Source organism: Pseudomonadota bacterium, assembly GCA_018823135.1.
Classification (GTDB): domain Bacteria; phylum Desulfobacterota; class Desulfobulbia; order Desulfobulbales; family CALZHT01; genus JAHJJF01.
In genome coordinates this window covers 1-115,343 of the sequence record JAHJJF010000126.1, presented here as the reverse complement: position 1 = coordinate 115,343, position 115,343 = coordinate 1, and the positions used below count along the sequence as shown (strand labels likewise).

The following is a 115,343-nucleotide window of genomic DNA, read 5'->3' as shown; positions in this document are numbered from 1 at the left end:
CCCGTCTGCTTCCGGGTGTGCTTGGCTGTTCTGATTCAGCGGCCAACGATACTTTCAGCCGGGGTGTTTTGAAGCACCCGCAGTATACCAGGCCGAGAGTGTTTGAATCACAGGAAGTTCCAGACGTGCTGTTATCCGGTGACCATGCGGCGATTACCGAGTGGCGCCTGAAAGAATCGGTCATGCGCACAAAAAAGAACAGGCCGGACCTGCTGGACAATTCTGTTTTCAGTGATAAAGAGTTGAAGATTTTAAAAAAAAGCGGTCTTATTGATTAATACGGACTCCGGTGATCATCGCCGCACTTGCTGGTGGGAATTCACTGGTGTTCATGCAATAAAGGTATTATCTGTCACATTATGTCTCAGGAGCGACCAGAGCGAAAAATTAAGCTTGATCTGGCACTGGTTCATTATCCTGTTTGTAATAAAAACGGCGAGACCATCGGTTCTGCGGTCACCAATCTTGACCTTCACGATATAGCCAGAGCCAGCAAGACATTCGGCGTTGATACATTATATATCGTGACGCCGTTTGAGGAACAGCGGCATTTTGTTGAAGAAATATTGGACCACTGGCTGCATGGGTATGGCGCCAGGTATAATATAAACAGGAAAGAAGCCCTTTCTCTGGTGCAGGTTTGTGAAGATATACAAACACTGTACGCTCTGGTAACGGAGAAATGGCGGCAACGGCCGACTATTCTTGCCACCAGCGCCAAATCCGCTTCCGGAGGATGGACGTATGAAATGGCGCGGCAGAGGATTTTTGCCGGAGATTCTTTTCTCATATTGTTCGGCACCGGCTGGGGGCTGACAGCGGAAGTCCTGGATGATCTGGATGGGCTTTTGCCGCCGATAAACGGCCGGGGGGATTATAATCATCTTTCAGTACGATCGGCTGCTGCCGTAGTGCTGGATCGGTTAACAGGCAGAGAGTAAGTTTATAAATTACTTTGAATATAAAATATGTTGTACAATTTGAGTGAATGGAGACAGTTATGAGTGTGATTGAACAGATTGAACTAGAAAATATGCGTTATGATATTCCCGAATTTCGTGCGGGGGACACCGTGAAGGTTCATATCCGCATTATTGAGGGAACCAAGGAAAGGGTGCAGATTTTCCAAGGAGTGGTTATTCGCCGGAAAAGAGGCGCCATGAGCGCCAGTTTTACGGTGAGAAAAATTTCCCATGGCGTTGGTGTGGAAAAAACCTTTCCGGCACATTCTCCAAGAATCGAGAAAGTCGAAATTATCACCCTTGGTCGGGTGCGTCGCTCCCGCCTGTATTACCTTCGTAATTTGCGTGGTAAGGCGGCTCGTATCCGTGAAAAGGGTATGAACTGATTAGTGCCTGTCCATGAATGATTTTTTCGGTGTCTCACAGAGTTCGCTTACCTGCCCGATCTCTGTGTCATGCGAAAAAAAATAATGCTCGGGATATCAACCATATGCCTGCGCTTATTTTTTTCGCATTCCTTGACCTCGAACAAAAAAATTCTTTTCTGAACAGACACTGATTTGATGAACAATAGAGAATTGAATTTTCCAGGGTTTTAAGCAAAACGTGGTAAGTGCGGTTTGCGACAGTTATCAGATTGAGCATTATAAAAGACCTTAAGCGGTTTTTATATCCCTTCGCTGTTTATCCTCGGCAGGAAGGCCTGGATAGGCTTTCCTGCTTTTTGTTTGGGGAAGGTGTCGCCCATGAACCTGTTCCAAGGTTTCAACGAAACCGATACGTTTTCATTTGAACGTGAGTTTGCCTGTCAAGGGCATAGGGCCATTGCCGGTGTTGATGAGGCAGGTCGCGGCCCTCTTGCCGGTCCGGTTGTCGCGGCTTGCGTCATCCTTCCGCAACATTGCGATTTTCATAAATTCAAGGATTCCAAGAAACTGTCTCCCTCCGTGAGGGGGAAGTTGTTCCAGGAACTCATGGAATCGGGTTATTCCATCGGCATCGGCGTTGTTTCCGAAACAGAAATAGATCGGCTGAATATCCTTCAGGCATCCCTTCTGGCAATGAAGCTTGCAGTTGAGGATTTATCCACTGCTGCGGATTATCTGCTTGTCGACGGTAAATTCAAGGTTCCCATGCAGATTCCCCAAACCGCTCTGGTCAAGGGCGATTGCCGTTCCGCAACGATTTCCGCCGCATCGATTATTGCCAAGGTGACCCGTGATCAGATGATGGAAAAATATCATGAGATTTTCCCGCAGTATAATTTCAGGAAACATAAGGGGTATCCCACCCTTGAACATCGGAAATACATAGAAATTCACGGCCCCTGCACAATTCATCGAAAAACTTTTAAATGCGTGCGGGAATATATCTGAAATGGCAGCAGATACCAGGCAGACTCTGGGGAAAGTGGGCGAAAGGCTTGCGGAAAACTATTTGATAGCGCAGGGTTATAAAATTCTCATAAGAAATTATCGCACGAAAATCGGTGAGCTTGATCTTATCGCAGAAGATTCCGGGGACCTTGTGTTTGTCGAGGTGAAAACCCGTACCAGCGAATTATTCGGTGCTCCCCATGAAGCAATCACCCGGGCCAAGCAGCAAAAAATTGCACGAACCGCACTTGAATACATGACCCGGAACGGAATAAATGAACGTGCCGCCCGGTTTGATGTGGTCGGCGTAATGTTGCAGAAAAACGGCACACCTCGGATTGAGGTTTTAAAAAATGCTTTTGAAATGTGTTGATACCGGGTTGCATACAAGTTCTAATCTCGCCGCTTTTGCTGCTGTTTGCCGCATCGACGACTCATCGATAAACTTATTTGTATGCATCAGGGGCCTCCCTTCTTGCCGCCTCGTTACCTCTTTGAGTGCAGCTCTCTATGAGAGAATGGGGCGAACGACTTGTTTTCACTGAAAGATTCAAAAAATATTATCGGCATCACCATGGGATGTCCGGTGGGAATCGGACCGGAGATAATTCTCAAGTTCCTGTCGGCAACAAACAATGCGCGGTCTTTCCAGGCAGTGGTCCTTGGGGATTTGAATGTGCTGGAAGCTTGCGCTGCGGGTCTGGGGATTGATGCTGAGATTGTCCCCTGGCAGCCGGGAAGGGAAATCAACCCCCGGGCGGTAAATGTTTTTGCCGGGTCCGACTTTGACCCGCAGAGACTTACCATGGGGAAGCCGGGCTATGAAACCGGCAGGGCAATGGCAGGATACATTGAACATGCGGTGGAAATGCTCCGGCACTCAGAGATTTCCGCCATGGTGACTTGCCCGATAACCAAGAAGGCCCTGCAGGAGGCCGGCATAAATTTTCCCGGTCATACCGAGATGCTTGCTTCTCTTTGTAACTGTGATGAATATGCAATGATGATGGCAGGAAAGAAGCTTCGGGTGGTGCTGGTGACAATTCATTGTCCCTATCGGTCGGTGCCGGGGCTCCTTGCCAAAAATACAATCACCAGAATAATACATATAACCCATGAATCCCTGCAGAGAGATTTCGGCATCATTGCTCCGAAAATAGCGGTTGCCGGTTTGAATCCCCATGGCGGTGAGCACGGTATGTTCGGTGATGAGGAATCCACGCTTATCAGCCCGGCAATTGAGGAGTCAGTTGCCCTGGGAATGAACGTATCCGGGCCCTTTCCTCCTGATACGGTATTTTATCGTGCTGCGAGTGGTGAATTTGACGCGGTGGTGAGCATGTATCACGATCAGGGGCTTATTCCATTTAAACTGCTGCATTTTGCCGATGGTGTTAATGTGACGTTGGGTTTGCCGATTGTCCGAACATCTGTGGACCACGGGACAGCATACGACATCGCCGGAAAGGGTGTGGCCGACCCTTCAAGTCTGGCCGCTGCATTTGAAACAGCAACGGCAATTATCACTAATCGCCGCATCCATACATCTGGTGCTCAATAAATGGAAAAAACCAATCATACTGAAAATATTCAAGACCGGCCAGGAATGCTACTGGTCTTTGAAGGAATAGACGGGACCGGAAAAAGTTCGCAGATTGCCCTTGCTGCCGAAAAACTTTCAGGGATGGGATTTGATGTTGTAACCACCCGGGAACCCACGGATGGAAAATTCGGACAACAGATCAGAAAACTGTATACGCAGCGCGGTACAGTTTCACAAAAACAGGAACTCGATCTTTTTATGGCGGACCGAAAAGAGCACGTTGAGCAGGTCATTGCCCCGGGCTTGAAGGCCGGCAGGATAGTGCTCACCGACCGGTATTATTTTTCAACCGCCGCTTATCAGGGCGCTTCAGGAAACGACCCTGAAAAAATAATTGCTGAAAACGAGAAGTTTGCTCCGACTCCGGATATTGTCTTGTTGATTTCGGTGCCTGTTGCGGTTAGTCTTCACAGGATACAGACACTACGCGGTGAGTCATTGAATGATTTTGAACAGGAATCTAATCTTCGTAAGGTGGATGTCATTTTTGACCAGTTATCTGCAAGGGATTATATTCAAAAGATTGATGGGACAAAATCTCTTGATGAAGTGCATGAAGAGATTATGCGCCATGTAATTAATGCCTTGGGGAAAAAAGGCCTCTGGAATGTTGCCGGCTAAGCTGTTTTTGGCGATTTTTTACATTCGCTAACCTTTGGGACAATACTTATGATAACAGGACCGAGAAAGATATTACTTCTGCTCTGCATAGCTGTTTTTAGCACTTCGTGCAGCAACAGGTATTTACAGGGTACTGCGCAGAATGTTGCGATTAGCGAATCAAGCCACGAGCTTTATGACGAATCGGTTGATCTTGCCTGCGCCTATTTTTACTATCTCTGGGGGAAATCCGCGCAACACGATGAGCGCTACGAGGAAGCCCGCGAAGCCTATGAAAAATCCCTGGTCTGTGACACCAAGGCCGAATTTGTCATGCACAACCTCATCGTCCTTCTGGTGAAAATGGGCAAAAGAGAACAGGCCCTGACTTTGATGGAGAAACTAGCCGTTGACAACCCCCATGATATCAAAACCTTGTCGCTTCTGGCGAACCTTTATGCAGCCATGGGAAAGACCGACAAGGCCGTTGAAACTTACAAGATCTTGATAGAAAAGGATAAAGAGCCCCAGTACTTATTGATGCTCGGGACCCTGTATGGGAGAAACCACCAATACGAAGAAGCAGAGAAAATATTTCTTGATTTACTGAAGTTGGATGATCAGTCGTATATGGGATACTACTATCTTGCAAGACTGTATCGGGAAAACGGCTCCTTTGAGAAAGCCAGGGCGATGTATGAAAAATGTCTTGATCTGAACTGGTCAACACCCCTGGCCTTTGAAATTGCGGAATTTTTCATGCAGGAAAAGAAGGATGACGATGCAATCTCCATATTCAATAAAATACTGGAAAATGAGGATACTGATGAGCGCGCCAGAGGTGAGCTTGCCGGATTATATCTCCGAATGGAGCAACCGGAAAAAGCCCTTGAGGAGCTGCAGAAACTTCGGGAATATGCTTCTGACCGACAGAAGGTTGACCTTTCCATAGGCCGGATTTACCTGGAGCAGGAAAGGTTTAATGAAGCGGTAGAAATATACTCGCGTCTCCTTGAGGAAAGTTCTGAGCCTGAAAATATCAGACCGCTGCTGGCGGCGGCTTTTTATAAGCTTGGCGACAAGCAATCCGCAAAAGATCATTTATCCAAGGTGCATTCTTCTTCGAAAGGATATGAAGAGTCGATGCTGATGCTCGTGCAGATGCTGCAGGAGGAAGACAAGTTTGACGAAGCCATAAAGCTGTTATCGGATTGTATTGCCGATCAGGAGAAGCGGAAAAAAAGTTTTTATCGGAGACTTGCGGATCTGTATAAGAAATCTGATCAGATCGAAAAAGGCAAAGCTGTTTTTGAAGAGGCCATGGCCGAATACCCTTCCGATACAAGAATTCTCTTTGAATACGGAATGTTCCTCGATGAACTTGGTGACTCTGCGGCGGCAACCGAAAGGATGCAACAGATTCTCGCGATCAACCCCCAGGACGCCTACGCATTAAATTATGTGGGGTATATCTGGGCTGAAAAAGGCATCCATTTGCCCAAGGCCCTGGAATATATCCAGCAGGCGGTTGCCCTGCGCCCGGAAGACGGATATATCCGCGACAGCCTGGGTTGGGTTTATTTTAAACAGGGAGAATACCAGCGAGCGGTGGAAGAGCTCGAAAAAGCTTTGTCAATTGAGACTGACGACCCGACCATCAACGAGCATGCAGGTGATGCTTATTTGAAGATCGGCGACAAGGAAAAGGCGCTTGGGGCTTATGAAAAATCCTACGAGTTGTACAGCGATGAAGAAAAGAAACAGAAGGTAAAGGATAAGCTCGATAATTTCACTAAATAATCGTGGAATGAGCGTCTTGCTCTGTTGTTTTTAATGGAAAGGGTTTTCGGTAGTCATACCCCCTCCCTGAGTATGCCAGCCTCTTACAGGAAAATTCAAGAAGAGTGCCTCTCAATCTCACATTTTTTATAACAAGGCTGCGCCGATACTAATTGTCATGAAATTCTTATTAGTTCCTTTTTGCTGCGTAATTGCGGCTTTTTTGTTTGCCGGATGTGCTGTGCTTCCGGATTCAGTGCCGATCCAGGCGGACGAGCGCCAGGTGGTGATTTCATCTTTCAAGGAAATGGTCGCCTCCCAGGGGGAATGCGGATGCTGTTTTGATGCAAATGCCACGGTGTCCCTCCACTCGTTCATGTTTTCCGGCACCATTGACGGCTATCTTCTGGCCAGGGCTTCCTCATCCTTTAAGTTCATCGGTGTGAATCCGCTGGGGCAACCCACGGTGATTCTGACCACGGACGGAACTGCATTCCGGTATATTGCCGTGAGTGAGGCAAAGGGCTATGAGGGAAAGGTCTCTGCCGAGGCGTTTAAACGCTTCGCCCCTGAAGGGTTTGATCCGGAATACGGATATTACTGGTTCATCGGCCGGTTGCGGCCCGGGCGCATTTCCATCGGTGAGATAACCCGATCCACCCAGGGCGAGGGCTACTGGCTTGAAGTAAGGATTGAAAATTCACAAACAGTCAGCCAGGTGCTCTTTGATCCGGAAAAATCAATCATCCTGAGACATATATTATTCAATGATCAGGGGTCGGCGCTCATGGATGTGAGGTATGAAAGATATGCCGGCGATACCTGCCCCCTTCCTGGAAAGGTCATTGTCGAATCGCGGCAGCAGAATGGTTCGCTTACCATTTTTCTTAAATATAATCAGCAGGATGTCAGACTTTCGGAGAAAGATTTCACCGTGAATATTCCCAAGAGATTTGAGAGGGTTACTGTAAAGTGAACCTTGACAGCATTTTACCTCTGGTCAGAAGGCCCAGCCGCTATTGCGGCAATGAATTCAACATTGTCAGAAAAGACTGGCAGAGCGTTGATCTGCGAATTGTTTTCGCCTTTCCTGATATGTATGAAATCGGTATGTCCCATCTGGGTCTGCCCATGCTCTATCATATCATCAATAGCCGCTCCCATCTCCTTGCCGAACGCGTTTACTCCCCGGACAAAGATCTTGAGGATCTGCTGCGTGAAAAGAAGGAGCCGCTGTTTTCTCTGGAGTCCAAGAAACCCCTGGCAGATTTCGACATTATCGGCATAACCCTGCCCTATGAACTCTGTTATACCAATATCCTGACTATTCTGGATCTAGCTGGAATCCCCTTTCGGGCCGCAGAGAGAAATCTTGATTTTCCTCTGGTAATCGGTGGTGGCCCCTGCGCTTTTCACCCGGAGCCGGTGGCTGATTTCTTTGATGCGATATTGCTCGGTGACGGTGAAGAAGCAATTCTTGATCTTGCCGAGGCGGTAAGAGTCGCCAAGTCCTCCGGTCAGAGCAAAGAGGAGTTACTGGAAATTCTCGCGGCGATTGACGGGGTTTATGTGCCGGCTTTTTTTGTACCTGAGTACAACTCGGACAACCGGTTTTGCGGCATGCGTTCTCTCAAACCCGGATATGAAAAGGTGACCAGACGCTTTGTCGCTGATCTTGACGCGGTGCCTTATGAGTCGAAGCCCCTGGTACCCCTTACCAAGATTGTTCACGACCGGCTGGGCATTGAAATAGCCAGGGGCTGCACCCGCGGTTGCCGCTTCTGTCAGGCGGGCATCATTTATCGCCCGGTACGAGAACGATCGCCTGAAAAAATATTCGCCCTTGCCAAAAAAGGTATTGAAGAAGGCGGTTTTGATGAAATCGGCCTGTTGTCCTTGAGCAGCGGCGACTATTCCTGCCTGTCGCCGCTGCTTGTGCAGCTCATGGATCATTTTGTAAAAGATAAGGTGTCCGTGTCCATGCCCTCTCTCCGGGTCGGGTCGTTAACCCCTGAGATGATGGAACAGATCAAGCGGGTCAGGAAGTCCGGTTTTACCCTTGCCCCGGAAGCCGGAACAGACAGGTTGCGGCGGGTGATAAACAAGGGGATTACCGAAGAAGATCTTCTTGAGACATGCCGGGCCGCCTTCAGCCTGGGCTGGAAGCTTATCAAACTGTATTTCATGTTCGGGCTGCCCACGGAAACCGAAGAAGATCTTCAGGCGATTGCCGAACTTGCCCGTAAATCCCTCGCTCTTGCGGGTCGAGGTGCTTTTCAGATCAATGTGAGCGCCGCAACCTTTGTTCCAAAGCCCCACACTCCTTTTCAATGGGAGCCGCAGATTTCTATTGCTCAAGGCTGGGCAAAGATTGATTTTCTTAAAAACCGGCTCAAAGGCAAAGGGCTTCGTCTGAAATGGCATGATCCCAGGCAGAGTTTTCTTGAGGGAGTCATGTCCCGCGGTGACAGAAAACTTTCGCAGGTAATCGAGGATGTCTGGAGGGCAGGGGCAAGATTTGATGCCTGGTCGGATTATTTCCATCTTGAAACATGGTTTCAGGCGGCCACAAAAAATAATATCGATCTGGAAGAATATCTGCGACGCCGGGAAATAGATGAGCCGCTTCCCTGGCAGCATCTGGATTGCGGTGTGGGGGAAGATTTTTTCAGGGATGAGCTGGAAAAATCCCTCAATGAAATCTACACACCTGACTGCCGGGTTCACGGATGCCAGACCTGCGGACTCTGCGATTTCAAGCAGGTGAAACCGGTTTTGATCGATCCCGGAGGAATCGGGCAACCGGTTATTACCGGCAACGCCCATAAATCACAGATTGTCAAGCAACCGGAATCCGGAAAATTTATTTATAAAATTCTCTATTCGCGGACAGGGGACGCAAGGTTTGTCGGTCATCTTGAAATGATCCAGATGTTTTTCCGGCTGTTCAAACGCCTCAAACTGCCCCTTGTTTTCTCAAAGGGTTTTAATCCATCACCGAAAGTCTCCTTCAGCCCGGCTTTGCCTCTGGGCACGGAAAGTTTGGCGGAACATCTTCTGGTCACGGTTGCTGAACCCCTGAAGGACAAAAATGCTTTATTGCAGAAATTAAACGAAAATCTTCCCTCGGGCTTTGCATTGCAATCCATCGAACTTGGGGGGAAACAAGGCGATAAGTTTGAAGTCTGTTATCATGTAAAGTTTCCCAAATCCCCTGATCCCGAACCACTTGAATCTTTCATGCGGCAAAAAGAATTTGTTATCACTCTGGAACGGGGTGGCAGGAAAAAAAGTCTTGATGCGAGAAAACTCGTAACCAGTATCGAGTTGACGGATCAGGATCAGGTGCGTATATGTATGACGGTGGAAGCGAGTGTGCCATCAGTTAAACCTTTGGAACTCCTTCGGATAATCCTTGCTTTGAGCAATGAAGAAATGTATACGGCAAAAGTTATGAAAATATCCTCACGGGAATTGACTTAGAGAAAAAACATGGCCACCGATCTGATTATCAACGCGACATCCTTTGAAATTAGGATTGCCCTTGTGGAATACGGCAATCTTGTGGAGTTTTATCTTGAGCGCCCAACGGAAAAGGGCCTGGTTGGGAATATTTACCGGGGCCGGGTTCGGAGGGTTTTGCCCGGTATGCAGGCGGCTTTTGTGGATATCGGACTTGACCGCACCGGTTTTCTGTATGTCGATGACATTTTCGTCAATCCCGAAGATTACGAGCAGAGAATCTCCAAGCTGGAACAAACCGAGGGAAGGGAGCCTTGCTGCGTAAACGGTTTGCCGGAAAGTCTGCCGCGAGCGGTTCCGGGTGTCGATATAGATGATCTGTTGACCGAGGGGCAGGATATCCTTGTTCAGATCTGCAAGGAACCCATGGGGACCAAAGGCGCCCGCCTGACCAGTCATATCACTCTGCCAAGTAGAAATCTGGTGTTTATGGCCAGCACCGATCATGTCGGTATTTCGAAAAAAATAGATCAAGAGGACGTTCGACAACGATTGCGGGAGGACATCGAAGTGTTGCGGCCCGCCGGAACCGGGTTTATCGTTCGTACTGCCGGGGAAGATGCCTCAAGGGAAGATCTGGAAGCTGACATGGAGTACCTGCTGTATCTCTGGAGCGAGACCCAGGGTCGGGCAAGTAAAGCCTCGGTGCCCAGTCTGGTCTACGAAGATCTGGATATTACACTGCGAACGGTGCGGGATATTTTTACAACCAATGTTGACCGGCTGGTTGTGGATGACCGGAAAACATATGAGCGAGTTCTGGATTTTGTAGATAGATTTGCCCCGCATTTGAAGGAAAAAGTCCATTTTTGCGAAGAAGGGGATTCGGTTTTTGACGTCTACGGAATAGAGATGGACGCAAGCCGGGCCCTTGAAAAGAAAATCTGGCTCCGCTGTGGTGGGTATATTGTTATCGAAACAACCGAAGCATTAACCGTTATAGATGTAAATACCGGGCGTTACGTCGGCAAGGCTGATCTTGAGGAAACTATTTTCAAAACAAACATGGAGGCGGTGAAAGAAATCGCCTATCAGTTGCGACTCAGAAATATCGGCGGCATTATCATAATCGATTTCATCGACATGGAAAATGAAGCGCACCGCGAAGAAATGTTCAAGGCTCTTCAGGAATCCTGCAAGAAAGATAAAAGCCGGATAAACATCCTCAGGGTCTCGGAGTTCGGATTGGTCCAGATGACCAGGAAGCGAAACCGCGAGGATCTGTTCAGGTCCATGAGCGAGTCATGCATCTATTGTCATGGTGAAGGAGTTCTTAAATCCCGCAGATCAATCTGCTATGAAATTTTTAGAAAGATCGTCCGGAACGCCAAAAAAATGCCCGGCACCGAGGTGACGATTAAAGTGCATCCCCATGTTGCTTCATTGATGTTTAAAGATGAATCCGGGACAATAGACAGGCTCGAGGAGGAAACCGGTAAGCGGATCGTTATTGTCCCGAACAAAGACCTTCATATGGAGCGCTATGAAGTTGTTTGGAAAGCCAACTGAGTATCTGGTGGCCATTCAAGGCTCAGCTGACACATCCTGCTTTGCCTTACTGTAACGGTAAGAGTGAAGGCGCAGAATAACAGCTGTAAAAGTAATCCTGTAATAATTTAAAATAGTTATGAGGGATGAAGATATTCTGAGGTCGAAGTTGTTGCAAAAAACTTTGTGTCTTCTGCCTCTGTGCCCGGTTTTTTACATTATAAATATTGCTTCTTTCTCATTGTTAATCCCATTTGTATCTTGACAATTTAATGTTTTGTGGTATTAATCACCGTTTCACACTTTCAAGGCATGGCTGGTTTGAAATTCTGCCGAGCCTGAAGACAAGCGAAATAGAAAATTTTATAAAAATATTGATTTTTATTAGCCATTCCGTGTCAAACCAGAATGGTGCATAAGTAATACAACCGGGAAGCAATTGGCTTAAACCCTGGTGTTGGAGGCAATTATGTACGCAATTATACGAACCGGCGGTAAACAGTATCAGGTCGAATCCGGAGACAAACTCCGTGTTGAAAAAATCAACGGCGATGTTGGTGAGACAATTGAGCTGAATGATGTTCTTCTTGTGGCAGATGGCGAGAATGTCCGGATCGGGCAACCGATGCTTGAAGGCGCCAAAGTCTCTGCCCGGATTGTTGAACAGGGAAAAGACAAAAAGGTTCTTGTGTTTAAAAAGAAAAAACGCAAGGGTTATCAGGTGAAAAACGGCCACAGGCAGTTGTTTACCGGCCTTGAGATTAACGAGATTACGGCATAGCCGTTATCATAAAGAATTTGTATTAACTGAAGAGGTAATCCAATGGCTCATAAAAAAGCGGGCGGAAGTTCAAGAAATGGTCGCGACAGTGCCGGCCAGAGGCGTGGCGTAAAAAGGTTCGGCGGGCAGGAAGTTCGTGCCGGCAGTATCCTTGTACGTCAGTTGGGCACTAAAATTCATCCTGGCCGTAATGTTGGTCTTGGGCGGGATTTTACCCTGTTTGCCAAAATAGACGGCGTTGTTGCGTATGAAGATTTTGGTAGAAATCGTAAACGGGTGTGTGTTTATCCTGTTGAATCAACATCCTGAGGCAAATTCCGAAACGTTGGCTTGCAGCAATGTAAGCCAATGACTTAGGAATTGATACAATCCATATGGCTTTCATCGACGAGGCCAAGTTTTATGTAAAAGCCGGTGACGGCGGCAATGGTTGTGTCAGTTTCAGGCGCGAGAAATATGTTCCCAAAGGCGGCCCTGACGGCGGAGACGGCGGTCGGGGCGGTTCTGTTTTTATTGAGGCGTCCAAACGCCTCTTTTCTCTTTTGGATTTCCGATTTAAATCCCATTTTATTGCTGAAAACGGCACCCATGGCCATGGAAAGAAAATGCATGGCCGTAAGGGCGAGGATTTCACTCTGTACGTTCCCCTTGGCTCAGTGATTAAAGATGCCGAAACTAAAGAAGTTCTTGCCGACCTGAGTGAGGATGGTGAACAGATCATGATCGCTGCTGGTGGCACTGGCGGCGGCGGTAATGTTCATTATGCTTCCGCCAGAAATCGTGCTCCGAGGATTGCAGGCAAGGGCAAACCAGGGGATGAGCACTGGCTGCGCATCGAATTGAAGCTGCTTGCGGATGTGGGACTCATCGGCCTTCCCAACGCCGGGAAATCAACCCTCCTTTCAAAACTTTCCGCTGCAAACCCAAAGGTTGCCGACTACCCGTTTACAACCCTTGAGCCTCAGCTTGGGGTGTTGAATTTTGACGACAATCGGCCATGTATCATTGCCGACATTCCCGGGCTCATCGAAGGCGCCCACCTTGGCGCCGGATTGGGGCACAAGTTCTTAAGGCATATAGAACGAACCAGGGTTCTTCTGCACGTCATCGACGCATCGGGGCAGGACGGCAACGCCCCTTTAGACCAGTTTCAAACCCTTGAAGATGAATTGCGCAAATTCAATGAAGAGCTCATTGGGAGAACCAGGCTTGTGTTACTGAACAAGGTCGATCTCCTGGCCGACAAATCCGCTGAAAAGAAACTGGTCCGCCAATTCAAGAATAAAGAAATCAGGACACTGTCGATTTCTGCGTTAAACGGCGACGGTCTTGAAAAACTCAAGGAAGAACTGGCAAAAGCTCTGGAAGAGTAGTGACAGTTCCTGCTTGATATGGCACCGGCGAGGCGGAATAATTACCCGCCGGCCATCAAAAAATCCCCTATAAATCAATTGATCAATTCCTGCACTTACACTATTATACTCAGCGTCCCAAGTCCGATCCATCTTGGCATGCAGTGTGTCTCTCTGCGACGGTCTGCTTACAGCGCAGGAAGGCTGCTCCGCCAGCATCCTCGCTCGTTTCTTGCCTGACCAGGCGCCTCGAACTTGTGTCACTGTGTTATATGTCCCTCTAATAACAAATTACAAAATACAGGTCAGATGAAAACCGGACTCTCCAGGCAACAAGGAATGTCATATCGGGAAAAACATCTCGCTTCAGCGCGACGCGTGGTGATTAAGGTGGGAAGCGCCGTCCTCACCTCGGAAAACGGCTTGAACCATGATGTGATGCACAACCTTGCCAAGGGGATTCATTATCTCCGGGATCAGGGACGAGAGGTAATTCTGGTCAGTTCCGGGGCAGTTGCTGCGGGCAGGAAAAAACTCGGTTTGAAAAACAGGCCCATCGGCCTCCGGGAAAAACAGGCTGCTGCAGCCGCGGGCCAGAGTAGTCTGATGCGCGCCTATGAAGATATTTTTCAAGGCCTTGGCATCAAGGTTGCGCAGGTGCTGCTTACCCATGACGATCTTTCCCATCGTGACCGCTATCTCAATGTTCGAAATACGCTTTTCACCTTGTTGGATTGGGGTCTTGTGCCGATCATTAATGAAAATGATACGGTCTCGGTTGAAGAATTGCGGTTTGGTGACAATGATACCCTTGGCGCCATGGTCACCAATATGACCGAGGCTGATATGTTTGTCTGTCTCACCGATGTTGCCGGACTTTTTACCGGGAATCCGCAGACCGATTCTGAGGCGAAACAGGTCTACACCGTGGTCAAGGTTGATCAGGAAATTCAGGGGATGGCCGGCAATGTTGCCAGTGCCCTGGGAACCGGAGGGATGCTCAGTAAGATCATGGCGGCCAAGACGGTCTCGGCTCGTGGCGGCAGTTCCTTTATCGGACCGGGTACGCAAAAGGATATTATCAGGCTCCTTTTTTCCGGAGAGCCTGTTGGCACTTTTTTTCTTCCCCAGAAGGAAAAAATGCACAGCCGTAAACACTGGATCGCTTATACCTTGCGACCTAAAGGCTCACTGGTGCTTGATCCTGGCGCCTGCAGGGCCATAATTGCCGGCGGGAAAAGCCTGCTTCCCTCAGGGATTATCGAGGTTCGGGGAACATTCGGAGTCGGCGCGCCGGTCCATTGTCTGGATTCAAATAATAATCCGATTGCCACTGGACTGGTGAATTACAAATCCACTGATATAGAAAAGATCCAGGGCGTTCAGACCTCGCAGATCGAGAACAGACTCGGATATAAAGACAGTGATGAGGTTATTCATCGGGATAATCTGGTCATCTTATAGGGGTAACCGTCCAGCAGCACCGCATCTTTTGATGATCAGGACTTCCGGCATAGGGGACTATAGCCGGAAGTCCTGATCATCAAAATCTACAGCACTGATGAACGGTTACTTGAAATGAAAAAATGTGAATTCAATTGTAAAAGGATTTACTTTATTCAGGGTAAATCCCGGCAGCTTGAAGACCAGTGCTTGTTTGCTGCGACTATAAATCAACAAGGAGAGATAGATGTCTGTGCAGGAAATAATCGAATCCATGGCGGATAAGGCAAAAAACGCCTCAAGGAATCTTGCCGCTCTTTCAACTGAGGTTAAAAACCGGGTGCTTGTCCGGATGGCTGAGGCGTTGACCGAGCAGCAGGATTTCATCAGGCAGGAAAATGAAAAGGATCTGATTGCCGGCAGGGAGAAAGGGTTGTCTGCTGCAATGCTTGACCGGCTTGAGCTCTCGGACAAGGTTATGGATTCCATGCGGGCCGGACTCCTTGAAGTCGCAGCCTTACCTGACCCGGTGGGCGAAATTGACGAAATGGCCAGACGTCCCAACGGCATGATGGTTGGCCGCATGCGTATTCCTCTGGGGGTTATCGGCATGATTTACGAATCACGGCCGAATGTCACTGTTGATGCAGCAGCGTTATGTCTGAAATCAGGCAATGCGGTAATCCTCCGAGGAGGATCCGAGGCGATTCACTCAAATCTGGCATTATCCAAAGTTCTGCAGGATGTTCTGGCCAAGGAGAATATCGACTCGGCCGTGATTCAGGTCATTCCGGTCATTGAGCGGCAGGCAGTAAATATTCTCCTGACTCTTGACGAAAAGATTGATCTGATAATTCCCCGCGGCGGCGAAGGATTGATTCGTTTTGTGGCTGAAAATTCACGGATACCGGTGCTTAAACATTATAAGGGTGTGTGCCATATTTTTGTTGATAAGGATGCGGATATGCAAATGGCCACCAATATTGTGATGAATGCCAAGGTGCAGCGTCCCGGAGTCTGTAATTCCCTGGAGGCGCTTCTGGTCCATGAAGAAATTGCCGAACGTTTTCTGCCCCATGTTGCGGCGCAACTGACTGCTGCCGGCGTTGAATTGCGCGGCTGCCCGAAAACCTGTCAGTTGCTGCCTGACGCCAAACCGGCAAAGCAGGAAGACTGGGGCATGGAGTTTCTTGATCTGATTCTTGCGGTCAAGGTTGTGCCGGACATGGACGCCGCCATGGACCACATTGCCCGGTACGGCTCACAGCATACCGAGTCAATAATCACTGCAAATTATGCCAATGCCCAGCGTTTCCTGAAAGAAGTCGACGCTTCAGCGGTCATGGTCAACGCCTCGACCCGCTTCAGCGACGGCGGCCAGTTCGGCCTCGGTGCCGAGATCGGTATCAGTACAACCAAACTTCATGCATATGGTCCCATGGGCTTGAAGGAATTGACCACTCGGAAGTTTATTGTCTACGGTGATGGTCAAATACGAACCTGAGCCGCTGCAGGCTTGATTGGCGATGAAGATGGATCTGCCGCAAAGTTTGGGAAAAAGAACAGGGCTGCTTGGCGGGACGTTTGATCCGGTCCATAACGGCCATCTCGCTGCGGCGGAAACTGTATTAAACGCGTTACAACTTGATTCCGTACTCTTCATCCCCGCAGCCAGGCCGCCCCATAAGCTGGCCCAGCCTCCAGCACCTTTTGCCTCTCGTCTGGCCCTACTACGCCTTGCCCTGCAGGGGAAAAAGACGTTTTTTGTCACCGAACTTGAAGCGGCAAGAAACGGTCTTTCCTATACGATCAACACCCTTAAAGATCTTCGTGAAAAGGTCCCGGCCGATACACAGCTTTTTTTTATCATCGGTATTGATGCCTTTCTTGAGATTACCACCTGGAAGGCGTATTCGGACCTGCCCTTGTTTGCTCATCTGGTGATTATTGATCGGCCGCCTTTTAAGCTTGATAAGCTCGCTCATTTTATTTCAAGAAATTTCAGCCGTTATACTTTTTCACCCCGGGAAAAGGCTTGGGTTTCGGAAGAATGTCCCGGGAAATTAATCCCCCTTACCATGGAGCCGGTGCCGGTTTCTTCAACGGACATCAGGGAAAGGATTGGCCAAGGTGATTCGATTGACCAACTTGTTCACCCTGATGTGGAAAAATATATTCAGATGAATGGATTGTACAAACCTGCCTGATTCTCTCGGCATTTTCAGCCTGCCGGTTGAATTATGCAGACCGGTTAGGATTAATACTATTAATTGTTGTTTGACATCTATTAATAGTTAAATGTAGTATTATGGCGAAGTTTGATTCTGTACCTCCGCATTATTTAATCACTTATATATTTACTGATTATGATCCGATCACTTAAAAAGAGTTGTTTGTCCAGTCTGATGTTGTTGGCCATCATTGCCATCCCATTTGCTTCCATGGCAGAGGACGAACAGCAATTTCCGCTCCGCAGCAGCTACCCGTTTCTCACCGGTATTGATAGCAAATCACTTGCTGAAATATTTGATTCGGCAATTAAGATTGATTCCAGGAATCAAATGGAATTTTCGGTTATCAGGATGACCGGAGCCATTAATATCCCTGCCGACCGAATGAACCAGGAGCAACTCCTTGCTTTGCGCCCCAAAACAAGTCCTGTGCCGATAGTTTTTTACTGCAACGGTATCACCTGCCCCAAGAGCTATAAGGCTGCTGATAAAGCGGTTGACTGGGGATTTGAAAATGTAAAAATTTATGAGAGCGGTATTTTTTCCTGGTCAAAGGATTATCCTGAGAAAACAGATTTTTTCGGCAAAATCCTGTCAGCAACTGAGATGGAAGATATGGTTCTTAACCCGGAACGCTTTGAAAAGGTCCTGCTGACTCCGGAAAAATTCATCGAAAAAGTACACAGCGGCCAGTACCGAATTATTGATATCCGTGACACCAATGAGAGGTTTGATAAGCCTTTCCGTCTGCCGAGGGTTCTGGTCCTGTCTTTTGACAGCCTTGTGCAGCTTCTTGAAAAAAAGAGCAGCGCCATACCACGGGAACACGTGCTGGTCATTGATAATGTCGGAAGACAGGTTAAATGGCTGCAGTATTTTTTTGAGAAGGAGGGAGTGAAGGAATATTATTTCCTCAAAGGCGGTATGCGAAAGTGGATTGAGGAAGGTTATGATTCATCTGGGCATAAACTTTCTTGAAATCAGCTGTTGGTAAAATATGCTGTTGTGGTCTAATTGATGTTAATCAGCACCCGTTCAATAATTTCATTGAGTTTTTTTGAAGTGATGGGTTTGGCAAGATAGTCATCCATGCCTGCCGCCAGACATTTTTCACGATCACCTTTCATGGCATTTGCGGTTAATGCAATAATCGGCAGGTGACCACCCGAGCCTTTCTCCTTTTCACGGATAAGACGGGTTGCCTCAAGGCCGTCCATTTCAGGCATTTGAACATCCATCAGAATCAGATCAAATTTGTTTTTCTCCGTGGCTTCCACGGCAAGCCTGCCGTTTACCGCACTGTATACATCCCAACCATTCTTCTTGAGCAGCGCCTGGGCAAGTTTCTGGTTTATGGGGTTGTCTTCGGCTACCAGGACACTTAATTGAATCCCTTCAAGGGGGTGCTGTTTTCTGCTGCCCATGCTGAGTTTGCCTCTGATTATTGCGCGCTCTTCTCTCAGCATATGCCGTGTTATAAGATCTCTGTTTAAGGCGGAGTGGTCGCTGAGGCTCTTCATGATCATATCAAAGAGCTCGGACTGGCCAAAAGGCTTGGGCAGATATGCGTCAACACCCAACTCCCGGCAACGGGCTCCATCTCCCTTGACACCCATGGAAGTGAGGATGACAAGCGTCAGACCGGCAAGACACGGTTCGTTTTTTATGAGCTGGGTCACTGCAAAACCGTCCATGTCCGGCATTTGAAAATCCAGAATCAACAGACGATATGGATTATTGCCCGTGGCCTCTTTTTTGAGGGTCGCGAACCCTTCTTTCCCAGAGGAAACCGCATCAGGACTCATCCCCCAGTTGGTGAGCATTTCCGTCAGGATGAGACGGTTTGTGGTATTGTCATCAATTACCAGGACGCGCATGCCGCTGATATTAGGAGGTTTAATATAAACAGGGGTTGCCGAGCCTTTTTGTTTTCTGAAGGTCAGTGAAAAATAAAAAGTGCTTCCTTTGCCCACGTCACTTTCAACCCAGATGGTGCCGCCCATGAGTTCAATGAGCTGTCGGGAAATAGTGAGTCCGAGGCCGGTGCCGCCGTATTTTCTGGTGCTGGAAGCATCGGCCTGGGTGAAGCTTTCAAAAAGGCTCTCGATCCTTTCAGTTTTAATGCCGATCCCGGTGTCGTGTACCGAAAAAGAAAGATAGATCGAATCCTCTTTTTCGCTTTCTTTTTCAACCCGCACAACCACTTCGCCTTTTTCAACAAATTTTACGGCATTGCCGATGAGATTGGTAAGGACCTGGCGAATTCTGCCGGGGTCGCCGATCAGTCCGTCATGAATGTCCTGTGGAATGTGGCAGATAAGTTCAATTTTTTTGGTGTGGGCTTGCAGGGCAAAGTCCTTTGTCGTTCTTTCAACGAGATGTGACAGGCTGAAATCAATTGCTTCAATTTCAAGTTTGCCCGCTTCTATTTTTGAATAATCAAGAATTTCGTTGATTATGCCGAGCAGCGATTCGGAAGATGCTCTGGCCATGAGCAGGAAATCCCGCTGTTCATCGTTAAGTTTGGTTTGCAGGACGAGATCGGTCATACCCATGATGCCATTCATCGGTGTACGTATTTCATGGCTCATGTTAGCAAGAAAATGACCTTTGGCAATGTTGGCTGCTTCGGCCGCTTCTTTGGCCTTCTGCAGTTCATCCACAACTTTTTTCCTTTCAGTAATGTCAAGAGCTGAGCAGACAACTTCTTCGATCCGGTCGGTTTTTTCGTTATTCACCGGCGAGGCTGAAAAAAGAACCGGAATCTCGTGGTTGTCCTTGGTCAGGAATGAGGTCTCGATGCTGCTTACTTCATTTTTTTCAAAAACAATGCTCCACAGGGTATTGGCAAAGCCCGAGCGTTCATTGGGGCTGAGAATCTTTTCAACGGTGTGTCCCAAGAGCTCATCCTCCTGATATCCCAGCATGGTGCATAACGCTGTATTCACCCTTGTTATTCGTCCGTCCCTGGTGATGATCAGCAAAGCATTGATCATTGATTTTATGATATTTTCAGTATAAGACGCCGAGTTTATCAATTCATCGCGGTATAGACTGAGGTTCTTCGCCATTCTGGCAAAGCCGGTTGTGAGTTCACCGATTTCGTCTTTGGTGGGCGGCGGGAGAGTGACATTAAGATTTCCTTCCCCTATGTTGGAAGCGGCGTCTTTTAGCACGGTAATGGGCCGAGAAATTTTTCGTGAAATAATTATTCCGGCAATTATCGCGAAAATAAACGACAGGAAACTTACGATAAAGATAGTTGTCAAGGATTGGGAAATTGAATCGAGGAGTGTTTTTTTCCTATGTTGGAATATTTTCTTTTCTTGCTCTAATACGCTGTTTATCGAGTTCAGGAAAAGCCGTTCGCTCTTGTCAAATTCTTCTTTTATTTTTAGTATTTCTTCACCTGTTATGCCGCTTGCCTTCATTTCAAGGATGATATCGCTGATTTCAAGCAGCCTTTGACCGGTGTTGTCGATAAACCTCAGGTAGCTGGCTTTGTCCGGGTGAAGGGTTGTGATCAGTTGAGCATAATGATCAAAGGCAATGTAATACTGTTCTTTGCCCTCGATGATCAGTTTCATGGCATCGAAATAGAGGTCGTTATCTAATCGAGATTGGCGTGTGGAAGTGAAGCCGGTTGATTTGAGCAGCGCTTCTTTTTCAGAGTTGAAAAAAGCGTATTCCACTGTCGATGTAACAATTCTGAGGCCTGCAAAACGAAGATTTTCCAAAGCCTCGATGACCGGCATGGTTTCGTTTGCAACATTGCTGAACTCATCCTGGATGAGTCGGGTCATCCCGTGACCTATAAATCCTATGACCACGGTAAGGAGTGCAATGAGAAAAAAACCGAGTATTAATTTATTGCGAATACTCATTAATCTTCAATTCTATTGTTAGTTTGGCGGTGGTTGTCAATTTTGATTGACCAGAGATATGTAATTATTTTAATTCGTTATAAAAATAACTTCGCTTGACTTTCCAGTGCTGTCCGTTTTACAAAAAAGGTACGGCAAGGTATTAATTACTGTTTTCATGCAGGCTTGGAGTTACATTGTATCGGGAAGCACCGGAGTAGAGTTTATATGCCAACGTCATCGGCTTAGCAGTAGATACCGCACTTGTTAACCTTATAAAGAAATTATTCTCAAACTGTTAAACAAATTTACCATACACGAGTGGTTTTGTCTAAAAAATGCCATTTACTCTTTTTTCTGCCAACAAATCTCTTACTTCTAAACTGGTAACAGCAGTAAGCCTGATTATCGGTGTCGGCTCTTTTATCTTCTGGTTCACAATTATCAAAGAAGAAGAAAAGCATCTTATGGAGGATGCGCAGGCATATGTGAAATCATCTTCCGAAATGGTAAGCATGAGCCTCAGTCGCGATATGCTTTTAGGAAGCGTTGAGGCGCTACAGAAGGCCATAGAGGTCATTTCAAGCTCCGAAATAATAGATAATGTCCGAATAATCAGGCCTGACGGGAAGATTGCCTATTCTTCGTTGGAAAATGAAATCGGTTTCACATTGGAAAAAATAAGCAGCACCTGCCGACAATGCCATCCGGAGTCGGATGAAGTGCGGTTGCCGGTTTCCGGTCACAAGCAGTGGGTCGTTCATCAGGAGGATGGTTCCCGACTGTTGACTTATGTCGAACCCATCGCCAACGATACCGCGTGTTATACTGCTTCCTGCCATTTTCACGATGAACAGGATAAGGTGCTCGGCTTGATGATGACCGATTTTTCCCTCCAGTCCTATGATGACAGGATTAAAAAACAGACGATCAAGACCTCTGTCTACATTTTTCTTTTTATTGCGCTGATTGCCGGCTTGATTTCTCTCATCCTCTGGAAAATTATTCTTAAACCGGTGGGTGCGCTCTCCAAGGGGATGAAAAGTGTTTCAGAAGGGGATCTTTCGCACAGGGTGGAATTGTCTTCCAAAGATGAAATTGGCCGCCTTGCCCTGGCATTTAATGATATGAGCCACGAATTAAGCGTCGCAAGAAAGAAAATGGAACAATGGACGCAGCGACTGGAAGAAGAAGTTGAGAAGAAAACCTCGGAAATCAGAAAAACCCAGGACAAGCTCGTGCAGGCAGAGAAAATGGCGGCCCTCGGGCGTTTGACTGCGGACATTGCGCACCAGATTCGAAATCCTCTTTCGGCCCTCGGCGGTTTCGGCAGGAGATTGTTGAAGCTTGCCTCTTCGGAAAAACAGGAAGCCTATGCCGAGATTGTTGTTTCCGAAGCCGAAAGGCTTGAAAGAATTCTCAGGGACGTTCTGGTTTTTTCCTGGGAGCCGAAAATGACATTTGAACGGCATAGCCTCGACAGTGTCGTAAATGATGCGGTAAATCTCTTTCGTGAAATGCTTGAAGAATTGAATATTGCAGTTGATTATAAAAACAACACTGATCTTACCGTGATGATCGACGCCGAACAGGTCAGACAGGCGGTAATCAACCTGATTTCAAATGCAATGGATGCCATGCCCGATGGAGGAACTCTCTCGATTGAAGTCACTTCCGAAGAAATACATCATGTGGTTTGTCTTGCGGTTCATGTTTCAGATAGCGGACCCGGGGTGAATACAGAGTTTCTCGGTTTGATTTTTGAGCCCTTTTACACAACGAAAAAAGCCGGCCAGGGCACCGGCCTTGGGTTATCGATCAGCAAAAAAATTGTGGAGGAGCATGGCGGCTCTATCCGGGCAGGAAACAGAAAAGAGGGCGGCATGGAAGTAAGTCTTTATTTCCCGTATCAGAGCAGGGAGGATGATGGAAAAATCCCGTGCTGGGAATTCATGCAATGCGGCCGAGATAAAAACAGTGAACTCAAATGCCCCTCATACCCGCATTACGGCAGGGTGTGCTGGGTTGTTGCCGGAACCTTGTGTGCTGGTAAAGTGCAGGGCACCTTTGCCCAGAAAATCACCGACTGCAAGCAATGTAAATTCTATATACAGGTAACCGATGGCCTGCCGTTTCTTGATTTCAAGAATTTTTCCTGAAAAAGTCTTACAGAATTCTGACTCCAAGTATCACACAATTACAGGAGGTTTGGTAATGTCAAAGATGTTGTTGAGAAAATTGCTCTATCCGGTTCTGGCTGCAGGATTATTGCTTTCAGGTGCAAGCCTGACAGCGGCTGCCGAACTGGAGTTCCCATTCCGGGTGAAGTACAGAGATCTCTCGCCCATTGAGACTGAAGAGCTTGCTTTAATCTATAACGACGCAATTATCGTAGATTCACGCGATGCCAGGGAATACAAGGTAATCCACATGAACGGCGCCGGAAATATTCCGGTGGACAGGCTGCGGGAAAAAGACCTGCTGGCGCTTCGTGAGAAAAAAAGCAGTACACCTCTTGTTTTCTACAGTAACGACACCACATGTTCAAACAGTTATAAGGCCGGGGCCAGGGCCACCGAGTGGGGATTTGCCAATGTCAGAATTTATGATGCCGGCATTTTTTACTGGGTTCAGAATCATCCGGGAAAAACTGATTTTTTCGGCAGGCCTATGACCCGCGAAACCTTGAAAACTTCGTTGATCAGCAAAGAGGATTTCAACCGGAAACAGCTGGCTACCGAGCATTTCATTGATAAAGCCAACAGCGGTAAGTACACGATTATCGACCTCAGAGAGCCCAATGAAAGAAGCGAATCACCCATCCGGTTTCCGAAAATGAAGCAACTGACCGTAGACCTGCTGATCAGTCTGATTGAAAAACAGAGTATAGCCGTGCCGCGCAGTGGAATCCTTATCCTGGATAATGTCGGGAAGCAGGTTGAGTGGGTGCAGTATTACTTTGAGAAGGAAGGGATCACCGATTATTATTTTCTGAAAAAAGGTGTGCTTCAGTGGAAGAAAGACGGATATGACCCCGCCGGGAAAAAAGAGTAACGCACTGCCATTCATCTTAGGTGAAACTGCCAAGGGCTTACGACCATGTCCCTTTTCATTGTTCTATTCATGTAGCGGATATGTTATCATGTAAATTATACTTTTCACGCAGGTCGATCTGGTTTTATTGCTAACATTTCTAAAATGGAGGTTCTGCCGATGAAACGCATAGCATGTATATTTGTTTTTTTGCTTTTTCTTGCCCCGGATATTTCTTCAGCCCTTGGCGTGGAAGTTGCCGTGGGGGGTTGGGGGCAGAGCCCTGACGGTTATGTCGGGTACAAAGCCATAACCCAGGCCGATAACCTTGATCTGGGGAATGATGCGAAATATGACGATGAATTCCGCGGCTATGTCCGGGCAAAATTCGATCTGCCGCTTTTTCTTCCCAATATCTACCTGATGTATACACCCATGGAATTTGAAGGCACTGGCCAGAAAAGCGCAAATTTCAAATTTGGTGACCAACCTGCATTCACAGCAGCTACTGATTTCTATTCGAAGCTGGTTTTAGATCATTATGATGTTGCGGTGTACTACGGCATCCCTTTTATTGAGACCCTCACCGGCGACCGTTTGAGCGCCGAATTCGGCATCAACGTGCGGATCATCGATCTGTCTGCTCAGGTAACTCAGGGGAGTTATGACGAATCCACCAGCCAGACCATTCCCATGCCCATGGTATATATCGGCTTGCGGGTGCAGCCATTTAAATGGCTTGCCATCGAGGCGGAGGGGCGGGGGATTTCCTATGATGACAACAGTTATTTTGACTATATAGGCAGAGTAAAGTACCACCCCTTTAAAATGCCCATGAAGTCATTGTATATTGCCGGAGGATATCGGCATGAACAGATCGAAATTGACGAAAAAGATATTAAGGCTGATCTTACCTTCAGCGGTCCATTTGCCGAGGTGGGCCTGGATTTCTAAGAAGATCAGAAGTCAATAAGAAGTGAAAGGGAGGCAGAAGCAATTCGGCCCCCCTTTTTTTTGTTAGTTCGGTTGGTTGCCCAGGGACTGGATATACATTTTTAAAGACCGCATCGGCGCAGTTCTGCCGTCAATGGCTTTTCCCGCCAGAGGTCCTTCGATACATTTATTGATCATTTTGACAAGATTCTGGTTGTCTCCAGACTTTTCCAGGCCAGAGCCATTATCATGACACGAGTTGCAGGTTTTGCTGTTTGTCGAGCCGCCGAGAGTCGGGTCATTAAACAGTTGTTTGCCAAGTTCAATGGACGAGGTCTCGGCAAGGCTTAAACCCGGTGACAGAATAATCAATGCAGCAGCAACCAATAGAATTCTTTTTTTCATTTTTTCCTCCAGTTACATAAAAGTTAATAAAAAGTTGGCAAAGCAGCCCCGGTATTTATTCCACAGGATTGAGACATTAATGTGACTAAATGTGCTGTATGTCTGCGCAGCCAGAGTGTCAGTTCGGGAAATCAAGCTGATTCGGCTTCAAAATGATTTGCAGAATTAGATAGTCAGGCTCTGGGTGGTTACCATAAGAAAGTTTTTAATGCGTGTCAATATTAAATGTTAGGCAGGGGAGGTTTTTGTATTTATTGCACAGAATTAATTCAATTCGTCGCTGTCAACATAGGCATAGGCGCTGTGTTTGTGGATGGATTCAAAACTTTCGACGCTTACTGAAAACCAGTGAATATCCGGATGAGCAAGGGTTTTTTCAGCAACGATGCGGACCACGTCTTCTACAAATAACGGATTATTGAACGCCTGTTCGGTGACGAATTTTTCATCCGGCCTTTTGAGCAGGGAAAAGACCTCGCAGGAGGCGCAGGATTCAACCATGGAAATGAGATCCTCAACCCAGATGAAGCCGTTGAATTTCACATTAAGATTCACTTCAGCCCGCTGGTTATGGGCGCCGCTTTCACTGATTTCCTTGGAGCAGGGACAAAGGGTGGTTACCGGCACCCAGACGGAAAGAATGAAATCTTCTTCCGGTCCCATGATTCCGGTAAAACGGCATTGATATTCCATCAGGCTTTTGGTTCCGGTTACCGGTGCCTTTTTTTCGATGAAATACGGAAAGGTCATTTCGATTTTTGATGATTCTGCCTGCAGACTTTCACTGACTTCATTGAGAAGCGCCGGGAATTCATCGACGCTGATGTTTTTCTGGTACTTGTTAAGAACCGTAATAAATGTTGCGATGCAGTTTTCCCTTTGCCGGCGGGGCATATTTGCCTGCATGGCGATTGTTGCCACGGTTTCCTGGGTGCCGCCGATTTTTCTTCGAACCCGGACCGGGTAGCTGATATTTTTTATGCCAACGGATTTGAGTTTCATAGCGTGATATTTTTTATCATATATAGTTAGTCATGTAATTTTTTACCTGAGACTTTCTAGCATTGTATACTGTATTTCTGCAAGGCTGGAAAGAGCGGCATTTTTTTATAATTGGATAATAGCTCTCAGGAAACAAGTGTGGTAAATATTATTTTTTAAATTGTTACTACTCGTTAAGAAAGCTGATGACTGAAGAAATAAAGGTCAGGATTGATAAATGGTTGTGGGCCGCCCGTTTTTTTAAAACCAGGTCGTTAGCGGCAATTGCGGTTGCCGGCGGCAAGGTGCATTGCAATAATGCCAGAATCAAACCGGCAAAAACCGTCAGTATCGGTGATGAACTGCGGATCCAGAGAGGTGAGGTCGAGTTTATCGTAATCGTTCATGAACTTTCAGGCCGGCGCGGGCCTGCGGTTGTTGCACAAAAAATGTATGAAGAGACCGGGGAGAGTATATCCGCCCGCGCGGCAACAAGGGAAGAACGGCGCCTGCTGAAACCGGGCAGCAATTTCGGCCCGGAAGGACGTCCGGGGAAGAAGGACCGTAGACTGATCAGACGTTTTACGCGAAAAGATTAGATTATCTTGAACGAATAAATTTATGGAGGACTACCAATGAAAAAAATAGAGCGTGCACTTATAAGTTTGACCGACAAATCCGGTATCGAGGGTTTTGCCCGGGAATTGCAGGATCTGGGGGTTGAGATTCTTTCAACCGGCGGCACCGCGAAAAAACTTCGTGACCATGGGCTTACGGTCATGGATGTCTCCGAATTCACCGGCTTTCCAGAGATGCTGGACGGCAGAGTAAAAACCCTGCATCCCAAGGTTCACGGCGGCATCCTGGCGCAGAGGGATAATCCTGACCACCAGAAACAGATGGCAGCACATGGCTTGAAACCAATCGACCTGATTGCGGTGAATCTCTATGCCTTTGACAAGGCCACCGCTGAGCCGGGTTGCACCGTTCCTCACGCTATTGAAAATATCGACATCGGCGGGCCGACCATGATCCGCTCATCTGCAAAAAATTTCCATGATGTCACCGTGCTTGTGGATCCGGCGGACTACCCGCAGGTCCTTGCTGAAATCAAGGCAACCGGCAATACCACCCTCAAAACCCGTTTCCGTCTTGCAGCCAAGGTTTTTGCCCTTACCAGCAAATACGATACGGCTATTTCCGCCTGGCTGGATAGGGTCGATGTGGATAACGACCCCTATTTTGAATAGGGGTTTTTAGGCTATTGCATCCTGAGTTCCCCAAAAGGCGTGTCGTTTTTTCTATTTCTTCCGGTTCATGTGCACCGGCTTCATCGGGGCGTAACTGACTGTCACGCTCCTTGTGGAACTGATCGCTTCGAAATTCTGGCGGGACGTAAGTGGCCTGCAGAAATTGATAAAACCGCTGAGAATTGTAAGAGCCACATTAAATAATACATCAGGAGAGTGATATGAAACTTGCGGTCCTGCTTTCCGGCTCCGGCCGGACCCTTGATAATTTTCATGAACGCATTAAAAAGGGCACGCTGAATGCGACGATTGATGTGGTCATTTCCAATGTTGCTGATGCATTGGGGCTCACCAAGGCGAAAAAATACGGCTACCCTGCCTTTCATGCAAAAGACAACCAGGCAACCAACGAGATACTCAAAGGTTACGATATTGATCTCATCTGCCTGGCCGGATATCTGAAGCTTTATGAGCCGCCTCTGCAACTCAGAAAGGCTGTTTTGAATATTCATCCGTCGCTGATCCCTGCTTTTTGCGGCGACGGATTTTACGGGATGCGTGTACACCGGGCGGCCAAGGAGCGCGGCGTAAAGGTGAGTGGCTGCACAGTGCATTTTGCCAATGAGGAGTATGACGAAGGCCCCATTGTCGTTCAGAAATGCGTCCCCCTTGATGAAGAGGATACGCCGAAAGATATTGCCGCCAAGGTCTTTGATATGGAATGCATTGCTTTTCCGGAAGCGATTAATCTGGTTGCCGCCAAGGGGATTGATCATTTCTGGCCATGACATGCTGGCGCGGCAATTTTCTTGACAGGTTATTGTCGCACAGGTACTTTTGATTGATTCATCGTGCATGAAATTTTTTCGTTTTATCTTCTGATCTTACGCTAAATTCAAGTGTGCAGGGAAAAATTACCCATGGCAAAATCAACAAAGAAAATAATGAATTCGCGGGACATGGACCGGGCCCTGAATCGTATGGCCCTGCAGATCATGGAACATAATACCGGGGTCAAGGACATTGCGCTGGTGGGTATTCATACCGGTGGAGTTTTCCTGGCCGACCGTCTGCAGAAAATAATCAAGGCCAGAGAAAAGGTGGAGTTGCCGGTGGGCAGCCTTGATATTACTTTGTACAGGGATGACTGGAGCCTTGCCTGCCAGAGTCCTCTGGTGAAAAAGACGGATATTAATTTTGCCGTTGAAGGCTTTACCCTGGTTCTTGTCGATGATGTGATTTTTACCGGTCGCACCATTCGTGCAGCGCTGGACGCAATAATGGATTTCGGCAGGCCCTGTTTTATTCAACTGGCGGCGCTCATTGACCGGGGAGGTCGTGAACTTCCTATCCGTCCTGATTTTACCGGCATGGAAATTACTGTCAGTCCCAATGAACATGTCCATGTTCTGCTGGAAGAAATCAGCGGCAAGAATGAAGTTGTCCTGGAACAATACGCATAAATATTTTCATGGCAAACAGTAATAACATACCCCCTGATCTTGAAATTATTTTCTGCCGCGTCCACCAGAAACGTGATGATTATAAGAAATACGCCTTCAGCCCGATTAAAAACGATATCCTCAAGACCTTTTTTGATCTGGCCCAGGAATTTGATTCCTTAAAGGATTTTTATCGAATCTGCGTTGCAGTGCCCAAGGATTTTCTCCAGGTAGACAGCAGACTGTATTTGACCGATGAGGCAGGTGTCACACTGAAACTGGTCTGTGACAGCATTGAAGGGCTGAGTCCCGCAGGCAGCAAAGTTCCGGATTATATTCGTTTGGCGTCCAGTTCCTATCAGGATTCCGATTCCTATATTGTTCCTGTTTTCAGAAAAAGCGCCCATGCCGAAGATATTACTCCTCTTCTGCCTGGAAAAAATCATGTGCTGGGCATGTTTGAGATTTTTCCCCAATCCCGACTTACCGAAGCTGACCGCCTGTTTTTTGAAAAATACACCGGCAGAATCGGCTATAATCTGCATAACAGAATAGTCGGCCACCAGAATATCCGGCATCTTAAATTTATCAATAATCTGGTACGGGACATTGACCATAATGTCATTGTTCCGAACATGTATTTCAGGCATATCTTCAATCAGCTGAAAAAAAGGATACTAGATCTTGAAAATCTTGGAATACTCATACATGCCTTTAAGGAAGATCAGGGGGTTTCAGGGCCGCTATGCGATAAGGTGGCGGCTGAAGTGGAGTTCCTGCGGAGAAATCTTGCAGAAAACTACAATGAGCTTATGGGCCACCATGCCACCATAAGCCTCTTTCTCGAAAGCCTTTTCAGACGGGAACATTTTGAAGAAGGGCATCTCGTCTTGCGTTCGAAAAAATGTCTGATCGAAAAAGAAATAATCGCACCGCAGTTGGAGTATTATTGCAAACGTTTTCATTCCCGCGGCATAGAAGTCGAGAAGCCCAAGGACATGATCGGTGAAGAGATTCCGCTCAACGCCGATGTCGGTCTGCTGGCCCAGGTGTATTCCAACCTGTTTTCAAATGCGGTGAAGTATACCGAGGAGATTATCCGTGAACACGGTTTAAGTAGAAAATCCGTGGCTTATGGACGTGAGTTCATGGCCGATTATTTCGGGCCCGGCAAGAATGGCATAAAATTCAATGTCTTTTCCACCGGACCTCATTTAAGGGAATCGGATGCAAAGATGATTTATTCCGAAGGGTTCAGGGGGATGGGAAGTCACGGCACCCCCGGATCCGGGCACGGATTGTCTTTTGTCAAACATGTTATAGAAATCCATGGCGGCGTTGTCGGCTATGAGCCAACGGAGGAAGGAAACAACTTTTTCTTTATTTTGCCCCTGGGCATCGACAGGCAGAGTATTCCGGATCTGGAGCAGCTCGGGTAAAAAGCATTCAGTTGACCCTGCCTCCCAGGCCAGTTGATAAAATCAGTTATTAATCCGGCCTTCCGAACTTTTGGTATCTCTCCACCGGTCAGCCAGCATCTATGTTTCCCTTAAAGGATAATATTCCCGCAAAGCATTTTCCAGCGGTTAATCTCTGGCTGATACTGGTCAATGTGCTTTGTTTTATCTACGAGGTGAAACTTGGCCATGGACTGGAAGAATTTGTAAGGATGTACGGTTTTATCCCGGCAAGATTTCTGTACCTTCAGGAAAGAAATATTGTTGATGTTTCGCGATTCGTGCCGGTATTTTCTTCAATGTTTCTGCATGCGAATTTCATGCATCTCCTTGGCAATGTCTGGATGCTGTGGATTTTCGGGGATAATGTCGAAGATCGCATGGGGCATCTGCGGTATTTTTTCTTTTATATCCTCTGCGGGATCATGGCTGTGGTTGCCCAGGCCTGGTCCGGGCCGAACTCGGCGATGCCGATGCTTGGAGCAAGCGGAGCCATTGCAGGAGTTCTCGGAGCGTATTTGCTGTTATATCCCAAGGCAAGAATTCTTACCCTGGTGCCCATTGTGATTTTTTTCTATCTCGTTGAGATCCCTGCATTTGTTTTTCTGGGAATCTGGTTTCTCATCCAGTTTGTACAGGGGTACTATCTGTTGACCTTCGGTTCCCTGGTTGAGGGCGGGGTAGCATTCTGGGCCCATATCGGCGGTTTTGCAGCCGGGGTGTTTTTCGTGTATTTCTTCACAAAAAGAAAAGTCGGGAGAAAATAGATAATGTCATCAAATAAAAGAAGAAACCCCTCAGGCACACAAATGGAACTTCTGGCGCCGGCAGGCACCGTGGAAGTCTTTGAGGTTGCGGTGGAGCAGGGTGCTGATGCGGTTTACATAGGGGCGCCGGCACTCAACGCCAGGGCGCAGGCAAAACAGTTTACACCGCAGGAGATTGCGGCAATGGTCGCCCACGGGCATAAATCCGGGGTAAAAGTGTATGCAGCGATGAACAGTCTGATGAAAGACGAGGAGATACCTCAGGCAATTGAGACCCTGGCGCTCTTTGAGAGCCTGAAGATTGACGCGATTATTGTGCAGGATCTCGGCATATATTATCTGGCAACAAAATATTTTCCTACCCTGAAAATTCATGCAAGCACCCTTATGGCGGCCCATAATTCTATCTCTGTCCGGCAATTCGCCCGAATGGGATTTTCCAGGGTGGTCCTGGCCCGGGAATTGAATCTCCAGGAGATTTCGCGGATTGGGCAAACAACATCGGTTCCTCTTGAGGTCTTTGTCCATGGGGCAATGTGCTTCAGTTATTCAGGGCTTTGTCTTTTCAGCAGCTATCTCGGTGGTAAAAGTGGTTTACGGGGCTGGTGCGTTCAACCTTGCAGGCGGCGTTATACCTGGGATAAAAGCGGCAAGCCGGCCGGATATCTTTTTTCAATGAATGACTTAAACGCCATTGATCTGTTGCCGCAGCTGGCCAAAGCCGGGGTTGTTTCCATAAAGATAGAGGGCAGGATGAGAAGCGCACAGTATGTGAGTTCGGTGGTGAAAGCCTATCGTATTATGCTGGATGCGCCGGAGGGAGATACAGCCGCAAAGGAAGAAGCAGGCAGGCTGTTGCATAATTCGATGAGCCGAAAGATGGCTTCCGGGTATTTTTCAGGACCCCAGCCAGAGGATATTCTGTCGCCGGAGCATTCCGGCAATATCGGTCATTTTATCGGCAAGGTCGAGAAGTCCTCCGGCGAAAAAGCAACAATTGCCCTGAAAAACGGGCTTAATGTGGGTGACCGGGTCAGACTTCATTTTGAAAAAACCGGTGAGCGCAAGGCCTTTACCGTTAAAAAAATGTATTCCGGTCAGCAGGCGGTCAACAACGCTTCAGAAGGGGAGACGGTTTTAATTGAACTTCCAGTGCAGGCGGCGCCGGGCGACAGCCTGTATCTGGTGGATACCAAGGAAAGAAGAGCCCTTGAAGGCAAGCAGAAGAGCATTCTGCCCGGTCGTTTTGATGAAAAGATAAAGGCCTTGAATCACCGGCATAAAGGGGAGATTATTTGGGCCAAAGTGAAGCGGCAGATGAAGCTGCGGGACGCTGACAAGCAAAGAAAATCAGGACCTGTGAAATCACGCCGCAGCAAAACCCTGGATGCCGGTCGAGTCCCCTGGTGGCTGAAAATTGACAACCTTATGCAGCTCAGGCAGCACCTTCCCGATAAGCCGGCCCGCCTGATTGTGATGCTGACCGGAGAAACTTTTTCACAGTTCAAACGAATGGAAAAAATGCTTAGATCTTATGGGCGAACGGTTGTCTGGTCCCTGCCGCCGCTCATCGATGAGGCGGATATTGAATTTTTTGCGCAGGCAATTAACGAATTGATCAGCATGGGATTCAAGACGTGGCAGATCGGCCATCTTGGTCAGCTCCAATTTTTTAATCCGTATAAGAGCAAGGTGAGTGTTTTCGGAGACTATACCTTGAACGCTTTAAACTTTTTTTCCCTGGCGAGTCTTTCCGAGTTCGGACTTCGCGGTTGTCAGCTTTCCATTGAGACCGACAAAAAGAACCTTGAAGGTATTTTGAAGAAAAGGTTGCCCCTTGATGTCGGGCTGACAATTTACGGGAGACCGCCATTGAGTATGGCCAGGACATTTGCAGGTTTTTTTCAGTTTAACCAGGCTTTTAGAAGTCCCTTGCGGGAGAAATTCGTCCTTGAAAAATCTTTCGGGAAAACCGTTGTTCTGGCTGAAAAACCCTTTTCACTGCTGCCGGTTCTTTCCGAGATATACTCCATGGGGCTCGGCTATGGGGTGATTGACATAAGCAACATGGCCTTTCGTAAAGGCGCCTTGACCGCACTTGTCGGCAAGATTGGGAACCCTTCCGCGATGAGGGAAAAGCTCAGCACCTTTAATTATTTTGGCAAGTTATATTGAGATATTTAATTTCAGAGATTAGAATATGCAAAAAATATGTTAGAAATTATCCCGGTGCAAAAGCCTGGACACCTTAAGCTGTTGTTGTAACTTATTCAGGGTCTAGGCCCTTTTACTCAAGGGCCTCAAGTTCAAACAGGATTCTCATTATGGAGAAAAAATTTTTAAATGATCTCATAACCCCGGAGGTATTCTGGGTAGCCCCGGACGCCACGGTCCAGGAAACTATCCGTGTGATGCGGGAAAAAGATGTGAGCTGTATTCTTGTTCTTGAAGACAGGAAGCCGGTGGGAATTTTCACCGAAAGAAATATTGTCCGCTACGCAACCGAAAAGGGACATGATTTCAATAAGATCAAGATCAAGGAACTTATGAGTTCACCGGTGTTAACCGGCAAGAGCGATCTTGATGTATATGATGCTTACAGTCTGTTCAGCTTGCACAAGATCCGGCATCTCGTGGTGGTGAATAATCATGGTGATGCCATAGGAATTGTCACCCAGTCAAATATTATTGAGAATCTCGGGTATGAATATTTCATTGAGATGAAAAAAATTTCCCGGATCATGTCAAAAAATCTCTTTATCGTCTCCAAGGATCACTCGGTTGCTCAAGTCCTTTCCAAAATGGCCAAAAATGCAGTGAGCTGCGCAATTGTTACTGAAAATGGTTTTCCGGTGGGAATCCTCACTGAAAGGGACATGGCCCGTTTTCTGGTGGACAATCTACCTCTGGATGAAATGAAAGTTCTGGATGCGATGAGCAAGCCGTTAATCACCATTTCCGAGGGCAGCGCTGTCCTCGAAGCGGCGAAATCCATGCAGCAGCATGGGATCCGCCGGCTGATTGTCGTCAATGAGGACGGCCATCTTTGTGGTTTGACAACCCAGACCGATATCATTAAAGAGCTTGAAGGAAAATATATTGATACCCTCAAGCAGATCATCAAACAGCAGGATATGAAGCTGGAGAGCATCTCACGGGATCTGGTGGAAACCACCGTGTATCTGGAAAACATCCTTCATTCATCAGTTGATATGGGGGTGATTGCGGTCAATCTTGATTTTGTGATTGTCTATTTCAATCCCGCCGCTGAAAGTCTTCTCGGTGTTGAGGCTGAAAAGGTTATCGGCACAGATATTGACAATATAGTCATTTCAGAAAGCGGTAAGCTTATCTATAAAGGCAACATTACAAAAACCTTTGATACTTTTAAGCGCGAATCCTTTGTTATTGAGCAAAAAATCAAAGGAAATATCAGGTTTATCCATTCAAGCGTGTCGGGGATTTGGGACAGATATCAGGAACTCTTCGGCTTTGTCATCATGATGCATGACATAACTGAAAGAAAGCGAGCAGAAGATGAACTTGCCCATATGGCGACCCATGATTTTCTTACCGGTCTCCCCAACAGGGCTTTACTGCACAATCTTATTAACCATGAGGCGGCGCACATCCTGCGTGATAAGAAAAAATTCGCAGTCATGTTCCTTGATCTTGATGAATTTAAAACGATTAATGACTCCCTTGGCCACGATGTGGGGGATAAACTTCTGCAGTCAGTTGGTGGACGGCTTCAGAAAACACTTCGTAAAAGTGATACGGTGGCGCGAATGGGTGGCGATGAATTCATTGTGCTTCTTCCTGGTTTTTTGGAGAGCAGCGAGGCTTCGCTCATTGCCGAAAAAATTGTCGGAGCCATAAACCTGCCTTTTATTGTTAATGGTCAGGAGTTAAGCATCACCACCAGTGTGGGAATCGCCATTTTTCCGGATGACTGTGATAACCCAAATGACCTTATTAAATGTGCTGATCTTGCAATGTACAGTGCCAAGAACCATGGAAAGAACCGATTTCAAAGGTTCCTTCCGGAAATGAGATGAGACAACGGTGAGAAAAAGCTAAGAGACGCAGGGACTTAATGCTGACCTGTAAGTTTTCATTGTAAGAAATACCCGAGTCCGTGATTTTGTTAAATCCTGGACTCTTTTTTTTGCTTAAATCATGACAATTCAAAATGTAATGTAACTTGCTGATATTATTTGATTTTTTTATTGACAATTGTTTCGGGCCGGTTATATTCGAAAAATGATAAGTAGAGGTATGGAAATAAATTCTCCTGAAGCTATAGCGAGAGTCGCGGTGAAAAAGAGGGAGGCAGTGTCTCAGTCGGGCAGGCCCCTTTTGGCCGGACACGGTATGGCAAGGACATCCCGGGACGGTTTGCTTGTTTTTGGGATGTTTTCCACCTTTGTATTTTTATGGGGTCTGGCATGTCTTATAGGTGCCATGTTGGGCGGGGGATTGATTGATTTGGCCAGGAATTGGTTCGGATCTGTGTTAGGGATGTGATGAATGAGGCTTAAGCAGTAACCGCAGGTTCTGTTTGGCATAGGAAGGGCTGCCCAGTTGAGGGCGGCAAGATTTAGTGACAGGGTTCCAGTCTTAACTTGGCGGGGGCTGGGACTCTGCACTAGTCTTTTTTTTGAATACTCAGTTACGGAATATATTTTTCGTTTATTACAATAAGCTTGTCAGAAGCCCCGGTGCAATTATCAAGAGCCGCGGGCTTTTTTTATGCCCTGATGGTTCGGACTCACCAGCCCGCCTTTCGGGGAGTGATTTCGATCTGAATCAGCATGTTACCTGTATCGGACAATTTGGATTTTGAAAAATTTTGCTGCAGGGCAAGTTACTGTTTGAAAATGCAATTAGTTGAAAAACCTATCGATATCACACAAGAAATATTCGGGCTAAAGTTTTCCTGCTCTGTTGCTATTTATAGCCTGCAGGAGTATAAATGAACTAATAAAAATGTTGTTTTATTATTCATTTAATGATGGATATTTTCATCAGGAAGAGGGCTGATAGTGGGCACTTTTATCCGAGGTTTATTTGTTTTTTTTATAATAGTTATTGTCGGGGGTGTCATCGCTCTGTTTTGGAACCTCGAGCACAAACTGCCGTCGCTAAGCTATAATGAATTTCTTGTGATGCTCGACAGCAAAGAGGTCGTCGAGGTCCATGTCAAGGGCGGATCCATCATCCTTACCGATGCGACGGGACGCAAAGTAACGACTTTTGCCCCTGATGTTCAGGCGCTTGTTCCACGGTTTATTGAAAAAAATGTCGTTATATACGGCGAAGCTGACAAAACTCCTTTTATCGTAAATCTGGCAATGGTCGGTATTCCGATCCTGGTAGTTTTTATTATCTGGTTCTTTGTGGCAGGGCGTCAAAGCCGAAAGGATGAGTCGTCGGAATTCGGTAAAGATAAGGCTATCAAGTTTTCTTCCGGATCTAAGGGGCAGGTCACCTTCCGGGATGTTGCAGGGATTCCGGAGGTAAAGGAAGAACTCCTCGAAATAGTAGATTTTCTTCAGAGGCCAAAGAAATACAGTAAGCTGGGAGCGATAATTCCCAAGGGTATTTTATTTCAGGGGCCTCCCGGAACCGGGAAAACCCTTTTGGCCCGTGCCATAGCCGGTGAAGCCGGGGTGCCTTTTTACAGTATCAGCGGTTCCGATTTTGTTGAAATGTTTGTCGGTGTCGGCGCTTCCCGGGTGCGCGATCTTTTTCGCGAAGCCAAGAAACACGCCCCCTGTATCATATTTATTGACGAGATTGATGCGGTGGGCGGCCATCGTGGCGGCGGCGGCGCAGCAGGAGGAGGCCAGGATGAGCGCGGTCAGACCCTGAATGCATTGCTGGTTGAAATGGACGGCTTCGGCACCGATGAAACGGTCATTGTTCTTGCGGCGACCAACAGGCCGGATATTCTTGATACGGCGCTCTTGAGACCGAGGCGTTTTGACCGGCAGATCACAGTGTTGCCTCCGGATGTAAAGGGGCGTCTGCAGATTATTGAAGTACATGCCCGGCGCATCCGGATGGTGGAAAACCTTGACCTGGAGCATCTGGCAAGAAGCACTCCCGGCTTTACCGGAGCTGAACTGGCAAGCCTGGTGAACGAAGCCGCGCTGATTGCGGGTCGTGCTGAAAAGGACGCAATTGATATGAGCGACTTTGAGGCAGCCAAGGACCGCATGCTCATGGGTGTTGAAAGGAAGAATTTCGTCATCGGTGAAAAGGACCGCAGGACTCTTGCCATTCATGAAGCAGGGCACGCGATTCTTGCACGGTTTCTCCCCGAGACTGACCCGTTGCATAAAATCACCATTATTCCCAGAGGCAGAGCCATGGGTCATACCCAGCAGATGCCGCTCCATGACCGTCAGGTGTATTCCAAGGAATATCTCTTGAATCGCATAACTATTTTTATGGGAGGGCGCGCGGCAGAAGAAGTGGCGCTTAACCAGAAAACCACCGGCGCTGAAGATGATTTTCAGCAGGCCATGGAGATTGCGACCAATATGATCTGTAAGTGGGGCATGGATGATGTGATCGGCCCGCTTTCCCTGGCCAGGGGAGACCAGGGATTCCTTTCCGGCGGCAGCATGATGGCCGCCATGAGTGAGGAAACCGCCAGGAGAATTGATGGCAAGATCAAAAGTATGATTGATTCATGCTATGAGAAGGCCAAAAGCATTCTTTCAAGAGAAAAGGATTTTCTCGAGCATCTGGCGGAGATTCTCTTAAAAGAGGAAGTGCTCGATAGGGAGGAAATGGAAATAATCTTTGAATGCACGCAGAAAAGGATGCGTGAAAAAAAGGCGACAGGGGAAGAAGGCAATGCCTGTCCGGCTATCGTCACGGAAAATTTTGAAGTCTGATATACCGGCCCGACTAACTTAATAAACAGGGAATGACGTGTCAAAAATCGGAGATATACTGAGAATTTTATTCGATGGAATTGCCCGCAGTAAAGTTGCGGTAATCGGCGCCATCATGTCGGTGATGATGTTTCCTTTTCTGTTGATCTCCGCAGCTCTCGATATGCAAGGGCTTATCAAAAATCCCTATTTCGGCTTTCTCACCTATATGGTCATGGGACCGGTGTTTGTGCTCGGTCTGGTACTGGTTCTTTTTGGAGTGTTATTTTGTAAGAATGACGAGGAAATCGGTGTTTATGCCTTTGAGTATCTTAAAGAACAATTTACCAAACCCGGACGTTTCACCAGAGTTCGGCGGCTCATTTTATTGACCACGGTCATTATCAATCTGACCTTTTTAGTTGTTGTGATGTTTTCCTATTCAGCCTTTCATTACACAGAGTCAGTAAGTTTCTGCGCCCAATTCTGTCACGAAGTCATGAGGCCTGAATTCATTACTTATCAGAATTCACCCCATTCCCGCGTGCCCTGTGTTGAATGTCATCTGGGAGAAGCGGCGCAATGGTTTGCCCGTTCTAAGATATCCGGGGTGAAACAGCTTGCCGCGGTTGCCATGAAAACTTACAGCCGCCCCATAGAGACCCCCATCGGCGGTCTCCGTCCCTTTAGGGAGACCTGTGAAGAGTGTCATCGGCCTGAAATGATTCACGGCGATAAGCTTTATGTTAAAGATAAATTTTTGCCCGATGAGAAAAATACCCATGTTCAGACCGCTCTGCTCATGAAGGTCGGTTCCGGCGGGTACAGCGGCCAGAAGGCCCATGGCATTCACTGGCACGTGTCCCAGGAAAATACCATCAAGTACAGTCATGCCGATCAGGCGCGTGAAGATATTTATAAAGTAACCCTTGTGGATAAAAAGGGGATGGAAACGATTTACTCCAGAGATCCCGTGTGTGCAGAGGAAAATTCTCCGGATGAGTATTCTTACGCCTCTGGCAGCACCCGGATCATGGATTGCATGGACTGTCATAATCGGCCGACCCATATTTTCCTTGCACCGGACGAGGCTCTGGATAAAAAGCTTTTAAGCGGGGAAATATCAACGGATTTGCCGTTTATCAAGCGGGAGGGGCTTAGGATAATCACCCAGGAGTATGAAACTTCGGAGAAAGCAAGTAACATGATCGCCATCCAGTTAATGAGCTGGTATAAAAACAACTATCCTGAAATAGTCGAAAGCGATGCAACAATACTTGCCAAGTCTGTAAGGGGGGTTCAAAAGGCCTATGCTGAAAATGTTTTCCCTGAAATGAAGATTTCCTGGGGAAGCTATAAGAATTTCATCGGCCACAAGGGTGCTAATGCCGGTTGTTTCCGATGTCACGACGGATCATTGCAATCAGCATCCGGTCAGGTGATAACCATTGATTGCGAGTCATGCCATATTATTCTTGCAGAGAATAAGCCGGCGGGTAAAGCTTTGCAGATCTGTTCCGAATGAAAATGACGGACGATGTTATAAATAATTTATTGTGCAGTTGACCCGTTAATTTTGTCAAATCCGTTGCAGGTAGCTGTCTTAACCTGTATTTTTGATCGATAATTAAAAAAAGGTTGTAATCTCCCCGGCTCCTGATATTTATGGTAGATTGCATTGGAGAATTCGCAGGAAGGAATATGCTGGAGAATCCCGGCTCAATGGCTGATATGATTGGGGAAAACATGGATGGCTGATAAGGAAATGCCAAACCTGGATCATGTTTTTCTATTGTTTTCTTTCCTTTGTTGTTGACAAGTCTCTTTTTTTTTTGGTTTATTCGTATCCCTTTTTATTGTTGATTAAAGCTCAGTTCCTTCGGAAAGAGACATCGGTCTTCATTTCTGAAACGAGGAGAAGAGAATGGCTGTTGAAAACAGTGATCCGATATATCCCATAAGCGTTGCATCGAAACTTCTCTCGGTTCATCCGAGAACTCTGCGGATTTATGAGCAGGAAGGGCTTATTAAACCATCAAGAAGGGGCAATAAGCGTTATTTTTCCAATGATGACATTGAGTGGGTACGTTGTATCCGGGCCTTGATTCATGAGAAGGGAATCAGTATTCCCGGGATTAAAATGCTGCTGGAACTTACACCCTGTTGGGAAATAAAGAATTGTCATCCTGAAATACGCGATAAATGTTCGGCTTTTATGGATAGATCAATTCCCTGCTGGGAAAGAGCTAACACCGCATGTGCCAAGGAACTGAAACTTTGTGAAAGTTGCGGAGTTTATATTAAGGCAATGATAGAAGCCAAAGAAGTCGCCGCCTCATCAATCGATTAATTTTGATGGCATCGCAAAAAGTCGGATGCTGAAATATCGCCTTCAGTAATTTCATGTAGTAATAAGAGAAATACGCGACCTCATCGTGTTTTTTTACCACAGGGCATAAATACGATGCCGACAATTTTCATTTAAGGCAGTTTGATCAATATCTCCTTGTTTCGGAGAATTTTTTCACGACAGACAGGATTTATAAACAGTTGAAAGGTTTGGACGGGTTTCCGTGGATATTTTATATGCACGGATATTCTTTCGTTTTTCTCTCCTGGCGATATTTGCCTGTATGCGGTTTTTGTGATTTCGTTCCTTTTCCTGCTGAAGAGGGCGGATATTTGTGTTGAGTTAAGTTGTGTAATTTTTAACGCCAAGAAAGGAGTGTAATAGAAGTATGAGTGTTGACGAAAACAAACAAAATTTATCTGATCAGGATACGGAAAACAGGGAAAATTATAAAAGCGGCTGGCATTATATAATCCGCGGCATGTGGCGTTCCCCGTTGGGCCTGATGGGAGTTGCCATCACTACAGTCAGTATCACCCTGATGCTCGTCGGGCTGGCTCTGGATGTCCTTGGGCTTATCCATAATCCCTATGCCGCCATGGCAACGTATCTGTTGCTGCCGGGCGGGATGGTAACCGGTCTCTTGTTGATCCCCATCGCGGCATTTGTAAGACGCCGCCGTTGGCGCAAATACGGGATTGCACGGGATCATCTTCATATTAACCTCAGTGATCACAAGCATAGAAGATGGCTTGTTGGATTTATCGCGCTTACGGTAATCAATCTTTCTATCCTGGTGGTAATCGCTTATGAGGGATATCATTTTACCGATTCGTCATTTTTCTGCGGCAGGGTCTGCCACACGGTCATGGAGCCGGAATATGCAGTTTATCAGCGCTCTCCGCACGTCAAAGTAAAGTGCGTTGAGTGTCATATCGGTCCGGGCGCCGACTGGTTCGTTCGCGCGAAAATTTCAGGTCTTCGCCAGGTCGCGGCGGTTATGGCGGGTAGTTACAGTCGCCCGATCCCGGCACCGGTGGAACATCTTCGCCCGGCTCGGGATACCTGTGAGGAATGCCATTGGCCGGACAAGTTTCATGGGAAAAAGATTAAAATATTCCAGCATTTTTCCAATGAAGAGCAGGCTCAACCTGAAGTCACGGAAATCGCCTTGCATATCGGTGGACGTAATCCTCAGACTGATGCATTTGAAGGTATTCACTGGCATGTCAGTAAAGATGTCCAGGTGAGTTACCTTGCAGCCGATGCAAAACGGACTCAGATTGCCAGAGTCAAGGTTACTCGCCCGGACGGCAGCCATGATGAATTTGTCAAGGAAGACATCGATGTTGCGGAGGATGAGACCCATGAATGGCGGATCATGGATTGTATTGACTGCCATAATCGACCGACGCACATCTATCAGATGCCTGAAGAGGTAATTGATGCCGGACTGCTCAGCAGAAAAATAAATCCTGATGTTCCGGGTATTCGTGAAGATGGTTTGGCGGTTCTGACCAAGGAATATGAAAGCCGTGAAGCGGCCCAGGAAATAATGGTCAGAAACCTGGTGGAATTGCAGAAGAAAAGAGATCCTGCCAAGGCCAAGCAATATGCTGCTGATATCAAGCGGGCCGGGGAATATCTCCTTGCTGGATATTTAGGCAATGTCTGGCCGGCGATGAACGTTTTATGGGGAACTTACGGGAAACATCTCGGCCACCAGCGTGCCGAAGAGGGCTATGGTTGTTTCCGTTGCCATGATGAAGAGCACCTGAATCCTGAAGGAAATTCAATCTCCCAGGATTGCAGTGTTTGTCATGACGAGCCGTAATAAACCGGATTATTTCATATGAAACAAAAAAGCCTCTCGATTATCGAGGGGCTTTTTTTTGTTGAATCCGTCAGTGGCGGTGGCAAACCAGCCTGCTCTGTCATCACCCCCGGTAAGGCTCTTCTTTGAATCTGGGCTTTCACCGCGACGACAAGGGATCCAGGGACACGTATAATCAATCCCGATGCATTCTTTTTTTCAAGCGCTGGAGAAGGCCTGCCTTTCTCCGCAGAATTTTCAATTCCGGCAAACGGTTTGCATCTCGGTAATGTGCGGTGGTTTCTTTCATCCCAGGGAGAATTTTAAACCCGAAATGCAGGTAGCAGCCGTATCCCAGGCCGGTGACATCGGTTGCAATTACTTCGAAAGGCTCATCAGTGCTCCGGGCCTTATAATCTTTCTGGGCAATTCCGACCCCGAGACTCAGGAGGGCTGCGCCTATGCCTCTTTTTCGATGCTCTGCTTTTACTGCAAGCCCATGGCCCGCGGTCTGGGTTATTGCCGGATGCGGATTGATTGACGAGTCGTTGACAATTGAATATCTGCCGCTGTTTTTCTGTTTCAAGGTGATAAAGCCAATGTCATTGTTTTTTATGCTGAGCACCACATCAAAATAATTTTCTCTTTGAGAAAACCTGACATCGAATTCTTCCCCGTATCCGGTCCGGATGACAGTATTATGGTTTTCCCACAAGGCACTGATCACTGTCTCAATATTTGAAATTTTATCCTTTTGATTTGATGAGTATTCAATAGCTTTAAGGTAGTCCACGCGCACCTCCTGCGAGTAAGATAATCACTGGGCTTCAATCCGCATGGATCGGAAAATATGCGGGCAACTGATCCCGCCATATTGTTTGCAACCCGTAAGCGTTCATGCCGAAAATAGTAATAAGAAAAGTGTATCAAAATAGATCATTCTTATAAAGAAAAACCTTGCAGATTTATACCACAATGTGGCATATTCACTACCACACTGTGGTATAAATCAGTAAAAAGATTTTCGGGATATTTCAGTGTTTTGGGATGTTGTATTCAGTAATTGTAAAGAAACTCTTGCATGGGCATTTTTTGGGGGAGCATATGACGACGCTGTATTGGGTGATTTTTCTATTTCCGTTATGCGTAATTCTTTTTTTTCTTTCGGTGAGGATGGTCAGTCAATTCCAGGAAGGCATTTTATTCCGCCTCGGTAAGGTTATCGGCACCAAAGGACCGGGCCTGGTATTTCTTATTCCCCTTGTTGAGAGAATGCCCAAGGTCGATTTGCGAACTATAACCATGGAGGTTCCTGGTCAGGATGTCATTACCAAGGACAATGTCTCGATAAAGGTCAGTGCTGTCGTCTATTTCAAGGTGGTGGATGCTGTCAGGTCGCTTATCGATGTTGAGGACTATCAGATGGCCACATCGCAACTGGCCCAGACGACACTCAGAAGTATCTGCGGTCAGGATGACCTTGATCATCTTTTATCCGAACGTGACGCAATCAATAAAAAAATGCAGGTAATCCTTGATCAGGAAACCGAACCCTGGGGAGTCAAAATCCATAAGGTCGAAGTCAAGGAAATTGATCTGCCTGAAAACATGCAGCGTGCCATGGCAAAACAGGCCGAGGCCGAAAGGGAACGGCGTGCCGCCATCATCAATGCCGACGGGGAATATCAGGCAGCTGCCAAGCTCTGCGAGGCAGCAAGTCTCATTGACCAGCATCCAGCCGCCCTGCAGCTTCGTTATCTGCAGACCATCCGTGAAATAGGTACGTCGGATAAGACGTCCACGCTTATTCCGGTTCCTTTGGATATCTTTAAAAAAATATTTAATAGTTGATTATTTGGTCTTAAGAATAAATAAAGAAAGGAGGGGTATATCTTAACAAGTAACATTAGCGTCACTTTTATTTAATCTTTGTCGGTCTCGCATGAGCGCAAGGAACGGATTTTCTGACGGGACTAAATTTTTTCCCGGGCGGAACAAGAAAAGAGATTTTCTTTTCCGGCAGGGTGCGAGGCTTTGGTTTTGCCGATCACAGAAAAGAACTAGAGAAGGAGAGAACACGAATGATTCAAATACACAAAGATACAGCGGAGAGATGGGGGTACACCGGGGTGGGGGCCCTTTTTCGATCCAATAAGGTTTTACTGGGTATTCTTGGCCTGTTGGGACTCCTGGTTTTCTACGGCCTGGCCGTTGGCCTGCATGGTACTTTTACCGGGTATCGCCATGTTTACGGCGTCACCCGCCAGATCCCCTGGGGTCTGTTGATTTCTGCCTATATTTTCTGCGTTGTAACATCCACCGGACTCTGTCTTGTTTCATCCATCGGCCATGTCTTTGGCTATGAACCTTATATGCCCATAGCAAAAAGAGCGGTATTTCTTTCCATTACCTTCATGCTCGGCGGCTTTATTATTATCTTTTTTGATGTGGAAAATCCTTTCCGCATGCCGATTTATAATGCGTTTTCGCCAAACCTCACATCGAATATGTGGTGGATGGGAACTCTCTATACCCTGTATCTGATCGCCCTGGGGATTGAATATTTCTTCCTCCTTGATCAGAATCACGCCTGGTCTAGAATTTTCGGTTTGTTCGGCGTCATCTTCGGGGTTGCGGCCCATAGCAATCTCGGAGCGGTGTTCGGCATGCTGCACGGTCGTGAGTTCTGGTACGGTCCTTATATGCCGATTTATTTCATTGTTTCGGCAATGATGTCAGGCGGTGCCGCAATCATTCTGTTTACCTGCATTTCCTGGAGAATCGACCGGCATATCATGAGCCGTCGCATGGAGAGAAGCATCAAGGCGGTGTGTCAGCTCACTACGATGCTGATTGCGATTATCATGTTTTTTACCATATGGAAAATTATCAGCGGTGTTGTCGCCCCTGAAAAATATGTAGCCATTAAAGCATTTGTTCTCGGCAGGTATGCCCTTAATTTCTGGGGTGCTGAAGTACTGCTGGGCATGGTGATTCCTTTTATTCTGTTGATTCAGTCCGAGGGCAGGGACCTCAGGAAGATGTTTATTGCATCGTCATTTATGATGATCGGCATATTTTTCATGCGTTATGACCTGGTGCTTGCCGGTCAGATCGTTCCGGTCTTTCATTCACTTGGTGTTGATGAGTACAGCTCCCTTCTTGAATACACCCCTTCTTTTCATGAAATTTCGGTAGTGGTAGCGGGCCTTTCATTCGCCGGTGTTTTTTATTTATTAGGTGAGAGGATGCTGAACGGCCATCAGTTCCAGAAACATGAAATCGTCCCTCCAGGCGCGTATGTCTGCCCTGGTTGTGGTGGAATTCACTACAAGAAGGAAGGTGAATCCGAAGAAGAATCCCTCAAGCGTCATCACCGGGTTCGCAAGGTAGATCGTGACGATTAATGATTTCTGAACTGAGCAATTAAGGAGGAATAGATATAATGAAGTTTTCGAAAATAAACCTTGATACAATTAAGGATGAAGGCCTGCGCTCCGTCACCGGTCTGGAACGGAGGGCATTTTTAAAAATCGGCTTTGCCGTCACCGGCGTTTTTGCCGGCGGCAAACTGCTGTCGCTGGTCTCCAATGTCAATGAAGCGTTTGCAAGCTCGAGTGACTTTTTAGAGCAATACCCTTACCGGCCGCATTACAGTATGGTGATTCGACAGGGTCTTTGCATCGACTGTGAACAATGTGTAACCGCCTGCAAAGAAACCAATGATGTTCCGGACTATGGATACCGGACCAGAATTCTGCGGAAAAGGGTTACGGATGCCATCGGCAGGCAGCGGGAATTTATCCCGATCCTTTGCAATCACTGTAATGAGGCGCCATGCACCCGTGGATGTCCGACCAAAGCTACTTACAAGGATCCAACCACCGGTATTGTAATGATGGATAGGAAGAAGTGCATCGGTTGCAAGATGTGTATTCTTGCCTGCCCGTACGAGGCCAGATACTTCAATGAGGAAGTACACGCCATTGATAAGTGCAATTTCTGTTGGGATACACGTCTTTCAAAAGGCAAGAAGCTCACCGCATGTGCTAATGCCTGTCCAACCGGAACCCGGATGTTCGGTGATGTCTCCGACCCGGAAAATGTTATCTATAAAATGGTCCATCAGATAGAAAAACAGGTATGGGTGCTGCGGCCGGAGGCTGGTACCAAGCCCAATGTCTTTTACATGAAGGCAACCAGATCTTCGCCATGGGAACTCAGAAGGCAGGCGGAAGAAAGATAATAATACATTTGATAATCAATAGGCAAAAGATCCGGGATCATGCGCTTCAACGGGCATTTAAAAATATCCGGGACAGGAATTCTTATAAAAGGTGAAGAAAATGAAAAAACTTTTATTTCTTTTATTGCTGGCAGTTGCAGCAGCGTTTTTTCTTAATTCTGCAGCAGTGTTTGCTGAAGATGAAGAAGAAGCTCCTGAGCATGGCGGTGATATAATTTATACCAAACCGCTCAAGGCGGTTATTTTCAGCCATAAAGCCCATACCGAAGACCTTGGTCTGCATTGCGACTGGTGCCATGAAGAGACTTTTGAAATGGAAGCGCTGGCCATGCAGGAGACCGCTGATTTCGATATGCAGAGTCTTTGTAACGAAAGATACTGCGGAACATGCCATAATGGCGATATTTCTTTTTCAACGACCACCCAATGCGCCCGCTGTCATATCGGCGTCAAGGGCTACAATGAACTTGTCGAGCAAGGAAAAATCGTGCCGGAGAAAGAAGATACGAATGTGACGGTTGAACATAAATAACCGGGAGTTGATGGTATTATATACCAAGGGAGAAAATTTATGCTAACAGGCAATAATATATTGAAATTGATTACAACTGCCGCAATAATCTGTGCAATTGTCTCGACAGCGGTATTGATCCAACCCCGCATATCCTGGTCGGACTCAGCCGAGTATGCGGCTCAGGCATTGAAGGAGGCTGAAAAGGCGAGAAGCGAGGCGGAAAAAGCGGTTCTTGCTGCAGAGCGTGCCATTGAGGATGCGGAAAAAGCCATGGCCGATGCTGAGAAAAATAAGCAGGACGCCAAAAAGGATAAAGCCAAGGCCATGGAGCAAATGGTCCAGCACGGCTATTTCCCCGATGATTTTTCCATGGATGCCCCTGATGGCAAGGTGTCTGCGGTTTTCAGCCATAAAAAACACACCGAGCGTGAGCAATTGCGCTGTGTGGAGTGCCATCCCAAGGTGTTCCTTATGAAGGTGGGGAAAAATGTCGTAAAAAAAGGCCATCTCACCATGGATGAAATGAAAAAGGGCAAATACTGCGGCAACTGCCATAACGGTCATAAGGCCTTCAGTGTTACCTCTATACAGCATTGCAAGCGGTGTCATCCCAAGCAGTAGGTTTATTTCGATAACGAGCAATATTGCTACTCTAGGCCTCCCGATTTTTGGGGGGCCTTTTTTTGTTGCGTTGGACGCCTTTTGGTTGTCAGGTTTCCGTGATCGCGAACGAATTTGTTCGGTTTTCTGGAATCCGAACTCTTCGGCTTATATCCTATAATCTGATAACTACCTGTAATAAAAAGCAAAATGTTTTTCGCCTAAAAAGGCTCGATTTTTGCATATTATCAGCTTGTTAGATTTATTCCGTCTCAGTGCAGTGGAGCGTTGAATTTTATTGAAGGAAAGGAGGGAGCCATGAAAAAACTGCTCATATTTGCAATAGGCACCTGTGCCTTATTATTCTCAAGTCTCGCGTCGGCAACACCAGTAACATTTGATGTGGCGGACGATCCGGATTCATCATTTTCTTTCAGTAATCTATTTGTCGTATCTGATCCAAAAGACCCACTGACACTTAACGCAGCTCTCGCATCCACTTTGGACGCGGAAATTTTTACTCTGAATGACGGAGAATCCAGAGTTATTGATTTTTTCTGGATCACTTTAGGTGGAACAGGATTTGTATCTGCAGATGTGGAGGCAACACTTGCTTTTGATTCGCCGCTCGTAACTGCTGATACAACAGCGGAAGCTTCCGCTGCGGCAGTCGCCTTTAGCGGGTCATTTACCGCGGGGGCTATACTCTGGGACAGGCCGCCATTACCTCATAATTTCAGTCTTTTCGGTAATGATATCAGTGTCGATTTTCTTGATGTTTTTGGAATTATCAGTGGTAACACGGTGATGGTCCAAGCATCGATTACCAATCACGGCATGGCTTCAATACCTGAACCGGCGACAATGCTGCTCTTGGGGACCGGGCTTATCGGAATCGGGGCTTTCCGACGACGAAAAAGATGAATTGGGCATAATTAACATACTAATAAAAAAACCCGGCATGCCGGGTTTTTTTTATGTCTGCACTTTATTGTCATGAACTTTTCGTTGATGTATTATCAAATCATGAAAAATCGCACATCGCAAATGTATTCATTTTGTTTCCCCCTTGTCCATGGCCGTGGTTACCGGAACATCGACCAGGCGAATACTGCACTTATTGCGGGCAATATTACAACCAGATATCTTGGGAAGAATTATCCGGCCCTGGGCATGGGATATGATTTCACCCCTTTGCTTAACGGCAGCTTTCTGGCTATTTCCAACTGGACGGACCATTCCAGACTTCTGGCCATGAACCTGATGTTCTCCCTTTCCGATGAATCAGAGCTTTCTCTTGCTATTAGTCTGCCCCATGGCCATGAACCGGAAGGAATGCAAATCAAATCAGAATTCGGCTCGAGCCCAGTCTCTGTAATCCTTGATTATCGTCTTTATTTTTGAACAGGATGCACTGGCTGGTGCTGTTCAAATTTCTGTGATGTATAATTCCTGATAAACCTGTAGAGTTTCGTAGTTTTGTTTTTCCGGAATCATGTAATAGTTTCCGTTGTTCCGAACGGCTTCCCATAATCTTTTCTGTGTCAATTTTCATGACTGCCTCTAACTGTTTGATATGTTTCTCAAAGATTTATATCATGCGGCGCGGAATGATTTTTGCATAAAATAAAGCAAAAATACTATATCGTTTCGGGTCTTAACTGGCTCGCAAAATGATTAAACGGGCGGCGTTTTCAAGCAGTTCCCCAAGCAAGAGAATTTACTGGTTAGTTTTTTTTCTAATCGATATAGCCTCCTTTACTCAGTAAAAAGAGTTTTCAGAACCAATTTGATGAATCAGACCTTACGAGATACCATACTTGCGACCCTTGAAGACTTTTCAAATGATGAAGACGGTTTGCTGGTTGAGATGCGGCAACTTGTCGCCGAACATGGAAAATCTGTTTATTCAGTTATACTGAATATTCTGGCAAGCATTGACCTCTCTAACGCCGAGGCTGAAAATTACTGGCAGAAAATTATTCTTCACTATGCTGAGATGAAATCGGATTTGGGCCGCTCGGTAAGCTTAAGGACCGCCATCTGCGACTATTTCTGTACGGTTCACAAGTACTTGAAGAATCCTAAGGTAATAGAAATCCATCTCTATGAAAAAACCGCCCAGTTTTCAAAACTGGATGAATTGACCGGCTTATTGAATCGTCGGGTATTTAACGAGGTTTTTACCCGCGAAGTTTCTCGCGCCGAAAGGCATCACAGTGATTTATCGCTGTTGTTCTTTGACCTGGATAATTTCAAGCTGATTAATGACACATACGGACACCTGGGCGGTGATCTGATCTTAAAAAGTGTTGCGGAAATCATCCGCAAGCGCAAGAGAATTGAGGATGTTGCGGTCCGTTATGGCGGCGAGGAAATACTCCTTCTGCTCCCTGATACCCCCAAAGTGCATGCCCATGAGATCGGAGAGCGGATCAGGCAGGAGATTGATGAGGCGCGATTCGTCTATGAGGGTCGGGTTCTTAAGGTTACCATAAGCGGGGGGCTTGCTTCATATCCCTATGATACAACGGCACCACAAAGGCTGGTCGAGGCTGCCGATTCCGCTCTGTACAGCGCCAAAGCCGCCGGAAAGAACAGGATAGTTCTTTTTTCCGGAGACAAACGACGCTATGTTCGTGTTGACTGCCATGGAGATATCAAACTTAAAGAGCAGCGATTCAACGATGATATCATGCATGCTGCTCAATGCAGAGATATCAGCAGGGGGGGGATGATGGTTGAAAGCAGCGACAATATTTCCCCTGGTACGAGATTACTGACTCAGTTCACCCTTCAGGATGAAAAACAGCAGCTTTTTGCCAGCACGGTTGTGCGGGTTGAACCCTCTTCTGAAGATAAATTCAATATAGGCATGTCATTCCTGGATATTGATTACCGAACCGGAAACGAACTTGCCGGCTTTGTGATGAACAGGATATGATCAAGTTCATATGTCGGAGGTGAACTCATATGTTTTCTTCCCTTCACTCCTGCCCTTGACATGGTTGCAGGTGTAACTGCAGTAAAACAGCATCGCCCCTCAATCACCTTATACCAATTAATTCTATGTTGAATCGATTATTCCAGGCAGGAAGATATTGCCTGCAGAAGAACATCCATGGTATGCGGCTTGGAAATTACCTTGCGAATCCCTTTCACATTTTTAACTTTTTCGAAATCCATGGAATCGTCCCATCCTGAAGTAAGGATGATCGGTAAATCTGCGCGGATTTTTATGAGTTCTCCGGCAAGTTCAATCCCGGTAAGTTCTGGCATTCTCTGATCGGTTATTACTATGTCGAAATGGTCCGGTGCAGCCTTAAACAGGCGCAAGGCATTTCTGGCATCAGTTTCGGTTGTGACCTGAAACCCTGCCTGAGTCAAGGCAATACTCCACACCTGGGTGTTGAGCTTTTCATCGTCTATGAACAAGATGTGCTTTGAGTCCGACGCTTCCATTGGCCTGGCTGCTGAAGTGAGTTTTTCCAGTTCCAGCGGCTGCTTGGAAAGAGGCAGGAAAACATGAAAAGTCGAACCTTTTCCCGGGGCGCTTTCAACGATGATTGCGCCATGATTATTTTCGATAATGCCATGGGTTATGGCCAGTCCCAGGCCTGTTCCCAGGCTGAAAGTTTTAGTAGTGAAGTAGGGGTTGAATATTTTTTCAAGGGTGTCATTGTCCATCCCCTGGCCGGTATCGCTCACCGTGAGTCTTGCGTATGTTTCTCCCTGTATTAATCTGGGATTTGTAATGGTCAAGGAATTGGTGATTTCAACTTCCGATAATTCGATTCGGAGGATCCCGCCGTTTGTTGCCATGGCCTGGCAGGCATTCTGCAGCAGGTTCAGGCATACTTGTTGAATCTGGGTGACGTTGGCGTCAATCGCTCTGCAGCTCGAATCAACGTGAATCTGGAATTCAATATTGTCGGGGACTGATATTTCATGAAGTTGCAGGGTTTCGGCAATTATCGGCTGCAGGAGAACCGGGCGTTTGTCCTGCTCATCATGTCTTGAATAGATGAGGATTTGTTTGACCAGTTCTGAGGCACGATTGCAGGACAAAGTGATGCCTTGAAAGTTTTCGTAGTTGGCATCGGTTTTCGAGATATTATTATTAATGACCTCAAGATATCCGTAGATCATGTTCAAGACATTATTGAAGTCATGGGCGATACCTGCGGACAGGGTGCCGATTGCCTCGGATTTTTGTTTTTTATGCAAGGCATCGCGCATGAGTTTTCTCTCGGTAATATCCTGAGCGGTGCTGGTGAGCATCAGCGGCGACCCTTGGTCGTCGGTGGTCACCGAACCCCTGCCTTCCATTATCCACTGGGTGCCATCGGCTCGGACCATCTTTACATCCATCCGGTACGATTGTTTTTCATGCAGAGCTCGTTTTATTTCCTGAGCAAAACCATCGCGGTCATCGGCATGGACCCTCTGAAGCAGGCCATCATAAGTGGGTACGTCGTCATCGGAATTTAAACCCAGGAGGCGGAAAAGTTCTTCAGAGAATGTCACTTTGTTGGAAAGAATGTCCCATTCCCAGCTTCCAAGGCGGGCAACGGTCTGGGAGACTGCAAGTTGTGCGTCGCGGCTCTTGAGCGTTTTGAGAAGTTCTTCCCGGCAAAGGATTTCCTCTTCAAGCTCCTGGGTTCGCTGGGAAACGGTTTTTTCGAGATTCACTTGATGATGGATGAGCCGTTCTTCGACCTCCTGTCTTTTTTGAATATCACTGGCAATGGTATTACTTAAAAATTCAAATTCATCTATGCCTTTATATTGTGGAAGCTGGTTGTTGCGTAAAGGAGTAATGATCTGTTTCAGGGGGATGAGCACAAGGCGCCAGAGCAGAACAATAATGGCTATTGCCAGAATGGTGTAAGAGGCAAAAAGCAGGTACAGACCCTGGGTAATCCTCTCTCTGAGGCGTTGATAATTGGCGGGATTCTCTATTACGCTGATTTCCCAGTTCCACGGAGCAAATAGTGTCTCTGAATAATATTCCGAATAGGTTTGTGCATAATTTTCTGGATAACCCGGCTTTGAAACAGGCCCGTTAATGGAATACAGCAGGGAGCTATTTTCAAAAATCTGCCCGGTTAATCCATTGAGGCTGAAGTAGATCTCAAGTTCGCTGATCGTTTCAGCCTGATGTATTTTGGCAGCATCCAAAGTCGGTTCGTGGATTAAGAGCTGGTTATAGTGATCGGTGATCAGTGAGTAAATATCATTGTGGTGTCTTTCCGCTTCTCTGGTTATCCGGTATTTGATAAATGAATTGGTGTTTTGCTGCAGATAATAATACATGCAGCCGCCCATGATTTCGAGCAGGACGATAATCGGCATGATTATTATAATGGTTAATTTTGAGGTAGGCTTGTTATCCATAATCTTTTCCAGGGATATTTCATAAGTCAGTGAAGCGGGATATACCCGGAAGCTTTTATCGCATCATGACCTGCCGGTCCTAACACATATTCAACAAACAGACGGGTGAGTTCCGTAGGATTTTCCGAGATATTCATATAAAGTTTTCTTACGATCGTATATTTGCCAAGCATTGCATTGGTCTGATTTGGTTGGATATCATCGGTGATCAGCGGTTTAACTTTATCCATGTCGATATGGCCTATGCTTAAGTATCCAATAGCATATTTTTCCCAGGACACAACGATTTTCATGGCGTTGTTTGAATCGACGATGCGTGTTTCAGGAGAAAAGGAGCCATTAAGGAGCATTTTCTTCCAGAAAATATCTCGCGTACCGCTTGCAGCTTCACGTCCGTAAAGGATGATTGGCTGGTCTTCGCCGCCTATTTCACGCCAGTTCGTGATTTCTCCGGAAAAAATCTTCCGTATCGAGGCACTTGAAATATTTGACACCGGGTTTGAGGGATGCACAATCGGCGCAATTCCATCAATGGCAAAAGGAATTTCTCTGAGATTGTATTGTTGCCTTTCATGGTCATTGAGGGGGCGGCCGCTATTGCCGATATCAGCCATGCCCTGTCCCACCTGCTTAATGCCATTGGCCGAACCTCCTCCATGAACGGTGATATAGATCTTAGGGTTGAAGTCGCGCACTTTTCTGGCAAGTTCGGTCATTACCGGTATATGGGCCGTGCCGCCGCTTATCGTAATGTTTCCCTGTTTGCCGGCAAATCGATCAAGCTCATTTGAATAAGCCGGAGAGGTTAAGCACCAAGAGAGGAAAAAGAAGGAAAGCAGGGTCAAAAAAAACGGGTTATATCTATCAAAGCGTTTACTCCGCGGCATGTGGATTCTCCTGAAAGACACAGATAGCTGGCAAGGGACTTTTGAGCATACATGAAATACCAAGTATACATACTGTAAAATTTTGAAAATATCCAATGTAGTTAGCGATTTTTCTCTAATTCCCTGCGGCTTGCACCGGAGTAGTTCACTTTTAGTGAGGAAAATATATTTTAGTTGTTGATAACATTTATTTTGTACAATATAGTTATTGCCTATGGATTTACTGTAATTAATAGAATTGATGAATGGACCGCCGTGAATTTATTTTTTTTGCTTTCTGCATTAGGGATGATCGCCGGATTTTTGTCCGGACTTCTTGGTATTGGCGGGGGAATCGTCATGGCCCCGCTGCTGCTGTTTGTTCCGCCAATTTTTGGTTTTGAGCCGCTTGCCATGCAGGTTGTTGCCGGTCTGACCATTGTGCAGGGTCTGCTTAGCTGCCTCTTCGGGTCGTTGATTCACAAGAAATTTCATTTTGTTTCAGGCCAGCTCACTCTCTATATGGGAGTGAGTATATTTGTTATGGCGGTGCTGGGCGGTGCCGGGTCCCGCTTCGTGTCAAACGACATTCTGCTTTTTATTTTTTCATGCCTTGCCGGCATTGCAGCATTTTTGATGATAATTCCGGTCAAACTAGACACCGAACGACCTGATGTGGATGATCTCTCGTTTTCCAGGATCAGGGCGGTTCTTGCTTCCTCGGGAGTAGGTTTGCTTGGCGGTCTGGTGGGGCAGGGCGGCTCGTTTATATTAATTCCGCTGATGACTTCTTACGTGCGGATCCCAACAAGAATTGCAATCGGCAGCAATCTGGCAATTGTTTTTCTTTCGTCACTTGCGGGTTTTATCGGCAAGGCGGCAACCGGACAGATTGAGTGGTTTCTCGCTCTTCCCATTGCCTTGACCGTTATCCCGGCTTCAACCATCGGTGCTTACGTAAGCCGGGGGCTTCCGGTGAAGGGATTGCGGTTGATTCTTGCCGTCTTGATCGGACTTGCAGCGGTGAGAATGTGGATTTCACTTCTGGCCTGATATGGTTTTTCTTCCCGTCTGCAGCATAGAGCCGGGAAATTTGATCCTTTCAGGACCTCAGCGATAAGATGATCAGGATGCTGATCATCAGAAAAAATAAACCGCTGATTGTCCATCTTCCGAAAATTTTCTCAATTTTCCCCAACTGCACTTCAATTACTTGAAACCTGGTGTTTCTCCCATCTACTTTGTACTTCGATAAATCCCCATGTTGCCCCCGCGCTGATCTGTCCGGAAAGCAATGCAGGAAGAGTTTTTTGAAAATTTTCTGCGGGAAGGAATCAACCCCGGGATGGCTTTCTTGAGCAGTTGGGCGCTGTCTGATCAGTCTTGTTAAGGCGAAAGCCAGCAGACAGCCTGCCGCCACAGTCCAGAGGCCGTGAATCACCGTGCCCGGAGTAAGGGAATGGCGTGCCGCTGTTTCTGAGCCGGGCCATAGCCACAGGGTGACAGCGACGCCGGCCAGATTGAACATCCACGCCCTGCGAAGTCCCTGGCCATGCCTATTGTCTTGCCTGGATGGCTGCCAGGTGAGTCTGAGGAAATGTACGAGCAGCGCCATGGTACCGACGGCGGCCAGCGGTAACAGAATAGAGCATACTTCATGCCATGGTTCGGGAAGATTGGTGGTTATACTTTTCAATGCCGACTTGGCTATTGCGCCGCTGGTGAACGGCATACCGGCAAGGGCCAGGGACGGCAGGATGAGGCCGGCGCGAAACAACCATGCCGGAATTCCTCTATTCCAGCCATTCTTTGCCACACCTGTTGCAAGAAAAAGACTGCCTTTGGCCAGGCAATGATGGAAGGCATACAGTGATGCAGCGGTTACTGCCTTCGGCCAGATCTGGGGGAGGATCATGCCGCTGCCGACGATGACTGTCATCAGTCCCATCTGGCTGATGCTGGAATAGGCCAGCACGGTTTTCGGATTGTTTCGGAAGAAACCTGCGGTAATACCATAGAATGCCGCAAGAAGTCCGGCGATCAGAAAGAATATTCCCCCTTCTGTGAGGTTTGTGCTGCCCACCGGGAGGAAGCGGAGCCAGCCCAGGAGGCCGGCTTTGATCATTGTGCCGCTTAAGACTGCACTGGCCGGGGAAGGTGCGGCAGGATGGGCCACCGGCAGCCAGAAATGAAGCGGCAAGGCGCCGGCTTTGATTCCGAATCCCAGGAAAAGGAGTGCAAGCAGAATAATCCCGGAGAGGTCTTTATCTATTTTGCTGAAAGCCATGCTTGAGGAAGTTTGTGCAAGAATGATCATGCCGGTAAAGAGGATGACCTCGCCCACCACCACCAGCCAGAGATAGATCCGGCCTGCACGGCGGGCTTTGTCGCTGCCATCATGGATAATCAGCACGTAGGCGGCAAAGCTCATCAGGGTGAAAAACAGATAAAAGCTCAGCATGTCCTGGGCAAGGATGAGCCCGAAATTACCACTCATCGCCAGGAGATAAAAGATCTGGAAACGGAAACGTTTGGTGTCGTCCGCCAGGTATTCCCGGCCGAATAATCCTGATACCAGCCAGAGAAAAGAGGTGAACAGCAAAAAGGTTTTACCTAAGTCATCGAGACCGATGCGGCCTCCCATGAAAAACCAGGGGATTTCGATGGCCACAGTAGTCGAACCAAAAAGAGCTACCAGTAAAGCGGGTAAGGCCGCCCAGGGAAATAATCTGTATGCCAGTGACCGTATTGATGGGACCAGAAAGGCACAGGCAGTCACCAGGGGAAGCCCGGGAGCCAGCGATAAAAGAAAGGCCTGAATGGCATTGGTGGAAAAATAATCGGTCATCGTCCGTACTCCCTGGCAGCGATGAACTCTGCCCAGGCCAGAGGACTCATCTGGGCATTGGCAAGGAGTCCGACGATTATCACCGCAAGGGCGGTAATCAAGGGCGGCAACAGCAGCATCCAGCCCGTTTCCAGGCGGCCGAAGTCACGAGCCTCCGGCCAGGGGCCGGTTGGTTCTTTAAACCATGCCCCAAGTATAATGGGTAGAAAATAAAAGGCGTTCATCAGGCTGCTGATCACCAGCACGGCGATGATCCACCAATTCCCGGCTTCAAGACCGCCCATCCCGAGATACCATTTGCTGACAAATCCGGCAGTGGGCGGAATGCCGATCATCCCCAGGGCGCCGACAGTGAATGCCGCCATGGTCAGCGGCATGCGGCGGCCGACCCCCTGCATTTCGCTTATATTGTGTATCCCTAGGGTTTCTGCCAGGTTGCCGGCGCAGAAGAACAGGGTGATCTTCATCAGTCCCTGGTGAACGAGATGCACCAGTCCGCCGATTGCCGTCAGGGGTTGGTAGGCCATACTGACCCCGAGGATGATGTAGGATATCTGGCTCACCGTAGAAAAGGCCAGTCGTCGCTTAAGATCGTCCTGCTGGATTGCCCGGATCGATCCGTAAATAATGGTTATGGCGGCAGCGGTAGTGAGGGGCGTTAACAGTCCGAGGCTTTGGGTGTTTTCGATGCCGTAGACGTCAAGGACAATGCGGATTATGCCGAAGGCGCCGGCTTTGACCACGGCAACGGCATGCAATAAGGCACTTACCGGCGCCGGGGCCACCATGGCCTGGGGCAGCCAGCCGTGCAGGGGGAACATGGCTGCCTTGACGCCGACACCAAGGATCATCAAGGTGAAAATAACGGTAAGTTCGGTGCTGTGGCCTTCTAGGAGGAGGGGCGAAAATCCTCCGGCAGTGAATTCCGTTGATCCTGCTAATGTCTGCAACCATGCCACGGCAAACAGAAAGACCGCCCCGCCGCTCAGGGTATAAATCAGATAATTGCGGCCGGCCCGGAGTGCGGCGGGAGTGCCGCGGTGGATGATCAGCGGATAGGTGGTCAGGGTAAGCATTTCATAAAACAGGAAAAATGTCACCAGGTTGCCTGCCAGGGCGATGCCGGTGGTGACCGTGATGCACAGGCTGAAATAGCCGAAGAAATGGCTGCGGTTGGGCGAGTCTTCCAGGTAACCCACGGCGTAGATGGTGGTGAGAAACCAGAGCACGCCGGATAATGTGGTAAAGAGAGCGGCAAGGGGATCGGCGTTGAGGATTAATTCCAGGCCTTCAAGAACCGGCAGGCGGATTTCGTAGGTTTGGCCGAGGTAGATGCCGACGTCCATGATCAGGATAAGGGTGATCAGCAGGGTTGCGCCCAGAAGGTTCAGGCTGGTCCGCAGATAGGTGCTTTCCTCGCGCAGGGTGAAGATGATGATTCCAGGGACGAATGAACAGAAAAGTATGGAGAGGAGAAGCCATCCCTGTGCGTTCATGGAATCCCTCCTGCAATAAAAGCCGACTTGAAAGTTCCTTCAAGGGAAAGGATCTGGTCGATGTAGGGGTATAGTATTCCCATCAGCATTGAAATGATCGCCATGGCCAGAGCCGGGAATTCAAGGGATGCGCTGTGCTGCCGGCGGATTAAAAGGGTCTGTTCCGAAGGGATGACAACAAAAAGCCTGCTGATGACTTTGAAGACATATGCAGCCGCCAGGAGACTGCCGGCTATGACAATCAGTCCCCACCACCATTGTGATGTGTTAAATGACGAGGTGAGCAGGAGCCATTTGGCGATGAATCCCCCGGAAGGAGGAATCCCCATGAGATTGGCCCCGGCAATACCATAGGCGAAAACAGTCATGGGCAGAAATTCTCTGACGCGGGTTAGATCATTGATCCGGTCATGGTTGAAATGCAGGGAGATCGTGCCCGCTGCCATGAACATTGCGGACTTTGCACAGGCATGGGCCATGGCCATCAGGATGACGGCGTTCCAGGCATGCGGGCCGCTGTCCAGGCGGACAAGGGGGAAAGCGATGAAAAGATAACCCAGCTGCGAAACGGTGGAATAGGCAATAAGCAGTTTCAGACGTGTTTGGCGCATGGCCTGCACCGCTCCCCAGAGAATCGCCCCTGCCCCCATAATACCCATGAGATTAAGTGCCTGTGGGGAAATTACCGGGGTAAAAACATCGAACCAGAGGCGGAACATCAGGTAGAACGATGCTTTCACCACAAGCCCTGAAAGGATTGCGCTCACCGGCGCCAGGGCGTTTGCATGAGTGGGAGGAAGCCAGAAATGCAGGGGAAAGACCGCAGTTTTAAGCAAAAGGCCGACACTGATCAGCACCAGGGCTGTCTGTGCCCCGGGTTCGGAGGTAATCAACTCCCGAAGCATACTCAGATCAAGGACTCCGTAGAACTTATAGAGCAGGGCCACTCCCAGCAGATAACCGGTTGATCCCAGGAGGCTGACCAGGAGGTAGCGGAAAGCGGCTATCTGTGATGCGGGTTTTCGTGAAAGTGCGGCGAGGGCGACTGCTGAAATGCTTAAAAGCTCAAGGGTTACATAGAGATTGAAAATGTCATTGGACAGAAAAAGGGCATTCAGCGCCGCCAGGAGCATCATCCATAATGGCCAGAAATATTGTTCCTGGGCCTTGTGGGTGTCCGAATGCTTCGCAGCGAGACGGAACAGAAAATATCCTCGTGCATAGAGTGTAATGCCCAGTCCGGTAACCGCGGTCATCGCCAGCATCAGCAGTGCCGGGGCGTCGAGGTTCAGGGAAATGCCCAGGGGAGAGGGCCAGTTGCCGAGCATATACTGGCGGGCACCGAATAGTGATAAGTGTCTGAAAAGAATGCCTGCAGCCAGGATATTTCCAGAGGCGGCTGTCAAGGCGATAATTGGAGATCTGCGTTGGCTGATGAAGCAGAGCAGGGCTGCTGATATCGGCAGGATGACCGGGCAGACTATCCAGAAAGGTGCATCAAGGTGCATCATGATTCAATTGCCCTCTGATCCTCGGATTTCTCTGACCGGAGCCGGAAAAGATTGGTTGTTTCCTGGATTCGACAGGCCAGAATAAGCGCCAGGGCGGTGATGCTCAATGAGACGATGATGCCGGTGAGGACCATTGCCTGCGGAACCGGATCGACTGCTTCCATGCCGGTTCCATATGCGGTTGCAATGAAAACAAGAAAAACCCCTGTTGACATGATGTTCACCGCCAGAATTTTCCGTAAAGGGTGTGCGCAGACTATCAAAGCGAACAGTCCGAAGGCGACTAAAAGTATTCCGGCAAGGTCATAAAGGAGGTTGGTGTTCATGACTTATTCTCTCAGTGTCTCACTTTGAACATATTCGGTCTTGGGAGTCGTCTTCAGCAGATGATATTTCCGGGCATTACTCGGAGAGAGAATCATTCGGTCTTCCTCCTGCAAAAAGGGCGGTGAGCGAAATGCCGATTGAAAGAGCGCAGGCTGTTTCGATTACCAGGATCAATGAACCGGCCGAGGATTCCGGGTAAGCCAGAAGGGTTCCATTGCTGATCATGCACCAGACGGCGATGCCGAGAAAGACTGTCGGGCCCAGGGTCAGGCCGAGGCGAAGCGGTCGGGAAGGTATGGCATGCAGCCAGGTGAAATTGGTAACCAGCAACAGGACTCCTGCACCGCCGAGAACCGCTCCGCCCTGAAAGGCGCCGCCGACTCTGGCGGCTCCCTGCCAGACCAGATAGAAAGCCACCAGCGTCATAACCGGTGCAAGTAACCGGACCAGGGATACCTGTACAGGGCTGGTATCCATGGTCTGTCTGGGCATGGGTGCCGGGTTCAGGGACCAGACGCCGATTACCGCCACCAGGAGTACCATTATCTCCAGCAAGGTGTCATACCCGCGAAAGTTAAGGAGAACTGCGGTTACCGGACTGGTTACGCCGCTGCGCGGCAGGTGGTCGGCAACAAGGTTTCCCAGCCCTTCGGTCTGCACGGGCAGGATGCCGCTGACAACGGCCAGTAAACCGGTGAGGCAGGCAAGCAGCAGGATAAGCATCAATAATACAGGATTGAATCTTCCGGAAGCCGGACCGGCGGTTTGTTGTTGATCCGGGCGTTTTTCTTCCAGGTCCATTCTGCGTTCGGATTTATGGATACGTTTCATGCGCCTGAGGGCTGCAAGAAATAACGGGCCGGTGAGACCTGCGCCGATTGCTGCTTCGGCCATTGCAACATCAGGAGCATGTAACCTCACCCAGCAAAGGGCCATGAGCAGGCTGAAAGATATAAAGAGTACAACTGCCTTGAAAATATCATCTGTTGCAAGAATGTTCCAGGCAAGCCAGAGCAGCGAGGCGATCAGGATGATATCAAATCCGGCGAGCATGATGTTCATTGGCGGGACCATGGTTTGATTCCTTTGCGGATTGCGCTGCGGGCGATGAGGTGGCAGGAGGCTGAACTGGCGATGAGTACCAGTATCCAGATAAAGAATAGTTTGAAAAGGCTTGTAAGGTTATCTGCCTGCAGGGTCAGACCGAGAAGTATAAAGCCGAGCCCGACATTATCGGCTTTGGTCAATGCATGCAGGCGGTTGTAGATATCCGGCAGGCGTATGAGTCCGATGGAGCCTGAAAGGAAAAAGGGCAGGCCCAGAATGATCAATATAATGCCCATGGTATCAAGAATTCCCACTGGAGTGCTCCTTGTCTGCAGCTGACCAAGCGCGGTGGACGAAAGTCGTGGTGGCCAGAGATGCCAGCAGGGCAAAGACCAATGCAATATCTGACAGGTATGTTTCTCCTGCCAGTCCTTTCTCCAGCAGCAGAAGAATTGCGACACCGCAGGTACCGAAAAGTTGTGCCGCCATCATCCGGTCAGCTGCACTGGGGCCTTTGAGGATTCTGACAAGTCCCAGGACAATGGCAAGCAAAAGGATAAAGGAGCAGAGTATGTAGAAATTCAAATTTCTCCCTCCGGTGTTGTTTTTAAGCTGAACAGGGCTGCTACCCGACATTCCAGGTTTTGAATATTTTCCCAGACATGAAGATCTTTATCAATAGTATGAATGGTCGCCTTGTTGTCATGGAGGTCGGCGCTTAAAGTGCCGGGGAGCAAACTGATGGTATTAATAAAAAAAATCCGTGGGGAGCCCTCCGGCAGAAAAGTCGAATAGATTACCAGGCCGGGATTGATCGGCAAGCTGGGCGAAAGGACGCGACGGCTTACGTCGATTCCACTGGAGAGCGACTGGGACAGGAAGTATGGCAGAAAATGACAGGCGCCGATGAAACTCAGGGTGTGAGCGGTTGCCGGGGCCAGCAGCAGGCTGATGTATACGGCAAGCAATACTGCGGGTATTCCGAGGACCCAGCTTGCTCCCTCAGGGGTGAGCACGTACCAGAGAAATAAAAAAAACAGGCAGCGAAAAGCCGCCCCTCTGCCCAGGCGGGGGGATCTGCGAACATGAAGGGGGAGATTGTCTTCTTGCATTCCGGTTTTACCTTGAAACGGTTGACAGGGTTAATTCTTCTGTCATAACCCTATCAGTAAAGGAAAGAAAGAATCTATATTTTTTTTGGATAACTGTTTGATGCGGAAAGGAGCGTTCCGATGGAGGATGAATGGCGATAAATAAAGGAGTGGCAGGATATCCGTATCCGAAACCCCGCCACCCGATGCTGGTTGTCTGACAATCTGATATTCCACCCGCCGGGTGGAAAAAACTTATGCTCAGGAAAAGCCGGATTTAGTGCTGCAGCCGGATAGAGCGCCTGCGGGAATGGAGTTTGAGCTTGAGGACGCAAGTCTGAAACTCGACGCGGAAATGGTTTTCTTTACCTTCCTGCTCTCGCATTTCGGGCATTCAATCTGATCGAGATCATTTGCAGAAATAATCAAGGCCTCGAACATGTTGTTGCAGTCCTGGCATTTGTATTCGTATATCGGCATAACTGACTCCTTTAAAAACGTTTGCTTTGAAAAAGATAATGAGAAAATAATTATGGGTTGATCAAAAGTCCAGAGTCATCCTGATAATAGTTTGTTCGGTGGCAACGATACCGGGATTTATATGATAATTTGTGGTGCGCAGGGGGAAAAACTGGTATGAGAATTGAAACTTCAAAAGCAACAATCATAGAATGAGGCATACATGGATTTTCAAGGACATCTGGAAAACGTACTGAAGCTGTTTAAAAAGGAACCCTTTGTTTTTATTATCGGTGGATTTCTGGTCCAGGTGATGATTACTTTCAGCCTTGGATTTCTGTCCGGCCCGGTGATGGGTGCCTATATCCTGATGATGGTCGCCTTTCTTCGCGACAATAAACGTCCGGAGTTCGGCGAGTTGTTTTCGGGGTTCAAGCGGTTCGGGGAGCTTTTCCCGTTTTTCTTTCTGTCATGGATGATCATTGCCGGATTCATCCTTATGGTTATTCCCGGCCTGATCTTTATGACCATGTGGCTCTACGTGCTGGTACTGATGGTCGACAGGAAGCTTTCCCTTGGGCTTGCCATGCGAGAGAGCCGGGCCAAGGTCAGTGACAAAGGGTTTTTCATGCATTTTTCCTTTGTTTTCGTGATCACCATTGTGCCGTCTTTTCTGGTCAAACTCCTCTCAACTGCGATCCCGGTGCTTGCAGTGTTGCAGATATTATTGCTGCCTTTGCAGTGCGGCGCCATTGCCAGCCTTTATCTGGAGCAGTTCGAAGGCATTCCGCCCCGGGATAAAGCAGTCACCGGTGACAGCGATTGTTCTTCTCCTGAATGTTCCATAAAGCCGCCCCCCGAGGATGACCGGTTTGAGGAGCAGGTCCGAAAATTTCCCGAGGATTGATCCTTAGGTGTATTTTTTACTCAAAATGCATCTCCACAGCAAAATTGCCAGAACCGCCCCAAAGGTGTCTGCCGCCAGGTCGCCAATACTTGCCATGCGCCCGGGGACAAAGGATTGATGGATCTCGTCGCTTGCGCCGTAAAGCGTGCAGAAAATCATTAGTGCAATTGTATGCCGATTCGGTGATATTCTGTTGATCCACGGATGTCCGGCAAAGATTGCGGTGCCGGCTAGAAATGCATAGGCAGAAGCGTGCAGGATTTTGTCCGATGCGAAAAAGCCGGGAAGGGATATATCATCACCGGGCAGGCCGGAAAAATAAAAGATGCCGGCCATTGTGCTGATTAATGGAATGAAGTGGAAAAATTTATTTTGGGTCATGCCCTGAATCCTTATACGAACCATAAAGTAAATGTGTCAGTTGCGCGGTGACAGATGTCTCTACCAGACTCTTTGGAAAAAATCAAATATCCTCCAGAACTTCCCATAACCGGACATCGGCAGGAGATTGTTGATGCGATCAGGGCTCATCAGGTATTGATCATTGCCGGCGACACCGGATCCGGTAAGACCACGCAGCTTCCCAAGATGTGCCTTGAAGCTGGCCGCGGCATAAAGGGCATGATCGGCTGCACCCAGCCAAGGCGGATTGCCGCAGTCACCATTGCGGCGAGGGTTTCCGAGGAATTGGGCCCACAAGGGCCACAACTTGTCGGCTACAAGATCAGGTTTCAGGATAAAACCAGAAAATATCACAAGATAAAGTTCATGACCGACGGCATCCTGCTCGCCGAAGCTCAGCAGGATCGTTATATGCAGGCTTACGATACGATCATCGTCGATGAGGCCCATGAGCGCAGTCTTAATATTGATTTCCTCCTGGGCATGTTAAAGCGCCTTCTTGCCAGGCGCAAGAATCTCAAAGTCATCATCACTTCAGCAACAATTGATACGGAAAAATTTTCGAAGAATTTCAACAATGCACCGGTTATTCAGGTGTCGGGCCGCACCTATCCTGTTGAGGTGCGCTATCAGGAAAATGGGGATGATCAGGATGATGCGGCCTATGTTGAACTGGCAGTAAAAGCAGTTGGCGAAATCCGCCGGAAAGAAGCGCCCGGAGATATACTGGTGTTCATGCCCACCGAGCGTGATATACGGGAGACCGTCGAGGCACTTGAAGGGGACTTGCAGGCAAGAGAGCCTGGCTCTGCAAGGCAGAACTGGCCGAAGAATATGCTGATCATGCCGCTTTTCGGCAGGCTGTCGCCAAAGGATCAGCGGCGCATATTCCAGCCGGTAACGGGCGCTAAAATTGTTGTTGCCACCAATGTCGCGGAAACCTCGGTGACCGTGCCCGGCATCCGCTATGTGATTGATACGGGGCTTGCCAGGATATCGGGGTATAATCCCCGGGCGCGGACCACCAAACTGCCGATCAGCCCCATATCCCGCGCCAGCGCCGATCAACGCAAAGGCCGCTGTGGTCGCATCAGCCCCGGGATCTGTTATCGGCTGTACAGTGAAGAATCATATAATAACCGGCAGGAATTCACCGTCCCGGAGATTCTGCGCTCCAATCTTTCCGAAGTAATTCTGCGGATGATCTATCTGCAGCTCGGCGATCCGGTTTCGTTTCCTTTTGTCGATCCGCCATCATCGCGGGCCCTCAAAGACGGTTATAATCTATTAAAAGAACTGGGCGCAATCGACAGTCACCGTAGGCTCACTGAGCACGGCAAGCTGATGGCGATACTTCCCCTTGATCCGAGAATTTCCAGGATGATTCTTGAGGCACGGGATCTTAATGCCCTGGCGGAAGTAACGATAATTGCCGCAGCATTGAGTATCCAGGACCCGAGAATCAGGCCCGTTGAAAGTGAAAAGGAAGCTGACCAGGTCCATGCCGCCTTTGCTGATCCTGGATCTGATTTTCTGACCCTGCTCAATATCTGGAAGCGGTACATGAACATGGTGGATAAGGACTACACAAGGACTCAGCGGCGCAAATTCTGCAAGCAGAATTTTCTTTCCTTTCAGCGGATGCGGGAGTTGCGCGATGTCCATGATCAGATTGTCTCAATCCTTGATGATGAGGGCGGCTTTATACGAAACACCCGGCCGGCAGATCCGGAAGCGGTGCACCGGGCCCTGTTAAGCGGCAATCTTCGTAATATCGCTCTCAAAAAAGAGAAAAACATCTATCAGGGGGCCCAGGGCAAAGAGGTGATGATTTTCCCGGGATCAGGCCAGTTCGGCAAAGCCGGGCAATGGATCATGGCTGCGGAATTTGTTGAGACTTCCAGGCTTTTTGCCCGGACGGTTGCGGCGATCAAACCGGAATGGATAGAGCCTCTGGCCCAGGGCCTGACAAGGTCATCCTATTCGTCACCCCACTGGGAAAAGAAGCGCGGTCAGGTTGTGGCCTTTGAAAAGGTGACACTTTTCGGCCTGGTGATCATTGCCAAGCGCACGATCAATTACGGCAAGATCAAGCCTGATGAGGCCAGGGATATTTTCATCTGGACAGCGTTGATTGAAGGGGAACTGGCCGGAGATTTTTCCTTCCACCGGCAGAACATCAGTCTGATTGCCAGGGTGCAGGGCATGGAAGACCGCGTCCGGCAGCGGGACATCCTGGTTGACGATCAGGCGTTGTATGCGTTTTACGATCAACGTCTGCCCCAGGATGTATGGGACCGGGCCGGATTGCAACGGTTTCTCAATAACAAGGGGGCGGATGATTTTCTGGTCATGAAGGAAGAGGAGATTGTCAATCGTGAACCTTCACGGCAACTGATTGAGCAATTTCCCAAAACCCTGAAGACCGGGGAATTCGAATTTACCTTATCGTACAGATTTGCCCCCGGATCTGAAGAGGACGGCGTCAGTGTCGAAATTCCTCTAAGTCTTGTGCCCTATGTTGATCCGGAATTTTTTGAATGGCTGGTCCCGGGCATGCTGCTTGAAAAAAACATTGCTCTGCTTAAAGGGCTTCCGAAGAATCTGCGCCGTCAACTGGTGCCCATTCCCCAGACTGCCGAACAACTTGTCGGCAACCTTACCCTCTATCAGGGTTCGCTTTTAAGCGCTCTGGAGGATGCTATAGCCCGGAAATTCAATGTCCTTGTTGACAGAAGGCATTGGCCCATTGGCAATCTGCCGGATCATTTTCGAATGCGTTTCATCCTCCTTGACGGGGCTGGCAGGCAGATCAAGGCAACCCGGAATTTCATCGAATTGCGGGGCGACAACCGCCAGGCTGCCGGTGATGTGACTCAGGCGGTTAAGAAGCAATGGGAGCGCGAGGACATAAAGCAGTGGGATTTTCAAGATCTTCCGGAGCGAATTCCGGTTATTGGCAAAGGCGGGGCGCTTACGGGTTATTTTTTCCCAGGCTTGCTGGCGGTTGATAACAATGTGTCGATCAGACTTTTTCCGGATCAGCAGCAATGCCGGGAAGAAACGCGCAAGGGGTTGCTCGCCCTTTATCTCACCAATTTCCAGAAGAAGGGCGCGTTCATCAAGGACATGCATTTTTCCAGGAATTACTGGGCGCTCTATGAAGGATTCGGCACCCATGATGAGTTTAATCAAGGGCTTGTCGCGTTGATTTTTAATTCAATATTCGATCTAGGGAAAGGCTTGATTCCGGATAAAGCAACTTATGAGCAGACATTGACCGCGGTCCGGGAGAAAGGTCTTTACAGCCTCGGGAACCAGATAAAGGAAGTGGTGTTCACCGCCTTGCACGAAAGACGCAAGGTATTTGATTGTATTTCCCAATATGAATCCATGAAGGCAACACCTCTTAACCAGAGCAAATTTCTGGAGTTCCGTGAGGTTGCCAAAAACATCCTGCCCTTTGATTTTTTTGAAACATTCACGGTGGAGGACGTGCTGGCCGTGGCAAGGTATTTCAAGGCCCTCTGCCTCCGTATCGAGCGCGCCCATTCCGACCCGGCAAAGGATATTGCCAAGGCAGCCCAGGTGCAACCGTATCTGGCGCGGCTTGAGCGATTTGAAAAACAGCTCAAGGCTTGCGCCGATGATTTCTTTGCCTCTTATGAAAAAAAGAAAGACCTGGTTGGCCAATATCGCAAAATGATTGAGGAGTTCAGAATTTCACTCTTTGCCCAGCAGATGAAGACCGCTTTTCCGGTTTCGGAAAAACGCCTGGAGAAATTGTCAATGGAAGTGGAAAAAGCCCTGGTCTAGGAGCCTGTCGGAAAATTCCCTGACCCTTGCCAGAATGGTAAATGACAAGCAGGAAATGAAACTATAAGTTTATAATTCAATGGCATGGTTTCAGTGTCCGCTGCGCTGAATAATCAGGACTGCCCCTTTAAAAATACAAAGTTATTTACATAATCTTTTTCATCCCAATAACGGCTCCCTGTCTGCCGCTGATGTAACTGTGAATTGAATTGTTTAATATTGACTAATGAATTTTGAAAAACAAAATAGCCGCGATATCCTAAAGGAATTAAAAACTCGAAAACATCGTTAACACTCCCCTGTGTCAGGTGACGATTTTCACACTCAAAAACCAGAAGGGGGTTACTTTCTTTTAATATTCGCATTGCCCCTTTGAAAACATCCAGTTCTGAACCCTCAACATCAATCTTTAAGGCACTCACTCTCTGGTTGCTTGGAAAATATTCATCAAGGGTAACAACATCAACTGTTTCTTTGCAGCAGTTTTCTCGATCTGAGACGGCATTGCTCAATGATGCCCCCGGTGAAACCGACCCGCCCGGGATAAATAAGCAAGCTTTACCTGATATGGCTGAAACCGCTTTTTCCTCAACGACAACATTATTGAGTTTTAATGCGTTAGTCGCTTGTTTCAGATAATCTGCTAAAGTTTTCTGGGGCTCAAATGCAATGACTTTTCCATTGGAAGCCCACTTTGAAAGCCAAAACGTATAGCTGCCCTTATTTGCACCAATATCACAGACAATATCATTTGGCTGTATATGTTTTCTGAGGACGTTCAGTTCAGTTCTGTTGTCGCGGAAACGATTTCTGAATGCCCGCCATAAAAATCTTGATTTCATAATATTTCACTGCATCCTGAAAAGTTATTGTCCGGTTGTTGGATAATCCTGTTACCGGCATTTTTTTTGATAATCAGTTGTGATCTGTTGGGTCACTTTCAAATCGGAGAGAATTATAATTTTCGTGGTATCTATAACACCGGATGAATTTTTGTAAGAGTTAAAATTATCCCCCAAAAAAAATACTGGCAGAATACACTTCACGCAAGCTTTCATTGATTATGGACATAAAAAAGCCCTAGTGAAAACCAGGGCCGTCGGTTCATAGCAGCTATACGAAAACGCAAAAAAGGCAGAGCCGTCACTGACCCTGCCTTCCTGAAATCTCCATATGGAGAAGGGGTTATTTTTTCTTTCTTCTTAAACCAGCAAGGCCGACTAATCCAGTGCCGAAGAGGAGCATGGTGGCAGGTTCTGGGACTGGCGCAGTATCTATACCAAAAACCAATTGCGCAGGGCTACTAGCATCCGAATCCCCCCAGTGTAAGGTAATACTATCGGAAGTGAAACTGTAATCGCTGAGAACATTTCCAGGAAAACCCTAGTTAGACATAATGTCTAGTCCAGTTATGGCTGTATCAAACCCAGCTATAACCGCCTGGACCCATCGACTGTTATTGTAAGAGAGTCCGCATCAAAATCAAAACCAACAGTGTCGCCCTAATAAATTTCGGCAAAAAGAAACTCTACTTCATCAGAAATAGTTGCTTCACTTGGAGTAATTAAACTCCCACTTGCAGTAATTTAATCACCAATTAAGGTAGCATTTGCCATCCCTGCCAACTATAAACAATCCTGTTGCCAATCCTGCTAAAAGTTTCTTTTTCATTGAAAGTAAAGATTACTTCCGTTTTGTTCAATTCGTCTATTTTTAAGATGTCTGCCAGCACATCATGAAGCTTCATGTACTGTATGTTGCTGAGTATGCCATTTTGAATATGTCTTTTGGCTTTCCTAAATTTTAAGTCTTGTCAGTTTTCGACCTTCATTAGAGGTATCATCAATTTCCACCTGTTCGAAAATTGAAGACAAGTTGTTGTAATTATTAATTAGAAAATTCAAAATATTCAGGTGACAATTGGGAATCCTGTCCTATTACACTGTTTTCCCAAATACACCGAATCTTCAATTACAGAAAACTGTATTGTTATTGAAAAGGTGGTGGTTCTGGGGAAACTAACACGGTTGCACGTTCATCAATATCAATGGCTATACCTAAGTTTCCTTGGCCATCGTCATACATAATAAATATTGAATCGCCATCTATATCCCATGAGGTAATGGTAGTGCCGCCAGTTCCCCAGATACCGTCAAAAGTCGTACCGCCAGTTCCCCAGATAGCGGCCATGTCTTCTTGAGTTATATATTCTGTAATCTCCCTCGTGGTTCCACCTGTCCCCCAGATAGCCACGGTATGAGGGTTATTTAATTTAAAAGATGCTCCATTCGGATTGGTATCAAACTGAATTCTTTTCCCAGTATTGGTTTCAATTGAGAGAATCGTGGTCCCACCCGTTCCCCAGATTCCACGTATACTACCATTGTCAAAAACAACATTCATTTTATTGCCTTTAAAGATGCCGTCTCCGCAGTTCAAGCAGGCACCAAGGTTAAGATTTTCTCTAAGTGGAAGTCGTTCCCCAAAACATTCACCAGTAGCGGGGTTGATACTACAAATAACATCTCCTGCGGCACAAACACTTACCATTCCAAACATAACCACTCCCGTTGCCAATCCTGCTAAAAATTTCTTCTTCATTTTTTCTCCTTTTTCATTTTATGATTACTACTGTAAATCTTCATTTTTCAAAATTTTAAGATGTTGAATGAACATCTTGCATCTACTTGTAAAATTAATTTTTCTGGTCATTTCCGATAAACAGACCCTCCTTTTCGTTACGCCCAGCGATCATTTCGTTGCCGCCGAACAGTGATGCTATTTGCATCAAATGCAATATTCGTTGCAGTAATAAGCATATCTGTTGCACTATTAATTGAAACAGAGACGCAGATGCTTTCTACTCACATAAAACTTTAAAAGCGCACATAAATCCTACTGTAATGTGGCAAGAATTATGCCAAAACAAGCAATTTAATTACTTTAGAAGATTACCTAACATTCCAACAAGTTGCAGTATCTTATAATTTAATAATATACTAAACGGGGCTGTTGTTCTTTCCGGAAAATAGAAATATTCCAGAAAATTGAACAAATAATTATGGCGGAGTGTAGCTTTATAGCAATGAAAAATGCTAACGAATATACATTCAAAATCTAGTTATGAAGAATTCATTATGCTTCCAACTAATGCCAACTATCAACCGAATATATTTCTAGCAACATTCCTTTGGTTCTAAAAACCTTGTACTACAAAGGTCAGCCCCGGGCTGCGTATTTCCAAAACACCCTGACTCGCATGTTGATCTTAAAGAGATTGGAATATCAACGGATTTAATTTTTACCTGGACAACCAAGTTAGACATGGGAGAGGGGTGAAGTCCAAATAAAAAAATCTGGAAGAGATGCGGGGAACATTCCTTCCAGATTCCTGGTGATCTATAGTGACGATATCATCTCTGACAATTGGGTATTTTAGTACCTTATTAGTGATTATCGTGTTTTTTACCCGTCAAGCGAGTACTGAACTGAGTGGCAAGACTTTTAATAACCAATTTAATTCTAATAACTTACACCTACTGTTAAGGTACTTATCCAGGGCCTTGATTTATTTCCAGTTTATCTGGGTTAGGCGGTTGACTTTAAACAGCCTTTTTCTCTCCATGGCAACCGTCGTTCCATTTACAGGGATGGAGCAATTACATGGTTTGTTTTTTTGCTGTGACATAATTCTTCGACGAGTTCTTTTTTTGGGGGTATTGGTAACTGTGCCGTCTAAAAGACGTTGATGCCGGTTGCTTTACGAAGGGCTTATTTATGTAAATTCTTTTTCAGATATATGCGCAAAGGGCATTTACAATAAACTTCGTTGGCAAATGGGGCTGAAAACGGACAATCTGCTTTATTCCTGGCAAAACACTGGAGATAGGTTTCCATGCCGATATCCCTTGCCAGACAGAGTTTATCGAGATCCGGCGTGACGCATCGGAAATCTTTTGGGCAGTGTATCTGACCAATTATCTCTGTAATCTTTTTATTGTGCGCCTTCAGCATTGAATCGTTTTCAGGTGAGAGTTTATAAAGGTTACAGTATCCAATCTCTTAAATACCATGAAACTACAATAGAAAATAAGTCAATAAAATATATCACAATGTAGTACACACGTACTGAATATTCAGCATGTGCTGCCGCTTATTAATTGGGAGAATTTTCAACTTGCAGTACTATGCTCATAGCTCAAAACAGTGGTATCCCATCACCTCTATTCTTTTTGGAAGACCATGAAGAAAATTAGACACCTTATTGAAATAGCCTTGATTTATTTCTTTGCCTTTTTTCTGGTAATGCTTCCCTGTAGGATAGCTTTATTTGTTGGAAAAAACATGGGCCTCCTGCTTTACTTCCTCATTGCTCGCCTTCGGAGAAAGGTGATTGAAAACATCCGGAAGGCGATCAGCGCAGGAGGGATTTCACAAGGAACAAATCCACGCCGGATAGCCAGAAAATGTTTTATGCTTCAGGGGCAATCCCTGGTGGAGCTGCTGAAGATCTATGTCGGCCTTGGTGAGGATATTATTGCCAATGTAGCAATAGAAGGAGTGGAGCATTACCAGAAGGCGGTGGCGACAGGAAAAAGTGTTTTTTTTATCTCCGGACATTGCGGTAATTGGGAACTGATGAATCTGGTTCTTGGCCGGAAGCTCGGCCCTGTTTCTTTTGTCGCCAAGCGACAGAGCAATCCATATTTGACAGACCTCCTTGAAAAGCTTCGCGTAAAAAGCGGCAATACGATCATTTATAAAGGCGGCGCCCTGGTAAAGATCAGGGAGGAACTGGATGGTCGTGGTCGTTTAGTCATCCTGATGGATCAGGATGTTTTTACGGATGAGGGGTATAAAACAATGTTTGTCGGGCGTGACGCCTGCACCACCAAGATGCCGGCCATTCTGGCCAGGGAAACAAAAACCGCATCCTTGCCGGTCTTTATCCACCAGCAAGGCGGTCAACACAGAATAATCATCGGTCCAGAGATGGCTCTGTCCAGACTACCCGACGATGAAGAGGCCGCACGGCAGGATACCCAGAGTTTTACAACGGCTATCAGTGATTATATCAAAGTTTACCCCGAGCAGTGGTTTTGGCTCCAGGAGAGATGGAAGCCGTTGCGGGGCAGGGTAAAGGCAGGAACGGTCGGAGGTTTTCCTACTGCGGAAATGTTAAGAGAATTACGGGCAAGAGCGAAGGAAAGAGAGTAGGGCGCACCTGAAAGACTTATAAAAAGTCTGTCGACCGTTTGCCTAAAGAGAGTTCCGCATCGGATTTGCGGACGTAGATGGGCTCGGCCCTTGCCGGATCGACTTTGTTTTGCTGGAATGATTGCAGTGCCAGCATCCCAATACTCGAACCTCTCGGGAAAAAGAGTTCCCCTGCTGGAAACAGGGCATTTCCCTCAAGTTTTTCAAGAAAAAGTTCTTTATACTGTTTGGCGCCATCACCAACAAGCAGGACTGGTTCATTGATTTTTTCTGCTAATGCTTCAGGCGATAGCACCATGTCATCGCTTATTTTTTCGATCTTGCCGGTTTTATCTGATCGATAGAGTGCCGCGTAGACTTCTTTTTTCCTGGCATCAAGGACCGGGCAGATCAGCTGTGGAGTAAAAGAGAACTGAGCTGCCATGGCATCCAGGGTCGGAATTCCCAGAAGAGGTTTGCCCGTGGCCATGGCAAAACCCTTGGCAGTGCTCAGGCCGATACGCAAGCCGGTAAAGCTTCCGGGACCGAGGCTCACAGCAATTCCATCAATTGCTTCCATGTCGAGACCGGTAGTTGTCATCATCTGGTCGATAACCACAAGAATTTTCTTTGAATGGGTTGTGCTCGTATTCAGAGAATATTCAGCAAGTGTTGTATGCTCCGTAACCAGAGCAACACTGCCGCATAGGCCGGAGGTCTCAATGGCAAGAATTATCGGGGAGTTTTGTGATGGTTGTTTCATAAATTGATCTTTAATTTTTTAGTACTTGAACTTCCAGAAATTAAAAAAATTCAGCCAGCAAAAAAGCCTATATAAAGACGAGTAAAGCTGGCGATAAATCCGAGGAAGAGGGGGATTTCGCTATAGTATACACTATGCGGAATCCCGGATGACGAAGGAGAATCGTCAGATCTGCTCATCTGTATATAGGCTAATCAGCCCTTGAACAAGCGCAATATATCGTTATAAAAAACAAAAACCATAAGGGTGCCGAGGAGGACGAGTCCCACCTGCTGGCACATTTCCTGGGCGCGCTGGCTTAATGGTTTGCGTCTGACGGCTTCCATGGAAAAGAACAGAAGGTGGCCGCCGTCTAGAATCGGAATGGGCAGAAGATTGAGTATCCCGAGATTGACGCTTAAAAGTCCCATAAAATAGAAGAGATTGAGCCAGCCTGCTTCCAGTTGCTGACCCGCCACCTGGGCAATAAAGATCGGCCCGCCGATGTCGGATGCCGGCACGACGTTCTGGATGATTTTGACAATGGTCATGAAGGTCAGATAAATAAATCCCCAGGTTTGTGTCAGCCCCGCTGAAAATGCTTTGAAAATGGAAACTTTTTCGTACTCCACCTCGTCGGTTCTGGAAATCCCCAGAAGCAGGCGTTCCCCCACTGTTTCGCCGAAAAGATTTTTGACTTCCTGAATAGTTGGCTTGCCCTCAAGCTCAAGGGTTTCCTTGCCGCGCTGGATTATGAGTTTAATCGGCGCGCCGTCGCTTTGTTGAATGAGAACGGAGATATCTTCCCAATGCACAGTTTCATTGCCGTTGATTGACTGGATGATATCGCCTGGCTGGAGACCTGCTTCCTGGGCGGGTGAGTTTTCAGAAACCGCGCCGACCACTGTGTTGTCAACGGGAGTCGGGATTCCGGTAAACAGAAAGATCATGAAGAAGAGAAATACCGCAAAAAAGAGGTTGAATGCCGGGCCGCCTGCGACGATGAGAAACTTTTTCCAGACCGGTTTCAGGGAGAAAGAGCGATCACTGTCGATTTCTTCTTCCGGCATTTGTTCATTGGGGTTTTCGCCAAGCATTTTGACGTAGCCGCCAAGGGGAAAGGCACTGATGACATATTCCGTTTCACCGTATTTTGTGCCAAGAAGTTTGGGGCCGAAACCCAGAGAGAATTTCAGCACCTTTACCCCGAAGAGTTTGGCAAAAAGGAAATGACCGAATTCATGGACAAAAATTAATAATCCAAGGACAAGAATAAATGAGATAAGGGAATTCATGTTGATTAAGTGTTTCCGGTAAATGAATGGTTTATTGAGGAGGATTCATGAGTTGAAGCTGTGGAGCTTTTTTTCTGATCCATCATTAATTGGAGCGATTCAATAATGGATTCCGCCTGAAGCCTTGCTGCCAGGTCGGCATCCATTATTTCTGAAAGATTTGTGGCGGTCTTGCTCGGTGTCCTGCTTACGGTTTCGGAAACCACCAGGGCGATTTCCGGGAAGCGAATCCGTTTATCAAGAAAACTTGCAACCGCAACTTCATTTGCGGCGTTTAAAGCCACAGGCAGGATTCCACCCCGCTTGCATACCTGATACGCAAGTTTAAGGGCCGGGAATTTATTGAAATCCGGAAGCTGGAAGGTCAGATTGCCGCATTGAGCCAGATTCAGTCGCGGAAGCCCGGTTGTCAGGCGATTGGGGTATGACAGGGCATAGGAAATAGGGATGCGCATGTCCGGTATGCCAAGTTGCGCAACAACTGAGCCGTCGATAAATTCCACCAGGGAATGGACAATGCTTTGCGGGTGGATCAATACCTCGATTTTTTCAACGGCAACATTAAACAACCAGCGGGCCTCGATGACCTCAAGGCCTTTATTCATCATGGTTGCTGAATCTATGGATATTTTATTGCCCATATTCCAGTTGGGATGGGCAAGGGCCTGCTCTGGAGTGACGTCCCAGAGTTGTTTTTGCGAAAAATTCCAGAAAGGTCCTCCGGACGCGGTGAGGATGATTTTCTCAACCTCATTTTTTTGACCGGCCTCCAGGGCCTGGGCCACAGCGCTGTGCTCACTGTCGATGGGAAGCAGCTGGACGTTGTTTTTCTTGATTTCCTTCATGACCAGATCACCGGCCATAACAAGCACTTCTTTGTTGGCCAGGGCGATATTCTTGCCTGACTGGATAGCGGCATAAGTAGGTGATAACCCGGCGGCGCCGACAATTGCCGAGACAACCGTATCGACATCGCCGATGGTTGCCACCTTGATGTTTCCAGTGTCCCCTGTAAAAATTTTATCAGTCCAGCCGGCAGGAAGACTCATGGCAAGATCTCCGGCAAGCTTGCCGTCGGCAACCGAGATAACTCGCGGTGCGAAAGCCTCGATCTGTTGACGGAGAAGAGAAATGTTGGTGCCGGCAGCCAATCCCAGAATTCTGAACCGGCCGGGGTATTGGCGGACGACTTCAAGGACGTTTTTTCCAATGGATCCGGTTGAACCGAGAAGGGAGAGGCTTTTCATGGCAGTCAGGAAGTATGAAGATTCAGGGATCGCTTCATTGCGGCAAAGTCAGCAGGTTAAAGTAAATCATATAATAAAAAACCGGCGCGGTGAGCAGGAGTGAATCAACCCGATCGAGAATGCCGCCGTGGCCGGGAAGGATCGTCCCGGAATCTTTGAATTTCATGGCGCGTTTGATGGTTGATTCAGTCAGATCGCCGATGACGCCGATACCGGAAAGGAGCACCGCGGTCAGTACGATATTTACCAGGGATATCCATGGGAAGAACAGTTTTGAAACCAGCACTGCCGCAGCAATTCCGCCAACAAGACCGCCGATAAAGCCTTCAATGGTTTTATTGGGACTGGTTGCAGGACAGAGTTTGGTTTTTCCTAAGAAGGAGCCGGTATAATAGGCGGAGGAGTCCGAGGCGATGGTTATGGCGGTGAGCATTACCAGCCAATGGGCGCCGAGGGGTTGCCCCATCAGTAAAATGATATAGGAGGAGAAAAAACCGATATACAGGATGCCGAAACCGAACTTGCTCACGACACTGAAAGGATCATTCAGGGCGGGGTAACGGGTGATTATAAGAATAAACAGAAACAGCATTGCAGCGATAAGTGCCACGGTAACAAGGTCCTGGCGGTTTGAAAGTGAGGCGGCCAGCGGGAAAAGACCGAGCACAATCCCTATGCCGATATGTTTTTTACCGTCAACGGCGGTCACCATGGTAAAATATTCATACAGGGCCACACCGCTCACCAAGGTGATAACAGACCAGAACAGGGCAAAAGATCCGGCAAAGAGAATGAACAGCCAGATTGCACCGATGATTAACGCGGTAATAATTCGTTTCATAGAGGAACTATAATTACCTTTTACAGCATTATTCGCACGACTTTTATCTGAAAACGACAGGTAAAGAATAAATAGTGCTGAGTGCTGAGTTATGTGAAAACACAGAAGCCCACCATTAAATGTTTACTTACTATTCACTCATTACTCAGTACTCAGTACTGTTCTGTCACCTGTTCGCCGGTTTTTCCAAAACGTCTCTGGCGTTGCTGGAAATCGATTATCGCCCCAATGAGTTTTTCCTTATCAAAATCCGGCCATTTTGTTTCGGTAATATACAGTTCGGCGTATGATGCCTGCCAGAGCAGAAAATTGCTTAAGCGCGATTCGCCACCGGTCCTGATCAGCAGGTCAGGATCGGGGAGTCCTGCGGTATACAGCCGGTTTTCGAAAATAGTCTCGGTTATATCCTCCGGGGTGAGCTTGCCATCCATGCATTGCCGGGCCACGGTTTGAACCGCGGCGATGATTTCGCTGCGGGATCCGTAACTCAGCGCCAGGTTGAGAATAAGGCCGGTATTGTTTGCGGTTTGTGCAATAACCCTTTCGAGGACGTTAATAACCTCAGCCGGCATTCGTTCTTTCTCGCCGATGCACCGGAGTTGCACGTTGTTTTCAACCATTGTGGTCAGTTCACTCTGAAGGTAGGATTTCAGCAGTCCCATCAAGGTCTGAACTTCAAAGGGCGGACGTTTCCAGTTTTCCGTGGAAAAGGCATAGAGGGTGAGGACTCTGACATCCAGTTCCCGGGCCGCAGTGACGATATTTTTTACGGTTTTTACGCCTTCCTTGTGACCCAGTGTCCTGGGCAGACCGCGCTCCTTGGCCCACCGGCCGTTGCCGTCCATTATAATCGCGATGTGCTGCGGGATGTTGTTTGTGTCGAGAGTAACTGATTCCGTCATAAGTAGAGAAGGCCGGGGATACCGGCCTTTGGATTTAAATTAGTGTGAGGGAACTGGGAAAACGATTGCAGTGTCAAATTGCAGTTTAAGGTGTTCGGAAGTCTAGACCTCCATGACCTCTTTTTCTTTTTCAGCTAGAATTGTATCGATTTGTTTGACAAAGGAGTCGGTTTCCTTCTGGGCATCATCCTGCAGTTTGAACAGATCGTCTTCGGAGATTTCCTTGTTGTTTTTTTGTTTTTTCAGCAGGTCAATTGCCTCGCGGCGGGAACTGCGCATAGCCACACGGTATTCTTCGCTGATTTTTTTAACCTGTTTTACAAGGTCCTTGCGGCGGTCTTCAGTCAATTGCGGAATTGAAATGCGGATCTGCTTTCCGTCGCTTGCCGGATTGAGCCCCAGATCTGATTTCTGTATGGCTTTTTCAATGGCGCTGGTCAGCTGGATATCCCAGGGTTGAATAACAATCATCCGGCTTTCCGGGATGGTGAGGGAGGCAACCTGGTTAAGCGGCATCGGTGCACCGTATGCCTGGACTCTGATGCCGTCAAGGAGTGACAGTGATGCGCGGCCGGTTCTGACTCTGGAAAGTTCCTTGCGGTACGCATGAATACTGTTTTCCATTTTTTCTGCCATTTCCAATATGATTTCGCTCATTATTCTACCCCTTTGATCAGAGTGCCGATTGTTCCTCCGGAAACGGCTTTGTAAATATTGCCGGGGATGTTCATGTCAAAAACAATGATTGACTTGTCGTTGTCCATGGCAAGTGATATGGCAGCCGCGTCCATTACCTTAAGTCTGCGCTGAAGTACTTCACTGTAGGTCAGGGTATCGAACTTGACTGCATCGGGTTCTTTCAGTGGGTCCTTATCGTAGACCCCATCGACTCGGGTAGCCTTGAAGATGACATCCGCATCAATTTCCAGGCCTCTTAAAACAGCAGCCGTGTCAGTCGTGAAATAAGGATTGCCGGTTCCGGCGGCAAATATGACGATTTTGCCTTTTTCAAGTAGGGCAATCGCCCGGCGGCGTGCATAGAGTTCGCAGACACTATCCATTGGGAATGCAGAAAGAACTTCGGCCTGCATGCCGTTCCGGTCAAGGGTATCCTTGATGGCCAGAGCATTGATCACTGTTGCAAGCATGCCCATATTATCAGCTGCAGCCCTGTTCATGCCCACCGAGGCGCCGGCCACGCCTCGGAATATATTGCCGGCGCCGACCACCATCCCTATCTGGACCTGGAGGCTGTTAAGTTCTTTGAGCTCCTGTGCAACATAGGACAGCATATCGGAGCTGATACCGAAAGAAGCTTTGCCCATAAGAGCTTCGCCACTCACTTTGAGCAGGATTCTCTTGTACTTTGTGTTGCCCATGGCGCTTCCTTTTTAGGTAGTTAGTCTTTGAGGCTGAAGGCTGTTAGTTTTATGAATTACACGAAAGACCTTCAGCATGATAGACTTCAGTCTATAGCCTTCAGTAATTCTGGTTACTCGCCGACCTGAAAACGTGCAAATCTCTTTACGGTGATATTTTCACCGATTTTAGCAATAAGTTCGTTTAAAAGATCCTGGATGGAAATATCAGGGTTTTTAACGAATTTCTGTTCCATCAGGCAAACGTCCGCAAAGAATTTGTCCATTTTGCCACTGACGATTTTTTCGGCAATATTTTCGGGTTTGCCTGAGTCCAGTACCTGTTGCTTGTAGATTTCTTTTTCCCTGTCCTGCAGTTCCTGGGGGACATCTTCCCGGCTGATTGATACCGGGCAGCTTGCAGCTATGTGCATGGCAACGTCTTTGGCAAAATTTCTGAAGTCATCATTTTTTGCAACAAAGTCAGTTTCACATCCAACATCAACCATAACGCCGAGTCTGCCGCCGGCATGGATATAGGTCTCGATAACGCCTTCGCTGGTGGCGCGTGCGGATCTCTTTCTCGCAACCGCGAGTCCTTTCTGGCGAAGATGGTCAATGGCCTTTTCCATGTCGCCTGCGGTTTCAGTCAATGCCTTTTTGCAATCCATCATCCCCGCATTTGTTTTGTCGCGGAGTTCTTTAACCATCTGGCTTGTGATATTCACGATTATATCTCCCTGCAGAATTATCTTGATTGTAACTCCGGCGTTTACCAACTCTGTTGGTGCTCATCAAAAGAAATCGATGCTCTGATATCATTGCGAGCGATGACGCCGGGAAAATTTCAGTTTTGCATATATAAAATAAAGGAGAATCACCCGGCATTATCCGAGTGATTCTCAATACAGTTCAGTTTCAATAGTTTCGGATCAGGCTTCAGCTGCTGGTGCTTCCGGGGCCGCTTCACTGGCGCTGACAGTTTGAGATCCTTCGATCTGCGCTGCCAGTTCCTTGTCGGATACTGCCTTCTCGCTTCCCTTATACTGATCTTTTCCTGCAAGAACAGCATCGGCGAATTTAGAGGAGATCAGCCTGATGGATTTGATTGCATCATCGTTGCCTGGAATAAGATAGGAAATTTTATCGGGGTCGGCGTTGGTGTCGGCAATGGCAATAACCGGGATGCCGAGTCTTGTTGCTTCTTCAATGGCGATGTTTTCACGTTTGGTGTCGATGACCAGCAAAGCAGTGGGCAGGCCGCGCATGTTTTTAATGCCGCCAAGGGTCCGTTCGAGTTTTATCAGTTCTTTTTCCATGCGCAGAATTTCTTTTTTCTTGTAATTCTGAATCGAGCCGTCTTCTTTCATGGCTTCGATGCTTTTCAGGCGGTCAACGCTTTTCTTGATGGTCTGAAAGTTTGTCAGCATGCCGCCGAGCCAACGGTGATTGACAAAATACATGCCGCAGCGTTCTGCTTCTTCTTTGATGATTTCCTGTGCCTGTCGTTTGGTGCCCACGAAAAGAAGGGTGCCGCCTTTGGAGATATCCTTTACCAGGAATTTGTATGCTTTGTTAAACAGCGGCAGGGTTTTATCGAGGTTGATAATATAAATATTATTACGGGCCCCAAAAATATAGGGTTTCATTTTTGGATTCCAGCGATGGGTCTGATGACCGAAATGAAATCCCGCGTCCAGCATTTCTCTCATGTTGATGTACGACATTGTTAACTCCTTCGTTTTTGGTTGTTCATCCATCCCTGTGACCCGACCCGTTTTGGGCACCAGTGGGCGTTCTTCGTGGGATGTGATTATTGAGTTTCTGTCAGAAGTCTTTATTTCTGCGCAGAAACTGGTTAGTGGTCTTCCGAAACGACTTGTATTCCGGAGATACAAAATTAGAAACGCATTCTTTTACCATCTGATTAATTATTTTGCAAGGTGGAAGCCTTGTTCAATTACAAAAAAACTTGACTCCTTGGGCCAATACAATACATTGCACATTTTTTTATTCAAGGAAGACTTAACACCCTCTAGAGGATATGGCAGATCTATAAAAGAGGGCATATAATCCTAAATGGTGGTAATGTTTAAGTGTTTAGCAATGATAAATTGAGCATTATAAAAAATAATTTCGGGTTTTTAAATAAATGCCCCATTCAATAAAAAAACTGCAACCTGAAAAAATTCTCATCCGTTCCACCAACTGGATTGGTGATGCGATAATGACCACCCCTGCGGTGCGTACCATCCGTGAAAATTTTCCGGAAGCGCATATCGCAATTCTCTCCCATCCGTGGGTTGCGGATGTGTTTCGTGCAAGCCCCCATGTTGATGAAGTTATTGAATACAAAAAGAAAACCGAACATATTGGCATCGCCGGCATCTGGCGCTTGGGGCGGCAACTGGCGACTCATGATTTCGACCTGACAATTCTCCTGCAGAATGCCTTTGAGGCGGCGGTGATTGCCCGGATCGCCCGGATTCCTGCTATCGCCGGGTACAGCACCGACGGCAGGGGAGGGCTGCTTACCCATGGTGTCAAACTGAAAAAAAGCATAAAGCAGCTCCATCAGGTTTATTATTATCAGAATATAATGAAGGAGCTTGGCCTGGTATGCGGCCCTGATGAGCTTTTTCTCCAGCTGACTCCGAAGGTTGTCCAATGGGCCCGGCAATTTGTTAAAGATAAAAAGGCCGGTCCGGTTATCGGCCTTAATCCCGGCGCCGCCTATGGGCCGGCTAAACGCTGGCCTGATGAAAAATACGGCCGCCTTGCAGGAAGACTGGCGTCGGAGCTTTCCGCAACCATGTTGGTTTTCGGCACTGCGGCTGATCAAGAGGCAACCGCGGTAATCAGCGGTTTTGCGCCGGATAATGTGATTGATCTTGCAGGGAAAACCACTCTGGAAGAGGCCATGGCCCTGATCAGTGTGTGTGATGCCTTTGTGACCAATGATTCGGGGTTGATGCATGTCGGCGCTGCGCTCAAAACACCGCTGGCAGCGATTTTCGGATCGACAGATGCCGTTGCAACCGGGCCGTTTTCAGATAATTCCGTGGTCATCCAAAAGGATTTGCCCTGCAGCCCGTGCCTTAAAGAAACATGCAAGACCGATTTTCGGTGTATGATGGATATCCATGTAGAGGAAGTACTGGAGGCGGTCAAAAAACTTCTAGCCGATAATTCTCTGCATAAAGCATAAGATCATCAAAAAGGTGAAAATTATATGAGACCCGCTGTGTTTCTTGACAGGGATGGAACGATCAACGAGCAGATGGGCTATTTGAACCATATTTCGCGTTTCAGGATGTTGCCCCATGCTGCCGCGGCTATTCGTTTATTAAATGAGCACGACATCCCGGCAGTGGTGGTTACCAATCAGTCGGGACTGGCGCGAGGCTATTTTCCCGAGTCGCTGTTAATCGCCATGCATGCGCTCATGGAAAGGGAGCTTGCTGAAAAGGGCGCCCATGTTGACGGCATCTATGTCTGTCCTCACCATCCCGAGGCAAAAGAGGCGAAATTCCGCCTCGACTGTGATTGCCGGAAACCCAAAACCGGACTGTTTACCAAGGCCGCCGAAGTTCTAGGGATTGATCTGCAGCGCTCCTATGTTGTCGGCGACCGGTGGTCTGATCTCAAGGCCGGGGCCGCGATCGGCGCTAAAGGGGTGCTTGTCCTCACCGGTTACGGCCGCGGCGACCGGGATTATATCGGCCCGGAGCAGACAATTCAACCCCATTACATAGCGGAGAATCTTCTGGACGCCGTTCAGTGGATTCTTGAAGATATGCAGGATGACTGAGGGGACGATGCCGATGTCCGTTATTTCAGAATCTCCCCGCAAACTGCTGATCATCAAGCCCAGCGCTCTCGGGGATATTGTTCATTCGCTGCCCTTTCTGTATGCCGTGAAAAAAAAGTTCCCTGAACTTTCAGTGCACTGGATTGTTGCCAAAGGGCTTCATACCTTTCTTGAAGGTCATCCGCTGATTGACAAGCTCTGGGTTATCAACAAGGATAACTGGAAAAAACTCTCTTGCCTGCCTCAGACCTTAAAGGAGATCAGCGCTCTTTCGTCCGGGCTGAAAAAAGAACGTTTTGATATATCGGTGGATTTGTCCGGTCTGTTGCGGAGCGGGCTCATGACCTGGGCGTCAAGGGCCAGGGTCAAACTCGGTTTCAAGGAGTCTGATGAGGGCAGTCCGTTTTTCTATACCCATAAAATTGAAGGCGGCACCGAAATCCATGCCATTGACAGATATTTGAAAATAGCCCAATTTCTGGGCTGCGACATCAGTGACATACAATATCCTTTTGCGCCCTATGACGAAAATCCGCCGGTAATGAATCGACTTCCCCGGCAATATGCGGTCATGGTCCCTTCGGCCGGGAAAGAGGCCAACCGGTGGCCTGCTGCGCGATTTGGTGAACTGGCTTCAAGACTTCCTGTCCAGTCCGTGGTGGTCAGCAGTAAAACCGATGCGGCCCTGGCAGAGGAAGTTGTCCTGGCTTCAAAGGGCAAGGCTATTTCCGTTGCCGGGGAAACAGGCTTGAAAGAACTGATTGCGGTAATCAGCAAAGCCCGTTTTCTTATATCAAACGACACTGGCCCCATGCATATCGCCGCGGCGCTCAATGTGCCGGTTTTTGCAATTTTTGGTCCGGCAAATCCGCTGCGCACCGGACCATATGGCGATATTCACACAATCATCCGTGAAGATGTTTCCTGCGCCCCATGCTATCGGTGGAAACCCTGCGACAATTGGATTTGCATGGAAGATCTCACCGTAGACAAGGTTTACAGGCTTATTCATCAAAAAAATGATGGGATGACCATTGCTGAAGATCAAAAATGAGGAGCAGGATAATACTCTGAATGAAGCGCTAACAGCACTTTTACCAGGCCGGTTGGGGAGGACCTTTCTTCGGTTTCTGTGTTGCGTCCGGATGCTGACCAATGAAACCGGCAGGACGTGATTCCAGATAATTGATGAAATGATCAGGGGTTTTCTGGTAAGGCACGGTTGTTGATCAAAACAGATGAAGTTGCCTTTCCGGTCGTTCTACATGCAGTTTGAGTGGTAAACATTGCCGGAAAAATTACACTTTATTTATTGCGATTGATTCTGCTATGCTTCAACAACTGATAGTCTCATGAAAATGGGACACTGAATTATCGCCTCCATTAATTTCAGTTAAGTTAAAGGTGGAATACACGTCCGACGAGTGTTTTTTACGAGTCCGACAATAACTGATAGTCTCATAGAAATGGGATACTGAATTATCGCCTTCACTAATTTAAGTTGGTAAAAGGTGAAGTACACGTCCGACGAAGGCTTTCGGAGTCTCGATACTCTCGCGTATCTGCGAGTCCGACAGTAATCGATGAACCGGAAAGATTTTGGCGGTATAGTCGTATTCAATAAATTCATGCGTTAGAACGAAACGGTTCCGTTTTGATTGCAGCTTACGTGGGCTGCCGGGCGGATTCAAATCTTCCTGTGAACCGGAATAATTCACATAACTCCAGATGAAGCCGGCAGGCTTCTTTAGAATATAATCATGCTTGATCCTGTGCTGTCCACTGAGCAGCGATTTAAGAAAATACAGAACTATATCGACAGGATGCCGAGTCTATCGACTACGGTGACCAAGGTTCTTGAGATTTGCAACCGTCCCAATACATCCCCCAATGATCTCAACCGGGTTATTTCCCTTGATCCGGTTCTCACCGGCCAGGTACTGAAACTTATTAACTCCGCCTATTATTCGCTCCCCAACCAGATCACCTCGCTTACCCGGGCGATAATCATGCTCGGCCTGAACACCGTAAAGAATCTTGCCTTGAGTACGGCGATTCTTGAAAACATCGGCAATGAAGAATCTTTCCGGTCATTGCCCATGGATGCCTTCTGGACCCATTCCATCTGCGTCGGGGTCACTGCCAAGGCTATTGCGGTGATCAAGGGAGTACCCAAGCAGGAGCTGGAGGAATATTTTGTTGCAGGACTCCTTCATGATCTTGGCAAGATCCCGTTGAATTTCCGATTTGCCGAGGAATACCGCCAGGCACTTGAACTGGCCGGGCTTGAAGAAGCACATCTTCATCGTGCCGAAGCCCTGATACTCGGTTTTGATCACGGGGCAGTGGGCAAGATGATTGGCGAAAAATGGCAGCTTTCAGAGATCATCGTTGATACGATGTGTTGTCATCATGCCCCCGGGAAGGCTGCGGCAAGCAACAGGCGGCTTGTTTCCATTGTTGCACTTGCAAATTTATATGCCAACGTTTATGAAGTAGGGAGCGCCGGGGACCATTTTCAGGAGGTCCCGACCATTCATCGCCTGTTGGAGATTACCAAAATGGACTGGCCGGCTTTGGCAGCGCTTCAGGGAACCGTGGACCAGGAAATTGAGAAGGCGCAGATTTTTCTCCAAGTTACCAAGTAGCAGATTCGGCATAGTGTTTTGGCGCAGTTCATGATTATTTGTATGTAAGCGGTATTAAATTTTTGATGAAATCGTAACAGACTGATTTCATCGAGTTACTAACTTGTAACATGCTGTTATTGTTTGGTGGACCTTTTGCTGCAGAGACTTATCTACGAGTCTGTCAATTTTTCAGGAGTGCCTGCTGAATATGAAGATAAAATTCTGGGGAGTGCGGGGGTCGATTCCCTGCCCGGGGCCGGCAACGGTTCAATACGGCGGCAATACGGCCTGCATTGAAGTACGGATTCCAGGCATTGATCGGGTGATCATAATTGATGCAGGGTCCGGTATTCGCGAACTGGGAAATTTCATAATGGCAAATGATCTTCCCAAGGGGCCGATCAATGCTGATATTTATCTGACCCACACCCATTGGGACCACATCATGGGGTTTCCATTTTTTACGCCAAGTTATATCCCAGGAACCAAGATAAAAGTCCACGGGCCGATCAATCATGAGGTCTCCCTTGAAAAGGCTGTGGGCGGCCAGTTGACTTACCGATATTTCCCTATCAACGAGAACTGGCTTGCAGCGGATATCAGCTATGTTGAATTGAAAGAAGAGGTGTTCGATCTCGGCGGCGGGGCTAAATTGATAACCAAATATCTGAATCACCCCATTACCTGCATCGGCTATCGATTTGAATATAACGGCAAGGTGTTTTGCACCTGTTATGATACGGAACCTTTCAGGAATGGCTTTGATGACCCTTCCGACCCTTCCTATGACGAGGCAACCGCCTTGGAGGCCCAACCAATTGTTGATGAACAGAACCGCATGATTGAAGAACTTATAACCGGCGCGGACCTGTTGGTTTATGACGCTCAGTACACCAAGGCGGAGTATGCCTCTAAAGTTGACTGGGGGCATACGCCCATGGAGTTTGCCATTGAATCCGCAAATCGAATGGGAGTGAAAGCTCTGGCCCTGTTTCATCATGACCCGATGCGTTCCGACCAGAATATTGAGGAGCTTTCCAAGGTATATTGTGTTCCGGGAAAGTACGGGCCCACAGATGTTTTTTTCGCCCGTGAGGGTATGGTGATTGAGTTATAAGCGGAAGCCAGATATGCCAAACCCGTCCAGCGAAGAAATATCCGGTATTCTTGAGCGGGTCACTTATCAGAACGAAGAGAATGGTTTCACTGTTGCCCGTTTGAAGGAACCCGGAAAAGGCAGAGATCTCACCACCATTGTCGGTCCTATTTTAGGGGTTCCTGTAGGTTCTACCCTCCGGCTTTCCGGCTACTTTGAAAATGATTCCCGCCACGGTATACAGTTCAAAATCACATCCTATACCATACTTAAGCCCAACACCTTAAACGGCATGGAGCGTTATCTTGGCTCCGGCCTTATCAAAGGCGTCGGCCCGGCCTATGCAAAGCGGATCGTTAAACATTTCGGGCTTGCAACTCTTGATATCCTTGAAAAAGATCCCGACAGGCTTTTGGAAGTCCGGGGGCTTGGCAAAAAACTCATCACCAGTATCAAGGATGCCTGGGTCGACCAGAAGCAGATCCACGGGGTTATGGTTTTTCTTCAGGGCCACGGCATTTCAGCCACCTTTGCCATCAAGATTTATAAAACCTATGGTGCACAGTCTCTTAAGGTTGTTCAGGAAAACCCCTATCGCCTGGCAGAGGATATCTGGGGGATCGGCTTCAAGATCGCCGATCGCATAGCCTTATCTCTGGGTGTGCCGGTCCAGGACCCCAGAAGGGCTCGCGCCGGCCTGCTTTTTGCGCTTAACGAAGCTTCAGACCAGGGGCATTGTCATATGCCAATGGATGATCTCCTGGCCCTTGGCAGAGAACTCCTTGAGCTGTCGCCTGAAGTTCTTGAAAACCAGATTCCAGCCCTCATTGAGGACGAAAGAATTGTGGTTGAGGAGAACAATGTGTATCTGGCGCCGCTTTTTTATGCTGAGCGCGGCGTGTGCAGGCGCATCCTCGACCTGTCCAGAGGCACCCTGGTACCAGCTGATTTTGATGTGGACCGGGCCCTTGCCAAGGCCCTGAAGAAATTGCATATCACCCTTGCACCGGAGCAGGATCAGGCGTTGCGCATGGCCCTCAAATCTTCTTTTTCGGTGATTACCGGAGGTCCGGGAACAGGTAAGAGTACTATCTTGAAGGCGTTGATCCTTATCCTGGAATCTCAGGGGGTTCATGTCAAGCTGGCCGCCCCCACGGGTCGGGCCGCCAAACGACTGGGTGAGGCCTGCGGCCGGGAAGCAAAAACTATCCACCGCCTGCTGGAGTTTGATCCGTCAATTTACGGATTCAGATGTAATGAAGAAAATCCCCTGAACGCCGACCTGGTGATCATTGATGAAGTGTCGATGATGGATATTCTGCTGGCCAATTCTCTCATCAAGGCTGTTGCCCCAGGATCTTCACTGTTAGTTGTTGGTGACGCCAACCAGTTGCCCTCGGTGGGACCAGGGAATGTGCTGCGGGATATCATCGACTCAGGAATGGTTCCGGTGACGGTTTTGAAGCGTATTTTCCGCCAGGATGAAGGGAGTTTGATAAGCTTGAATGCGGCACGCATCAACCAGGGCGAATCCATTGATTTATTGAAGGACTATCAGGGCGAAAAGGATTTTTATTTTATTGCCAGGCAGACGCCTGAAGCAATAGAGCAGGAAATCATCAGCCTCTGCACCACAAGGCTTGCCAGAAAATACGGCTTTGATCCCTTTATGGATATCCAGATAGTAACCCCCATGCGGAAAGGCATAATCGGCGCCGAGAATCTTAACCTGCGGCTTCAGGAGACTCTGAACAAAGACGGGGAGCGGCCTGAAAAGACAACCGGCGATTTCTCTACCGGACTCGGGCGCTTTCGAGTCGGTGACCGGGTGATGCAGATCAGGAACAATTACGATAAGGATGTTTTTAATGGTGACCTCGGTTTCGTAAGGTATATTGATGATAATGACCAGGTGTTGTCGGTGGATTTCGATGGGAAAAAGACCAGCTACGAGATTTCCGAGTTGAACGAGTTGGATCTGGCCTATGCGATCACCGTCCATAAATCCCAGGGGTCGGAATTCCCCTGCATTATTTTTCCGGTGCACACCACCCATTATCCCATGCTGCAGCGTAATTTACTGTATACCGGAATCACCAGAGGCAGGAAGCTGGTAATTGTCATCGGTACTTTGAAGGCCCTGGGAATTGCAATACACAATAATAAAGAACTGAAGCGCAACACCCGGTTATCTGTGTTGTTGCGGAAAATGGCTCGTGAATTATCCGGACCAGGAATTTCAGGGTAAAGCTGATTATGGTTATTCAGGAAATAAAAAATCCCTCGCCGCTTCCAGCCAGCAGTCCCGAGGAACTTCGCAAGGATATGGATCCCGCCGAAAGGGCAGCGCATGTCAAGCGGATCGACAGATTTTCAGGTGCCTGGAACAGGAGAAAAAGCAGGGAGGACAAGCCCGGGAAAAGGATAGCACTGTCTGAGGCCGAACAAAATGACGTGCGTAACATGATTGATCGGGTAAATCAGAATCTGGAATCACATGGCATAATGATTCATCTAGTTCTGATCAAGGACAACGACGGTTTTTTTCTCGATGTTTACGATTGTACAAACGAACATGTCTGTACGATTGTCCGGGACATGGTAATTGACCTTGACGAGCTTCCTCATTTATTGGCAAATCTGCATCATGAAACCGGCTTGATCGTTGATACACTCTCCTGATGGTAATGGTTGATCCCCTGTTCCTGATTCTCAAAGATTTCTTCAAGTTGTACTTCCTGGTTTACATGTTGGGTCTCCTTTTTTAAGCCCCTTGTTTTTTCTTGTTGAAAAATGATTTTAAACATGCTAGGAATTCTCTTACTTTACTGAATGGGCATTCATATTTTCAAGGCCGCTGATTTTAACTTCCTGGGAAAATTTAATTATATTATGGAATTGCAGGTTTTTTTGAAAGAAAATAAGGAAAGTATTCTCGGTCAATGGATTGACAGCGTCATGAATACGTATCCTGAAGGTGCACACCGTTTTCTTCAAAAACAAAAAGATCAGATTGCAAATCCATTGGGCCACAGTATCAAGCAGGGTCTTACTGATCTTTATAAAATATTCTGTGGTGATGATGAAACAGTTAATGCCACTTCGATCATTGAGCAACTTGTCAGAATCAGAGCGGTACAGGATTTCACCCCATCCCAGGCCGTTTATTTTGTTTACGATCTGAAAAAAATCGTCCTTAATTGTTGCCGTAAAGAAAAATTTCCCGAACCGAGTATGGATGAATGGATGGAATTAGATTCCAGGGTGGACAAAATCGGCTCCATGATTCTTGATCTTTATATGGAAAGTCGTGAAAGGATTTTCAAGGTGCGGTTAAACGAATTCGCCAGGGGAAATCACATCTTGACCGACGGTATGCCCTGTCCCTCCTCGGTGGTGCGAAGAGAAAAAGCTCAGGGAAAGAATATTCAGGGTTGATGTCCGTCATGTTGGAAAGCGAGACCAACATGACAACGAAAAGATTCAACTGACGCGTTTCCCTCTTATTAATCTTTAATCCGCCTGAGGCGGGTAGAAGCGTATAATTTTTTTGGCGTTTTAAGAGATCATCAACATTCACAGTACAACTTGATGCGAGGTAACAGTAAATGAAAATCCTGTATCCCTTAATTGCGGTCTTGGCAATTATCCTATTGGCACTTATCGGAGCGCAAGTGTCCGGAGGGCAATGGTTGTTTGGGGTGGTTTTACCTTATGTGACCTTCGCAATTTTCCTCGGCGGCTTTATCTACCGGGTGACAAATTGGGGGAAATCACCGGTGCCATTCCGCATTCCAACTACCTGTGGTCAGGCTGCTTCGTTGCCATGGATTAAACAGGATAAGATTGATGATCCGTCTACCCTGAGTGGCGTGCTTATCCGAATGGCTCTGGAGGTATTTCTTTTCAGATCGTTGTTCAGAAACACGAAGGCGGAAGTACATGACGGCCCAAAACTGGTATACGGCTCAAGTAAATATCTCTGGCTGTTCGGCCTGATGTTTCATTATTCATTTCTTGTTATTGTTATAAGGCATTTGCGCCTTTTTACCAATCCTGTCCCATCTTTTGTACAGGCCTTGGAATTCGGTGACGGTATTATGCAGCTCGGCGTTCCGGTTCTGTACCAGTCGGGTCTTATTTTACTTCTTGCCGTCACCTTTCTTTTTGTGCGCCGGGTTCTTATGCCCCAGATTCGTTACATTTCACTTGCAAACGATTATTTCCCATTACTGCTTATTTTTGGTATCGCCAGCACCGGTATCCTGATGCGTTATTTTTTGCGTGTCGATATCGATAGCATCAAGAAATTGCTTATGGGTCTGGTCACCTTTTCACCGCAGTTTACTGGTGAAATAGGATCAATCTTTTTTATCCATGTTGCACTGGTTTGTACGCTCATGGCTTATTTCCCATTCAGTAAATTGATGCATCTGGGCGGGGTGTTCATGAGTCCGACGCGGAATCTTGCCAACAATAGTCGCTCGGTCCGCCATGTAAATCCTTGGAACGATCCGAATATCAAACCGCATTCCTATGCCGGTTATGAGGATGATTTCCGTGAGTTCATGGTTGACGCGGGACTGCCGGTGGAAAAGGAATTGCCACCGCCTCCAGCTGCAGCAGATGAAACCGCTAAAGAGTAATAGGGAAATACCAGCTCCGGAGAAATTTAGAGCTGTCACAAGCAAGAAACATCAGCTTATAAGGAAGAATGAAAATGGCACAGCCGAAAGCAGATGAATTAGGTGTTATGGTTGCTAGAGATCCTTCTCTGATGACGGGAGCCATCCCGACCAGAGACTGGATGGATGTTCCGGCAATTTTCAAGCCCGGGAATTATTGTTATCCAGCAAAAGCCAGCATGGTCGCGTACCACAATAAAAGCTTACCGGGTCTTTTCGGCGAGCCCAGAGAATGGGACGTTGAAAGCGATGACTGGAAACTGCCGGAAAACTGGAAGGAAATAATCATCAACGGCATCAGGGAACGTCTTGATAAATTCCGTTCCTTTAAAATCTTCATGGATTGCTGTGTTCGTTGCGGCGCCTGTGCAGATAAATGCCATTTCTTCCTGGGTACCGGCGATCCGAAGAATATGCCGGTTCTAAGAGCCGAACTTCTGCGTTCCGTTTATAGAAACGATTTCACCAAGGCTGGAAAAATACTTGGCAAACTCGCCGGGGCGCGACCAATGACCTTTGGAGTTCTGAAGGAATGGTTCATGTATTTTTACCAGTGTACTGAATGTCGGAGATGCTCGGTCTTCTGTCCATATGGTATTGACACTGCAGAAATAACCATGATGGCCCGTGAACTTCTCCACCTGGTCGGAGTCGGCACCAACTGGATACTTGAGCCTGCGGCAAATTCCAACCGCACCGGCAATCATCTCGGGCTTCAGCCCCATACCTTCAAGGAAAATGCTGAATTTCTGCTCGATGATATCGAAGAAGTAACCGGTATCCACTTGAACAGTTTGACCTTCAATCGCAAAGGCGCTGAAGTGCTTTTTGTCATTCCTTCAGCAGATGTTTTTGCCGATCCTGGCATATTTACCTTTATGGGCTATCTGCTGATTTTTGATCATATCGGGCTTGACTATACGATAAGCACCTATTCATCAGAGGGCGGAAACTTCGGATCGTTTACCAATAATGAATTGATGAAGAAGCTTAACGGAAAGATGTACGCCGAGGCCAAACGACTGGGGGTCAAGTGGATCCTCGGCGGTGAATGCGGCCATATGTGGCGGGTTGTCCATCAATATATGGCGACAATGAATGAACCGGGGGATTTCATGGAAATTCCCGTATCGCCGATTACCGGTACTCGTTTTGATAACGCCGCGGCCCTGAAAATGGTTCATATCAGCGAATTCACTGCTGACCTTATCTATCATAATAAACTGAAGATAGATAAGAGCAGGAATGACCATAGAGTTGTTACTTTCCATGATTCATGTAATCCTTCCCGGGGAATGGGGATGCTGGATGAACCTCGCTATATTTTGAATAATGTCTGCAATAATTTTCATGATATGCCGGAAAATGCCATTCGTGAGCAGACGTTCTGCTGCGGCAGCGGCACGGGCTTGAATACCGGTGAGATTATGGAACTTAGGATGCGCGGCGGGTTGCCTAGGGCAAATGCTGTGAAATATGTTGAAGAGAAATACGGTGTCAACATGCTTTCCTGTGTCTGCGCTATTGATCGCGCTACCCTGCTTGCTTTGATGGAATACTGGAATCCAAATGTTGGCGTGTGCGGCGTTTCCGAACTGGTCGGAAATTCTCTGATAATGGATGGTGAAAAAGAGCGCGATCAGGATCTTCGATTTGCTCCGCTTGCAGGAATGGAAGGGTGATATTATGTATGACGGTGGAAAAATAATAGTCGGATTGATTATTTTTGCTGGCCTTATGACATTTCCTATCTGGTACAACCATGGCGATGCAGGTGCCATCCCGAATGTTGAAAAGCCTAAAGATGTTAAGGAATGTGTCAAAGACACCCAGTATATGCGTACTACGCATATGGTTCTGCTTAACGAATGGCGCGATAATGTTCTTCGCGAGGGTAATCGAGAAAAGTTAAAAGTCGGCAATAAAACATACGATAGAAGCCTGATGAACGGTTGTATGGTCTGCCATACCAGCAAAGAGAAGTTTTGTGATCAATGCCATCTATATGCATCTGTCAAACCCTATTGTTGGGATTGCCACTTCCTACCCAAGGAGACACTGTAATGGATATGAAGCGTAGAAATTTATTGAAGATCGCCGGGATGTCCGCGATTGCGGGTGTTGCAGCGCCATCGGCATTAAATTTATTAATGAAAGGCAATGTTCAGGCTTCCTCTTCTGCCGGCCACAGTGATTCACCTAGTGATGCACACGGCGAGATGCCTGCGGAAAAACCAACCGGCGTCCGCCTGGGACTGGCGATTGATGTCAAGAAGTTTGCTGAAAACAAAGGTTTGGCTGAAAAATGTGTAGCAGCCTGCCATCAGATTCATAACGTCCCTGATTTTGGCAACCCCAAAGATGAAATCAAGTGGCTCTGGATTGAAAAATTTGAAAACCTCTTTCCGGATCACAGCCATTATAAAAAGAATGAAGAACTCCATCAACTGCCGTTTCTTGCAGTCTGCAACCATTGTGATGATCCCCCATGTGTCCGGGCCTGCCCGACCAAGGCGACATTCAAGGCTGCCAACGGTGCTGTAATCATGGATTTCCATCGATGCATCGGTTGCCGATTCTGCATGGCTGCCTGCCCATACGGGGCGAGAAGTTTTAACTGGCGGAGTCCCCGCGAGAAAGATGCAAATGGCAAATTGAAATTTATAAAAGATCTTAATGAAAAATTTCCAACTCGTATGCGCGGTGTTGTTGAAAAATGTAATTTCTGCGCCGAAAGACTTGCGGAGAATCTCCCGCCCAAATGTGTGGAGATTGCCGCCAGTGCACAAGCCATGTACTTCGGTGATATGAATGATCCTCATTCGGAAATATCTAAGGTCCTAAAGACAAAATTTACAATTCAACGTAAACCAGCTCTGGGAACCCTACCTTCAGTTTTTTACATCATATAAGGTGAAAAGTCATGATTGAAAAGGCACTCAAGGGAAATCAAGGATACTGGACATGGATGATCTTTCTCCTCTCTATCATAGGAGTCGGCGCATTATGTTATGTCCAACAGTTTAACTATGGTCTTGGATATACAGGGATGAGCAGGGATGTGTCCTGGGGAATCTATATTTCTCAGTTTACCTTTCTTGTCGGCGTTGCCGCCGGGGGTGTCATGCTGGTGCTCCCCTATTATGTCCATAATTATAAGGCGTTCGGCAGGATTACCATTCTCGGTGAATTTATGGCAATTGCTGCCATTGCCATGTGTCTGATGTTTATTATGGCCGACTTAGGTCAACCGACTCGCGCTTTGAATGTTCTCTTGCACCCGACACCGAACTCCATGCTTTTCTGGGATATGATAGTGCTTAACGGCTATTTGTTCCTGAATGTCCTGGTGGGATGGGTAGTTTTGAATTCCGAGGCTAAAGAAGTGCCGCCGCCTAAATGGCTCAAGCCTTTTATCTATCTTTCAATTCCCTGGGCGATCAGTATCCATACAGTAACAGCAATGCTCTATTGTGGTCTTGGTGGCCGTCATTTTTGGCTTTCAGCGATTATCGCACCTCGATTTCTCGCCTCAGCTTTTGCTGCAGGACCATCTTTACTTCTGTTGATTGCTCTGATTTTGAAGAGGGTTAGCAAATTCGATGTTGGAGAGACCGCCACACAGAAATTGATTACCATTATCAGTTATGCTGCTCTACTGAATTTCTTTTTTGTCGGCCTGGAATTTTTTGTCGGATATTACAGCAATATCCCAGGACATAAACATACCCTGCAATATCTTTTCTTTGGCCTTGAGCATGACGGTCATATGTATAATAACCTTGTCAAATTCATGTGGATTTCGGTAATCATGGGTTTTGCCTCCCTTGCGCTGTTCTTTACACCTCAGACAAGAAAAAATGAAAAAACCATTATGATCGCCTGTCTTCTCATGTTTTTCTCTCTGTGGATCGACAAAGGTTTGGGTTTTGTGCTCGGCGGTTTTGTCCCCAGTCCGTTGGATTATGTTACCGAGTATTACCCATCCTTTGGTGAAATCGCAATCACAATGGGTGTGTGGGCATCAGGGTTCCTTATTCTCACCATACTTTATAAGGTTGCGATAAGCGTCAAGCTTGCGAAGGAATCATAAACACCAGGTTTTAAAAAAGTTTGTTATAAAAAAGCAAGTTCTCGTTGTAGCGGGAACTTGCTTTTTTTTGTTTAAATTTCAACGAAGTGCGGCTATTTTAAAATTTCCATCGGCTTCTTGCGGATAAGTAATCTTTAATCCGTCATTTTTGGATATGACATTGATTGCATTGCCTGTTGCTCGGCGTCTTGGTATATATTTTTTCGGACGAATCGTATTCGTCTCCCATCTTGGGTTACTTGCCTTGAACGTGGTTGATTAATAGACTCGTAACAAAATATCAGTAACAGCTGGACTCCTGAAAAGTCCATCGTATCGTTTTAGGATGGCTTAGTAGATTGCGTAGACTTCGAAAAGTTGATATGCATGAAAGCGCAGACTCCGAGGAGTCGAGTCGTCGCGAAAGCAGATGCATACACATATCATGTATGGTCTGTTGAGCATTTCGTGAACATGACGCGATGCATTAGCTACTTTTTGCGACGCCATCAATAACTGCTGAACTTCATTTATCAAAGGCTATAGAATGGCATTTACAAGTATTCTTGATCGGATCGGAAATACTCCGATAGTTCCCATAAACAGGCTTAATCCATATCCAAAAGTTAAGATTTTTGCCAAGCTTGAATCGTTTAATCCCGGGGGATCGGTCAAAGACAGGATTGCCCTGTTCATGATTAATGATGCTGAACAGAAGGGTTTACTTACCCCTGATAAAATCGTCTTAGAAGCAACCAGCGGTAATACCGGCATCGGCCTCGCCATGGTCTGTGCAGTCAAAGGATATCGCTGTCAGCTCGTTATGCCGGAATCAGCAAGTATTGAACGCCGGAAGATAATGGTTGCCTTCGGCGCGGATATCCTGCTAACCCCCGCAAAGAAAAGTACTGACGGTGCCATAGAACAGGCCTATGCCATGGCCCGCGAACATCCGGACCGATATTTTCTTACTGATCAGTTCAATAATGAAGCAAACTGGAAATCCCATTACACCAATACCGGTCCTGAAATCTGGGAACAGACCAACGGCGAGGTAACCGATATTGTTACGACCCTTGGCACCACCGGCACTGCAATGGGGCTTTGTAAGTATTTTCAGGAACATCACCCGGAAGTAAGAATTACCGCCATGGAGCCTTTTTATGCCCATAAGATCCAGGGGCTCAAGAACATGAAGGAATCCTATACGCCAGGTATTTTTGATAAAAAATTACCGTATCAGATCATTAATATTCCGGATGAAGAGGCCTTTGATAAGGCAAGACTCCTAGCCAGAAAGGAAGGGATCTTTGTTGGAATGAGTTCCGGGGCGGCGTTCTGTGCCGCTTTGACCCGGGCCGAGCAGATCAAGGAAGGCTTGCTCGTGGTGATTTTTCCAGACGGTGGTGAAAAGTATCTCAGCACCTCACTGTTTTCCAAGGAAGAGAGCCCGAAGGAAAAAAAATCCCTGTTACGATTTTACAACACGTTATCAAAGAAAAAGGAAGTTTTTAAACCGATTTTTGAGGGTAAAGTTACCTTCTATGCCTGCGGTCCCACTGCTCATGAAAATGCAAATCTCGGGCATTGCCGTCGATTCATCCTCTCTGATCTGATCAACCGGGTTCTTACGAATAAAGGCTATGATGTTCAGTACTGCATGAATTTTACCGACCTCGATGACAACACCATTCATGGTGCGGATAATAGCGGGGAATCACTTAAAGATTTCACCGGCTCATTTATTCAGCAATTCAAGAATGATATTGACTTGTTGGGTGTTAAAAAGGCCACCCATTATCCCCAGGCTTCGAAACATGTCGACGGCATGATTGACATTTCCAAACAACTCATAGGTAAAGGCTTTGCATATGAAAAGCATGGCTCCATCTATTTTGATATTTCTAAATTCAATAATTACGGTAAACTTTCCGGAGTAGATTTGAGCAAGATTCAATTCGGCAAGACCGTTGATCTTGATAATTATGAGAAGGACAGCCCGGTTGATTTTACTCTTTTGAAACGTTCAACACTCACCGAGCTCAAAAAAGGCATATTCTACGAGACTGAATGGGGCAATGTCAGACCGGGTTGGCATATTGAATGCGCGGCAATGGTGCATCATTATCTTGGAGAAACAATTGATATCCATACCAGCTGCCGTGATCTTATCTTTCCGCACCATGAAAACGAGATAGCAATTTCCGAAGCGCTCACCGGCAAGAAGCTTGCCAACTACTGGATGCACAGCGAGCTGGTCCTGGTTGACGGCAAAAAGATGTCCAAGACTCAGGACAATTTTGTTACCCTGGCCGATGTTATTAATAAGGGTTATTCTGCGCGTGAGGTCCGACTGCTATTGCTTCAAACTCATTACAGAAAGCCGATTCTTTTTTCCTATAAACGGCTTGATAATGCGCGAAAAATTCTCAAACGCCTTGATGAATTCACCCAAAAGCTTCTTTGTCTGCCCCAGGGATTGCCTCATCCCCATGTGGCAACGTATCTCACTGAGATGGAAGAGAAGTTTTTTCAAGCCCTTGATGATGATCTTAATATATCAAAGGCGATGGCTGCGGTTTTTGATTGTATTAAAAAGGCTAATTCAATTTTGAGTGAAGGGCAGCTGGACCGTGATCAAAAGGGGTATTTCCTCGAATCTCTCAAAAAAATAAACAGCATCGTCAATATATTAAGGCTCGATTTCTGTCCACTTACTCCTGAGATCGATAAACTCATCAAGGAAAGGGAAGAGGCGAGAAAGGAAAAAGATTGGGAAAAGGCCGACGGTGTTCGCGAGGAACTCAACAAACAGGGCATCAATGTAATTGACACGGAAAAGGGTACGATGTGGAAAGAGGTTAAAAGGAAGTAATAAATTATGGGCAGCATTCAAGCTTCGGGTTCTCCACTACTCGCCGTTTACCTGCACGACCAGAGCAACCAGTGGACCGATGTATAGATGAAGGCTCTCTTCGAACAAGTCCTGGGCGTTGCTGAACAGTTCTATTTGAAAGCTTATTTAAGATTTTGCATGCACTTGAATAGTAATAAGAAGAATTGATTGGGGTTGCAAAATCATCTGTTAAATGATAAAGAACCGTTTCTATTTCAGGCCTTCTGTGCGAAACATCGAAGTCTCTACCCTCTCGTGCAGAGAGGGTGACAACTCGGTTTTTATGATTTAATCGTTTAGCCTGTTGAAATTATTGGAACAGTAAAGGTTTTTTTTCCCGGTCAGGCATATTGAAGAATCCGGCACTGGCGGATTACGGTTGTTTACAACTGCTTATTAATGTGTATTCTAAATATATGCGCCTGTAGCTCAGCTGGATAGAGCAACGGACTTCTAATCCGTAGGTCAGGGGTTCAAATCCCTTCAGGCGTACCAATAATATCAAGCACTTAGCTCATATTGAGTTAGGTGCTTTTTTTTATCCGCAAAACCATCTTCTCTCCGTCAGTTCTTTGGGATCCTGTTTCCTCCACAACTTCTTTAGACTTGACAATTAATCAAACTGGTTCTAATAATAGTTCCCGTGTGTGGACAAAATTAGACATGAGTAGACAAACATGAACAGACTATTCATCAGCGTTAAGGAGTTTGCCCTAAAAATAGGCGTTTCGGATAAAACTGTCTATCGCATGCTCAATGACAACCAGATCCCTTTTGCGGTAAAGATCGGCGGCCAATGGCGGTTCCGGGCCGACAACGTGGAAAAGTGGACTTCTCCACGTTCCGTAGACGGCGGAACCATTGACAGCATCGACTACACTATCACCATTGCCAAAGCCTTGCAAAACGGTTCGGTAATGTACCGGATTCAGGGTTGCAACCGGGACGAAGCTCTGGACGAGCTGCTGCTCACCATTCCCCGGACAGGTGAGTTCAATCCCAAAAACTTCAAATATTCCATTCTCGCACGGGAAGCCCTGGCGCCCTCATCCCTTGCCGGGATCGCTTGCATGGCGCCGAGCTCAGATCATCCCGTGTTTCTCGATCGATCGCTCATTATCTTTGGTTTTCTCGAAGATCCAACTGACTTCAAGGCCCTTGACGGTTTACCGGCAGAGGTCATTATTCTGGTTCTTGCTGCCAATGCCAGCGAGCAGGCTATCCTCGAAACCCGCTTACGCCGCCTCCTGCTTGAACCGGCAGTAAGCGTCGAAATACGGAAACAGCTTCCCCGCAAGGAACTGCTGCAATATCTCCAGGAACGGGAGGAAACCCTCCTGCCCCCAGGAAAATTGAAGGCAGAGCTTCGGGAAACCTCCCTGCCTTTTGATCATGACGAGGTCGCTCTGAAGTGACAGAGATTTTCCCCGGCATGATCGCCATCCCTGTTATGAAACTGTTTCTCGGAGCATTAATTGTCTTTCTGGGGGGAGCGTTGCTGCCCATTGCCTTCTGTTTAGCCGGCAAGGCCTCTCACCTGCTAGGCACAAGCTGCGCCATGCTAGGCGCAGTGGCCGGCATGATCGCTGCGATTATTGTTCTCTCCGGCGGCCCGGCAGAGCGTTTTCAATTGCTGCAGACGGATTGCGTCATCAATCCGTCCATCGCCCTCGACGGTCTCGCCGTATTTTTCCTGATGCCCGTGTTTTTGCTCGTTTTCTGTAGCGCGTTGTATGCCTTCCAGTCTCTGGACTTTGAAAAAAGCCGTTTCGTCACGGTCCGCCACTGGTTCCTGTTCAATCTGTTGGCCCTCAGCATGGCCCTGGTGGTCACCGCTGCCGACAGTTTTGTTTTTCTTGTGGCCTGGGAATTGATGTCGCTGTCCTCCTTCTTTTTGGTAGTCTTCGACCTCGACAGCGAACAGGCGCGCCGGGCCGGATGGATTTATCTGAGCGCCACCCATCTCGGAACAGCCTTTATTTTCGGCTTCTTTCTTGTTGAGTACAACCTTGCCGGAACTTTTGACTTCGCTTCCTTCACAGTGCTGGGAGTCCTGTCCACGTCTGGCGCGATAACCATTTTTTTCTGTCTGCTCATCGGCTTCGGCACCAAGGCCGGCATGTTCCCGCTCCACTGCTGGTTACCTGAAGCCCACACCGCTGCACCCAGTCATATATCAGCGCTCATGTCCGGAGTGATGATCAAATGCGCGCTGTATGGATTTCTGCGGTTTTTCACCTTTCTTCCGGTCCTGCCCCCCTGGTGCGGTCTGGTGGTTGCCGGTATTGGCATAACCGGCAGCCTTTACGGAATTGCCATGGCCATCCAGCAGACCGACTTCAAGAAGTCACTGGCTTATTCCACTATCGAGAATGTCGGCATCATCATGTTCGGCCTCGGCCTCTGGCTCTATTGCGGGGCCTCTGGCCAGAGGGTAGGTGCCTCCCTGGCCCTGGCCGGCGCTCTGCTTCATGTCTGGAACCATGCCTTGTTCAAAGGACTTCTCTTTCTGGGGGCCGGGTCCGTTTACCATGCCTCCGGAACCAGAATCATCTCCAGACTGGGAGGTCTTCTCCGCCCCATGCCCTTTACAGGCGGACTGATGCTTACCGGCGCCGCAGCGATCAGCGCGCTCCCACCGTTGAACGGGTTCATCAGCGAATTGCTCATCTACCTCGGTCTGTTCCAGGCCGGGTTATCGAGCTCCGGCGGCCAGGCATTCCTCTACATGGTTTTCGCAGTGCTTCTGGCCTTGACCGGCGGACTCGTGCTCCTCGCCATGACCCGTATCGTCGGCATGGTTTTCTGCGGCGAACCACGGAGCGACAGCGGCGCAATCGCGCACGAGGCCGGATGGCCCATGCTGGCGGCAATGCTCATTCCTGCCCTGCTGTGTCTTGCCATCGGCGTCTTCCCTCTGGCAGCCATGGGTTTCCTTGCTCAGCCGCTTATGATTCTCGCTCCCGGTAGCCCTAACCCCGCAGCAGTTATGCCTCTGCCCTTCGGCCCGGCATGGAGTCTGGGCGTTCTGTCGGCGATTGTAGCCGTGGCGGGGATCCTGGCATTGCGTTATAAGGTCCGCAGGAAACCCCGAAACATCGGCACCTGGGCCTGCGGTTTCTGGAAAACAGTCCCTAAAATGGCTTACACTGCTGGCGGTTACGCTCAGTTAGCCCAGGAGGGGATTTACTGCGCCTGCCTGAAACCAGTCTACACAATGAACATCATCGGACGCCGCCTCCTGTTCGCCGCGCCGATGATCTTCACTCTGGACAGTCCCGACCCGGTACTGCAGAGCTGGCTTACCCCCCTGTTCAGAGGTTGCGGAGATATCGCCCATTTTTTCAGACGTCTTCAAGCCGGCCGTCTGAATGTATATATTTTTTATATGTTCTTGACCACCGTGCTCCTGCTCGGCTGGTCATTTCTGTTAAATTAGGCCGATCCTATGATGGAATCTCTCGCCATACACCTGTTGCTCCTGTTCGGACTTTCGCCCTTACTTTCCGGCATTATTGCCAAGACCAAGGCTCTGATCGCCGGACGCCAGGGCCCACCTGTGACGCAGCTGTATCTCGATCTTTGGAAACTGTTCCGCAAAGACATGGTAATCAGCCGGACTACAACCTGGATCTTCCGGGCCGGGCCGGTGGTCGGATTCACCGTGCCGGTGCTGGCCGCCATGCTCGTTCCCTTTGGCGCCACAGCGGCGCCGCTTTCTTTTCCCGGAGATCCAATCCTGTTTATTTACCTGCTGGCAGTCGCCCGTTTTTTCACCATACTGGCCGCCTTGGATACCGGCTCGAGTTTTGAACACATGGGCGCGGCGCGTGAGGCCACTTTCTCGGTGCTGGTGGAACCGACCGTCTTCGTTGCCTTCATTGTCTTGATTCGAGTATCCGGGGCCTTCTCACTGAACAACATGTTCGGCGCTGTGACAACCGGGTGGTTGCTCTTTTCCCCGGCAGGTTTTTCCCTGGCGATTATCGCCTGCTGCCTGTTCATAGTGCTGCTCGTCGAGAATTGCCGGATCCCTTTCGACGATCCCAACACTCACCTGGAACTGACCATGATCCACGAGGTGATGATTCTGGACCACAGTGGGTCGGATTATGGCCTGATCCTTTACGGCGCTGCCATGAAACTGCTCTTGTCCGGAACCCTGATCCTTAATCTCCTGCTGCCGTTCCAAGGCCCTCTGATTTTGGATATGTTGATCTTTTGCGGAGGTATTGCGGCGCTCGCGGTTCTGGTCGGACTCGTGGAGTCGGCCATGGCCCGGCTGCGTCTGCTGCGGTTGCCCCAGTTACTCATCGGCACCACTCTCCTCTCTTTTTTCGCCCTGATCCTGCTGTTGAGGTAATACTATGACCAACATAACCAGCACCATTCTCATGACCGTGCTTCTGCTTAATTTTCTGATACTCGGTACCAGTCGCCTCGGCACCTGTATCCGGGTGGTGGCCCTGCAGGGGGCGCTCATTTCCCTGTTGCCGCCCCTCATCCACGGCGCAAACATCCACTCATATCTTCTGGCCGGGGGGGCCTTGATCCTCAAGGGAGGTCTCATTCCCTGGCTGCTGTTCCGGGCGATCCGCAAGGTCAGGATCCGCCGCGAGATTGAACCCCGCATCGGCTATATCAGCACCCTGATGCTCGGCGCTCTGATCACCGCCAGCGCCTTTATTTTTGCCGACCGGCTGCCGCTTCTCCCCGAGCATCTGCATTCACTCTTCATCCCGGGGGCTTTCTCTACTCTGGGGGCTGGATTTCTCATGCTCATCACCAGGCGTAAAGCCATCACCCAGGTCCTCGGCTATCTGATTTTTGAAAACGGCATATTTATTTTTGGGATCCTTCTGGCCGAAGCCATGCCGCTCATGGTGGAAACCGGTGTGCTCCTGGACATGCTGGTCGCCATTTTCGTTATGGGAATCGTCATGAATCACATCAACAGTGAATTTTCCTCCATTGACACCGAACATCTCTGCCTGCTGAAGGAATAACGCCATGACCCTTTTCGCCATCATCCTTCTGCCCCTGGCAGCCGCCCTTATCGCCGGGCTTACCCCGTCAGAACGGTTCCGGCCATGGATCATCCCGGCCGTATCGCTTATGCATATCATCCTGGTCCTTCGTCTGCTGCTGGCCTCGCCCGTCGCCCCGGTCGACCCTCATGCCATGCTTGCCCTGGACGCCCTCGGCAGTCTGATCCTCTTGGTGGTCAGCCTGCTTTTCACGGCATCGGCGTTCTATGCGGTGGGTTATTTCCGGACCCACCCAACCTGGAGCAACCGTATTTTCATCGTCTGCCTGCTGATCTTTCTGAGCGCCATGAGCCTTGCCACGGCGGCCCGGCATCTGGGGCTTCTATGGGTTGCCGTTGAGGCCACTACCGTGATCAGCGCGCCGCTCATTTACTTCAACCGTAACCGGTTATCCATTGAAGCCACCTGGAAATACCTGCTGCTCTGTTCGGTGGGTATTGCCCTGGCCATGCTCGGCCTGCTCTTCGTGGCCTATGCCGGCCTGCAGAGTGGCGGCGAGCAGGGGCTGCAGTTCAGTGGTTTGTTGAAATCTGCCGGAGCGCTCTCAAAGCCGTGGCTGCGATCCGGGTTTGTCTTCCTGCTGGTGGGTTTCGGCACTAAGATGGGTCTTGCGCCGCTTCATACCTGGAAACCCGACGCCTACGGTGAAGCCCCCGGTCTGGTGGGTGGACTCCTTGCCGGCGGGCTAACCTCAGTGGCATTTCTCGCGGTCATGCGCGTCATGCAGATCATGGTGGCAGCAGGGGAAGGGATCATGGCCAGGCAGTTCCTGCTGGCCCTTGGTATACTGTCTCTGGTGTTCGCGGCAATCTTCGTCATCCGTCAGCGCGACATCAAACGCATGCTCGCCTACTCCAGCATCGAGCATATGGGCATTCTCGCCATCGGCATCTCTGTCGGCAAACTTGCGGCCTACGGCGCCATGTTCCACGTCATGAACAACGCCCTCACCAAGGGGGCCCTGTTCATGACCGCGGGTAATATTCACCGTTATTTCGGCAGTAAAAGGATGTGCGAGACCCAGGGCGCCATCAACGTCCTGCCCTGGTCCGCATCGCTTTTCCTGGCTGGCTTTCTCGCAATCACCGGTTCCCCGCCGTTCGGTCCATTCATCAGTGAGTTCACCATCCTGCGCGGCATTTTCGCGGAGGGTAATTTCGCCCTTGGCATCGCCTTTATTTTTTTGCTGACCGTCATCTTTATCGGCATGAGCAGCACGGTCATGACCGTGGTCCTGGGACCCTCCATGGAAGGACCTCCTGCCGAAGGCCCGGCCGAAACATTCATGATCGTGATCAGTCCTTTGCTGCTGATGGCTGTGGTGCTGTTGCTTGGATTGTATCAGCCCGAAGCCCTGTGCCGCCTTTTTCAGGAGGCGGCCAATCTCCTGGAGCCTCTGCCATGAAAAAAATCCCTGAAATCTCCTGCGGCAGCAGTCTGGCGCTTGCCAATATCCCAATTATGACTTACGAGGAATTCGCTGCTGAATTGAAGAGGCGACTTGCCGGAGGGGCTCGTCTCGTTGCTTATTTTGCCGGTGGCGCCGATCAGTCGCGCAGGCTTCACCTTTACATTTTGATGACAGGTTGTGTCGGTTCTCTCGCGGTGTTCAGCACCGAGGCTGCGGAGGTCCTGCCCTCGCTGGTCCCGGAGTGCCCCCAGGTTCATCTGTTTGAACGGGAAATCGGCGAGCAGTACGGCATCGTTTTCCAGGGGCATCCCTGGTTCAAACCGGTGCGCTTCCAGGCACCGTTGCCGGGCCGTCCGGATACATGGGGCATCCCCAGGGATCGCCCGCGAATAGGCGACATGGATTATTACCAGGTGCAGGGCGACGAGATTCATGAGGTTGCTGTTGGGCCGGTCCACGCCGGCATCATCGAACCTGGCCATTTCCGCTTCCAGTGCTACGGCGAAAAAGTCCTGCATCTGGAGATCTCCCTGGGTTACCAGCACCGCGGCATCGAAGAGCTGCTGGCCGGTGGCCCCGGTCACGAAACCCCGGCCCGTATCGAGACCGTTGCCGGCGACACCACCCTCGGCCATATTACCGCCTATAGCACCGTGGTCGAAGCCTTGTGCTGTTGTGCCGCACCGACACGGGCGACTGCTATTAGGACCGCGGCACTGGAATTGGAAAGACTTGCCAATCATGTGGGCGACATCGGGGCGCTGGCCGGTGACATCGGTTTTCTGCCCACAGCCTCCTACTGCGGGAGGTTGCGGGGCGATTACCTGAACATGACTGCGGCAATCTGCGGCAGCAGACTGGGGCGGGGACTGGTACGCCCTGGAGGCGTCCTGTTCGATCTTGAACCGCAACGTGCCAGAGAACTGCTGAAAAAAATGACGGAAGTCGCAGCCCAAACACGGGGGGCGCTGGATCTCTTCTTCGAGACCCCGTCCGTTCTGGCCCGCCTGGAAGGAACCGGCACAATTACAACCCGGGACGCCATTGATCTCGGATTGACCGGTATGGCCGCCAGGGCATGCGGCATCGATTGCGACTGCCGTCGTCACATGGTCGCGCCGGGCGGTCAGGCTGTCCAGGAGATTGTCGAAACCAGCGGTGATGTATATGCCCGGGCAAGGGTCCGGCAGCGGGAGATCGAATATTCACTGGAATATCTCAAGACAAATCTCGACGCCCTGCCGGTTGGGCCGCTGACCACTCCCCTTGAGGGATTGCAGCCTGGCGCAATGGCCTTTGGCATGACCGAAGGTTGGCGCGGCGCCATAACCCACGTGGCCATCACGGACGACACCGGCCACTTCAGCCGCTATAAGATCGTCGACCCTTCCTTCTTCAACTGGAGCGGTCTGGCAATGGCCTTGCGAAACGAACAGATATCCGACTTTCCGCTCTGCAACAAGAGCTTCAATCTTTCCTACTGTGGATTTGATTTATAGGGAGAAACTGTGCTGCGAATCATCCGTGAACGTATAAGACAGGGTTACCGAACCAGCTCTTTTCCACAAAGCGAACCGGAGCTGCCCAGTCGATTCCGCGGCCGGCCGGTGGTAATGCCGGAAAAATGCCCCCCTGGTTGCACTGAATGCGATGGCCGCTGCCCGTTCGGGGCCTTATTCCGTCCGAACGGCAGACCGGTGGTTGATCTGGGCCGCTGCCTGTTCTGCGCGGATTGTCCAGTCTGTCCCCACGGGGCTCTTACTTTTGGCAGCGATTACCGGCTGGCGGTCCGTCGGAGGCAGGATCTACTCATGGACCGTACGGAGATCAAACTGGCCACCGCTCTCCAAGGGCGCATGCTTTCCATGTTCAAACGCTCCCTCAAACTCCGCCAGGTCTCAGCCGGCGGCTGCAACGGCTGCGAGGCCGACATTAACGTACTCGGCACCCTGGTTTTCGATCTCAGCAGATTCGGCATCCAGTTCGTCGCATCACCCCGACACGCCGACGGGATTCTGGTCACCGGACCGGTTTCGCGGAACATGCATGACGCCCTCCTGGCCACCTATGAGGCGGTGCCCGAACCAAAAATCGTTATTGCCGCTGGGGCCTGTGCAATCGCAGGAGGGCCTTTCCAGAGCAGCCCGGAGGTACTTGACGGACTGAATAAATTCCTGCCGGTGGACCTTTATATTCCCGGCTGCCCGCCTCATCCCTACACCACCCTTGACGGCCTGCTGCGCCTCCTGGACCGACGGCGGTGATGATCATGGGATCCCTGAGCAAACATAGCAGTATCCTTGGAACAACACTGTGCCACAATCCGGAACGGTTGATCACCAGCCCCGACGGGACAGGATAAAGGCGACTCTATGACGCTCTTCATTCTCGCAACCATTCTTCTCGTTCTCTCGGGGTTCAGCGCTCCATTCTGCCCCAATGGATCACGGTTTATAGATCGTATGTCCCTGGCCGTCGGACTTGCTGGCAGCATCGCCGGCATCAGTGCCGTTGTCATTTGTCTGCTCCGTCCCGAAACGGCTACAATGATGGTGCCCTGGCCGGGTTGCGGCGTTGTAATTAATTTCACAATCGATGGTCTGGCCGCTGTCTTCATGCTGCCGGCTTATTTCATCGGTGGGGCCGGGCTGATCTACGGCAGCGGCTACTGGCCAATCGCCGGCGGTCGTCGCTACGGCCGCTGGATTCGTTTTTTCTACCCACTTATGGTAGCCGCCATCGGCGGAGTTCTCACCGCCGGCAACGGTCTTGTTTTTCTGATCTGCTGGGAAATTATGGCACTCACCGGATACTTTCTGGTGGTCACGGAACGGGAAGACGGGGATGCACACCAGGCAGGTTTCATATTTCTGGCAGCCACTCATGCCGGAACCCTGGTGCTGTTCGCTCTGTTCGCTCTGCTGGGCGAAAATGCCTGCCTGTACAGTCTGCCCGCGGTCAGCTCCCTTGTCGGTGTATCAACTGGTTTCGCCAATACTGTTTTCCTGCTGGCAATGTTCGGTTTCGGTTTCAAGGCAGGGATCATGCCGTTGCACATCTGGCTGCCTGGGGCACATGCAGCCGCGCCCAGCCACGTTTCAGCCCTTATGTCCGGTGTCATGATCAAGACCGGGATCTACGGGATTCTGCGGATCACCGGGATGTTTCAGGCCCAGCCTCAATGGTGGGGTTGGCTCGTTCTTATCCTTGGACTGATTTCAGGCATTCTCGGAGTGGCATTTGCCATAGCCCAGCACGACATAAAGAAACTCCTTGCCTATCACAGCATTGAGAATATCGGCATCATCCTTATAGGTATCGGTGCAGCCATGGTTGGAAAACACCACGGGTTCGTTGCGCTTGCCGTCCTCGGTATGGCCGGTGCGCTCCTCCATGTGATCAACCATGGCCTGTTCAAGGCACTGCTTTTCATGAGCGCCGGATCAGTCATTAACGCCACTGGAACACGTCAGATGGCGGCCTACGGCGGGCTGTTCAAAGTCATGCCCTTCACCGGCTTTTTCTTTCTTGGCGGGGCTGTCGCCATTTGCGGCCTGCCCCCACTGAACGGCTTCGTGAGTGAGTGGCTCATCTACTTCGGCCTGCTGCAGGCTGCTACCCAGCCGGGTGGGGAGCCACTGCTCGCCGTCCTGGTCGCGGTTCCCGGACTGGCAATGGTCGGCGGGCTGGCACTGCTCTGTTTCGCCAAGGTTTTCGGCCTCACTTTTCTTGGCAATATTCGCCCGGAGTGGAAAAATATTCATGAAGCCCCGGCAACAATGCTTACCGCCATGGGATTGCTGCTTGCAGCCTGTCTCTGGATCGGAATCGCTCCTTTCAGTGTGCTGCCGTTTCTGGCAGGCGGCGTGGCCTGGTTCATCGGAAGCACAACGCAGGACTTTCATTCTGCTGTCCTGGTTCCGGTCCGCGCCATCAGTCTGACGGCGTTACTTGTTCTGGTTCCGGCGTTATTGTTCCTCCTGGCCCGACGAAAAGGCGGACGGAGCTCCCCGCAGGTTCCGACCTGGGGTTGCGGCTATTCCAACGCCCTGCCACGGGCCCGCTACTCTACCTCATCATTTGCCGAATTGATCATGAATCTGCTGCGCGGAATTCTCTTGACAGTGTTTAAAGAACACAGGCCAGAGAGGCTTTTTTCCGGGACAAGCTTTTTTCGCTCTCACACCCCAGATGTGGTGCTGGACCTCCTGTTGATCCCGGTCATCACCGTCGCTGCCGGAATTTCGGTACAAATCAGACGGGCCCTGCATCACGGTGTCATCGGCATCTATCTGCTCTATTCCGCTATCACCCTGGTGGTGCTGCTGAGCGCGGCATTGCTGTTCCAATAGCATGGTCGATGACGTACGGGCACGGTAATTTTTTCAAAATAATTACCATGAGTTCTAGTAACGCAAAGTTGTTTTTTTATCAGTATGGAAATCGAACAGTCAATCTGGAGGACGGCCAAAAAATTTGAGTGCGACAGGTTGAAAATCAGCAATTGAACAAGAACGCAAAACCGCAGCGGAGTTGCAGACCAGCAATGCCTGAAAAATCAGAGATTTACCTGAATAAGACAAACAAGCCGGGGCAGGGCGGAGCTCCGATAAAATTACTCCGGTCCCTGAATGGTATGCAGTTGTTGATTTATTAGTCTCAAGTCAAGGGTATAAACACCGTCCTCAGACGGTCAGCTTTGAGCTTTGTGGATCACGCTCTCGACTTCAGTCGATAGTCGTTGACTTAAGTAATTTATGCAGAGCCGAGCTGAGTTGGCCGGTTGCATAGGGCTTTGGAATAACGCCGCTGAAACCGTGATTTCTGTAGTCAGCCATTATAGGGTCATTGGAATAGCCGCTTGAGACAAGGGCTTTCACCTTCGGATCAATCTGTAACAGTTTGTTCATGGCTTCCTTGCCCCCCATGCCGCCGGGGATGGTCAAATCCATGATAATGGCATCATATGGCTGACCGCTTTTCCGTGCATCTTCATACATTTTAATGGTTTCACCGCCGTCACGGGCGCATTCCGCATTGTATCCAAGATGTTTGAGCATCGATGTCACGACCAGCAGAATTTCCTCATCGTCATCCATCAACAGTATTTTCCCTGCGCCGGGAATCAATTGACTAATTGATGATTCTTCGTCGGGGAGAAGAGCCTTTTTCAGAGCCGGGAGATAAAAAATAAAAGATGAGCCAACGCCGGGTTCGGATGTGACTATCAGATGCCCGGCATGTTTTTTGATAATGGAATGGCAGATGGTCAGCCCGAGGCCGTTGCCGGTGATTTTGGTGGTAAAAAACGGGTCAAATATCCTGGCGATATGTTCTGCACTGATCCCTTTACCCTGATCGATAATAGACGTTTTCACGTAATCTCCCTCCGGAAGCGGCCAGACCTCGTTCTCGGCAAGGGTTACGTTTTCTGCAACGACCTTGATTATTCCTCCGTCAGGCATCGCCTGAGCGGCATTTAAAGCAATATTCTGGACAACCTGACTGATCTGCCCCCTGTCAAGTTTGGCCGGATAGAGATTTTCCGGGATTTCAAAGGTGCACTTGGCATTCAGACCACTCAAAATAAATGTGGTGGCTTCTTCCAGGAGCCTGGCAATGTTCACCGTCTGTTTGATCGGTTCTCCACCCTTGGAAAAGGTGAGCAATTGCAGGGTAAGATTCATGGCAATTCTCACAGCTTTTTTGGCGCTCATGAGTTTGTCGGCAACAGTTTCCGGCGAATTGATCTTCAGCAGGGCGAGGTCGATGTTTCCAAGAATTCCGGTGAGCATATTATTGAAATCATGGGCCACTCCTCCGGCAAGCACACCAATGGATTCAAGCCTTTGTATTTTTGAAAGTTCTTCTTCAATGTTCTTCCGTTCTGTGATATTCCTGATAAAACAGAAGAAATACCCCTTCTCTCCCATCTCTGTAAAGGTCGCGCTTATCTCGAAAGAGAGGTTTTTCCCGGTCTTTTTCTTCTGCTCAACCTGAAACACCAGTGATTCTTTTTCTTTAATCCGGTTGAGAGTATTCGCCGACACAAATTTTTCTTCAAAACCTTCGATATCTGAAACCCTCAGGCGCAACAGTTTTTCTTTTGAGTAACCCATCATTTTACAGAAGGCCGGATTGGCATCCAGGATTTTCCCGACTTCATCAAAAAGCAGAAACCCGTCGATGGAGGTTTGCAGGATTGTCTGGTTCCGGGCCATGTGGGAAAGGATTTCTTCGTGGTTTTTTTTCAGAGCCAGGCTCATATCGTTAAAGGATTCGATGAGTTCTTGAAACTCATCACTGCCCTTGAAGGGAGATGTGTAGCCAAGCTCCCCTTTGCGGATTTTCCTTGTGGCCCTGATCAGTTCCGCCAGGGGATGGGTGATGATTTTTATCAGGTACACGGCAATGGCGAGTGCCACCAGAAAAGAAAAAATCAGCGTGACAACCAGAATACCCTTGGTTTTTTCCACCTTGGCTGATGCGGCAAGGGTTTTCTTTCGGAGGCTCTCATTGGCGTTTAATGCCATTTCCTGAGATTTGGCGATAATGGTATCACCGATATCGGCAGCAACCGTCTGCAGCCTTTCAATTCTGTCGCTGTCAGCAGTTGAGGTGATGAAATAACTGAGCGCCTCCTCATACTGCCTGGTCAATTCACCCAGCTCTTCGATGTTGTCCGAAACGGGTGGGTCGTGATGGCAGCCTGCGCAGCGCTCAACCCCGGCGCGCAGACCGAGAACATTGTGGGCAATGATGTCAAGCTCCTTGCCAAACATCGTGCCGGTAGTATACAGATTTGCCTGCACCTCCTGAACATTAATGACCAGTTCCTGCCGGATGATCTCAACCTTGTGCAGAGTGATCAGGGTATTGAGGTTCGCGGTGGTCTGAAAAATCAGTCGCAGGGTAATGCCCACTCCTAAAAGAAAAAGCAGGAACAGCAGCAGGAATAATGTGAGAATTTTTTTCTTCATGGCCGGCGGTTATTTTTTCTCCATTCTGGTATCCAGGCTTTTCTGCATTTTCATGATCTCTTCAAAATCTGAAAAGGCTGCCAGTTCAAAGCGGAGGGCTGTAAATTTATTGAGAATTTTTTTACCCTTTTCTGTTTGGTTCATTTGGAGGAGGGTTGACAAAAGACTGCTTTTCAGTTCTCCGGGAATATCCTTCCTGAGGCAGAGAGTTGTGTCTGGAAACGCCGGGGATTCAGCAAGAATACTCAGTTCGCTCTTTATGGACGAATCTTTTTCTGTGAGTCTGTTAAATGTTGCATCCTTGGCTGAGCCGATATCTGCCCGGCCGTCAAGAACAGCAAAAATCGCTGATGCGTCACTGCCTGAAAAAAAATAGCGGCTGAAATCTGTTTTCAGGTCGAGCAACCCTTGCTGCCTGAAATAGGACCGGGGGAAAAGATAGCCTTCGGTGGTGGAAGGGTCAACAAAGACAATGCTTTTCCCCTTCATGTCGCCGCTGGTCTTGATGCCGCTGTCCCGTCTCGTGAAAATCAGCCCGCGGGTGGTTGCGTCACCCTGAAGATTCACAGCGCGGGCAACAGGTTCCAGGTCAAACTCTTTAATCGCCAGGCTGGCGGTAAAGGAGTTCAAAAAAGCCCCGTCCAGTCGCCTTGACTGAAACCGTTTCAAGACTTCACCATAGCGGCTCATAATCGTCAATCTGACCTTGATTCCAAGTTCAGCGGAAAGGAAATCCGTCAATTCCCTGTATCTGGCCACCTGATCAAAAATATTATGTTCCGGTTCCAGGCCGATCACCAGTTCTTCGGTCTTTGCCTGGAGATTTGTTGTCTGAAAGAGTTGACAGACGATTAAGAAAAGACAGCCGAAGAATACTTTTACCCTGAAAGAACGCCTGAGCATGATGTTTTTCATCATTTGATTACCCTGGTGGCTTCTGCAATGAGGTTTATAGGAATAGTAAGTCCCATTTTTTTTGCCTCCCTGAGGTTGAATACCAGTTCGGAATTTCTGAACACCTCGGGCTTGATTTCACTGGGCTGTTCTCCGCGGATTATTCGTGCCGCCATTTCAGCAGCTTTTTTGCCCTGAATTGAGGGATTATGTGAGAGAGTAAGTATGATCCCTTCTTCTTTATGATCAGGCAGAACGCTTATTAATGGATGTTCAAGTTCCATGGTTTTCGCAAGCAGGTCGTCAAGGTATGAAAAAACTACGGCGCTGCCGGTGAGGAAAAAGGCATCGCCCCGGTCCTGCAGGGAAATCGTCTGAATGTCCATGCGGCTTCTGATGTTGATTTTTTGCAAGCGGATATCCTGCTCAGCGGCCAGAACGGCCAATTCCTCGGTCTGCCGGACGGAATCTTTTTCAAGGCTGCTGTAAATCACATCCAGAGTGGTGATCGGTTTGAAATTCTTGAGATACCTGAGAAGGCTGGAAATCGGCACCTTGTAGCCGCACCCGGTAACCTTAGGGCCGGAAAAATTCTCCCCGTCCGGATTATACACTCCTGCATAGACAACAGGGATGTTGCTTTTTTCGAAAAGGACTGCATGGGTGGCCGGGGAACCGTATGCAATGATAAGATCAACGTCGGTGGCGATAAGTTTCCGCGCCGCATTGCTCAGGGCGATGGGATCCGGGAAGGGTCGCTGCAGGATGATCGTAAACTTCTCCCCGGAAGGCATTTCATTGTTGAGCGTTGTGACCAACTCCCGGTGGATTTCGTTGTAGTAGGGGACATTGCCGGACATGACCACCCCGATCCTGGTTTCCCCTGCCGATAAAGCCGGCAGATGAAAAATCAGAACAAAGGGCAGAAGAAATGTAAAAACCGCCGTAGAGCGAAACATCTTCTTGATTGTATCGATAAATACCAAAATTATATCCTGAATATATAAATTGCAGTCTACAGCCCTGGACGATCTCCTGGCTGCACTCGAATTGATGATACGGAAAAGACAAAAGCCCTAGTCCGGAAAAGGCGGGCTCTGTTCAGTACCCCTTTGAGAGGGGTATAAAAGCTTTTACAGCAGCAATTTATGTTTGAGTTGTCTGTTGAACGCATTACAATTTATATACTTATGAGTAAACCTTTCTTCCAAAAGCTCCAACCATTCGAGGAAAAGTGTCTTCACGAAATTATTTCCTGTTAAAAAAAAGAAATCGATTTTTAAGGCATTAATAATACTTCGTGAAACTGATCATCGAGCTGTAGAATTCACCGTCCTGCTGGTCATCAATCCTGTCGTTGTAGTTATTCGTCTGTAGCCTGATACCTATTTCCCAGTTGTTATTAAAAGTCTTGGTGCTTTCAATGGAAAAAAGTGTTTCTGATACTTTCAAGGGGGAAAAAGAGGCTATGGACACTGGTGTCTGCGCCATGGCGGCACCGGGTGCGAAGTCGCCTTTCGAGTCGGTATGGCTGATTTCAAAGGTGGTGGAAATATCTTTCCTGACCCTGAAATACAAGTTCAGGCCGTAGGTGTTTGCCGTGTCGGTATAACGATCTCCAGCTCCAAGATAGGGAAGATCCCCACCTGTTCCCAAGGCGTTCCATTTTCCGTACGCCAGGGTCTGTTCCAGATTGTTTTTCAGATGTACCCAGCTTGCAGTCAGATTGGTTTTCGGAGTGAGCAGAAACGACAGGCTGCCCAGGATCATATCCTGGCGGGTTTCCCTGTCCGCATTGTCGACAATGGTTGCCGGGTCGTTGTTGAGATAACGCACCTGTTGCCGTTCAGTTCTGGTGAGTTTGTAATCGAGATTGGCGGTTATCCAGGCCGCATATGTATAGGTCGCCAGCAGATGGATCTGATTGGATGAGTCGGGCTCGGTGTTTAAAGCAGGATCATCGTAATCGAGGTAATTGAAGGCTGCCTTCAGTTTCAGATTGGTGAATGGCCTGGTGTCAGCAGCCAGTTTGATGCTGTTGATGTCGGTGCGTTCAGGCAGGACCTGCCAGTCGTCGATATTTTTTCTCTCCAGGCTGATCAGCTCATAGGTCGACAAAAGGGTTACTTTTCGAAGTGGTTTGTATCTGGCCGAAATTGCAATTGAATCTTTTATTGATGAAACGGAATCTCTGACGGAAGGATAGATATTGGTGGTCGTCAGACCTTGAAGCGTTACCGAATCGGGATTGTCGGTTTCCAGCTCCTGATGCCGGTATTTGAGAAATAAATTAAGATCAGGGGCAGGAATCCAGATCAGGTCCATGGCCCCGTGCAGGGTGTCCGACTGGGCGCCGCTGTAATTATTCTTCTGGTTGCCGTGGCTTAAACTCGC

Annotated in this window: 98 protein-coding genes, 1 tRNA gene and 1 pseudogene (1 of these 100 running past the window's edge); 68 read left to right on the top strand and 32 right to left on the bottom strand. The window is 48.1% G+C overall.

The window, feature by feature from the left end:
• From trmD to KKE17_13345, 18 genes are all read left to right on the top strand, one after another.
• Window positions 1–278: the end of a tRNA (guanosine(37)-N1)-methyltransferase TrmD gene (trmD, locus tag KKE17_13430; protein MBU1710998.1), read on the top strand. Its footprint begins 454 nt before the window's first position; 278 of the gene's 732 nt are visible here — the last part of the coding sequence; the start codon falls outside the window, past its left edge; its stop codon occupies window positions 276–278.
• A gap of 81 nt (window positions 279–359) precedes the next feature.
• Window positions 360–941: an RNA methyltransferase gene (locus KKE17_13425; GenBank protein MBU1710997.1), complete on the top strand. Its 582-nt coding sequence runs from the start codon at window positions 360–362 to the stop codon at window positions 939–941.
• Window positions 942–1,000: 59 nt separating this feature from the next.
• Window positions 1,001–1,348, top strand: a complete 348-nt coding sequence (gene rplS / locus KKE17_13420; GenBank protein MBU1710996.1) for a 50S ribosomal protein L19 — start codon at window positions 1,001–1,003, stop codon at window positions 1,346–1,348.
• A gap of 360 nt (window positions 1,349–1,708) precedes the next feature.
• On the top strand, window positions 1,709–2,338 hold the full coding sequence (locus tag KKE17_13415) for a ribonuclease HII (protein MBU1710995.1): 630 nt from the start codon (window positions 1,709–1,711) through the stop codon (window positions 2,336–2,338).
• A 1-nt stretch (window position 2,339) separates the two neighbouring features.
• Window positions 2,340–2,711, top strand: a complete 372-nt coding sequence (locus tag KKE17_13410; protein MBU1710994.1) for a YraN family protein — start codon at window positions 2,340–2,342, stop codon at window positions 2,709–2,711.
• A gap of 201 nt (window positions 2,712–2,912) precedes the next feature.
• Window positions 2,913–3,899, top strand: a complete 987-nt coding sequence (pdxA, locus tag KKE17_13405; GenBank protein ID MBU1710993.1) for a 4-hydroxythreonine-4-phosphate dehydrogenase PdxA — start codon at window positions 2,913–2,915, stop codon at window positions 3,897–3,899.
• Window positions 3,900–4,562 (top strand): dTMP kinase, encoded by a 663-nt coding sequence (gene tmk / locus KKE17_13400; GenBank protein ID MBU1710992.1) that lies wholly within the window; start codon window positions 3,900–3,902, stop codon window positions 4,560–4,562.
• Window positions 4,563–4,610: 48 nt separating this feature from the next.
• Window positions 4,611–6,341 (top strand): tetratricopeptide repeat protein, encoded by a 1,731-nt coding sequence (locus KKE17_13395; protein ID MBU1710991.1) that lies wholly within the window; start codon window positions 4,611–4,613, stop codon window positions 6,339–6,341.
• 157 nt (window positions 6,342–6,498) lie between these two features.
• Window positions 6,499–7,296 carry a DUF4292 domain-containing protein gene (locus KKE17_13390; protein MBU1710990.1) on the top strand — a complete coding sequence of 266 codons (798 nt, stop codon included), beginning with the start codon at window positions 6,499–6,501 and terminating at the stop codon, window positions 7,294–7,296.
• Window positions 7,293–9,803: a TIGR03960 family B12-binding radical SAM protein gene (locus KKE17_13385; protein MBU1710989.1), complete on the top strand. Its 2,511-nt coding sequence runs from the start codon at window positions 7,293–7,295 to the stop codon at window positions 9,801–9,803. The genes KKE17_13390 and KKE17_13385 overlap by 4 nt, the downstream gene beginning before the upstream one ends.
• A 9-nt stretch (window positions 9,804–9,812) precedes the next feature.
• On the top strand, window positions 9,813–11,351 hold the full coding sequence (locus KKE17_13380; protein MBU1710988.1) for an Rne/Rng family ribonuclease: 1,539 nt from the start codon (window positions 9,813–9,815) through the stop codon (window positions 11,349–11,351).
• Window positions 11,352–11,799: 448 nt separating this feature from the next.
• Window positions 11,800–12,111: a 50S ribosomal protein L21 gene (gene rplU, locus KKE17_13375; GenBank protein ID MBU1710987.1), complete on the top strand. Its 312-nt coding sequence runs from the start codon at window positions 11,800–11,802 to the stop codon at window positions 12,109–12,111.
• Window positions 12,112–12,153: 42 nt separating this feature from the next.
• Complete coding sequence (gene rpmA / locus KKE17_13370; GenBank protein ID MBU1710986.1) at window positions 12,154–12,420, top strand: 50S ribosomal protein L27; 267 nt, start codon at window positions 12,154–12,156, stop codon at window positions 12,418–12,420.
• A 65-nt stretch (window positions 12,421–12,485) separates the two neighbouring features.
• A complete protein-coding gene (obgE, locus tag KKE17_13365) occupies window positions 12,486–13,484 on the top strand; it encodes a GTPase ObgE (GenBank protein MBU1710985.1) in 999 nt (332 codons plus the stop codon).
• Window positions 13,485–13,772: 288 nt separating this feature from the next.
• Window positions 13,773–14,927 (top strand): glutamate 5-kinase, encoded by a 1,155-nt coding sequence (proB, locus tag KKE17_13360; GenBank protein ID MBU1710984.1) that lies wholly within the window; start codon window positions 13,773–13,775, stop codon window positions 14,925–14,927.
• A 226-nt stretch (window positions 14,928–15,153) separates the two neighbouring features.
• Window positions 15,154–16,410 (top strand): glutamate-5-semialdehyde dehydrogenase, encoded by a 1,257-nt coding sequence (locus KKE17_13355; GenBank protein ID MBU1710983.1) that lies wholly within the window; start codon window positions 15,154–15,156, stop codon window positions 16,408–16,410.
• Window positions 16,411–16,438: 28 nt separating this feature from the next.
• Window positions 16,439–17,113, top strand: coding sequence for a nicotinate-nucleotide adenylyltransferase (gene nadD / locus KKE17_13350; protein ID MBU1710982.1), 675 nt, complete (start codon window positions 16,439–16,441; stop codon window positions 17,111–17,113).
• A 186-nt stretch (window positions 17,114–17,299) separates the two neighbouring features.
• A complete protein-coding gene (locus KKE17_13345; GenBank protein ID MBU1710981.1) occupies window positions 17,300–18,115 on the top strand; it encodes a hypothetical protein in 816 nt (271 codons plus the stop codon).
• A 32-nt stretch (window positions 18,116–18,147) separates the two neighbouring features.
• Here KKE17_13345 and KKE17_13340 read toward each other — a convergent pair whose 3' ends face one another.
• A complete protein-coding gene (locus KKE17_13340) occupies window positions 18,148–21,021 on the bottom strand; it encodes a response regulator (protein ID MBU1710980.1) in 2,874 nt (957 codons plus the stop codon).
• 317 nt (window positions 21,022–21,338) lie between these two features.
• On the opposite strand from KKE17_13340, the gene KKE17_13335 reads away from it, so the two are divergent.
• From KKE17_13335 to KKE17_13325, 3 genes are all read left to right on the top strand, one after another.
• Complete coding sequence (locus KKE17_13335) at window positions 21,339–23,159, top strand: HAMP domain-containing protein (protein ID MBU1710979.1); 1,821 nt, start codon at window positions 21,339–21,341, stop codon at window positions 23,157–23,159.
• 55 nt (window positions 23,160–23,214) lie between these two features.
• On the top strand, window positions 23,215–24,054 hold the full coding sequence (locus tag KKE17_13330) for a hypothetical protein (protein MBU1710978.1): 840 nt from the start codon (window positions 23,215–23,217) through the stop codon (window positions 24,052–24,054).
• A 159-nt stretch (window positions 24,055–24,213) separates the two neighbouring features.
• On the top strand, window positions 24,214–24,987 hold the full coding sequence (locus KKE17_13325) for a TIGR04219 family outer membrane beta-barrel protein (protein ID MBU1710977.1): 774 nt from the start codon (window positions 24,214–24,216) through the stop codon (window positions 24,985–24,987).
• 63 nt (window positions 24,988–25,050) lie between these two features.
• Here KKE17_13325 and KKE17_13320 read toward each other — a convergent pair whose 3' ends face one another.
• Both KKE17_13320 and KKE17_13315 read right to left on the bottom strand, forming a co-directional pair.
• Window positions 25,051–25,371, bottom strand: coding sequence for a cytochrome C (locus tag KKE17_13320; protein MBU1710976.1), 321 nt, complete (start codon window positions 25,369–25,371; stop codon window positions 25,051–25,053).
• Window positions 25,372–25,635: 264 nt separating this feature from the next.
• Window positions 25,636–26,373, bottom strand: a complete 738-nt coding sequence (locus KKE17_13315; protein ID MBU1710975.1) for a GTP cyclohydrolase I FolE2 — start codon at window positions 26,371–26,373, stop codon at window positions 25,636–25,638.
• A 185-nt stretch (window positions 26,374–26,558) separates the two neighbouring features.
• Here KKE17_13315 and KKE17_13310 point away from each other — a divergent pair, with 185 nt between their 5' ends.
• The 12 genes from KKE17_13310 to KKE17_13255 all read left to right on the top strand — a co-directional run bounded on the left by KKE17_13310 (window position 26,559) and on the right by KKE17_13255 (window position 42,339).
• The gene (locus tag KKE17_13310; GenBank protein MBU1710974.1) at window positions 26,559–26,951 is read left to right on the top strand and encodes an RNA-binding protein; all 393 of its coding nucleotides are present in this window, start codon (window positions 26,559–26,561) and stop codon (window positions 26,949–26,951) included.
• Window positions 26,952–26,987: 36 nt separating this feature from the next.
• Window positions 26,988–27,602, top strand: coding sequence for an IMP cyclohydrolase (locus tag KKE17_13305; protein ID MBU1710973.1), 615 nt, complete (start codon window positions 26,988–26,990; stop codon window positions 27,600–27,602).
• Between the two features lie 221 nt (window positions 27,603–27,823).
• Window positions 27,824–28,390 carry a phosphoribosylglycinamide formyltransferase gene (locus KKE17_13300; protein MBU1710972.1) on the top strand — a complete coding sequence of 189 codons (567 nt, stop codon included), beginning with the start codon at window positions 27,824–27,826 and terminating at the stop codon, window positions 28,388–28,390.
• A 132-nt stretch (window positions 28,391–28,522) separates the two neighbouring features.
• Window positions 28,523–29,065, top strand: coding sequence for a bifunctional pyr operon transcriptional regulator/uracil phosphoribosyltransferase PyrR (gene pyrR, locus KKE17_13295; GenBank protein ID MBU1710971.1), 543 nt, complete (start codon window positions 28,523–28,525; stop codon window positions 29,063–29,065).
• Between the two features lie 8 nt (window positions 29,066–29,073).
• On the top strand, window positions 29,074–30,483 hold the full coding sequence (locus tag KKE17_13290; GenBank protein MBU1710970.1) for a sensor histidine kinase: 1,410 nt from the start codon (window positions 29,074–29,076) through the stop codon (window positions 30,481–30,483).
• A 101-nt stretch (window positions 30,484–30,584) separates the two neighbouring features.
• Window positions 30,585–31,268: a rhomboid family intramembrane serine protease gene (locus KKE17_13285; GenBank protein MBU1710969.1), complete on the top strand. Its 684-nt coding sequence runs from the start codon at window positions 30,585–30,587 to the stop codon at window positions 31,266–31,268.
• A 3-nt stretch (window positions 31,269–31,271) separates the two neighbouring features.
• A complete protein-coding gene (locus KKE17_13280) occupies window positions 31,272–33,443 on the top strand; it encodes a U32 family peptidase (protein ID MBU1710968.1) in 2,172 nt (723 codons plus the stop codon).
• A gap of 149 nt (window positions 33,444–33,592) precedes the next feature.
• Window positions 33,593–35,326, top strand: coding sequence for a diguanylate cyclase (locus KKE17_13275; GenBank protein MBU1710967.1), 1,734 nt, complete (start codon window positions 33,593–33,595; stop codon window positions 35,324–35,326).
• Between the two features lie 987 nt (window positions 35,327–36,313).
• Entirely contained in the window at window positions 36,314–38,176 is a 1,863-nt protein-coding gene (ftsH, locus tag KKE17_13270; GenBank protein ID MBU1710966.1) for an ATP-dependent zinc metalloprotease FtsH, read from the top strand.
• Between the two features lie 37 nt (window positions 38,177–38,213).
• Window positions 38,214–39,680 (top strand): NapC/NirT family cytochrome c, encoded by a 1,467-nt coding sequence (locus KKE17_13265; protein ID MBU1710965.1) that lies wholly within the window; start codon window positions 38,214–38,216, stop codon window positions 39,678–39,680.
• A gap of 399 nt (window positions 39,681–40,079) precedes the next feature.
• On the top strand, window positions 40,080–40,505 hold the full coding sequence (locus tag KKE17_13260; protein MBU1710964.1) for a MerR family transcriptional regulator: 426 nt from the start codon (window positions 40,080–40,082) through the stop codon (window positions 40,503–40,505).
• Window positions 40,506–40,893: 388 nt separating this feature from the next.
• Complete coding sequence (locus KKE17_13255; protein MBU1710963.1) at window positions 40,894–42,339, top strand: NapC/NirT family cytochrome c; 1,446 nt, start codon at window positions 40,894–40,896, stop codon at window positions 42,337–42,339.
• Between the two features lie 175 nt (window positions 42,340–42,514).
• Here KKE17_13255 and KKE17_13250 read toward each other — a convergent pair whose 3' ends face one another.
• Entirely contained in the window at window positions 42,515–43,111 is a 597-nt protein-coding gene (locus tag KKE17_13250; protein ID MBU1710962.1) for a GNAT family N-acetyltransferase, read from the bottom strand.
• Between the two features lie 311 nt (window positions 43,112–43,422).
• On the opposite strand from KKE17_13250, the gene KKE17_13245 reads away from it, so the two are divergent.
• From KKE17_13245 to KKE17_13210, 8 genes are all read left to right on the top strand, one after another.
• Window positions 43,423–44,169 carry a slipin family protein gene (locus KKE17_13245; protein ID MBU1710961.1) on the top strand — a complete coding sequence of 249 codons (747 nt, stop codon included), beginning with the start codon at window positions 43,423–43,425 and terminating at the stop codon, window positions 44,167–44,169.
• A 230-nt stretch (window positions 44,170–44,399) separates the two neighbouring features.
• Complete coding sequence (gene nrfD, locus KKE17_13240; protein MBU1710960.1) at window positions 44,400–45,725, top strand: polysulfide reductase NrfD; 1,326 nt, start codon at window positions 44,400–44,402, stop codon at window positions 45,723–45,725.
• Window positions 45,726–45,763: 38 nt separating this feature from the next.
• Window positions 45,764–46,564: a 4Fe-4S dicluster domain-containing protein gene (locus KKE17_13235; GenBank protein MBU1710959.1), complete on the top strand. Its 801-nt coding sequence runs from the start codon at window positions 45,764–45,766 to the stop codon at window positions 46,562–46,564.
• Between the two features lie 100 nt (window positions 46,565–46,664).
• The gene (locus tag KKE17_13230; GenBank protein MBU1710958.1) at window positions 46,665–47,096 is read left to right on the top strand and encodes a hypothetical protein; all 432 of its coding nucleotides are present in this window, start codon (window positions 46,665–46,667) and stop codon (window positions 47,094–47,096) included.
• 39 nt (window positions 47,097–47,135) lie between these two features.
• Complete coding sequence (locus KKE17_13225; protein MBU1710957.1) at window positions 47,136–47,699, top strand: cytochrome c3 family protein; 564 nt, start codon at window positions 47,136–47,138, stop codon at window positions 47,697–47,699.
• A gap of 297 nt (window positions 47,700–47,996) precedes the next feature.
• Window positions 47,997–48,602, top strand: a complete 606-nt coding sequence (locus tag KKE17_13220; GenBank protein ID MBU1710956.1) for a VPLPA-CTERM sorting domain-containing protein — start codon at window positions 47,997–47,999, stop codon at window positions 48,600–48,602.
• Window positions 48,603–48,725: 123 nt separating this feature from the next.
• Window positions 48,726–49,082, top strand: a complete 357-nt coding sequence (locus KKE17_13215) for a hypothetical protein (GenBank protein MBU1710955.1) — start codon at window positions 48,726–48,728, stop codon at window positions 49,080–49,082.
• 388 nt (window positions 49,083–49,470) lie between these two features.
• The gene (locus KKE17_13210) at window positions 49,471–50,622 is read left to right on the top strand and encodes a diguanylate cyclase (protein MBU1710954.1); all 1,152 of its coding nucleotides are present in this window, start codon (window positions 49,471–49,473) and stop codon (window positions 50,620–50,622) included.
• Between the two features lie 137 nt (window positions 50,623–50,759).
• Here the strand turns inward: KKE17_13210 and KKE17_13205 are convergent, their stop codons facing one another.
• Together KKE17_13205 and KKE17_13200 are read right to left on the bottom strand one after the other, a co-directional pair.
• Entirely contained in the window at window positions 50,760–53,075 is a 2,316-nt protein-coding gene (locus tag KKE17_13205; GenBank protein MBU1710953.1) for a response regulator, read from the bottom strand.
• 26 nt (window positions 53,076–53,101) lie between these two features.
• On the bottom strand, window positions 53,102–53,962 hold the full coding sequence (locus KKE17_13200) for a phosphate ABC transporter substrate-binding protein (GenBank protein ID MBU1710952.1): 861 nt from the start codon (window positions 53,960–53,962) through the stop codon (window positions 53,102–53,104).
• Window positions 53,963–54,217: 255 nt separating this feature from the next.
• On the opposite strand from KKE17_13200, the gene KKE17_13195 reads away from it, so the two are divergent.
• A complete protein-coding gene (locus KKE17_13195) occupies window positions 54,218–54,994 on the top strand; it encodes a sulfite exporter TauE/SafE family protein (GenBank protein ID MBU1710951.1) in 777 nt (258 codons plus the stop codon).
• Between the two features lie 49 nt (window positions 54,995–55,043).
• On the opposite strand, the gene KKE17_13190 is transcribed toward KKE17_13195, so the two are convergent.
• The 9 genes from KKE17_13190 to KKE17_13150 all read right to left on the bottom strand — a co-directional run bounded on the left by KKE17_13190 (window position 55,044) and on the right by KKE17_13150 (window position 62,741).
• Entirely contained in the window at window positions 55,044–56,789 is a 1,746-nt protein-coding gene (locus KKE17_13190; GenBank protein MBU1710950.1) for a complex I subunit 5 family protein, read from the bottom strand.
• Window positions 56,786–58,285: a monovalent cation/H+ antiporter subunit D family protein gene (locus KKE17_13185; protein ID MBU1710949.1), complete on the bottom strand. Its 1,500-nt coding sequence runs from the start codon at window positions 58,283–58,285 to the stop codon at window positions 56,786–56,788. The genes KKE17_13190 and KKE17_13185 overlap by 4 nt, the downstream gene beginning before the upstream one ends.
• Window positions 58,282–59,796 (bottom strand): oxidoreductase, encoded by a 1,515-nt coding sequence (locus KKE17_13180; protein MBU1710948.1) that lies wholly within the window; start codon window positions 59,794–59,796, stop codon window positions 58,282–58,284. Before KKE17_13180 ends, KKE17_13185 begins: the two co-directional genes overlap by 4 nt.
• The gene (locus tag KKE17_13175) at window positions 59,793–60,122 is read right to left on the bottom strand and encodes a cation:proton antiporter subunit C (GenBank protein ID MBU1710947.1); all 330 of its coding nucleotides are present in this window, start codon (window positions 60,120–60,122) and stop codon (window positions 59,793–59,795) included. The genes KKE17_13180 and KKE17_13175 overlap by 4 nt, the downstream gene beginning before the upstream one ends.
• Before the next feature lie 76 nt (window positions 60,123–60,198).
• Window positions 60,199–61,197, bottom strand: a complete 999-nt coding sequence (locus KKE17_13170; GenBank protein ID MBU1710946.1) for a DUF4040 domain-containing protein — start codon at window positions 61,195–61,197, stop codon at window positions 60,199–60,201.
• The gene (gene mnhG, locus KKE17_13165; protein MBU1710945.1) at window positions 61,182–61,466 is read right to left on the bottom strand and encodes a monovalent cation/H(+) antiporter subunit G; all 285 of its coding nucleotides are present in this window, start codon (window positions 61,464–61,466) and stop codon (window positions 61,182–61,184) included. The genes KKE17_13170 and mnhG overlap by 16 nt, the downstream gene beginning before the upstream one ends.
• Window positions 61,467–61,470: 4 nt before the next feature.
• Window positions 61,471–61,806, bottom strand: coding sequence for a multiple resistance and pH regulation protein F (locus tag KKE17_13160; protein MBU1710944.1), 336 nt, complete (start codon window positions 61,804–61,806; stop codon window positions 61,471–61,473).
• Window positions 61,752–62,282, bottom strand: a complete 531-nt coding sequence (locus KKE17_13155) for a Na+/H+ antiporter subunit E (GenBank protein ID MBU1710943.1) — start codon at window positions 62,280–62,282, stop codon at window positions 61,752–61,754. Before KKE17_13155 ends, KKE17_13160 begins: the two co-directional genes overlap by 55 nt.
• A gap of 240 nt (window positions 62,283–62,522) precedes the next feature.
• The gene (locus KKE17_13150; protein MBU1710942.1) at window positions 62,523–62,741 is read right to left on the bottom strand and encodes a zinc ribbon domain-containing protein; all 219 of its coding nucleotides are present in this window, start codon (window positions 62,739–62,741) and stop codon (window positions 62,523–62,525) included.
• A 202-nt stretch (window positions 62,742–62,943) separates the two neighbouring features.
• On the opposite strand from KKE17_13150, the gene KKE17_13145 reads away from it, so the two are divergent.
• Window positions 62,944–63,627, top strand: a complete 684-nt coding sequence (locus tag KKE17_13145; protein MBU1710941.1) for a hypothetical protein — start codon at window positions 62,944–62,946, stop codon at window positions 63,625–63,627.
• Window positions 63,628–63,630: 3 nt separating this feature from the next.
• Here KKE17_13145 and KKE17_13140 read toward each other — a convergent pair whose 3' ends face one another.
• Window positions 63,631–63,963 carry a VanZ family protein gene (locus tag KKE17_13140; protein ID MBU1710940.1) on the bottom strand — a complete coding sequence of 111 codons (333 nt, stop codon included), beginning with the start codon at window positions 63,961–63,963 and terminating at the stop codon, window positions 63,631–63,633.
• A 99-nt stretch (window positions 63,964–64,062) separates the two neighbouring features.
• On the opposite strand from KKE17_13140, the gene hrpA reads away from it, so the two are divergent.
• Window positions 64,063–67,845, top strand: a complete 3,783-nt coding sequence (gene hrpA / locus KKE17_13135; GenBank protein ID MBU1710939.1) for an ATP-dependent RNA helicase HrpA — start codon at window positions 64,063–64,065, stop codon at window positions 67,843–67,845.
• Between the two features lie 113 nt (window positions 67,846–67,958).
• Here hrpA and KKE17_13130 read toward each other — a convergent pair whose 3' ends face one another.
• The 3 genes and pseudogenes from KKE17_13130 to KKE17_13120 all read right to left on the bottom strand — a co-directional run bounded on the left by KKE17_13130 (window position 67,959) and on the right by KKE17_13120 (window position 70,446).
• On the bottom strand, window positions 67,959–68,687 hold the full coding sequence (locus tag KKE17_13130; GenBank protein ID MBU1710938.1) for an FkbM family methyltransferase: 729 nt from the start codon (window positions 68,685–68,687) through the stop codon (window positions 67,959–67,961).
• Window positions 68,688–69,030: 343 nt separating this feature from the next.
• Window positions 69,031–69,111 (bottom strand): annotated as a pseudogene (locus KKE17_13125) (VPLPA-CTERM sorting domain-containing protein).
• A gap of 723 nt (window positions 69,112–69,834) precedes the next feature.
• On the bottom strand, window positions 69,835–70,446 hold the full coding sequence (locus KKE17_13120; protein MBU1710937.1) for a hypothetical protein: 612 nt from the start codon (window positions 70,444–70,446) through the stop codon (window positions 69,835–69,837).
• A gap of 1,641 nt (window positions 70,447–72,087) precedes the next feature.
• Between KKE17_13120 and KKE17_13115 the strand changes: the two genes are divergently transcribed.
• A complete protein-coding gene (locus tag KKE17_13115; protein MBU1710936.1) occupies window positions 72,088–73,062 on the top strand; it encodes a lysophospholipid acyltransferase family protein in 975 nt (324 codons plus the stop codon).
• A gap of 16 nt (window positions 73,063–73,078) precedes the next feature.
• On the opposite strand, the gene tsaB is transcribed toward KKE17_13115, so the two are convergent.
• The 9 genes from tsaB to rpsB all read right to left on the bottom strand — a co-directional run bounded on the left by tsaB (window position 73,079) and on the right by rpsB (window position 81,153).
• Complete coding sequence (gene tsaB / locus KKE17_13110; GenBank protein MBU1710935.1) at window positions 73,079–73,804, bottom strand: tRNA (adenosine(37)-N6)-threonylcarbamoyltransferase complex dimerization subunit type 1 TsaB; 726 nt, start codon at window positions 73,802–73,804, stop codon at window positions 73,079–73,081.
• 194 nt (window positions 73,805–73,998) lie between these two features.
• Window positions 73,999–75,078 carry an RIP metalloprotease RseP gene (gene rseP / locus KKE17_13105; protein MBU1710934.1) on the bottom strand — a complete coding sequence of 360 codons (1,080 nt, stop codon included), beginning with the start codon at window positions 75,076–75,078 and terminating at the stop codon, window positions 73,999–74,001.
• A gap of 5 nt (window positions 75,079–75,083) precedes the next feature.
• Window positions 75,084–76,325, bottom strand: a complete 1,242-nt coding sequence (locus KKE17_13100; protein ID MBU1710933.1) for a 1-deoxy-D-xylulose-5-phosphate reductoisomerase — start codon at window positions 76,323–76,325, stop codon at window positions 75,084–75,086.
• A 34-nt stretch (window positions 76,326–76,359) separates the two neighbouring features.
• On the bottom strand, window positions 76,360–77,166 hold the full coding sequence (locus tag KKE17_13095) for a phosphatidate cytidylyltransferase (protein ID MBU1710932.1): 807 nt from the start codon (window positions 77,164–77,166) through the stop codon (window positions 76,360–76,362).
• A gap of 152 nt (window positions 77,167–77,318) precedes the next feature.
• A complete protein-coding gene (locus tag KKE17_13090) occupies window positions 77,319–78,068 on the bottom strand; it encodes an isoprenyl transferase (protein MBU1710931.1) in 750 nt (249 codons plus the stop codon).
• A 102-nt stretch (window positions 78,069–78,170) separates the two neighbouring features.
• The gene (gene frr, locus KKE17_13085; GenBank protein ID MBU1710930.1) at window positions 78,171–78,725 is read right to left on the bottom strand and encodes a ribosome recycling factor; all 555 of its coding nucleotides are present in this window, start codon (window positions 78,723–78,725) and stop codon (window positions 78,171–78,173) included.
• Complete coding sequence (pyrH, locus tag KKE17_13080; GenBank protein ID MBU1710929.1) at window positions 78,725–79,447, bottom strand: UMP kinase; 723 nt, start codon at window positions 79,445–79,447, stop codon at window positions 78,725–78,727. The genes frr and pyrH overlap by 1 nt, the downstream gene beginning before the upstream one ends.
• Before the next feature lie 113 nt (window positions 79,448–79,560).
• The gene (gene tsf / locus KKE17_13075; GenBank protein MBU1710928.1) at window positions 79,561–80,154 is read right to left on the bottom strand and encodes a translation elongation factor Ts; all 594 of its coding nucleotides are present in this window, start codon (window positions 80,152–80,154) and stop codon (window positions 79,561–79,563) included.
• A gap of 204 nt (window positions 80,155–80,358) precedes the next feature.
• On the bottom strand, window positions 80,359–81,153 hold the full coding sequence (gene rpsB, locus KKE17_13070; GenBank protein MBU1710927.1) for a 30S ribosomal protein S2: 795 nt from the start codon (window positions 81,151–81,153) through the stop codon (window positions 80,359–80,361).
• A 425-nt stretch (window positions 81,154–81,578) separates the two neighbouring features.
• Here rpsB and waaF point away from each other — a divergent pair, with 425 nt between their 5' ends.
• From waaF to KKE17_12955, 23 genes are all read left to right on the top strand, one after another.
• Entirely contained in the window at window positions 81,579–82,634 is a 1,056-nt protein-coding gene (gene waaF, locus KKE17_13065) for a lipopolysaccharide heptosyltransferase II (GenBank protein MBU1710926.1), read from the top strand.
• Window positions 82,635–82,658: 24 nt separating this feature from the next.
• Window positions 82,659–83,237: an HAD family hydrolase gene (locus KKE17_13060; protein ID MBU1710925.1), complete on the top strand. Its 579-nt coding sequence runs from the start codon at window positions 82,659–82,661 to the stop codon at window positions 83,235–83,237.
• 13 nt (window positions 83,238–83,250) lie between these two features.
• Complete coding sequence (locus KKE17_13055; protein ID MBU1710924.1) at window positions 83,251–84,291, top strand: glycosyltransferase family 9 protein; 1,041 nt, start codon at window positions 83,251–83,253, stop codon at window positions 84,289–84,291.
• Between the two features lie 706 nt (window positions 84,292–84,997).
• Window positions 84,998–85,885: an HDOD domain-containing protein gene (locus tag KKE17_13050; protein ID MBU1710923.1), complete on the top strand. Its 888-nt coding sequence runs from the start codon at window positions 84,998–85,000 to the stop codon at window positions 85,883–85,885.
• A gap of 190 nt (window positions 85,886–86,075) precedes the next feature.
• Window positions 86,076–86,984 carry an MBL fold metallo-hydrolase gene (locus KKE17_13045; GenBank protein ID MBU1710922.1) on the top strand — a complete coding sequence of 303 codons (909 nt, stop codon included), beginning with the start codon at window positions 86,076–86,078 and terminating at the stop codon, window positions 86,982–86,984.
• Between the two features lie 13 nt (window positions 86,985–86,997).
• Window positions 86,998–89,211 carry an ATP-dependent RecD-like DNA helicase gene (locus KKE17_13040; GenBank protein MBU1710921.1) on the top strand — a complete coding sequence of 738 codons (2,214 nt, stop codon included), beginning with the start codon at window positions 86,998–87,000 and terminating at the stop codon, window positions 89,209–89,211.
• Window positions 89,212–89,219: 8 nt separating this feature from the next.
• Window positions 89,220–89,645, top strand: a complete 426-nt coding sequence (locus KKE17_13035) for a hypothetical protein (GenBank protein MBU1710920.1) — start codon at window positions 89,220–89,222, stop codon at window positions 89,643–89,645.
• A gap of 228 nt (window positions 89,646–89,873) precedes the next feature.
• Complete coding sequence (locus tag KKE17_13030; GenBank protein MBU1710919.1) at window positions 89,874–90,401, top strand: RsbRD N-terminal domain-containing protein; 528 nt, start codon at window positions 89,874–89,876, stop codon at window positions 90,399–90,401.
• A gap of 170 nt (window positions 90,402–90,571) precedes the next feature.
• Entirely contained in the window at window positions 90,572–91,609 is a 1,038-nt protein-coding gene (gene dsrM / locus KKE17_13025; GenBank protein MBU1710918.1) for a sulfate reduction electron transfer complex DsrMKJOP subunit DsrM, read from the top strand.
• A 74-nt stretch (window positions 91,610–91,683) separates the two neighbouring features.
• Window positions 91,684–93,330, top strand: coding sequence for a (Fe-S)-binding protein (locus tag KKE17_13020; protein MBU1710917.1), 1,647 nt, complete (start codon window positions 91,684–91,686; stop codon window positions 93,328–93,330).
• Window positions 93,331–93,334: 4 nt separating this feature from the next.
• Entirely contained in the window at window positions 93,335–93,712 is a 378-nt protein-coding gene (dsrJ, locus tag KKE17_13015) for a sulfate reduction electron transfer complex DsrMKJOP subunit DsrJ (protein ID MBU1710916.1), read from the top strand.
• Window positions 93,712–94,560, top strand: a complete 849-nt coding sequence (locus KKE17_13010; protein MBU1710915.1) for a 4Fe-4S dicluster domain-containing protein — start codon at window positions 93,712–93,714, stop codon at window positions 94,558–94,560. The genes dsrJ and KKE17_13010 overlap by 1 nt, the downstream gene beginning before the upstream one ends.
• A gap of 11 nt (window positions 94,561–94,571) precedes the next feature.
• On the top strand, window positions 94,572–95,741 hold the full coding sequence (gene nrfD / locus KKE17_13005; protein MBU1710914.1) for a polysulfide reductase NrfD: 1,170 nt from the start codon (window positions 94,572–94,574) through the stop codon (window positions 95,739–95,741).
• A 526-nt stretch (window positions 95,742–96,267) separates the two neighbouring features.
• Entirely contained in the window at window positions 96,268–98,595 is a 2,328-nt protein-coding gene (gene cysS / locus KKE17_13000) for a cysteine--tRNA ligase (GenBank protein ID MBU1710913.1), read from the top strand.
• 439 nt (window positions 98,596–99,034) lie between these two features.
• Window positions 99,035–99,111 (top strand) — tRNA-Arg (locus KKE17_12995).
• A gap of 182 nt (window positions 99,112–99,293) precedes the next feature.
• Window positions 99,294–100,031 carry a helix-turn-helix domain-containing protein gene (locus KKE17_12990; GenBank protein ID MBU1710912.1) on the top strand — a complete coding sequence of 246 codons (738 nt, stop codon included), beginning with the start codon at window positions 99,294–99,296 and terminating at the stop codon, window positions 100,029–100,031.
• Window positions 100,028–102,055, top strand: coding sequence for a hypothetical protein (locus KKE17_12985; protein ID MBU1710911.1), 2,028 nt, complete (start codon window positions 100,028–100,030; stop codon window positions 102,053–102,055). The genes KKE17_12990 and KKE17_12985 overlap by 4 nt, the downstream gene beginning before the upstream one ends.
• A 9-nt stretch (window positions 102,056–102,064) precedes the next feature.
• On the top strand, window positions 102,065–102,979 hold the full coding sequence (locus tag KKE17_12980) for an NADH-quinone oxidoreductase subunit H (GenBank protein MBU1710910.1): 915 nt from the start codon (window positions 102,065–102,067) through the stop codon (window positions 102,977–102,979).
• Window positions 102,980–102,983: 4 nt separating this feature from the next.
• On the top strand, window positions 102,984–103,622 hold the full coding sequence (locus KKE17_12975) for a hydrogenase (GenBank protein MBU1710909.1): 639 nt from the start codon (window positions 102,984–102,986) through the stop codon (window positions 103,620–103,622).
• Between the two features lie 4 nt (window positions 103,623–103,626).
• Window positions 103,627–105,069 carry a hydrogenase gene (locus KKE17_12970; protein MBU1710908.1) on the top strand — a complete coding sequence of 481 codons (1,443 nt, stop codon included), beginning with the start codon at window positions 103,627–103,629 and terminating at the stop codon, window positions 105,067–105,069.
• Window positions 105,066–106,574: an NADH-quinone oxidoreductase subunit C gene (locus KKE17_12965; protein ID MBU1710907.1), complete on the top strand. Its 1,509-nt coding sequence runs from the start codon at window positions 105,066–105,068 to the stop codon at window positions 106,572–106,574. Before KKE17_12970 ends, KKE17_12965 begins: the two co-directional genes overlap by 4 nt.
• A gap of 9 nt (window positions 106,575–106,583) precedes the next feature.
• A complete protein-coding gene (gene nuoB, locus KKE17_12960; protein MBU1710906.1) occupies window positions 106,584–107,339 on the top strand; it encodes an NADH-quinone oxidoreductase subunit NuoB in 756 nt (251 codons plus the stop codon).
• 108 nt (window positions 107,340–107,447) lie between these two features.
• Entirely contained in the window at window positions 107,448–109,427 is a 1,980-nt protein-coding gene (locus tag KKE17_12955) for a hydrogenase (protein ID MBU1710905.1), read from the top strand.
• A gap of 375 nt (window positions 109,428–109,802) precedes the next feature.
• On the opposite strand, the gene KKE17_12950 is transcribed toward KKE17_12955, so the two are convergent.
• The 4 genes from KKE17_12950 to KKE17_12935 form a co-directional block, all read right to left on the bottom strand.
• Window positions 109,803–112,055, bottom strand: coding sequence for a PAS domain S-box protein (locus KKE17_12950; GenBank protein MBU1710904.1), 2,253 nt, complete (start codon window positions 112,053–112,055; stop codon window positions 109,803–109,805).
• A gap of 9 nt (window positions 112,056–112,064) precedes the next feature.
• Window positions 112,065–112,973, bottom strand: a complete 909-nt coding sequence (locus tag KKE17_12945) for a phosphate/phosphite/phosphonate ABC transporter substrate-binding protein (GenBank protein ID MBU1710903.1) — start codon at window positions 112,971–112,973, stop codon at window positions 112,065–112,067.
• Window positions 112,970–113,935: an ABC transporter substrate-binding protein gene (locus KKE17_12940; protein MBU1710902.1), complete on the bottom strand. Its 966-nt coding sequence runs from the start codon at window positions 113,933–113,935 to the stop codon at window positions 112,970–112,972. Before KKE17_12940 ends, KKE17_12945 begins: the two co-directional genes overlap by 4 nt.
• A gap of 301 nt (window positions 113,936–114,236) precedes the next feature.
• A partial coding sequence (locus tag KKE17_12935) for an MtrB/PioB family outer membrane beta-barrel protein (GenBank protein ID MBU1710901.1) occupies window positions 114,237–115,343 on the bottom strand: 1,107 nt, incomplete at its 5' end.

Coding starts and splice junctions, on each gene's coding strand:
- KKE17_13300 (MBU1710972.1), top strand. CDS start 27,824: ATGAAACTTGCGGTCCTGCTTTCCGGCTCCGGCCGGACCCTTGATAAT.
- KKE17_13280 (MBU1710968.1), top strand. CDS start 31,272: ATGTCATCAAATAAAAGAAGAAACCCCTCAGGCACACAAATGGAACTT.
- KKE17_12965 (MBU1710907.1), top strand. CDS start 105,066: ATGAAAAAAATCCCTGAAATCTCCTGCGGCAGCAGTCTGGCGCTTGCC.
- KKE17_13340 (MBU1710980.1), bottom strand. CDS start 21,021: ATGAGTATTCGCAATAAATTAATACTCGGTTTTTTTCTCATTGCACTC.
- KKE17_13230 (MBU1710958.1), top strand. CDS start 46,665: ATGAAAAAACTTTTATTTCTTTTATTGCTGGCAGTTGCAGCAGCGTTT.
- KKE17_13290 (MBU1710970.1), top strand. CDS start 29,074: ATGGCAAACAGTAATAACATACCCCCTGATCTTGAAATTATTTTCTGC.
- KKE17_12970 (MBU1710908.1), top strand. CDS start 103,627: ATGACCCTTTTCGCCATCATCCTTCTGCCCCTGGCAGCCGCCCTTATC.
- KKE17_13330 (MBU1710978.1), top strand. CDS start 23,215: ATGTCAAAGATGTTGTTGAGAAAATTGCTCTATCCGGTTCTGGCTGCA.
- KKE17_13275 (MBU1710967.1), top strand. CDS start 33,593: ATGGAGAAAAAATTTTTAAATGATCTCATAACCCCGGAGGTATTCTGG.
- KKE17_13380 (MBU1710988.1), top strand. CDS start 9,813: ATGGCCACCGATCTGATTATCAACGCGACATCCTTTGAAATTAGGATT.
- KKE17_13325 (MBU1710977.1), top strand. CDS start 24,214: ATGAAACGCATAGCATGTATATTTGTTTTTTTGCTTTTTCTTGCCCCG.
- KKE17_13210 (MBU1710954.1), top strand. CDS start 49,471: ATGAATCAGACCTTACGAGATACCATACTTGCGACCCTTGAAGACTTT.
- waaF (MBU1710926.1), top strand. CDS start 81,579: ATGCCCCATTCAATAAAAAAACTGCAACCTGAAAAAATTCTCATCCGT.
- KKE17_12975 (MBU1710909.1), top strand. CDS start 102,984: ATGACCAACATAACCAGCACCATTCTCATGACCGTGCTTCTGCTTAAT.
- KKE17_12990 (MBU1710912.1), top strand. CDS start 99,294: ATGAACAGACTATTCATCAGCGTTAAGGAGTTTGCCCTAAAAATAGGC.
- dsrJ (MBU1710916.1), top strand. CDS start 93,335: ATGTATGACGGTGGAAAAATAATAGTCGGATTGATTATTTTTGCTGGC.
- KKE17_13215 (MBU1710955.1), top strand. CDS start 48,726: ATGTATTCATTTTGTTTCCCCCTTGTCCATGGCCGTGGTTACCGGAAC.
- KKE17_13285 (MBU1710969.1), top strand. CDS start 30,585: ATGTTTCCCTTAAAGGATAATATTCCCGCAAAGCATTTTCCAGCGGTT.
- rpsB (MBU1710927.1), bottom strand. CDS start 81,153: ATGTCGTACATCAACATGAGAGAAATGCTGGACGCGGGATTTCATTTC.
- KKE17_13255 (MBU1710963.1), top strand. CDS start 40,894: ATGAGTGTTGACGAAAACAAACAAAATTTATCTGATCAGGATACGGAA.
- nadD (MBU1710982.1), top strand. CDS start 16,439: ATGGATCTGCCGCAAAGTTTGGGAAAAAGAACAGGGCTGCTTGGCGGG.
- KKE17_13090 (MBU1710931.1), bottom strand. CDS start 78,068: ATGACGGAATCAGTTACTCTCGACACAAACAACATCCCGCAGCACATC.
- KKE17_13395 (MBU1710991.1), top strand. CDS start 4,611: ATGATAACAGGACCGAGAAAGATATTACTTCTGCTCTGCATAGCTGTT.
- KKE17_13180 (MBU1710948.1), bottom strand. CDS start 59,796: ATGATGCACCTTGATGCACCTTTCTGGATAGTCTGCCCGGTCATCCTG.
- nrfD (MBU1710914.1), top strand. CDS start 94,572: ATGATTGAAAAGGCACTCAAGGGAAATCAAGGATACTGGACATGGATG.
- KKE17_13235 (MBU1710959.1), top strand. CDS start 45,764: ATGAAGTTTTCGAAAATAAACCTTGATACAATTAAGGATGAAGGCCTG.
- KKE17_13225 (MBU1710957.1), top strand. CDS start 47,136: ATGCTAACAGGCAATAATATATTGAAATTGATTACAACTGCCGCAATA.
- KKE17_13425 (MBU1710997.1), top strand. CDS start 360: ATGTCTCAGGAGCGACCAGAGCGAAAAATTAAGCTTGATCTGGCACTG.
- hrpA (MBU1710939.1), top strand. CDS start 64,063: ATGTCTCTACCAGACTCTTTGGAAAAAATCAAATATCCTCCAGAACTT.
- KKE17_13010 (MBU1710915.1), top strand. CDS start 93,712: ATGGATATGAAGCGTAGAAATTTATTGAAGATCGCCGGGATGTCCGCG.
- KKE17_13115 (MBU1710936.1), top strand. CDS start 72,088: ATGAAGAAAATTAGACACCTTATTGAAATAGCCTTGATTTATTTCTTT.
- KKE17_13120 (MBU1710937.1), bottom strand. CDS start 70,446: ATGAAGAAGAAATTTTTAGCAGGATTGGCAACGGGAGTGGTTATGTTT.
- KKE17_13155 (MBU1710943.1), bottom strand. CDS start 62,282: ATGCAAGAAGACAATCTCCCCCTTCATGTTCGCAGATCCCCCCGCCTG.
- KKE17_13035 (MBU1710920.1), top strand. CDS start 89,220: ATGGTTATTCAGGAAATAAAAAATCCCTCGCCGCTTCCAGCCAGCAGT.
- rplU (MBU1710987.1), top strand. CDS start 11,800: ATGTACGCAATTATACGAACCGGCGGTAAACAGTATCAGGTCGAATCC.
- KKE17_13260 (MBU1710964.1), top strand. CDS start 40,080: ATGGCTGTTGAAAACAGTGATCCGATATATCCCATAAGCGTTGCATCG.
- KKE17_12955 (MBU1710905.1), top strand. CDS start 107,448: ATGACGCTCTTCATTCTCGCAACCATTCTTCTCGTTCTCTCGGGGTTC.
- proB (MBU1710984.1), top strand. CDS start 13,773: ATGAAAACCGGACTCTCCAGGCAACAAGGAATGTCATATCGGGAAAAA.
- KKE17_13145 (MBU1710941.1), top strand. CDS start 62,944: ATGGATTTTCAAGGACATCTGGAAAACGTACTGAAGCTGTTTAAAAAG.
- KKE17_13245 (MBU1710961.1), top strand. CDS start 43,423: ATGACGACGCTGTATTGGGTGATTTTTCTATTTCCGTTATGCGTAATT.
- KKE17_12980 (MBU1710910.1), top strand. CDS start 102,065: ATGATGGAATCTCTCGCCATACACCTGTTGCTCCTGTTCGGACTTTCG.
- KKE17_13200 (MBU1710952.1), bottom strand. CDS start 53,962: ATGCCGCGGAGTAAACGCTTTGATAGATATAACCCGTTTTTTTTGACC.
- pdxA (MBU1710993.1), top strand. CDS start 2,913: ATGGGATGTCCGGTGGGAATCGGACCGGAGATAATTCTCAAGTTCCTG.
- KKE17_13150 (MBU1710942.1), bottom strand. CDS start 62,741: ATGCCGATATACGAATACAAATGCCAGGACTGCAACAACATGTTCGAG.
- frr (MBU1710930.1), bottom strand. CDS start 78,725: ATGAGCGAAATCATATTGGAAATGGCAGAAAAAATGGAAAACAGTATT.
- KKE17_13355 (MBU1710983.1), top strand. CDS start 15,154: ATGTCTGTGCAGGAAATAATCGAATCCATGGCGGATAAGGCAAAAAAC.
- tsaB (MBU1710935.1), bottom strand. CDS start 73,804: ATGAAACAACCATCACAAAACTCCCCGATAATTCTTGCCATTGAGACC.
- dsrM (MBU1710918.1), top strand. CDS start 90,572: ATGAAAATCCTGTATCCCTTAATTGCGGTCTTGGCAATTATCCTATTG.
- KKE17_13315 (MBU1710975.1), bottom strand. CDS start 26,373: ATGAAACTCAAATCCGTTGGCATAAAAAATATCAGCTACCCGGTCCGG.
- rseP (MBU1710934.1), bottom strand. CDS start 75,078: ATGAATTCCCTTATCTCATTTATTCTTGTCCTTGGATTATTAATTTTT.
- KKE17_13335 (MBU1710979.1), top strand. CDS start 21,339: ATGCCATTTACTCTTTTTTCTGCCAACAAATCTCTTACTTCTAAACTG.
- KKE17_13305 (MBU1710973.1), top strand. CDS start 26,988: ATGAAAAAAATAGAGCGTGCACTTATAAGTTTGACCGACAAATCCGGT.
- KKE17_13190 (MBU1710950.1), bottom strand. CDS start 56,789: ATGACCGATTATTTTTCCACCAATGCCATTCAGGCCTTTCTTTTATCG.
- KKE17_13310 (MBU1710974.1), top strand. CDS start 26,559: ATGACTGAAGAAATAAAGGTCAGGATTGATAAATGGTTGTGGGCCGCC.
- KKE17_13140 (MBU1710940.1), bottom strand. CDS start 63,963: ATGGCCGGCATCTTTTATTTTTCCGGCCTGCCCGGTGATGATATATCC.
- KKE17_13220 (MBU1710956.1), top strand. CDS start 47,997: ATGAAAAAACTGCTCATATTTGCAATAGGCACCTGTGCCTTATTATTC.
- KKE17_13055 (MBU1710924.1), top strand. CDS start 83,251: ATGTCCGTTATTTCAGAATCTCCCCGCAAACTGCTGATCATCAAGCCC.
- KKE17_13020 (MBU1710917.1), top strand. CDS start 91,684: ATGGCACAGCCGAAAGCAGATGAATTAGGTGTTATGGTTGCTAGAGAT.
- pyrR (MBU1710971.1), top strand. CDS start 28,523: ATGGCAAAATCAACAAAGAAAATAATGAATTCGCGGGACATGGACCGG.
- cysS (MBU1710913.1), top strand. CDS start 96,268: ATGGCATTTACAAGTATTCTTGATCGGATCGGAAATACTCCGATAGTT.
- KKE17_13100 (MBU1710933.1), bottom strand. CDS start 76,325: ATGAAAAGCCTCTCCCTTCTCGGTTCAACCGGATCCATTGGAAAAAAC.
- KKE17_13175 (MBU1710947.1), bottom strand. CDS start 60,122: ATGAACACCAACCTCCTTTATGACCTTGCCGGAATACTTTTAGTCGCC.
- KKE17_13205 (MBU1710953.1), bottom strand. CDS start 53,075: ATGGATAACAAGCCTACCTCAAAATTAACCATTATAATAATCATGCCG.
- KKE17_13390 (MBU1710990.1), top strand. CDS start 6,499: ATGAAATTCTTATTAGTTCCTTTTTGCTGCGTAATTGCGGCTTTTTTG.
- mnhG (MBU1710945.1), bottom strand. CDS start 61,466: ATGGGCATTATATTGATCATTCTGGGCCTGCCCTTTTTCCTTTCAGGC.
- KKE17_13050 (MBU1710923.1), top strand. CDS start 84,998: ATGCTTGATCCTGTGCTGTCCACTGAGCAGCGATTTAAGAAAATACAG.
- obgE (MBU1710985.1), top strand. CDS start 12,486: ATGGCTTTCATCGACGAGGCCAAGTTTTATGTAAAAGCCGGTGACGGC.
- KKE17_13130 (MBU1710938.1), bottom strand. CDS start 68,687: ATGAAATCAAGATTTTTATGGCGGGCATTCAGAAATCGTTTCCGCGAC.
- tmk (MBU1710992.1), top strand. CDS start 3,900: ATGGAAAAAACCAATCATACTGAAAATATTCAAGACCGGCCAGGAATG.
- KKE17_12950 (MBU1710904.1), bottom strand. CDS start 112,055: ATGAAGAAAAAAATTCTCACATTATTCCTGCTGCTGTTCCTGCTTTTT.
- KKE17_13185 (MBU1710949.1), bottom strand. CDS start 58,285: ATGAACGCACAGGGATGGCTTCTCCTCTCCATACTTTTCTGTTCATTC.
- KKE17_13415 (MBU1710995.1), top strand. CDS start 1,709: ATGAACCTGTTCCAAGGTTTCAACGAAACCGATACGTTTTCATTTGAA.
- KKE17_12945 (MBU1710903.1), bottom strand. CDS start 112,973: ATGATGAAAAACATCATGCTCAGGCGTTCTTTCAGGGTAAAAGTATTC.
- KKE17_13320 (MBU1710976.1), bottom strand. CDS start 25,371: ATGAAAAAAAGAATTCTATTGGTTGCTGCTGCATTGATTATTCTGTCA.
- rplS (MBU1710996.1), top strand. CDS start 1,001: ATGAGTGTGATTGAACAGATTGAACTAGAAAATATGCGTTATGATATT.
- pyrH (MBU1710929.1), bottom strand. CDS start 79,447: ATGGGCAACACAAAGTACAAGAGAATCCTGCTCAAAGTGAGTGGCGAA.
- KKE17_13160 (MBU1710944.1), bottom strand. CDS start 61,806: ATGTCGGGTAGCAGCCCTGTTCAGCTTAAAAACAACACCGGAGGGAGA.
- rpmA (MBU1710986.1), top strand. CDS start 12,154: ATGGCTCATAAAAAAGCGGGCGGAAGTTCAAGAAATGGTCGCGACAGT.
- KKE17_13040 (MBU1710921.1), top strand. CDS start 86,998: ATGCCAAACCCGTCCAGCGAAGAAATATCCGGTATTCTTGAGCGGGTC.
- KKE17_13060 (MBU1710925.1), top strand. CDS start 82,659: ATGAGACCCGCTGTGTTTCTTGACAGGGATGGAACGATCAACGAGCAG.
- KKE17_13045 (MBU1710922.1), top strand. CDS start 86,076: ATGAAGATAAAATTCTGGGGAGTGCGGGGGTCGATTCCCTGCCCGGGG.
- KKE17_13095 (MBU1710932.1), bottom strand. CDS start 77,166: ATGAAACGAATTATTACCGCGTTAATCATCGGTGCAATCTGGCTGTTC.
- KKE17_13410 (MBU1710994.1), top strand. CDS start 2,340: ATGGCAGCAGATACCAGGCAGACTCTGGGGAAAGTGGGCGAAAGGCTT.
- KKE17_13170 (MBU1710946.1), bottom strand. CDS start 61,197: ATGGTCCCGCCAATGAACATCATGCTCGCCGGATTTGATATCATCCTG.
- nrfD (MBU1710960.1), top strand. CDS start 44,400: ATGATTCAAATACACAAAGATACAGCGGAGAGATGGGGGTACACCGGG.